The following is a 114034-nucleotide window of genomic DNA, read 5'->3' as shown; positions in this document are numbered from 1 at the left end:
GTACGGGGCCAACGAGGAGCTGCTGGCGGAGGCGCTCCACCGTTCCTAACCAGTGTGCATGAGTGGGTGTTGGATCCACTCATGTGTTCTGGGCGCATCCCGAACGGTTTTGGGTGCGCTGGGTTGCCGCTTTCGCGTCCCGTGCGGTGGCACGTCTCTGGGGGCGTGATCCGTAGCGGGTGGGCGGGTTCCCTCACGCTCTCGTGCACCTGTTCCGGCCTGGGCGGTCCGATGCCCCACACGATCTCTCCGGTCGTGTGGGGGCGGTGCCGTCCGACGCCGGATCGGGTGTCCGAGGGCGCGTCTCCCGACCGCGATACCGGCGGCATCGTGACGGGACATCTTCCGTCGGGGTGTGGTCAGCGGCTTCTGCCAGTGCTGCCCGCCCCACATTGAGGTGTAGGCCGGATCGACCGCGATGATCACCAGCCCCTGTTCGGCGGCCATGGAGACCAGCCGGGCCTTGAGTTTCCCGGTCGGGATGCCCGAGATCAGTTGCCGGAAGCGTTTCCTGCGGCCGTGCTTCTCCCGGGTCTTCTCGGCGCTGAAGTCGAGGTCCTCGATGCCGATGGCGGTGGCACCGCACTGTTGGGCCCAGTGCAGGAGGCGGGTCAGGGCGTGGCGGATCTGCGCGTCACGGTGGTGGGCGGTGCCGGACAGGTCGTAGGCGAAGCGGTGCGGTTCACCGACCGGGTTGCCGTACTGGTCCAGGCGGTAGGCGGCGAAGTGATCGGCGTTGGTGTCGACACCGATCACGCCCCCGGCCCGGCCGGCCTCCCACGGGATGGCCTGCACGAGAGGGCGTTGCCAGGACGCGGTCAGATACCAACGGCCCCGGGCGGTGTCGAGGTGAATACGGTAGGCGACAGCCCGATTGCCTTCGATACGGTCAGCCCACTCCACACCCCGGTGCGCGAACACCACCACCGAGGCCAGGGCGTAACGCCCGTGCTTGGTGTTCGCCAGGTGAGCCAGGGGGGCGGGCAGCTTGATACTGACTTGGCCGGCGGGGGTGACGCGGATCGTTTCGTTCCCGAGCAGCTTCCCCGACTCACCATCCGCAGCCAGGAACCACCGCTCCGCCTCCCACCGCCCACGCCACCGCTCTTCGGTAAGCCCGGCCGCGGCAAGGTGATGCCGGGTATTGAGGAGCCGCTTGCCGCCACGCACGACCCGCACCTGACCCGCACGCCAGTCCTTCACGGCGGCCGTGTGCCGAGCTTCCAGGTCCACCAGCCGACGGGACTTACGGAACCACTCCCCCTTGGACCGGTAACCACCCGCCGCACGTTTCGTGCCTTTCGCTCCGATCGGGAGCGACAGCCGGTGCCGCAGTGTCCGGATGCCGGCTTCCAGCGACCGGATGTGCGCGGCCTGGCCGCGACGGGCGAGCGCCCACTGATCATGGGTGGCCTTCGTGATCGCCCCGGCGATCCGCGACGACGACACCTTCGTCAGCCCCCGCTTACGCGCAGCCCACGTATCAGCACTGTGTTCCAGACCCTGCGCGCAGCGCACCTTCAGATCACGCGAAGCGAGCACACCCTGGTACTCACCGACCGCCCGCAACACCCGCTCATCCTCCGGGGTGAGGTGCTTGAGACGGTCCCGCACCGCCAACCCCGAAGGACCCGGCACCACAAACGGCCCCGCCAACCCGCGCACACCACCCACCCCCGCCGCAAAGCCGAACAATCCGCCACCCAGCACAACGAACAACCCTCGCCAAGGTCACCCATTCGGCCCCAGAACGTCCGTTCCCACCCTCACCCGGGCCACCACCGAACCCACCCCCTGACGCCACAACTCACTCCTGCAAACCAAACCGGCAACAGCTCACAACCCCCACCCGGACAACCTCCTGATCACGACGAAGGTCGGCGTCGTCCGGTCCGCCGAGACGGGCGACTGGGCCCTGAACGGCCGCCCGGAGTCCCTGCGCGCGGAGGTGGACCACGCCCTGCGCCGGCTCCGCGTCGACCGGATCGAACTGCTCCAGCTCCACCGCATCGACCCGCAGACCCCGCTCGCCGACCAGCTCGGGGCCCTGCGGGACCTGCGCGAGGCGGGCAAGGTGGGCCGGACGGCCTCTCTGAGGTGACGGCCGCCGAGCTGGCCGAGGCCAGGAAGATCGTCGACATCGCGAGCGTGCAGAACCGCTACAACCTGACCGACCGCGAACACGAGCCGGTCCTCATGGCGTGCGAGGCGGCGGACATCGCCTTCCTGCCCTGGCGGACGGTGGCCTGGGGCAAGGCGGGCGACCGCGCGGAGGTGGCGGCCGTGGCCGCCGAGCTGCATGCCACCCCCACCCAGCTCTGCCTGGCCTGGCTGCTGGACCACTCCCCGGTGATGCTCCCGATCCCGGGCACGTCCAGCGTCGCCCACCTGGAGGAGAACACGGCGGCGGCGGACATTGTGCTCACACCGGAGCTGCGGGCGCGGCTGGACGGGGTCGCGGGATACGAGTGACCTCGGCGAGCGCCGCCGCCGGGAACGTCGGGCGGGGTGACAGCGGCCGGTCGTCTCAGCTTCCGGGACCGTCGGGGGCGGTCACCAGATCCCGCACGACACCGTCCGGATCGGCGGCGGCCTCCTCGGCGAACTCCGGGAAGTCCACGTTCGCCAGCTGGAGATTCCCGTGGACCAGGTGGACGGCGTCCGGCACGACCCGCACCTCGCGGGGCTGCGGCGTATCGATGAGTTCCCGGTAGTACACCGGGTCGAGGTCCTCGTCGTCATCGGCACAGAGGTCGAGGGCGAGCAGCGGCCGCAGGGGCGAGCGCATGGTGACGCCGTCGGCGAGGAACACCACGCTCAGCTCCTCGTCCCGCGCCGCCGCGACAAGAGCCTCGTCACTCGTGACCCCGTCCCACCGCCGGTCGTCGACCAGGTGCGCCGGTGACTCCCATTCCCTGGCCCCGGCGGCACGGCCCAGCGCGGCGATGACCTCCCGCCACGCGGAGTCATCGGTGTAGTCGGTCCGGATGACGAGAGGCGTCCACTCATCGACCCTGCCGATCTCCGGCAACTCTTTCACCGTCTGCTCCCCGATCCCGTGCGGTCGTCCGATCGCGCCCATGCTCGACCACACCTTCCCGCAAGCCACCGGCGGCGGCACCCTTCCCGTATCTGTACGGAAGAACACCCCGGGCCTCCTGGAGCTGGGCTCGATCGACGCCAGAACCGCGCGACGCCTGATCCGCGCACCCCAGTTCTGAACGGCCGCTCCGTGCAGGGTTGTTGACAGGGACAGCCCCTGACGGGATTCTGCGAGAGCGCTCTTCTATCGATGTAAATCGTCATGGCAGTCGTCACCGCCGCCACCGTTGCCGTCATCGAATCCCCCCACCCCAGGAGCGACCTCATGCGCAAGCCCAGGAGACTCTTCCGCCGCTCGTCCGGCCTCGGCGCGCTCGCGCTGGCCGGCGCCCTCGCCGCGACGCTCTTCCTGTCGCCCCCCGACACCGCCCAGGGCGCGCCCGCCCCCCGTGAGGTGACTCCGCAGGGGCAGACCAGCCTTCGCGCGGCCGACCCCAGTGTGTTGCGGGTGGGCAGTACGTACGTCGGCGTCCAGTCGACCGGCGGCGGCATCGTCGTACGGCAGGCGTCGTCCACGGACGGACTGGCCACCGCACCCGCCCGGCAGGTCTGGGCGGACACCCGGGGCCGGGGTGAGGTCTGGGCGCCCGAGATCGTGATGGACGGCGGCCGGTACTACATCTACTTCACGGCCGGAGTCGGAGCCGCCCACCGCATGTTCGTCATCAGCTCCGCCGCCCCGGACAGCGGGTACGGGACCGAGACCCAACTCGCCCTCCCGGACGACAAATGGGCCATCGATGGCACCTTGTTCACCTTCGAGGGGCAGCGCTGGTTCGTCTGGTCCGGGTGGGCGGGCGACACCAACGTCGAGCAGAACCTCTACATCGCCCGGATGAGCAGCCCGAGCCGGCCGACCGGTGCGCGGTACGTCATCTCGCAGCCGCGGGAGAGCTGGGAGCGGGTGGTCGGCAACCCGTTCATCAACGAGAGCCCCGAGGCCATCAAGGACCCGAACGGGCAGCTGCACATCGTGTACTCCGCGAACGGCAGTTGGAGCGACCAGTACTGCCTGGCCGACCTGCGGCTGCGCAAGGGCGGCGACCCCACCTACGTATGGGACTGGTACAAGTCGAACGGCTGCCTCTTCGGCTCCAACCGAGCCACGATGATGGCTGGTTGGGACCCGACCCTGTACGTGAACGGGCCCGGCCACCACACCTTCGTCCTGCTCCACGGGGACATCAACACCAGCCCGCCCGCCGGTCCGAGGTTCCCGTCGATGTACCACGCGGTCGCGAAGGGCACCCCGTACTCCTGGGCCAACCGCCACTGGTACACCGGCACCTTCGCCTGGTGGGGCGACACCACCTACTCCCGCGCCAACGTCCCCGGCCCCACGTCCGACAAGGGGTGGAGCCTGAAGTTCTTCGAGTGATACGCCAGGGGCCCGGAGGTACGGGCGGCGCGGGGCCTCACGCCTCCGCGTCGCCCCACTCCTCGACGGCCACCTCATCGCCCACGGACAGCTTTCCCGGCCGCACCACGGAGAACTTCGCGCCGAACACCACCCCGCCGCCCGACGCCCGCCGGTAGCCCGCGAGCGTTCGCAGCGGCTCCGGGCCGCCCCGGGCCCCGGCCCGCTGGTCGACCAGGGTGACCGCGCAGCGCACGGCGAGCTTGGTGTAACCCAGTTCCGACTCGCCGATGGTCATGCGGCGGATCCGGTCCTCGGAGTGGGGGGCGTCGGCCCAGTCCCCGTACTCGCCCTCCTCGGGGTGGCTGTCGATGACGATGTTCGGGCGGAAGCGGTCCATGGCCAGGGGCGGGGCGCCGCGCTCGGCCATCATCGTGTGCAGGTGGGCGAGGGAGGCGCGGGAGAGCAGATGCACGGCGCTGCTGTCGGCGTAGCCGGAGGTGCCGGGGGTCAGGCCATCGGTCTTCCGCTCGTGCTCCGGCGGTACGCGGACCAGTCGGCTCGGGGTGCCCAGGAAGTCCGAGAGCCAGGCCGCCGCCTCATCGCCCTGGTCGATGCCCTGGTACGTCACGCCGAACAGGTCCACGTCGCGGCGAGGCGTGGTGGTGACGTCGAGGTGCAGCTCGTCGTCACCACCGCGAACGCCGCCCCCGCCGTCGCCGCTCTGCTGCTCCGCCGATGCGAGCGTGAGCCTGCTGCCGTCGGCGCTGACGGTGGGCCGGACGAGGGCGAGGCGGGGGTCGCGGCGTTGGGTGCGGTAGACGCCGTCGACGCTGACGACCATGAAGCTGCGGTCGTGCGCGAGACCGGCCGGCGTGAGGTGCGTACTGTCCACGGACGTTCCCGCGCACCCCTTGACGGGATAGGTGAACAGATCGACGACGGTCGCCATGTGGCCCGCTCCTTCGTGAGGTCCCCTGCCCCCCGGGACTTCCACCGTCGGGCCCGTACGGCCAGGGTGCCAGACCGGGCCGATCTTGCTCGACGGCTTTTACGCCAAACCGCGGCGCGCCGCACCGCCGGGCCTGCCCCCGGCTCAGCAGTCCGGGATCACCGCCCCGTTGTTGTCGCGGGCCTCGTCGTTGCCCCAGCGGGAGAGGTAGTACGCGGAGACGTACGCGTTGCGGCCGTTCTTGCCCGCGTACACCGTGTCCAGGTCGGTGCGCAGCCACCAGTGGTTGAACTGGGTGGCCGTGCCGACCCGCTCTCCCCACACCTTGCAGTACACTTGACGATCCTCGCCCCCATAAATGAGGGCGATTCCCTTCAGCTCGCGTGAGCGGGCTTCGGGGCTTCACGCATCTGCCTCCGGCCGGTGGCCGGGACTCGCACCCGAGGGGTGCTGCACGTGCTGTTGGTATCCGTGCCACCCGTCCGGCGGGCACGGGCCTCGATCTCCACCGAGGCGTTGTGATCGGCGTTGTCCTCGTGTTCGCAGTGAACACAGACGAACAACCGGCCGCATCCCTTACGGGATTCAGGATCGACCCGGCCGCAGGCGGCGCAGGTCTGGGAGGTGTGGAACGGCGGTACGACCCGCAGTGCTGACCCGTACTTGCGGGTCTTGTATTCGAGCTGGCGCCGCCGTTCACCGGGGGTGTTGTCCAGGATCGACCGGTTGAGTCCGGCCTTCTGGCGGACGTTCTTCCCCGGCTTCACGATGGTGCCCTTGGCCGAGGCCGTCAGGTTCTTCACGCGCAGGTCCTCGATACCGACCATGCCGTGGTTTTTGGCGAGGTCGGTGGTGAGCTTGTGCGTGAAGTCCTGACGGCGGTTGGCCTGCCGGGTCTTGAGCTTGCCGATCTGCCCGATCGTGCGACGCAGACGGCGGCTGTACTTCCCTCCGTTGTGCTTCTTGGCGTACGTAACCTGGCGGGCCTTCTTCTGCTCCAAGTACGTGAGCCGCTGCTTCTCGTTCCGGCTCAGGCTCGGAGGCATGAGCCGGGGCGCGGCCTCAGTGGACACAAACGCAGACGCAGCGACGCCGAAGTCCACCCCGCAGGTGGGCTTCCCGTTCGGAGCGTCCGGTGCGCGGCCGGTGTGGACGCCGAAGGAGACGTGCCAGCCGTCGCCGTCCCGAGAGAGGGTGGCGTTGCGGATCGTCCCGCCCAGGGCCCGGGAGTGGCGGAAGCGCAGCCACCCCAGCTTCGGGACGCGTACCTCGGCCCACTTACGGTTGATCCTGCGGACCTCGACGGCCTGCCCCGGGAACGGGATGGACAGCCGGTGCCCCCGCTTCTTCCTGGCCGGGAACTTCGCCGGGTGCTCCGGATTCCAGAAGTTGTCATAAGCCCGGTCGAGATTGCGGAGGATCTACTGCCCGGCCTGCGCGGGCAGATCTCCCACCCACGCCAGGTCGGCGCGGGCGGCGGTCAGGTGCTTGCACTGCTCGACGGAGCGCAGCGTGTACCCCCGCTGCCGGTACAGGTACACCCGCTGCTCCAGGGCTACGTTCCACAGAGCACGCCCGGTGTGCCCCCACCCGGTCAGGACCGACTCCTGCTCCTCGGTGGGGTACGCACGGTACTTGCGCCCCACATCCGCCTTCATACCGGCCAACGTAATCACGGCGCACGACAGCTGCCCCTGTGATGCGAGCAGTTCACCCTCAAGAGAGCGGCAGAGAACACTCGTCCGGATTGAGGACGAAGGTGCGGACATCCCCGCATCAGGTAGTCGCCGACCGGCACTCGACTCCCGCAGGCTCGCACCAGAACCGCCCGCTCCGGCCTGCGAGTCGGAGGAGAGCCATCTGGGCCAGCAGGCTGGTACGGGTCAGCGCATGGGCGAGGAATCCTCCGGGTCGACAACCGGGCAGTGGGGTGCGAGGCGCGGAGCGTGAGGTGCGGAGCGTGAGGTGCGGAGCGCCTGTCCATCTACGCCAGTTAAGCGGAGACCAGGGTGCCGCAATTTCCGGCGGAGGGGCAGACCTCGCGGGACGCTTCCGGAGTCTCGCCGAGGGCGCCCGGGGGCCGCTCCTCGGCGGCCCCCGGCGCGGCCCCGACCCCTCCTGGTACCGTCGATCGCATGTCTGCAGCTTCGTGCGCGGCCGCTTGCGCCGCAGTGACCAAGGCCCGCCGCTAGCGGCGGGGCGTCTGCTCACACACCTTCCAGGGCGTCCAGCCGCTTCGTGATCAGATCCGGGCGGCCTCTTCGTGCTGCTCGGAGCCACTTCTGAGCTACGGAGCACCTGATGTTCTCAGGCATCCTCTCTTCACGCGGGTCTTCCCGCAGGTCATCACGCGGGCACAACCCGTCCCCCGTACGCGCACGGCTGGTGCTGTGCGCGATGTCCATGCTGCAGTTCTTCATCGCGGTCGACGTGACCGTGGTCAACATCGCCCTGCCCTCGATCGGCGCCGACTTCGGCGTCGACGGGCACTCCCTGACCTGGGTCGTCGTCGGGTACACGGTCACCGGCGGCGGGATGCTGATGCTCGGCGGCCGGCTGGGCGACCTGCTCGGGCGGCGGCGCGTGCTGCTGCTGGGCACCGGCCTGTTCGGCGCCGCGTCGCTGCTGGCGGGCCTGGCCCCCACGTTCGGCCTGCTGGTCGTCATGCGCCTGCTCCAGGGCGCCGGGGAGGCCGTCGCACTGCCCGCCGCGATGGCCACCGTCATCCTGATGTTCCCCGAGGGGCCGCGCCGGTCGCGGGCCCTGAGCGTGTGGGCGGCGGTGGCCAGCTGCGGACTCGTGCTCGGGTTCGTGCTGTCCGGCTTCGTTACCGCTCACCTGGGGTGGCGGTGGATCTTCCTGATCTCGGTCCCGTTCATCCTGGTCGTCCTGCTGGCAGCCGTCTTCCTGGTCGACGGCGACCGGCCCGCGGCCGAGGACCGGCGGGCGCTGGACCTTCCCGGCGCACTGCTGCTGACCGCCTGCCCGCTGCTGTTCACGTTCGGCGTGGTCGAGGCCAGTGAGCCCGGAACGTCCCCGTGGGTGGTTCCGGCGGCGCTGGCCGGAGCGGTGGCAGCCGGCATCGGGTTCGTACGGGTCGAGGCACGCTCGCGCAACCCGCTGGTACCGCTGCGCTTCTTCGCCCACGGCACCCGGGTCGCGGCCAATCTGGCGACGATGCTGCTGAGTGGGGCCCTGTCGACGTCGTTCCTGCTGTTCACGTTCTATCTGCAGGACCGGCTGGGCGTGGGCCCGCTGGGCGCGGGTCTGACGATGCTGCCCCTGGCGGTCTCGCTGATCGTGTTCTCCATGCTGGTGCCCCGTCTGCTGGGCCGCTGGGGCGCTCGCGCGTGCGTGCTCGCCGGCATGGGGTTCACCGCGGCGGCGATGGCCGCGATCGCGATCGTCTCCGCCTCGTCCGCGGGCGGGGCCGCGCTGGTCCCGGCCATGCTGCTGATCGCGGCCGGCATGGGATTCGGCATCGTCGGACTCCAGTACGTCGCGGTCACCGGCGTCACCGAGGACGACGCCGGGATCGCCTCGGGCGTCCAGCGCGCCGCCGACCAACTGGGCGGTGCGGCCGGGGTGGCGGTCTGCGTCGGGGTCGGCTTCGCGCCCACCCTGCACTCCTTCGACCCGTTCGTGGTGGCGACGCTGCTCGCGGGTGCGGGGCTCGTGACGGGTGCGGTCGTGGCCTGGCGCATGCCCGCCGCCGTACACGCCTCCGCGCCCGCGAACAGTCCGGCGGCCGGGGCCGACCTGCGGGAGCAGGCCGGGTGAGCTGAACCCAGCCGGGTCGCGCCGTCCGGGCTTTCGGGGCGGCGCGGCTCGGCGGGGTGGGGGCGGGCTGGGCCGGCCTGGGCTGCAGGACGCGAAGGCCCGTCGTGCGCCCCGCCGGACTCCCTCGGCGGGAGTTGCGCGTTCGAGATCGCAGGAGCACGCAAGCCCCCGAGCCACACGTAGTACCACGTAGTACCATGTAGTACATGGAGACTAACGCCCGCGATTTCAACCAGAGGTCCTCACAGATCCTCGCTGCGGCAGCACGCGGCGAGACCATCACCGTGACCAAGAACGGCACCCCCGTCGCGCGCGTCGTGCCGATCACCGACGACGACATTCCTCCCTACCCAACCGACCCGATGGGCGCCATACAGCTCCCCGACCTGGGCCTGCCCGATCTCACCGATGAGGAGATCGAGGACGCGCTGAAGGGCATGGGCTCGTGAGCCTGGTCGCCATCGCCGACACCAACGCCCTCTACCGCCTCCTCGACCCGAGGGTCACCGGTCATGAGGCGCATGCGAAGGCACTGGGAGCGATCAGTCACCTGATCATCTCCCCTCTCGTCCTGGCCGAGCTTGATTACCTCATCACCACGAAGGCGGGCGCCGACAAGGCCCTGACGGCAGCGCGGTTCATCGAACGTAATACAGCCACTCGGCGATTCGAGATCCCTTCCGTCGGCGCGCACCTGAGCGCGGCGATCGCCGTCGCGGAGGGATACGTGGACGCCGACGGCGGCAAAGGCATCGGACTGGCGGACGCGATGAACGTCGCGCTGGCCGCCGCCTACCGTACCGAGTTCATCTTCACCTCCGACCGCCACTTCCGTATGGTCCGGCCTCTGACCGGGCACAAGGCATTCCGGCTGCTGCCCGACGACCTCTGACGAAGGCCCCCGCCCCCTCACTTCCGGTACAACGCCTCGATCTCCCCCGCGAAGTCCCGCGCGATCGCGTCCCGCTTCAGCTTCAGCGACGGCGTCAGATGGCCCTTCTCCTCCGTGAAGTCCACCGGCAGGACCGTGAACTTACGGATCGACTCCGCGCGGGAGACCAGGCGGTTGGCCTCGTCGACCGCCTTCTGGAGCGACGTGCGCAGGTCCTCGTCGTGGATCAGGTCCCGCATCGGGATGTCCTGCTTCTTGGTCATCCGGCGCCAGTGCTGGAGGCCGTCCGGCTCCAGGGTGAGCAGGGCGGTGATGAACGAGCGGTTGTCGCCGACGACCATGCACTGGCTGACCAGGGGGTGGGCGCGCAGCCAGTCCTCCAGCGGGGCCGGGGTGACGTTCTTGCCGCCCGACGTGATGATGATGTCCTTCTTGCGGCCCGTGATCGTCAGGTAGCCGTCCTCGTCCAGCGCGCCCAGGTCGCCCGTGGGGAACCAGTCGTCCGGCAGGAGCGCCGGGGTCACCGCCGCCCGTTCGCCGTCCCAGTAGCCCCGGAAGACCTGGCCGCCCCGCAGCAGCACCTCGCCGTCCTCCGCGATGCGTACCGACGTCCCGGGCAGGGGCCAACCGACCGTGCCCAGGCGGGGTTTGAGGGGTGGGGTCACCGTGTGGGCGGCCGTGGTCTCGGTGAGTCCGTAGCCCTCGAAGATGCCGATGCCCGCGCCCTCGTAGAACGCGGCGAGCCGGCGGCCGAGCGGGGAGCCGCCGCAGATCACGTACCGGACCCTGCCGCCGAGCGCCGCCCGGATACGGCGGTAGACCAGCGGGTCGTACAGGGCGCGGGCGGCGCGCAGGCCGAGGCCCGGGCCGGGTCCTGTGCCGTGTTCGGCGGCCTCGACCGCCTTGCCGTAGCGCTGGGCTATGCGGGCCGCCCGGTCGAACGAGGAGGCCCGGCCCATCTTCTCGGCCGTCGCCCGGCCCGTGTTGTAGACCTTCTCCAGGACGTACGGGATGGCGAGGAGGAAGGTGGGGCGGAAGCCCGCCAGGTCGGCGAGGAGGTCCTCCGTCCGGATGGACGGGGCGTGGCCCAGGCGCACCCTCGCCCGCATGCAGCCGATCGCCACCATGCGGCCGAAGACGTGCGAGAGGGGCAGGAAGAGGAGGGTGGAGGCCGGGTCCTTCGAGACCGACTTGAAGACCGGGTGGAGGAGTTCGATCGCGTTGTCGACCTCGGCGAAGAAGTTACCGTGGGTCAGGACGCAGCCCTTCGGGCGGCCCGTGGTGCCCGAGGTGTAGATCAGGGTGGCGGGGGTGTCCGGTTCCAGGGCGGCCCGGCGGGCCGTGACCACCGCGTCCGGGATGTCCTTGCCGAGGGACTTGAGCCGGCCGATCGCCCCCGTGTCGAACTGCCACAGATGCGCCAGGTCGCCGAGTTGCTTGCGCTCCTGGCTGATCAGGCGCCCCTGTTCCTTCGTCTCCACCGCGCACGCCACCGCACCCGAGTTCTGGAGGATCCAGCGGGCCTGGAACGCGGAGGAGGTCGGGTAGATGGGGACCGTCACCAGGCCGGCCGCCCACGACGCGAAGTCCAGCAGCGTCCACTCGTACGTCGTCCGGGCCATGATCGCGACCCGGTCCCCCGCCCGCAGCCCCTCCGCCACCAGGCCCTTGGCCACCGCCAGCACCTCGGCGGCGAACTCGGCGGCGCTCACGTCCCGCCACGCGCCCTCGGCGTCCTTCCGGCTGAGCACCGGGTCCGACGGGGCCTGGCGGGCGTTGTCGAACGGGATCTCGGCCAGCGAGCCGCGCTCCACGGCCGGGGCGAACTTCGGTACGGAGACCTCCTGGACCCTGCCGTCGGGGCCGCGCTTCTTCGTCGGCTCGACCAGAACGGGTGTGGCTGCGGGGGCGGTGGCGGCGGCAGCGGAAGATGGCGTTGACACGTGCGGCTCCTCGGTTCGGGGGTCGGGCGGGTCGGTTCGCCGGGTCGTCCGTCCGGCAGGGGGTGGGGCAAGAGGCGGGCGGGTCAGGGGCGTTCGAGGATGGCCGTCACCCCCTGGCCGCCCGCCGCGCAGATCGAGATCAGGCCCCGGACCGGCGCGTCCCGTTCCGCGAGGAGCTTGGCCAGGGTGGCGACGATCCGGGCGCCCGTCGCGGCAAAGGGGTGGCCGGTGGCCAGGGAGGAACCGGCCACGTTCAGCCGGGTCCGGTCCACCGGGGCCAGGCCCTGCTTCTCCCAGGCGGCGAGGGTGGCCAGCACCTGGGAGGCGAAGGCCTCGTGGATCTCGTACAGGTCGAAGTCCTCGATGCCGAGACCGGCCCGCTCCAGCAGGCGCGGCACCGCGTACGCCGGGGCCATGAGGAGGCCGTCGTCGCCGTCGACGTAGTCCACGGCCGCCGTCTCGTAGAGGGAGAGGTAGGCGAGGGGCTCCAGACCCCGCTCCCGCGCCCACTCCTCGCTCGCCAGCAGGACCGTCGCCGCGCCGTCCGTCAGCGGCGTCGAATTGCCCGCTGTCATGGTGGGGTTGGGCTCGGATGTCCCGAACACCGGCTTCAGTCGCGCCAGTTTCTCGACCGTCGATTCCGGGCGGAGGTTCTGGTCACGCTCCAGGCCTCGGTACGGGACTACCAGGTCGTCCAGGAAGCCCCGTTCGTACGCGGCCGCCAGGCGCTGGTGGCTGGTGGCGGCCAGCAGGTCCTGGTCCTGGCGGCTCACCGCCCAGCGGCGCGCGGTGACGGCGGCGTGCTCGCCCATCGACAGGCCGGTGCGGGGTTCGGCGTTGCGCGGGATGTCCGGGACGAGGTGGCGGGGGCGGACGGCGGCGAGCGCCCCGAGGCGGGCGGTCGTCGTCTTCGCGCGGCGGGCGGCGAGCAGGATGCGGCGCAGTTCGTCGTTGACGCCGAGCGGGGCGTCGCTGGTGGTGTCGGAGCCGCCCGCGATCGCCGAGTCGGCGGACCCGAGCGCGATGGTGTTCGCGGCGGCGATCACCGCCTGGAGGCCCGTGCCACACGCCTGTTGGATGTCGTACGCCGGGGTGCGCGGGTCGAGCGCGGAGCCGAGGACCGTCTCCCTCGCCAGGTTGAAGTCGCGGCTGTGCTTGAGGACCGCGCCCGCGACGAACGCCCCGACCCGGTCCCCGGCCAGGCCGTGGCGCTCCACGAGGCCGTCGAGCGCGGCCGTCAGCAGGTCCTGGTTGGAGGCGGTCGCGTACGGGCCGTCGGAACGGGCGAAGGGGGTGCGGCTGCCGCCGATGACCGCGACGCGGCGCGGCTGGGGCAGGGCGAGGGGAATCGACGGGCGCGGGCTCGTCACCGTGACCATCTCGTCTCGGTCGGTCCGGGATGGTGCATCTCGACCAGCTCCTGACTCTTAAGTAACCTTACTCAGGAGTAAATCTACGACCGAGCAGGGAGTCAGGACAATGGCCGATCGCTATCTGCACCTCACCGGCACAGCACCCGGCCGCTTCCTCACCCGGCGGCTCGGCCTGCCGCAGCCCGCACCGCTGCGCCGCTGGACCCTGGAGACGCCGCGCCTGGACGGGCCGCTGCTGCACCTGACCGCCGGAACCTCGGCGATGGGGGGCGGCCTGGCGAAGGTGCTGGCCACGACCGGCCTCACCGTCGAGACACGGGCGGCGCGGCCCGCCGGGATCGTCCTGGACGCCACGGGGGTCACCTCCGCCCGGGGACTCGCCGAGGTGCACGCCGCCCTCCATCCCGTCGTACGGTCGCCGGCTCCCGGTGGCCGGATCGTCGTCCTCGGCACGCCGCCGACCGTAGAGGACCACCACCAGGCCGCTGCCCAGCAGGCGTTGGAGGGTTTCGTCCGGTCGCTGGGCAAGGAGGTCGGGCGGGGCGCCACGGTCCAGCTCGTGCGGCTCCCGGCCGACGCGGCTCCGGAAGCCGCCGAGTCCACCCTCCGCTTCCTCCTCTCCCCCCGCTCCGCGTACGTCAGCGGCCAGGTGATCGAGCTGACCGCCGCCGCCCCCGGCCCCCGGTCCGACCGGTCGGCCCCGCTCGCCGGCCGTACCGCCCTGGTCACCGGCGCGGCACGGGGCATCGGCGCGTCCGTCGCCTCGGTGCTCGCCCGCGACGGGGCACACGTGATCGTGCTCGACGTCCCCGGGGCCCAGGACGACCTGGTGCGCACCGCCGACCGGCTCGGGGCCACCGCGCTGCCGCTGGACATCACCGCCCCCGACGCCGCGGCCCGCATCGCCGCCGCCGCACCGGACGGGCTCGACGTCCTCGTCCACAACGCGGGCATCACCCGCGACCGCCGCCTGGCCAACATGCCGGCCGAACGCTGGGCCCAGGTCATCGAGGTCAACCTCGACAGCGTGCTCCGCACCACCGACGAACTCCTGGCCTCGGGCTCCCTGAACCGGGGCGGCCGGATCGTCGCCACCGCCTCCATCGCGGGCATCGCGGGCAACGGCGGCCAGACCAACTACGCGGCCAGCAAGGCGGGCATCATCGGCCTCGTCCGCTCACTCGGCCCGCGCGCCGCCGCCGAGCACGGCGTCACCGTCAACGCGGTCGCCCCCGGCTTCATCGAGACGAGGATGACCGCCGCCGTGCCCTTCCTCATCCGGGAGGCGGGCCGCCGCATGAACTCCCTCTCCCAGGGCGGGCTTCCGGCCGACGTCGCCGAGGCCGTCGCCTGGTTCGCCCAGCCCGACTCCGGCGCCGTCAACGGCCAGGTGGTGCGCGTCTGCGGCCAGAGCCTGCTGGGGGCGTGAGCCCGATGACCTCCCTCACCGCCTCACTCGCGCGCGGGGCCCTCACCTCCCCGTTCAAGCGCGCCGGACGGCCGGACGCCACGCTGCCCCCCGGCCGCCTCACCCGCCCGGCCGCGCCCGTCACGCCCGGCCCCCTCGCCGCGTACCGGGGGACCTGCGGGTTCCCGGAGTCCGGGCCGCTGCCGCTCACGTACCCGCATGTCCTGGCCTTCCCGCTGACCATGCGGCTGATGACCGGGCGCGCCTTCCCGCTGCCGGTGCTCGGGCTCGTCCACACCTGGATCGAGATCACCCCGCACCGGCCCGTGGCGCCCACCGAAGCGCTCGAACTAGCGGTGTACGCAGAGGAGTTGCTGCCGCACCGGCGGGGCACCGAGGTCACGGTGGCGACCGAGGCGCGAGTGGGCGGGGAGCTGGTCTGGGAGTCGCGCAGCGGCTATCTGTCCCGCCACCGGCAGACGCCGCCGGGCAACGCTCCGGAGGGCAACGCTCCGGCGGGCAACGCTCCGGCGGGCCGAACGATACCGGGCGGGGCGCAGCGCCGGGCGACAGCCGTGCAAGGCCCCGTCACCGCCGCCCCACCGGCCGCCGACGCCCTGCCCGCCCGCGCCGAATGGCGACTGCCCGGCGATCTGGGGCGGCGGTACGGAGCCGTCTCCGGAGACCGCAACCCGATCCATCTGCACCCGCTGACCGCCCGGCTGTTCGGCTTCCCCCGGGCCATCGCGCACGGCATGTGGACGGTCGCCCGCTGCCTGGCCGAGGCCGGGGACGCTTCCGAACTCCGCTTCGTTCGAGCCGAGTTCAGAGCCCCCGTCCTACTGCCCGCCACCGTGACGTACGCGGCCGACGCCACCGGGAACGCCTTCGAACTGCGCGGCCCCGACGGGCGCGCGCACCTCGTGGGGTCGGTGAGCCGGGAGGCTTCCTAAGCGGCCGGGGGCTGCCACGGCCGGGCGTGCATCAGGTTCCCCAGGCCCGCCCAGGCGAAGTTCATGAGGGTCGCCGCGGCCTCCTTCGCCGAGACGTCCGGGGTGTCGTTGGCCCAGCCCGCCAGCGACTCCGCGGCGCCCACCAGCGCCTGCGCGAGCCCCGCCACGTCCCGGTCCGCGAGTGCGGGGTCGCTGTGCGCCTCGCGGGCGGCGGCCCCGATCAGGCCCGTCACGAACGCGACGATCTCGTCCCGCATGCCCCCGAGCTCGCTGACGAACGGCTCCCCGTGCGAACGCGCCTGGCGGTGCAGGACCGACCAGCCGTCCGGATTCTCGGCGGTGTGGAGGAAGAACGCCCGCAGCCCCGCCCACAGTTGGCCGTCGGCGGGCAGCCCCGGCTCCACCCCGGCGCGCACCGCCTCCAGCAGGGCGTTCGCCTCGCGACGGATGCAGGCGGAGAACAGCTCTTCCTTGGAATTCAGGTACAGGTAGACCAACGGCTTGGACACGCCCGCCAGCTCCGCGATCTCGTCCATCGAGGCGGCCCGGTAGCCGCGCTGCCCGAAGGTCCGCACCGCGGCGTCCATCATCTGCTGCTCGCGCACGGCGCGCGGCATCCGTTTGCTCTTCACTGCACCCACGTCCGGATCCTCCCCGCCCCCACTGCCCTGCTCCCGCCCCAGGGTACGGCGGCGCGCGGCCCCGCGGCGTGGCGAGCGGTCACCGGCGGCGGGGACGGCCCGGTGCGACCGGCGGAGGAGAGGGGTCATCCCGTGGTCCGACAGGGGGTCCACCCGGCGTCCGATGTGCCCGTCCGGTCACCTCCCTAGCGTTGCGGTCATGACGATCTCCCTTCGCAACGCACCGGCCGGGGTCGCCGCGACCGCCGCGGCGCTCGCCCTGACCGCCCTGGCCGCCCTGGCCCCGGCCGCCCCCGCCTCGGCGTCCGGCCCGACGCCGGCCACCGCCTTACCCCCCGCCTCCGCCGGCCCCGGCGACCGGGCCGAGCCGTCCCCGCCGACGCTTCCCCCGCCCACCGGCCGGTACGCCACCGGCCGCGACACCCTGTTCCTGACCGACCACGCCCGCCCGGACCCGTGGGTGCCGGCCGCCGGGCCGCGCCGATTGCTGGTGTCGCTGAACTACCCGGCCCGCCCCGGCACCGGCGGCGACCCGGCCCCGTACATGACGGACGAAGAGGCGCGGCTGATGCTCGTGCAGCGCGGCCTCGAGGACGTCGTACCGGCCGAGCGGGTCAGCGCCACCGGCACCCATGCACGTACGGCGGCCCGCCCGGCCCCGGGACGCTTCCCGCTGGTCCTGCTCTCCCCCGGCTTCGGCACGCCCCGGGCCACGCTGACCGGGCTCGCGGAGGAGCTGGCGAGCCGGGGCTACGTCGTGGCGACCGCGGACCATCCGTACGAATCGACCGGTACGCAACTGCCCGACGGGCGGGTCCTCACGTGTGCGGCCTGCGGCACGGTGGACGCGCAACCCGACCAGGCCGCGCGGCAAAAGGTCCTGGCCGCCGTATCCACCGGGCGGGCCGCCGACTTCTCGTTCCTGCTGGACCGGCTGACCGGCCCGGACCCGGCGTGGCGGCACGCCCGGACGATCGACCCGCACCGGGTGGGCATGGCGGGCCACTCCATCGGGGGCAACGCGGCCTCCTCCACGATGGCCGCCGACCGCCGGGTGGACGCGGGGGTCAACCTGGACGGCACGTTCTTCGACCCGGCCCCCGTCCGGGGACTGGGCGGGCGGCCGTTCCTGATGCTGGGCACCGACCCCGGGCACGGCCCCGGCGCCGACGAGTCCTGGGACGACGCCTGGGCCCGGTTGGACGGCTTCAAGCGGTGGCTGACGGTGCGGGACTCCGGGCACTTCACCTTCACGGACATCCCCGGGATCGGTGAGCAGCTCGGCATCGAGGACCCGGACGCGCCGCTCTCCGCCGCCCGCTCGACCACGATCACCCGGAGCTATGTGACGGCCTTCCTCGACCGGAGCCTGCGCGGCCGGCCGTCCCGGCTGCTGCACGGCCCGACCCCGGACAACCCCGAGGTGCTCTTCCAGCGCCCCTGACCGTACGCGGAACATGACAGCGCCCTCGGACCACGTTCCTTACGTGGTCCGAGGGCGCTGTCAGGACTGCCGGGGCCGAGAGGCGCTAGGCGGTGACGGGCACCGCGCTCTTGGGCTCCGCGTCGCGGACCTCGTCCTGGTCGCTGTCACCGAAGGCGTCGAGCGGGGAGGGCGAGGCCGAGTTGTAGGCGTCGTGGTCGAGGATCTTCTCCCGGGCCGAGACGATCACCGGGACCAGCGCCTGGCCGGCCACGTTGGTGGCGGTGCGCATCATGTCCAGGATCGGGTCGATGGCCATCAGCAGGCCGACGCCCTCCAGCGGGAGGCCCAGCGTGGACAGGGTGAGGGTCAGCATGACCGTCGCGCCGGTGAGACCGGCGGTGGCGGCCGAGCCGATCACCGAGACGAAGGCGATCAGGAGGTAGTCGCCGATGCCCAGCTGCACGTCGAAGATCTGCGCGATGAAGATCGCGGCGAGCGCCGGGTAGATCGCGGCGCAGCCGTCCATCTTCGTGGTCGCGCCGAACGGGACGGCGAAGGAGGCGTACTCCTTCGGAACGCCGAGGCGCTCGGTGACCCGCTGGGTGACCGGCATGGTGCCGACCGAGGAGCGGGAGACGAAGGCGAGCTGGATCGCGGGCCAGGCGCCCTTGTAGAACTGGAGCGGGCTGACCTTGGCGACCGTGGCCAGGAGCAGCGGGTAGACGCCGAACATCACCAGGGCGCAGCCGATGTAGACGTCGGCGGTGAACGTCGCGTACTTGCCGATGAGGTCCCAGCCGTAGTCGGCGATGGCGTAGCCGATGAGGCCGACGGTGCCGATCGGGGCGAGGCGGATGACCCACCACAGGGCCTTCTGGAGCAGCTCCAGGATCGACTGGCTGAGGGTGAGGATCGGCTTGGCCTTGTCACCCAGCTTGAGGGCGGCGATACCGGCGACGGCGGCCATGAACACGATCTGGAGCACGTTCAGCTCGGTGAACGGCGTGATCACGTTGTCCGGGACGATGCCGGTCAGGAAGTCGATCCAGCTGCCCTTGGTCTCGGAGAGCGCGCCGTCCTTCGGCGTGAGGCCGGTGCCGGAGCCCGGGTTGGTGATCAGGCCGATCGCGAGGCCGATGGCGACCGCGATCAGCGAGGTGATCATGAACCAGAGCAGGGTGCGGGTCGCGAGCCGGGCGGCGTTGTTGACCTGGCGCAGGTTGGTGATCGACACGAGGATCGCGAAGAAGACCAGCGGGGCGACGGCCAGCTTCAGCAGCTGGACGAAGAGCGAGCCGATTTCGTCGAGGGTGGTGACGAGCCAGCCGAGGTCCTGGCTGCGGGCCAGCCAGCCGAGCAGCACGCCGAGGACGAGACCGGCGACGATCTGGGCCCAGAACGGCACCCTGGGTATACGGAAGCCGGGGCCGGAGCCGGTGGGCTGCTCGGCCTCGGGGGCGGCGGACGCGGGGTTCGCGGACACGGACACACTCCAACGGGGGACGCATCGGGACACACGGAGGCAACCGTGCGGTCGTGCGGTGGAACGGGGACGGGGTCGCGGCGCCCGCGTCGGGGGCGGCGCCGCTGCATGATGCCGTATCAGACCTCGCGGCAACAGACCGCGGACATACAGCGGCAGAGGTCGACATGCAGGCGCGCCACGAGCGGGATGCTCGCGGCATGACGGAGGCGCACAGCTGTCTTCACGTCGAATACGTTAACACTTGAACTTTGGGAACCTCAAAGCCTTTCTTTGGCTTCCGGGTGGAGGTCCGCCGGGCGGGAATGGCTGGAAAGCGGCGCAGAACGGCGGAGAACGCCGCGGACCCCGGTGCTGGAGCCTGTTGGCTCCCGCCCGGGGTCCGGCGGAGAAGGGGTGCGCGCGGCGCGCGTGTGTGAGGAAGCTTACGTGGCGGCTACAGGTGCTACTGGACCGCGTCCTCGCGGGTGCGGTTGGCGTCGAGGCGCGCCTTGGTGCGGTCGACGGTGGAGACGATCTGCTCGGACATCTCGTCGCGCTGCTTGCGCAGCAGCACGTAGCTGAGCGGGGCGGAGAGGAGGAGACCGAGGAGGATCACCCAGACCGCGTTGGAGCCCCCGAGCCCTGCGGGCACCAGCCCGAAGTGGACGGCGACACCGGCGGCGAGGAAGCAGCCGACGAAGATCAGCAGGCGCAACGCCGTATAACGGATCAACGCGCTCGGCTTGGCAGCGGACACGGCTGGCCCTCTCTCTTCCCATGGACTCTCGACACGCTTCTGCCCGTCCAGTGAAGCATGGCCCGAATTCTCTCGGTTCAGGGGGTTGCCGGGCCGCCGCGAGCCCTCGGTCAAGCGGCCTTCGGGCCCAGCGGCAGCAGCATGACGATGTCGTCCCGGTCGTCGCCGGGGGCGACCCGGATCGCGTCCGGCACCCGTCCGACCTCCTTGTATCCGCAGGCGGCGTAGAAGCGGTCGGCGCCGGTGCCGCCCCGGCAGGTGAGGCGGATCGCCTCGATGCCCTCGATGGAGCGGGCGGCGTCGGCGGTGGCGGCCATGAGGTCGCGGCCGTACCCCTTGCCCTGGAGGCGGGGGTGGACCATGACCGTGTAGAGCCACAGCCAGTGCCGCAGCAGCCGGTGGTCATTGAGGGCGAGGAAGGCGGTGGCGGCGACGGTGCCGTCCTCGTCGCGGCCGACGAGGAGCCGGGTGCGGCCCTGCTCGATGGCGACCAGGTGCTTGAGCAGATCGGGCCGCACCTCCTCGGCCGTGACGGGTGCGACGAAACCCACCGCCCCGCCCGCGTTGGTGACATCGGCCCAGAGGGCGGTGATGCCGCCGCGCAGGGCAGGGGTGAATGAGGGATCCAACTCGAAAGTAAGCGCCATAGGGGCAGGGTAACCATTACGGATCGCGCGGCTCAACCTTGTCCGAAACGCGAGAAAGCCCCGGCCGGGGACGGCGGCCGGGGCTCTCGTTCGGTGCGGGGTCGAACCGGGCGGGTGTCAGACGCGCATCGGCTGCGGCGACTCGCGCCGGTCCGCCTCGGGACCGGGGTACTCGCGCAGGATCTCGTACCGGGTGTTCCGCTCGACCGGCCGGAAGCCGGCGTCGCGGATCAGGTCCAGCAGGTCCTCGCGGCCGAGCTTGTTCGGGGTTCCGAAGTCGTCGGCGTCGTGCGTGATCTTGTACTCGACGACCGAGCCGTCCATGTCGTCCGCACCGTGCTGCAGCGCGAGCTGGGCGGTCTGCACACCGTGCATCACCCAGAACACCTTGACGTGCGGCACGTTGTCGAAGAGCAGCCGGGAGACCGCGAAGGTCTTCAGCGCCTCGGCGCCGGTCGCCATCGTGGTACGGGCCTGGAGCTTGTTGCGGACCTTGCCGTCCTTCATGTCCACGAAGTCGTGCTGGTAGCGCAGCGGGATGAAGACCTGGAAGCCGCCGGTCTCGTCCTGCATCTCCCGCAGCCGCAGCACGTGGTCGACGCGGTGACGGGGCTCCTCGATGTGCCCGTACAGCATCGTCGCGGGGGTCTTGAGCCCCTTCTCGTGCGCGAGGCGGTGGATGCGCGACCAGTCCTCCCAGTGGGTGCGGTGGTCGACGATGTGCTGACGGACCTCCCAGTCGAAGATCTCCGCGCCGCCGCCGGTCAGCGATTCGAGACCGGCCTCGATCAGCTCGTCGAGGATCTCGGAGGCCGAGAGGCCGGAGATCGTCTCGAAGTGGTGGATCTCCGTCGCCGTGAACGCCTTCAGCGCGACGTCCGGGAGGGCTTCCTTCAGCGCGCTGAGCGAGCGCGGGTAGTAGCGCCACGGCAGCGTCGGGTGGAGTCCGTTGACGATGTGCAGCTCGGTGAGGCTCTCGCCCTCCATCGCCTTGGCGAGGCGGACGGCCTCCTCGATGCGCATCGTGTACGCGTCCTTCTCGCCCGGCTTGCGCTGGAACGAGCAGTACGCGCACGAGGCGGTGCACACGTTGGTCATGTTGAGGTGCCGGTTGACGTTGAAGTGCACCACGTCGCCGTTCTTGCGCGTGCGCACCTCGTGCGCCAGCCCGCCGAGCCACGCCAGGTCGTCGGAGGCGTAGAGGGCGATCCCGTCCTCGCGGGTCAGCCGCTCGCCGGCCCGGACCTTCTCCTCCAGCTCGCGCTTGAGTCCCGCGTCCACTAGGGCGCCTCCCATATCTCCGTGTATCAGACTCCGACCAACCGTACTCCCCCACCCTTCGGGCGGGAGGTGCCCCCTCTACGGCGCTCCGCGCCTACGCCTCTTCGGGGAGTTCTCCGACCCGGTTCTCCCACTTGGTGGAGAGCACGATCGTCGTACGCGTCCGGGAGACGCCCTTCGTACCGCTGAGGCGGCGGATCGTCTTCTCCAGCCCGTCCACGTCGCCGACCCGGACCTTCAGCATGTACGAGTCGTCGCCCGCGATGAACCAGCAGTCCTCGATCTCCGCGAGGTCCTTCAGCCGGCGCGCCACGTCCTCGTGGTCGGCCGCGTCCGAGAGCGAGATCCCGATCAGCGCGGTCACGCCGAGTCCCAGTGACGCGGAGTCGACGGTGGCGCGGTAGCCGGTGATGACACCAGCGGTTTCCAGCCGGTTGATGCGGTCGGTGACGCTGGGCCCGGAGAGCCCCACGAGCCGTCCCAGCTCGGCGTACGAGGCCCTGCCGTTCTCCCTGAGGGCCTGGATGAGCTGCCTGTCCACCGCGTCCATATGACTGAAACCTTCCATTGTTCAGCAGTACCGCGAGTTTACGTGTAGAATCTAAGGCACGTAGGGCTGATGTCCTACAAATCTTCTAGAACATCCAAGAAACGCTTTCGAATCTTCAGGAGTGAACTTCACCGTGTACACGATCGAGATGGCCTACGCCCGGATGCGCGAGCTGCAGGACCTGGCCAACCGCTCGCGTGCCCATCAGCCCGCCGCCGCGCACCGCGTCGACAAGACCCGCACCCCGCGCGCGCACAAGAAGCGCTGACCAGGACCCGACTGACCAGGGTCTATCGGTACTGACCTGGGCCTATCGGTCCTGAGGGTCTCGGGAACCGCCACCGAGCTCTCCTTCCCAACGGCGGTAGAGCCGGTGCGGCACGCCTCCCGCGTCCAGCACCCGCCCTGCGACGAAATCCACCAGATCCTGGATATGCGTCGCACCCGCGTAGAACGCCGGAGAGGCGGGCAGCACGATCGCGCCCGCCTCGTCCAGGGCCACCATCTGCTTCAGCGTCTGACCGCTCAGCGGAGTCTCGCGCACCGCCACGACGAGCGGGCGGCGCTCCTTGAGCGTCACGCTCGCGGCCCGCTGGAGCAGATCCTTCGACAGACCGAGCGCCACTCCGGCCACACAGGCCGTCGAGGCCGGCACGATGAGCATCCCCTTCGCCGGGTACGACCCGGAGGACGGCCCGGCCGCCAGATCACCGGCGGGCCAATGACGTACGCTCTCCAGCTCCGCGCCCCCGACCGCGAACGCGTCCGGCTTCCCGTCGGCCCCCCGCTCCAGCCAGGTCCGCAGATCCTCCCGCCAGTGACCGTCCCGGAACGCGATACCGGTCTCGTCCAGCAGCGTGAGCCGCGAGGCCCGGCTCACCACCAGGTCCACGCTCTCGCCGGCCGCCAGCAGCCCGCGCAGAACGGCGGCCGCGAACGGGGTACCCGAAGCACCCGACACCCCGACAATCCAAGGCCGCCGCTGCTGATGAGTCACTGAAGTCCTGGATTCCACAACCGCGAGCCTATCCGGCACGCCCTCGCGCCCGGCACCCGGAACCGGGCGGGCGCCGCAGACGTTCACCGGGTGACGGGCAACCCGGAGCAGGGGCAGACCATGGGCGACTACTGGACCACCGACCGCACCACGGGCAACGGCGCCACCGGCGGTGCGCGGGCCCTGACCGCCGGGCTCCTGATGGCGGGCTGGGTGGCCCTGCTCTGGATCCTCGAAGGAATCGACACCGCCACGGGCAACGCCCTGGACACCTACGGCATCACCCCCCGCGAGGCGGCGGAGCTGCGGGACGTCGTGCCCGCCGCGTTCCTCCACAGCGGCTGGGAGCACCTGGCATCCAACAGCGTCCCGCTGCTGGTCCTCGGCTTCATCGCCGCCCTCGCCGGGCTGCGCCGGTTCGCCGCCGTCATCGTGACGATCATCCTGGTCAGCGGCGTCGGCGTCTGGCTGACCGCCCCGGCGAACACGATCACGCTCGGCGCGTCCGGCGTGGTCTTCGGGCTGCTCGGCTATCTGCTGGTCCGCGGCTTCGTGGACCGCCGCCCCTGGGACGTCCTCATAGGCGTCGGCGTCGCCGTGGTCTACGGCTCGCTGCTGTGGGGCGTCCTGCCGACCGACTCGGGCGTCAGCTGGCAGGGTCACCTGTTCGGGCTGGCCGGCGGGGTGGCGGCGGCCTTCCTCTTCCGCCGCCCGCGCCGCGCACCGGACAACCTGGTCACGGTCTGAGGGGCCTGGCGACGGGCCCTACGGGGTGAGGCCGCGCACCAGCAGGTCGAGCAGCGCGCAGGCGAACAGCGCGATGCCGATGAAGCCGTTCACCGAGAAGAACGCCCGGTTCAGCCGGGACAGGTCGTGCGGCCGCACCACCCGGTGCTCGTAGACGAACGCCACCGCGACGATCGCCATGCCGATCCAGTAGAAGACCTCGGCGTCCGTGGCCAGACCGAACCAGACCAGCAGCCCGGTCGTGACCGCGTGGCACACCCGCGCGCCCCACAGCGCCGCCGGGATCCCGAACCGCGCCGGGAAGGACAGCACCCCGTGGGCCCGGTCCGCCTGAACATCCTGGCAGGCGAAGATCAGGTCGAAACCGCCGATCCATATCCCCACGGCCAGCCCGAGGATCACCGCGTCCCACGACCAGCTGCCGGTCACCGCGAGCCAGGCGCCGACCGGTCCGATGGCCTGGGCGAGGCCCAGGATGGCGTGCGGGAAGTTCGTGAACCGCTTGCCGTACGGATAGACCACCATCGGCACGACGGCCAGCGGCGCGAGCGCCAGGCACAGCGGATTGAGCAGGGCCGCCGCGCCCAGGAAGACGACCAGCGCGACCAGCGCACCGGTCCACGCGGACTTCACCGACACCGCGCCGGTCACCAGCTCACGGCCGGCGGTGCGCGGGTTCCGGGCGTCGATCTCCCGGTCGATGATCCGGTTGGCGGCCATCGCGAACGTCCGCAGCCCCACCATCGCCAGCGTGACGAGCAGCAGCGTGCCCCAGTGGATGGAGCCGTCCAGCAGGAACATCGCGGTCAGCGCGGCGATGTACGCGAACGGCAGCGCGAAGACCGAGTGCTCGATCATCACGAGCCGCAGGAACGCCTTCACCTTGCTGTCCGAAGGCGCGGGCCCGGGAACGGACGCCGCTTCCGCCGTACTGCTCACAGCCCGTATTCCTTCCAGCGACGGTCGACCTTCGCCGCCGTCTCCGGGTCGGAGACGACCATCTCCGGCCAGCCGCCGTCCCGGGTGTAGCCCTCGGTGGGCAGCTTCCTGGTGGCGTCGATGCCCGCCTTGCCGCCCCAGAACTGCTGGTACGAGGCGTGGTCCAGGTGGTCGACCGGCCCCTCGGTGACCGTGAGGTCGCGGGCGTAGTCGGTGTTGCCGAGCGCCCGCCAGGCGACCTCGTGCAGATCGTGGACGTCGCAGTCGGAGTCGACCACCACGATCAGCTTGGTCAGCGACATCATGTGCGCGCCCCAGATCGCGCTCATCACCTTCTGGGCGTGCTTCGGGTACTTCTTGTCGATCGAGACGATCGCGCAGTTGTGGAAGCCGCCCGCCTCGGGGAGGTGGTAGTCCACGATGTCCGGCACGATGATCTTCAGCAGCGGCAGGAAGAAACGTTCCGTGGCCCGGCCCAGCGGTCCGTCCTCGGTCGGCGGGCGGCCCACCACGATGGACTGGAGCAGCGGCCGCTTGCGCATGGTGACGCAGTCGATGGTCAGTGCGGGGAACGGTTCCTGCGGGGTGTAGAAGCCGGTGTGGTCCCCGAACGGGCCCTCGGGGAGCATCTCGCCCGGCTCCAGCCAGCCCTCGATGACGACCTCCGCCTGCGCGGGGACCTGGAGCGGCACGGTCTTGCAGTCGACCATCTCGATCCGCTTGCCCTGGACGAACCCGGCGAAGAGGTACTCGTCGATGTCCCCGGGCAGCGGTGCGGTGGAGGCGTACGTCACGGCGGGCGGGCAGCCGAAGGCGATGGCGACGGGCAGCCGCTCTCCGCGCCTCGCTGCGACCTGGTAGTGGTTGGCGCTGTCCTTGTGGATCTGCCAGTGCATCCCGATGGTGCGCTTGTCGTGCCGCTGGAGCCGGTAGAGGCCCAGGTTCCGGACGCCGTTCTCGGGGTGCTTGGTGTGGGTGAGGCCGAGGTTGAAGAAGGAGCCGCCGTCCTCGGGCCAGGTGAAGAGCGCGGGCAGCTGGTCCAGGTCGACGTCGTCGCCGGTCAGCACCACTTCCTGCACCGGCGCGTCGCCGGACTTCACCTTCTTCGGCGGCACGTGCACCATCGAGCCGAGCTTCCCGAAGGCCTCCCGCACCCCGACGAAGCCCTGCGGCAGCTCCGGCCTGAGGAGTCCGCCGATCTTGTCGCTGATGTCGCTGTACGACTTCAGTCCGAGGGCCTTCAGGAGGCGCCGGTCAGTACCGAAGACGTTCATGGCCAGGGGCATCGAGGAGCCCTTGACGTTCTCGAACAGCAGGGCGGGCCCGCCCGCCTTGTTGACCCGGTCGACGATCTCGCCGACCTCCAGGTGGGGGTCGACCTCGGCCTTGACGCGCTTGAGATCACCATCGCGCTCAAGAGCCCGGAGCAGGGAGCGAAGATCGTCGTAAGCCATGCGGTCCAGTTTGTCATCCCCGCCCCCGGGGCCCCGCCGGGGCTCCCCCCGCGCCGCGCGCCGAAACTCCGCCGACCGTCCGCGCACGCGCCGGCATGAAGGAACCGGGTCCGCCTCCGGGCCCCGGTTCCTTCATGCCGAGCCGGTACCCTGGCCGCGACACCGGGCTTCATCCCGCCCGCCGCCGCTTCCTGGGGGACGCACCATGAGAGCCCTGATGTTCATCGTCCCGCTGGCTCTGACGATCTACGCGTTCATCGACTGCCTGAACACCACGGAGGAGGACACCAAGCATCTGCCGAAGATCGCCTGGGTCTTCATCATCCTGCTGTTCTGGGTCGTCGGCCCGGTCGTGTGGCTCGTCGCCGGCAAGAAGCGCCACACCAGGACCGGGGGCACGGGACCCGCTTCCTGGCAGCGGCGCGGGCGGCAGCAGTGGGTGGCCCCGGACGACAACCCGGACTTCCTCAAGTCGCTCAAGGACGACAAGGACGCCGAGGAGGAGCGGGGCCGCCGCGACGGCGGTACGGGCCCCGACGACAAGACCCCGCCCACGTCCTGACCGGGTATTCCGGCCCGCCGGGGTGATCTTTCCGACCGGCGCGGTGGGCACGTCGTGGGGGCGTCGTCGGCCATCCTCGGAGGGGTAGCAGCAGCGCGGGCCCGCCCCGCGCCGCCCACCCCTGAGGAGCCCCCCACATGTCCGAAACTCCCGCCGAACTCGTCGCCCGCCTCCGGGCCTCCTTCCGCACCGGTCGCACCAAGGACCTCGCCTGGCGCACGGACCAACTGGAGCGGCTGCGCACCCTCCTCACCGAGCACGGTGACGATCTCGCGGACGCGCTGCACGCCGATCTCGGCAAGGGCCGCAAGGAGGCGTACCGCACCGAGATCGACTTCACGGTGCGGGAGATCGACCACACGCTGGAGCACCTGGCCGACTGGCTGCGCCCCGAGCCCGCCCCCGTACCGCCGCACCTCGCCCCCACCGGCGCCGAGGCACGTACCGTGCTGGAGCCGCTCGGCGTCGTCCTGGTCATCGCGCCGTGGAACTACCCGGTGCAGCTACTGCTCGCCCCGGTCGTCGGCGCGCTCGCGGCCGGGAACTGCGTGGTGGCCAAACCCAGCGAGCTGGCGCCCGCGACCTCCGCCGCCGTGGCCCGGCTGCTGCCGCGCTACCTGGACCGCGAGGCGGTCGCGGTCGTCGAGGGCGCGGTCGAGGAGACGACGGCCCTGCTGGAGCAGCGGTTCGACCACATCTTCTACACCGGCAACGGGACGGTCGGCCGGATCGTGATGGCCGCCGCGGCGAAGCATCTGACGCCCGTCACCCTGGAGCTGGGCGGCAAGTCCCCGGCCTTCGTCGACCGGGGCACGGACCTGGCGGCGGTGGCCGACCGGCTGGTCTCGGGGAAGTTCCTCAACGCCGGGCAGACCTGTGTGGCCCCCGACTACGTCCTGACCGACCCGGAGACCGCGCCGGCCCTCGCGGACGCGCTGGCGGGCGCGGTGGAGAAGCGGTTCGGCGCGGACCCGGCGGACCACCCCGAGTACGGGAGGATCGTGAACGAGCGCCACTTCGACCGGCTGACCGGGCTGCTGGACTCCGGCCGGACGGTGGCGGGAGGCGTCCACGACCGGGCGACGAAGTACATCGCGCCGACCGTGCTGGCCGACGTCGCCCCGGACGCGCCGGTGATGGGCGAGGAGATCTTCGGGCCGATCCTGCCGCTGGTCACGGTGGACGGCCTGGACGAGGCGATCGGCTTCATCAACGACCGGGACAAGCCGCTGGCGCTGTACGCGTTCACCGAATCCGACACCGTACGGGAGCGGCTGCTGGCCGAGACGTCCTCGGGAGCGGTCGGCATCGGCCTGCCGCTGGCCCATCTCACCGTCTCGGACCTGCCGTTCGGCGGGGTCGGCGAGAGCGGCATGGGCAGCTACCACGGGCCGTACTCCCTGGAGACGTTCAGCCACCGCAAGGCGGTCCTGGACACCCCGCTGGGCTGACCCGGCACAGGCGGCGGCCCCGGACGGGGAATCCGTCCGGGGCCGCCGTGGTGGTGTCCTGGCTCAGACCCCCGCGTAGGAGTGCAGGCCGGAGACGAAGATGTTCACGCCGTAGTAGTTGAACAGCCAGCAGGCGAACGCGACGAGCGCCAGGTAGGCGGCCTTGCGGCCCTTCCAGCCGGCGGTGGCGCGGGCGTGCAGATAGGCGGCGTAGGCGACCCAGGTGATGAAGGACCAGACCTCCTTGGGGTCCCAGCCCCAGTACCGGCCCCAGGCGTCGCCCGCCCAGATCGCGCCGGCGATGATCGTGAACGTCCACAGCGGGAAGACGGCCGCGTTGATCCGGTACGAGAACTTGTCCAGCGAGGACGCCGAGGGCAGCCGCTCCATGACCGAGGTGGCGAACTTGCCGGGCGTGCCGCCGGAGGCGAGCTTGCTCTCGTAGTTGTCGCGGAAGAGGTAGAGGACCGTGCCGACCGCGCCGAGGTAGAAGACGGCGCCGCAGATGATGGCGGTCGAGACGTGGATCCACAGCCAGTACGAGTGCAGCGCGGGCACCAGCTGGTCGCTGTCGGTGTAGAGCGTCGTGACCGCGATGCCGAGGTCCAGCAGGACGGTGGTGACCAGCGGGAGGCCGATCCAGCGGACGTTCTTCTTCAGTGCGAGCAGCACCAGGTAGGAGCCGACCGCCACCGTGGAGAAGGTGATGGAGAACTCGTACATGTTGGCCCAGGGGGCCCGCTGCACCGACAGGGCGCGGGTGGCGACGCCGCTCGCCTCGACGAGGAACGCCACCACGGTCAGCGAGACCGCGATCCGGCCCCACAGGTCGCCCTTGAACGTGCCGCCGGCCGCACCCGGGCCGTCGGGCACGTCACGCGTACCGGTGGCGGAACGGGTGATGACCTCGGGGCGGTCCAGCACGGCCGTGCCACCGGCGCGCGCCTTCCCCCCGGTGGCGGCGGAGGCGGAGGCGCCCGCTCCGGAGGCGGACAGCGCGGCGGCGGTGCGGCCGACCTTGCTGCGGCTGCCGAGCACCCACTCCGCGATGTGCGCGAAGAAGGCCAGGGTGTAGACGGCCATCGACGAATAGATCAGCACATTGCTGGTGTTCGCCAGGCTCTCGTTGGTTGCGGCGGCGAGATTCACTTCTCAGCCCCTTCGGCAGGTGCTTCGGCAGGATGTACGGGCCGGCTCCCGGCCTCGTTCGTGGCATCGGTCGTGGGGTCGGTCGTGGCGTCGGTCGCGCCGGGCCCGTCCGGCGAGGTGGGTGCATCCGGTTTCTCCGGCGTGTCCGGGGCCTCTGCCGCGGCGGGCGCCGTGGTGACCAGGGCGGCCGACAGATCGCCCAGTTCCCCGGGGAGCTTCGCGGACTCGCTGCGGCCCAGGCCCGCCATCTCCACGACCGTGACGCCGTCGGCGCCCCGGACCGCCCGCACCCACACGCGGCGGCGCTGAATGAACAGCGAGCCGGCGAGACCGGCGATGGCGGCGACGGAGCCGCCGAGCGCCCAGCCGTTGCCCGGCTGCTGCGAGATCTGGAAGCTGGCCCACTCCTCGGTGCCCTCGAAGGTGATGGATCCGGCGCCGTCGGGCAGGTCCAGCTTCTCGCCCGGCATCATCAGCTTCTTGAGGAGCTCGCCGTCCTCGTCCTTGAACTCCTTCATCTTGGACGTGTCGAGCTGGTAGACGTTCTGCGCCAGCCCGGAGTCGACGCCCAGGGAGCCCTGGTAGGCGCTGAGCGCCAGCACGGGGAAGTCCAGGCCGGGGAACTGCGAGAGCATCTGCTCCTTGCCCTTGCCCGCGAAGGTCGGCACGAAGAAGGCCTTGAAGCCCAGCTGGGTCTTCTCGCCGTTCTTGTCCTTGTAGCCGTCCATCACCTTGATGGCGCCGGACGAGGTGATGTTGTTGTCGATCGGCAGCAGCGGGACCGCGGACCGTGAGACGACCTTCCCCTCACCGTCCCGGACGGTGACGACGGGGGCGTAGCCGTGGGCGATCAGATAGACCTTGGTGCCGTCCACGACGAGCGGCTCGTTGACCTTGATGACGTCCTTGCGCTCCGCGCCGTCGGCCCCCTCGCTGTAGGTCACCCGGGCCTCGAAGGTCCGCGGGGTGCCGCGCTGCAGGCCGCTCCTCTCGTACGTACCGACGAAGTCGTCGAGCACGAAGCTGAACGGGGCCAGCGAGTCGGAGTCGTAGAGCGAGCCCGACGTGAAGTCGTCGTACTGGGTGAGCGTGTTGGAGAAGCCGTCGCCCTCGACGATCAGCTTGCCGCCCTCCGACTTGAAGAGCTGCCCGGAGGCGAAGGCCACCAGCATCACGATCAGGGCGATGTGGAAGACCAGGTTCCCGGCCTCGCGGAGGTAGCCCTTCTCGGCGGCGACCGCGTCGCCCACCACGTGCGCCCGGAAGCGCCGCTTGCGCAGGACGGCGAGGGCCGCCTCACGGACCTCCTCGGGCTCGGCCTCCGTGCGCCACGTGGTGTACGCGGGCAGCCGGGTCAGCCGCTTCGGCGCGCCCGGCGGGCGGCTGCGCAGCTGGCCCACGAACTGGCCGGTGCGCGGCACGATGCAGCCGATGAGCGAGACGAACAGCAGGATGTAGATCGCGGAGAACCACACCGAGCTGTAGACGTCGAAGAGCTGGAGCTTCTCGTAGATCGGGGTGAGGGTGGTGTGCTGTTCCTTGAAGGCCTGCACCTTCATGTCGTCGACGCTGGTCTGCGGGATCAGCGACCCCGGGACGGCCCCGAGGGAGAGCAGGAAGAGCAGGATCAGCGCCACCCGCATCGAGGTGAGCTGACGCCAGAACCAGCGCACCCAGCCGATCACGCTCATCGCGGGTACGCCCGCCCCGGTGTCGGGGCGCTCCTCGCGGGGCGCGGTGGAGAGCTGTTCGCCCGCCGCGCCGTGGGCGGAGCCCTGGTCGCGCTCGGCCTCGCGCTGCCGCGTCTCCGTGCTGTTCGACTTGCTCATGAACTCAGATCCCTACAACGAAGCCGCTGGACCAGCTCTGCATGTGCTGCATGAGCGTGGCCCACACACCGGTCAGCAGCAGGATTCCGGTCACGATCATCATGCCGCCGCCGATCCGCATCACCCATGCGTAGTGGCGCTTGACCCAGCCGAACGCGCCGAGCGCCTTACGGAAGGCGACTGCTGCGAGGACGAACGGGACACCGAGACCGAGACAGTACGCGACGGTCAGTATCGCGCCGCGTCCGGCGGTGGCACTGTCGGTCGACAGAGCGAGTACGGAGGCGAGGGTCGGGCCGATGCACGGCGTCCAGCCGATCCCGAAGAGCGCGCCGAGCAGCGGCGCACCGGCCAGTCCGGCCGCCGGCCGCTTGTGGATGCGGAACTCGCGCATCGTCACCCCCGGCACGAGCCCCATGAAGAAGACGCCCATGGCGATCATCAACACGCCCAGGACCTTGTTGAGCACCTCGGAGTGCGCCTGAAGCTCTTGGCCGAAGTAGCCGAAGAGCGCGCCGGTGGAGGCGAACACCACGGTGAAGCCGAGGACGAACAGCGAGGCGCCCGCCACCACCCGGCCTCGGCGCGCCTCGGCGAGGTCCGTGCCGCTGACCCCGGTGACGTAACTCAGATAGCCGGGTACGAGCGGCAGGACGCAGGGCGAGAAGAAGGAGATGAGACCGGCCAGCAGGGCGAGCGGCAGGGCGACCAGCAGCGCCCCGGTCAGGACGGTGTCGTTGTACGCGGCCAGCGTGACGGTCTCGTGGTGGGCGGCGAGCGGGATCACCGGATCACTTCTCCGCGATGATCGGGTCGATCATCTTGCGCAGCTCGTCCGCGTCGAGCGCCTGGAGCGTGCGGGCCGCGATCTTCCCGTCCCGGTCGATGACCACGGTGGACGGGATGGCCTGCGGGTTCAGGGTGCCTTTGGGGAAGCGGAGGATGAGCTTGCCGATCGGGTCGTAGAAGCTCGGGTACTCGACCCCGTAATCCTTCTCGAAGTTGATCGCCGCGTCCCGCTGGGCGTCGCGGGTGTTTATCCCGACGAACTGGACGCCCTGGTCCGCCGTCTCCTTCGAGACCTGGGCGAAGTACTTCGCCTCCAGGCGGCAGGGGCCGCACCAGGAGCCCCAGACATTGAGGACGACGACCTTGCCCTGGTAGTCGGCGAGGTCGAGCGGCTTGCCGTCCAGACCCTCACCGTCGAGCTTCGGCGCCGCCACCCGGTCACCCTTCGCGACGGTGGAGACGCCCCCGCTGCCGGTGATGAAGTTGGTGTTGCCTCCGCCTCCGGCCTTGTTGCCGCCGCTGCACGCGGACAGCGTCAGGGCACCGGCCACAGCGGTGGCGGCGAGCAGGGTGAAGCGGCGTCGGGACGCGCGGCCAAAGCTCATGTGAAAAGTTTCGCATGGCGGATTCCGGGCTCCCCCGCGCCCCCCTCAGTGCCCGTAAAGCCCCTTGTCAGGCCTGTTTAAAGAAGGAGTTCCAGCCGCCGGCGGGCGCCTGTCCGACGTCCAGTGTCCGGAGCTTGGCGAGCACGGCGGGGTCTTGTGCGTCGAGCCAGTCGACGTACTGCCGGAACGAGACGAGGCGCACGTCGTCCTTGTCCGCCACCTTCTTGATCACTTCTTCCACGGCGTCCATATAGATGCCGCCGTTCCACTCCTCGAAGTGGTTGCCGATGGAGAACGGTGCGCGATTGGACTCGTACGCGCGCTGGAAACCGGCGAGATACGCGCCGGTCGCCTGGGTGCGCCAGCCCGGATAACGCGAGGGCATGCCCTTCGTCGAATTCTGCGACTGATTGGCGAGGATGTTGTAGTCCATCGAGAGCACCTCGAAGGAGTGCCCGGGGAACGGCATCGCCTGCAGCGGCAGATCCCAGACGCCGCCGCGCTTCACGGGCCAGATCTGACGGCCGCCCGGCGAGCTGGCGTCGTAGCGCCAGCCCAGTTTGCTCGCGGTCGGCAGAAGATTGTCCTGGCCGAGCAGACAGGGCGTGCGGCCGCCGATCAGTTCCTTGCGATAGTCGAACGGAAGCGGATCCTCGTTCTCCCAGCCGGTGTTCGTCCGCCATTCCGTGACGAAGGACACAGCCTGATTGATCTCGCTGTGCCATTGGGCGGGCGTCCAGCGCTCGACGGATCCGGAACCACCGCAGAAATGCCCGTTGAAGTGGGTGCCGATCTCATGGCCGTCCAGCCACGCCTGGCGCACGTACTTCAGTGTGTCCTTGACGTGATCGTCGGTGAGATAGCCGATGTCGGAGGCGCCGCGGGGGTTGTTCGGCGGACGGTAGAGGGATTTCTTCGACTCGGGCAGCAGATAGATGCCGGAGAGGAAGAACGTCATGGCCGCGTCGTGCTCCTTGGCCAGTTCGAGAAAACGCGAGAAGAGCCCGTTGCCGACCTCGCCCGCGCCGTCCCAGGAAAAGATCACGAACTGCGGCGGCTTCTGGCCCGGTTCGAGCGGGGCGGGTGCCTGCGGTTGGTTGGGCTGTTTGCCGGTGTCGGCGGTCGAGCCGTCACCGATCAGCCGGACCTTGTTCTTCGGCGCGCCGTTTCCGCTGCCGCTGCCGTTGCCGGTGTCGGTGTCGCCTTGGCCGCCCCGGCCGGGCCCTCCTTCGCCGGAGGAGTCCGCGGCGCCACAGCCGGCGAGGCCGATCGCGGCTGCGGCGCCGAGCCCCGCCCCGAGCAGGCCCCTTCGATTGATCTCGCGCATACCGTCCCCATCTGCGGTCGTTTTATCTCAAGCTCATACAAACTGCTGAAGAGTTAGATGGGGCGCGTAACACGTCGGTTCCGTGCATTTGGGGACTTTCTTTACGCTTTACCTGGCACCCGGCCGACCGAGCGTCCGCCCGACCGACCGATCCGGGCGCGACGTCCATACGACGCTCGCACACGCTTACGGGCAACCCTGATGGGGGGACGTGGGAGTGGCCCTCCGCAGTTCTGCCGTCGGCCGACGGATCACCGACCGGTTCCGGGGTCACCGGCCGACGCCGACGCATCGGCTTCCCTGGATTGTCGAACTCATGCGCGGGCGCGGAGCACCACACCCATAGGCCGCCCGTCGGCCGCCCTATGGGTGTGGTGCGGAAAAATGGGTGGTGCGGAAAATGGGGACGGGACCGCCCGCCGCGGTGCGCGGCAGCCGGTCCCGTACGTTCCGTGCAACTCGTCCCGTGGCGTCGGACTACGCGCCGAACGCCTTGGACTGACCCTTCGCGGCCTTCCCCTTCACCGGCTTGGCTCCGGCCAGCAGGTGCACGGGCACCAGGTCGCGGGCCGGCTCCGAGTAGCCGACCGAGACGATCCGGTCGCCCCGGTAGGTGAAGCTCGTCAGCGAGGCCAGCGTGCACTGCCGCTTGCGCGGGTCGTGCCACAGACGGCGGCGCTCGACGAAGGAGCGCAGGATCCAGATCGGCAGCTGATGGCTGACACAGACCGCCTCGTGGCCGCGCGCCGCGTCCCGGGCTGCGTCGAGCGCGCCCATCATCCGGACGACCTGCTCGATGTACGGCTCGCCCCAGGACGGCTTGAACGGATTGGTGAGGTGCTTCCAGTTGTCCGGCTTGCGCAGCGCGCCGTCGCCGACGCCGAAGGTCTTGCCCTCGAAGATGTTGGCCGCCTCGATCAGCCGGGCGTCGGTGGCGAGATCCAGGCCGTGCGCCTTGGCCACGGGCGCGGCCGTCTCCTGGGCGCGCTCCAGCGGAGAGGCCACGACATGGGTGATGTCGCGCTTCGCCAGGTGGTCGGCGACCCGGTCGGCCATCTTCCGGCCCAGGTCGGAGAGGTGGTAGCCGGGGCGGCGCCCGTAGAGCACGCCGTCCGGGTTGTGCACCTCGCCGTGGCGGACCACGTGCACCACGGTCAGCTGCTCGTCGCGGCCGACGCTCTCGTGGTCCGCGCCCTCCCCGCTCATGCGGTGGCCTCCGCCGCGGCACGGGCGGCGGCGGGCAGGGCGGCGGCGATGCGCTCGACCGCCCGCTCGTCGTGGGCCGTGGAGACGAACCAGGACTCGAACGCCGAGGGCGGCAGGTAGACGCCCCGCTCCAGCATCGCGTGGAAGAACGCGGTGAAGCGGAAGACGTCCTGCTTCTTGGCGTCGTCGTAGTCCCGGACGGGCTCGTCCGTGAAGAAGACGGAGAACATGTTGCTCGCGGCGGACACCGTGTGCGCCACGCCCTCCTTGGTGAGCGCGTCGCCCACCAGGGAGCGCAGCTCGGCGGAGACCGCGTCGATCTTCGCGTACGCCGCGTCGTCCAGCAGCCGCAGTTGGGCGAGCCCGGCGGCGGTGGCGACCGGGTTCCCGGAGAGGGTGCCCGCCTGGTAGACCGGGCCGGCCGGGGCCAGGTGCGCCATCACGTCGCCGCGACCGCCGAAGGCCGCCGCGGGGAAGCCGCCGCCCATCACCTTGCCGAAGGTCATCAGGTCGGGCCGGACACCGTCGACGCCGTACCAGCCGGCCTTCGACGTACGGAAGCCCGTCATGACCTCGTCGGAGATGTACAGCGCGCCGTTGGCCGCGCACAGCTCCTTGAGGCCGGCGTTGAAGCCGTCCGCCGGCGGGACGACGCCCATGTTGCCGGGCGAGGCCTCGGTGATCACGCAGGCGATCTCGCCGGGGTGCGCGGCGAAGGCGGCGCGCACCGCGTCCAGGTCGTTGTACGGCAGGACGATGGTGTCCCCGGCCGTGGCGCCCGTGACGCCCGGGGTGTCGGGCAGCCCGAAGGTGGCCACGCCCGACCCGGCGGCGGCCAGCAGCGCGTCCACGTGCCCGTGGTAGCAGCCGGCGAACTTCACGACCTTGGCCCGGCCCGTGAAACCGCGGGCCAGCCGGATCGCCGACATGGTCGCCTCGGTGCCGGAGGAGACCAGGCGCACCTGCTCGACGGGGTCGATCCGCGCCACGATCTCCTCGGCGAGCGCGACCTCGCCCTCACCCGGCGTACCGAAGGAGGTGCCCCGGGAGACCGCCTCCTGGACGGCGGCGATGACCTCGGGGTGAGAGTGGCCGAGAATCATCGGACCCCACGAGCACACGAGGTCGACGTACTCGCGGCCGTCGGCGTCGGTGAGGTACGGACCGGTGCCGGACACCATGAACCGGGGCGTACCGCCCACGGCCTGGAAGGCACGCACGGGAGAGTTCACGCCGCCGGGCGTCACGACGGACGCCCGGTCGAACAGCGACTGCGAAACTGGGGCTTCGTATGAATACGCCACTTTGGTCCTGATCTGCGATTCGGGTATCGGGAGGCCGGGCCGGGAAATCACTGACAATCTCGGCCACCGGTGAGCAGGGAGCGCGCTCCCCTCGTATCACGAAAGAGCGTCAGCCCCCTCGCGTCTGCGAAACTGGGGCGTCATAGGGAAAGCTCACACATGCCATGGTGTCAGAGGCACGCACGGTCTTGCGGGCAGGTGTTTCACCGCACGCCCGCGGGGGAGGTCACTGACACGATGATCGGGTTGCGCGGCGGGGGCTGTGTCTCCTAAGAAGTAGTCGGGTGGATGAGATATGCATCGCGGTGGCGGAGTGGGCGAGGGGACCGACGACCTGGGGCCCGAGCCTGCCCGGCGAGGGCGGCACCGGCGCAGGGCCGAGCGCGCCCAGAGCAGGGGCGCGGACAGCACGCCGCCCCCCGGGACCAGGAGCGGGGGCGTGATGGGGGTGACGTACAAGTACTTCGGCGCCCCGGACGGGGCGACCGCGGCACGCGTGCCCATCTCGATGCGGCCGGAGGAGCTCGGCGGTGACGAGCTGGGCATGGGCGGCATGTTCACCAAGATCAAGCCGGAGACCGTGGCCGCCATGGTCCTGACCGGGATCCAGGGCATACCCCTGCACAAGGTCCCCCCGCTCGAACTGGTCGTCCTCCACCCCGACTACGCCGTGGTCAAGCTGCCGATGACGGTCGTCGACCCGCTGCGCGGCGTCGGCGAGGAGTCGGTCGGCGCGGCGGCCTTCATCTGGTCCACGGTCCCCGACCGCGGCGGCCCGCGCGACGCCTTCAACGTCTACCAGCTGCTCCACGAGTGGCAGGACTTCTCCCACCGGCTGCACGACGCGGGACATCAGGCGTACTGCCTGGTCTGGCCCTGACCCCGGGGACGAGCGGAGGTTCGAGCGGCCTCGCACCCCGGAGACGCTTGCGCGCGGCGCAGTGAAACAGCGTAGTGAAACGGCGCAGTGGCGAGGGGCAGTGAAGCGGCGCAGACATTCGGCGGCCAGTTCGAGCCAAATATCGTGAGGATTTGGCCGACAGCCGGTCTTCAGCAGACCCACCGGGCACGCCGATGTACGGGACACCCGACCATCTGGAGGTCCGCCGTGGGCGACGTTCTGCCGGCCCTGTCCATCCCCGTGCTCGTCTTCGGCGGCGGCATCTACGCGGCCTGCGACTGCTGGTGGCGCCGTAGGCATCCGGCGCCACCGTCCCCGTACACCCATCAGGCGGCCCGGCTGGCGGAACGGGAGATGCTGCTCCTGGCCGAGGAGATCGTCGACGACGCGCACGCCGCGCTCGGCCCCCTCTACGACGCCCCGGCCGCCCCGCGCCCCGGCGGGCAGCCCGCCGGAACGCCGGCCGACGTCACGCCCGAGGGGGACGCCACCCCGGATCGCGCCCCGTCACCGCCAGCAGCCGCTCGAAGGCGGTAGCCCCCTCCCCCACCGGGAACGGCTCACCGAACACCTTCATCGCCCGGGCCTGCGGAGCCATCGCCGCCAGCTCCGGCCCCAGTACGTCGAGCACGCGCTCCTCCGGCACGAAGTCCGCGCCCGTCGCCCGCGCCAGGTCCCAGGCGTGCACCATCAGATCGCCGAGCACCATGAGTCCCACCGTCCGGGCCGGCAGCCCCATCTGCCCGGTCGTGCCCTCCTCGACGCCCGGCACGCTCCACGCCTCCACCAGCCGGGCGGTCTCGGAACCGAACCTGCCCCGCCAGTCGCCCGCCACGAAATCCGGCTCCTGGCCAAAATCCACCTCCTCGCGGGCCGCGAGGGCCTGGAAGTTCACGACCACCTGGAACAGGTGGTTCACCAGCGCCCGTACGTCGTAGTCGGCACAGGGCGTACCGCCGCCCAGCTGCCCGTCGTCGATCCCCCGCACGACGGGCAGGGCCCGGCCCGCGGCGGCTTCCAGCAGTTCACCGATCGTCTGTGTCATGCCTCCACCCTCCGCCCGCGCACCGCCCGGCGTCTTGAAGAAACACGACAGGTGTTCCGAGGGCGCGGGACTAAAATCGGTCCATGGCCGCCGGACCTCGCCGCGACACCCGGGGCATCGTCGACGCCCCGGACCTGTTCGCGCACGTGCGCTTCCGCCGCCGCGAGCCCGCCGCCGGGCTGCGCCCGTATCTGGAGCACTACTGGCTGATCGACTGGGACCTCACCGAGCCGTACGCCGCCCATGTGGTCCCCCACCCGTCGGTGAACCTGGTCTTCCAGCGGTACGAGGCCGGGGACGGCCCCCGGGAGCGGTCCGGGTACGCCGAGGTCGCGGGCGTCGCCCCCGGACTCTTCGCCCGGAAGCTGGCCGGGCGCGGCCGGGTCTGCGGGGTGCAGTTCCGGCCCGGCGGGTTCCGCCCGTTCGCACCCGGGCGCCCGGTGTCCGCGTGGACCGGGCTGCGGTCCGACGCCGCCGGGGCGCTGCGGCTGCCGCCGCCCGTCCGGGGTGTCCTGGACCCGGACGACGAGGACGCGCGGGTCGCGGCCCTGGACGCCTTCCTGCTGGCCCTGGAGCCCCGCCCCGATCCGCGGGCGGCGCTGGCGATGGCCGTCGTCGACCGGGTGCGTACGGACCGCACGGTGCTCAGGGCCGGCCGGCTCGCCCGGGACGCCGGGCTCTCCGCCCGCTCCCTGCAACGGCTCTTCTCGGCGTACGTCGGCGTCGGCCCCAAGTGGGTCATCCTCCGCTACCGCGTCCACGAGGCACTGGAACGCGCCGGATCCGACCCGGCCGTCGACTGGGCGCGGCTCGCGGCGGAGCTGGGCTACAGCGACCAGGCCCACCTGGTGCGGGACTTCACCGCGACGGTGGGCGTGCCCCCGACGGCGTTCGCCCCGCGTTGACGGCGGCCGGGCACGGCTCCGCACGCGCATCCACCCGCACCCCCTCCCGCACACCCACACGCCCATCCGGTCCCGCACGCCCGCCCGGTCCCTCACGCCCCGCCAAATCCCTGGCAGCCCGTCCCGTCCCGGTGGCATCCTGACCGGGTGAACGGACCCGAGATCACCCTCGAAGTAGCCCCTGAGCTGCGGCTCTTCGTTCCGCACGGCCGTCGCGGCGGGCCCACGCCCCTCGTCACGGACGGCTCCTCGACCCTCGGCCATGTCATCGAGTCCCTCGGCGTCCCGCTCACCGAGGCCGGAACGCTGCTGGTGAACGGCGCCCCGGTGGCCCGCTCGCATGTGCCCGGCCCCGGCGAACACGTCGACGTGCGCGCCGTGGAGCGCCCCCAGCAGGTCCCCGGCGCCCCCCTGCGCTTCCTCCTCGACGTCCATCTCGGAACGCTGGCCCGCCGCTTGCGGCTCCTGGGCGTCGACGCGGCGTACGAGAACGAGGACATCGGCGACCCCGCCCTGGCCACCCTCTCCGCCCGGGAGCGGCGCGTCCTGCTCTCCCGGGACCGCGGGCTGCTGCGCCGCCGCGAGATCTGGTCGGGGGCGTACGTCTACAGCGACCGCCCCGCGGAGCAGCTCCGCGACGTCCTCGGCCGGTTCGCCCCGGCCCTGTCCCCGTGGACCCGCTGTACCGCGTGCAACGGCACGCTGGCCGGGGCCGCGAAGGACTCCGTGAGCGGACTCCTCGAACACGGCACCCAGGAGGCGTACGACGTGTTCGCCCAGTGCACGGAGTGCTCCCGGGTGTACTGGCGCGGGGCCCATCACGGCCACCTGGAGACGATCGTGTCCGAGGCGATGGCCGAGTTCGGGGGCGCGCCGGCCTAGCCAGGGCCTGGCGTTCGGGTCACGGCGGGGTTGGGCCGCATCCGGCGTGGCCCCCGGTCGTAACCTCCCGCGGGCGGGGCGCCCCGCACCGACTGCCTATCCTTCTCCCCGTACCCGATCAGCAGTCCGAGGAGATCGCCATGGCCGCCACCCCCATCGCCGTCATCACCGGCGCGAGCAGCGGCATCGGCGCCGCGACCGCCCGTACGCTGGCCGCCGCAGGCTTCCGGGTCGTGCTGACCGCCCGCCGCAAGGACCGCATCGAGGCGCTGGCCGCCGAGATCACCGAGGCCGGTCACCAGGCGACGGCCTACCCCCTGGACGTCACCGACCGCGCGGCGGTCGACGAGTTCGCCACCGCGTTCCGCTCCCTCGCCGTCCTCGTCAACAACGCGGGCGGGGCGCTCGGCGCCGACCCCGTGGCGACCGGCGACCCCGCCGACTGGCGGCAGATGTACGAGACCAACGTGATCGGCACCCTCAACGTCACCCAGGCCCTGTTGCCCGCCCTCACCGCGAGCGGCGACGGCACGATCGTGATCCTCTCCTCCACCGCGGCGCTCTCCGCGTACGAGGGCGGCGGCGGTTACGTGGCGGCCAAGCACGGCGAACACGTCCTGGCCGAGACCCTGCGGCTGGAGATCGTCGGCACCCCGGTCCGCGTCATCGAGGTGGCCCCCGGCATGGTCAGGACCGAGGAGTTCGCCACCACCCGCTTCCGCGGCGACACGGAGAAGGCCGCCAAGGTCTACGCGGGCGTCGACGCCCCGCTGACCGCCGAGGACGTGGCCGACACGATCGGCTGGGCCGTCACCCGCCCCAGCCACGTCAACATCGACCTCCTGGTGGTACGCCCCCGCGCCCAGGCCTCCAACACGAAGGTCCACCGCACCGGTTGAGCCCGGCTCACCCCTTCAGGGCGGAACGACGCCCCGCTCCGCGACGAGCACCAAACGGGTCGTGCGGGGTGATCGTGCAGCGCGCTCCGGGCGTCAGCGCGGTCGCCTCCCGGCTGGGCAGGTCCGCCTTGCACACGGCCCCGGAGTCCGTGGTGAGGTGCAGCGTAGCCGCCTCCGCCGGACCTGCACTCACGCCCCTGCCCTCGATCACTCGTGCGGGTGATCGGACCGGAACGCCCACCCAGCCCTCGCAGTCGCTGCCTAAGCTCGGTGGTGCCAGAACACAGCGCGGCCCCCGGTCAGGATTGCCGTCCCGTCCGAGGGCCTCACCATCAGGAAGTTGGGCTTCCCATGGCTGAGCACGACACTAACGCGCCCCCACTGTTCGAGATCGGAGATCTCCTGTCCGCCCCAGCGGCCGGTCCGGTCTTCATGGATCTTGAACACCCCGATTACGCCTACATGTTCGGCTTCCTCCAGGCCGACGGCCACCTCGCACAAGGCACCGGCAACAAGGGCCGTCTGACGGTGGAGATCGGGGTCCGGGACATCGCCGTACTCCGCGAGTTCCAGCGGCTGACCCCGTACAACAGCAGCATCACCGAGCGCGTGCGGGCAACGAACTTCTCGCTGGAACACCACTCGGCGACCTGGACCCTCTGCAATCAGGAAGCCAGGGCCCGGATCAACGGGCTGGGTCTTCCCTACGGCCGGAAGTCGAGGAAGATCACCCCGCCCCGGGTGGAGTTCTCCCGTCGCGACTACCTACGGGGCGTCATCGACGCCGACGGCTCGGTCGGCCACACCGGGCAGGGGCTCCCCTTCATCTCGCTGACCACCGCGAGCGCCGCTGTCGGCGCCTATCTCTGCAGGTACGCCAAGGCCGTGACCGGGGCCGCCAGGCAGATCAGGCGCAACGCCCGCGACGGAATCTTCAACGTCGTCTACACGAAGGAGGCGGCGGTTCAGCTGGCCGAGCACCTCTACTATCCGGGCTGCGTGTCCCTCGCGCGCAAACAGACGGCGGCTGCATCCCTGGCTTCCTGGGAGCGCCCGGTGGACATGAGCGTCCGCTCTCCGGGACGACGCTGGAAAGCCTGGGAGGACCGCGTGCTGCTGGCTTACGACGACACCGGTGCGGCGGCCGCCGAACTGGGCCGCAGCCAAGCCTCCTGCTCCGTACGCCTGTGGCGGCTGAAGACCGGGAAGGTGCGGCAGCACCCCGAGGACGCTCCGCCCGGCGCGTGAGCAAGCACCCCGGAGGGCGGGTGAGGGGCGCCTCCATCGGTGGCGATGCCCCTCACCTCAGCCCTTGACGCAGATGACCTGCTTGAGCTTCGCGACGACCTCGACCAAGTCACGCTGCTGCTCCATGACCTGCTCGATCGGCTTGTACGCGGCCGGGATCTCGTCCAGGACGCCGGAGTCCTTGCGGCACTCCACACCGCGCGTCTGCTCCTCCAGGTCACGTACCGTGAAGCGACGCTTGGCCGCGTTCCGGCTCATCCGGCGACCGGCTCCGTGAGAGGCCGAGTTGAACGCCTTCTCGTTGCCGAGGCCCTTCACAATGTACGAACTGGTGCCCATCGAGCCGGGGATGATCCCGAATTCGCCGGAGCCGGCGCGGATCGCTCCCTTGCGGGTGACCAGTAGGTCCGCTCCGTCGTACCGCTCCTCCGCCACGTAGTTGTGGTGGCAGGAGATCTCCTGCTCGAAGACGGGCTTCGCCTTCTTGAACTCCTTGCGGACCACGTCCTTGAAGAGCGCCATCATGATCGCGCGGTTGTACTTGGCGTACTCCTGCGCCCAGTACAGATCGTTCCGGTAGGCGGCCATCTGCGGGGTCTCCGAGATGAAGACGGCCAGGTCCCGGTCGACGAGGCTCTGATTGTGCGGAAGCTTCTGTGCGATGCCGATGTGGTGCTCGGCGAGTTCCTTGCCGATGTTGCGGGAGCCCGAATGCAGCATCAGCCACACCGCACCCTCACTGTCGAGGCAGAACTCGATCATGTGATTTCCCGAGCCGAGCGTTCCCATCTGCTTCGTGGCGCGCTCCTGGCGGAATTTGACCGCATCCGCGATCCCCCCGAACCGCCCCCAGAAATCGTCCCATCCCGCCGTCGAGAACCCGTGCAGCCTCCCCGGGTCCACCGCGTCGCCGTGCATCCCCCGGCCGACCGGGATGGCCTGCTCGATCTTGGAGCGCAGCCGCGACAGGTCGCCGGGAAGATCGTTCGCGGTGAGGGACGTCTTGACGGCGGACATCCCGCAGCCGATGTCCACCCCGACCGCGGCCGGGCACACCGCGCCCTGCATCGCGATCACCGAACCGACCGTCGCCCCCTTGCCGAAGTGGACGTCCGGCATGACGGCGAGGCCCTTGATCCACGGCAGCGTGGAGACGTTGCGCAGCTGCTGCATCGCCCCGTCCTCGACCGACGCGGGGTCCGCCCACATCCGGATGGGGACCTTCGCCCCCGGCACCTCTACGTACGACATAACTCCTCGATTCCCCCGAAAAGACTGAAAACGCAAAACCGGTACCAAGATCGGCAAACCTGTCGGCCGACCGGCATTCACAGCGGCGCGTGCGATACACATTGTGTCCATCGGCCGCCTTCGAGCGGCAACCCGTTTTCCGTACCGAAGGGAGCCTGGGACGGTGCGAGACATGGCGTACGTACCCGGCGTCGCGCTTCTGGCAGCGCTCGTCGTCGGCTGCAGCGCCGGCTCCGACAGCAACGCGAACGGCGCCGACAGCAAGGCGGGCAGCCCGACGGTCACCCCCGCCCCCCCGGGCAAGTACGAGACCCTGCCCGCCCCCTGCCGTGTCGTGCCGCGCGGCATGCTGAAGGACCTGCTGCCCGGCGCCGCGCAGCTGCCCGGGGACCAGCAGGAGAAGGTGTTCCGGGGGTCGGCGTCCGTCACCTACGACACCGACCGCAAGGTCGGCTGCGGTTGGAAGTCCGACGCGCCGAACGCCACCCGGAGCCTCTCCATCGACTTCGAGCGGGTCGTCTCCTACGACCCCGCGGTCAGCGACGACGACCGCGCCGACACCGTGTACGCGAAGAAGGAGGAGGCCGCCGGCCTGTCGTCACCGGCGCCCTCCGGGCCGGACGCGGAGAAGGACAGCGGCGCCCCGGGCGAGCAGGGGAAGGACACCGGTAAGGACCCCGGCAAGGACGCCGACACGGACGAGCCGGAGGACGCGGCGGCGGACGCCACGGCCTCGGCGGACGGATCGGCCTCGGCGGACGGATCGGCGAGCCCCTCGCCCTCCGGGGACGACGGCGGGGGCGACAACGGCGGCAGCGGCGCCGGCACGGAGGACGCCCTCCCCTCGCGCGTCCTCGACAACCTCGGAGATGCCGCATTTCTGCACGATCTGCCCACCCGGGCAGGTTCCACCGCACAGCACCGCACGGTGAGCGTGGTATTCCGCACATCGAACGTGGTCGTGACCGTCCGGTACGCCGAGCAGCCGGCCCTCGTCACACAGGTGTCCGACAGCAGGGAACTTCAGGAGAAGGCCCAGGCACTGGCCCGGAAACTGGCCGATACGCTCAGCGAATAGCCCCCGCCCCACGGGCCCCCGACCCGCCGGATTCCGGACTCCGGGGGCCCTCGGCGGCGGCACGGGACGGCCGCCTGCCGTCGTACCGTGGCTCTCCGGAAGACGTACCGCCCCGCTACCGAGCCCACCCGTACACCGCACGAACCGAGACCTCCAGCACCGAGAGCTCCGTGCCATCCGAGTGAAGGAACCATGCACCGATCAGCCCCGCGCCTGTCCCGCATCCTCGCCTGCGCCGCCGTTCCGGTGATGCTCGTAGCCGCCGGCTGCTCGTCGGACTCCGGCTCCGACAGCAAGAAGAACGCGGGCTCCTCGTCGTCCGGCACCCCCAGCGCCAAGCCCACGGAGCCCACCGTCGAAGCGGCGAGGTTCGACGATCTGCCCGACCCGTGCACCTCGGTCGCCAAGAAGACGATCAAGGACCTGGTGCCCGAGGCCAAGAAGGAGAACGGCACGGCCGGACGGTCCAACGACCTGGCGGCCCGCAGCAGTTGCTCCTGGAACGGCCTGGACGACAAGGGTGTCGACGGCTCGCAGTACCGCTGGCTGGACGTCGGCTTCACCCGCTTCGACTCGGATCAGTCGCTGGGCAGCGGCGCCGAGCGCGCCACCGCCGAGTACACGAAGCAGGTCACCAAGGCGAAGGCCTCGGAGGGTGCCGAGAAGGTCGCCGCCGAACCCGCCACGGGCATCGGCGAGGAGGCCACGACCGTCACCTACGGCCTCAGCAAGACGGACGAGGACTTCGCGTACGCCACCGTCGTGGCGCGCACGGGCAATGTCGTCGTCACCCTGACGTACAACGGCGCGGGCTACGCGGGTGCGAAGACGCCCTCGTCCGCGAGCATCGTCAAGGGCGCCCAGAAAGCGGCGAAGGAAGCGGTCGCCGCCGTCGCCGACACCTCCGACGCCAAGGCCTCCGCCCCGGCGAAGGGCGGCACCGAGGACGGATCCAAGGGCGACGCGAAGGGCGACACCGAAGCAACATCCAAGGCCAAGCCCAAGACCACGGCCAAGAAGGCCTGAACGCCGACGGCGGTCAGTACCGGCCGACCCGCGCCGCGGGGCGGGCCTGGAGTCGGCGCAGGTACTGGCCGGCCGTGGGCAGCGTCTCCAGCAGGATCCGCTGCTGACGCTTGATCCGGAGGAAGTGCGCGTCGGCCACCCCGCGGGCGTCCCGTCGCTGGGCGCAGCCCACAGTCCCCACAGACCGCACAGGGCGTCCGCCGCTTCGTCCGGACCCCACCGGGCGCCGACACGACCGAACGACCGTCCCGCGTCCGGCAGTTCCGCTTCCCGCGACGGCAGGGTGTGCCGCATTCCGACCGGGTGCACCGTCCTGGCCGCGGTCACCGTCTCCTACCGCCTCCGGCGCAGGCGGGAGCGATGAACACGGCGGTCAAGGCCGTTCGCATGGAGGGCGTCTTCGACACCGCCGCGTTCCGGCAACTGATCGAGAGCTGACGACCACGGCCGACCCACGGCACCGGCGGCCGGTCCCGAAATGCGTCCGCGCTCCTCCCCGCGCAACAAAACTCGCACACATGTGCCAGGCTGTCCCCTCGCCGGGCGTCTGAGCCTGGCCGAAAAGCAAGGCCGGGCACACGAGTCGGGTTCGGTTACAGAGGTCGGGGAGGGGATCGCGCGTGGCCGCGATGCAGCTGACACGCACGCACCGGATACTCATCGGGGTCGTCGTCGCCGGTGCGGTGCTCATCGCCGCGATCGGTTTCGCGGGTTCCTACGCCGCCGTGCGCGAACTCGCGGAGGACAAGGGGTTCGGCGCGTTCTCGCTGGTCTTCCCCATCGGCATCGACGCCGGCATCTGCGTCCTGCTGGCCCTGGACCTCCTCCTGACCTGGATGCGGATCCCGTTCCCGCTGCTGCGCCAGACGGCGTGGCTGCTGACCGCCGCGACGATCGCGTTCAACGGCGCGGCCTCCTGGCCGGATCCGCTCGGCACCGCGATGCACGCGGTGATCCCGGTGCTGTTCGTCGTCTCCGTCGAGGCCGCACGGCACGCGGTGGGCCGGATCGCGGACATCACGGCCGACCGGCACATGGAGGGCGTCCGCCTGACCCGCTGGCTGCTCTCACCGATCCCGACGTTCAAGCTGTGGCGGCGGATGAAGCTCTGGGAGCTGCGCAGTTACGAGCAGGTCATCAAGCTCGAACAGGACCGGCTGATCTACCAGGCCCGGCTCCAGGCCCGCTTCGGCCGCAACTGGCGGCGCAAGGCCCCGGTCGAGTCGATGATGCCGCTGCGCCTCGCGAAGTACGGCGTGCCGCTCGCCGAGACCGCCCCGGCCGGGCTCGCCGCCGCCGGCATCGAACCGGCGCTGCTGCCACCGGTCGGGGGGTCCCGCCCCAAGGGGGAGCTGCCGGAGCTGCCGTACGAGCCCCAGCGGGAGCCGGGGCAGGAGCAGGCGCAGCAGCACCCGCAGCACCAGCAGCCACAGCCGACGTCGCTCCAGAAGCAGACGCCCCAGCAACACCACCAACATCACCAGAAGCAGCAGCACCAGCAGCAGCCCGAGCAGGCGCTGGAGACCCCGCAGGTCCCGCCCACCCACGACAGCCCCTGGTTCGCCGCCCAGAAGCTTCCGGAGGCCCCGCACGCGAGCGCGTACGACCCGCGGCACGCGGAGGGCCTGGACCCCACCCCCGCCGCAGTCCCCCTGGGCCCCGGACGTACCCGGCCCCTCGGCAACGTCGGCACGATCGGCGCGGTCCCGCACCCCCGCCGCGAGGAGCCGCCCACGGGACCGGAGCCCGTACAGCAGGCCGCCGACGAGGAGCCGCCCGCCGTGCCCGCCCCCGGACCCGAGGACGCGCCGCAGTTGGAGGAGTGGTCCCAGGAGGACAACGACTTCGCCGACCGGGCGTACGAGGAGTTCAGCGCGTACACCGATCAGGAAGGCCAGTACCCGAACGTCGAGACCCTCGACATCCACCTGGCGGACCGGCACGACGTGCACCACCCCCGGTCGACCGAGCTGCTCCAGGACCTGATGCCGCAGTTCAGGGACGTCTACATGCGGCGCGTGACCGCCGACCAGAGCGCCTGACGTACGGGCAAACACAGCACGGCGAAGGGCCGCCGCCCGGGAGGCATTCCCGGGCGGCGGCCCTCGTCGTCCGTACCGCGGCGGCGCTACGCGCCCAGCAGCCTGCGCACCCGGTCCGCCCCCACCGCGAGCAGCAGCGTGGGCAGGCGGGGCCCCGTGTCGCGGCTGACGAGCAGCCGGTAGAGCAGCGCGAAGAAGGACCGCTGGGCGGCCTTCAGCTCGGGCGTCGGCTTGGCGTCCGGCTCCAGGCCCGCCAGCGTCTTCGGCACGCCGTAGACGAGCGTGGTGAGCCCGTCCAGCGACCAGTGCGCGTCCAGCCCCTCCAGGAGGAGGCGCAGGGACTCGCGGCCCTGGTCGTCGAGCGAACCGAGCAGTTCCTTGTCGGGCTCGTCCCGGACGATGGTGCGGGCCTCGGCCGGGACCTGGGTGGTGATCCAGTTCTCGGCCCGGTCGAGGCGCGGGCGCGCCTCGTCCAGCGAGGTCAGCGGGTTGGCCGGGTCCAGCTCGCCGAGGATGCGCAGCGTCTGGTCCTCGGCGCCGGCGGTGATGTCGGCGACCGAGGCGAGCGTCCGGTACGGCAGCGGGTGCGGGGTGCTCGGTAGCTCCCCGGCCGCCGTGCGGACGGCACGGGAGTACGCGGCGGCGTCGGCGGGCAGCACCGTGCCGTCGGCGACCTTGCGGCCCAGCGAGTCCCACTCGTCGTACAGCCGCTGGATCTCCTGGTCGAAGGCGATCTTGAACGACTGGTTGGGCCTGCGGCGGGCGTAGAGCCAGCGCAGCAGCGGCGCCTCCATGATCTCCAGCGCGTCGGCCGGGATGGGCACCCCGCCCTTGCTGGAGGACATCTTGGCCATGCCGGAGATGCCGACGAAGGCGTACATGGGCCCGATGGGCTGTACGCCGTCGAAGACCTCGCGGACGATCTGGCCGCCCACCACGAAGGAGGAGCCGGGCGAGGAGTGGTCGACACCGCTGGGCTCGAAGATCACGCCCTCGTACGCCCAGCGCATCGGCCAGTCGACCTTCCAGACGAGCTTGCCGCGGTTGAACTCGTTGAGGCGGACCGTCTCGGCGAAGCCGCACGCCGAGCAGGTGTAGTTCAGCTCGGTGGTGTCGTCGTCGTAGGAGGTGACGACGGTGAGGTCCTTCTCGCAGTTGCCGCAGTAGGGCTTGTACGGGAAGTAGCCGGCGGTGTTGCCGCTGCCGTCGTCCTCGTCGGCGGCGCCGGAGCCCTCGGCGGCCTCCAGCTCGGCCTCGTCGACCTTCTTCTGCTGCTGCGGCTTCTTGCCGTTCTTGCCCTGGGCGGCCGCCGGGTCCTTCTTCGTCCGGTAGCGGTCCAGTACGGCGTCGATGTCGGCACGGTGCTTCATCGCGTGCAGGATCTGCTCGCGGTAGGTCCCGGCGGTGTACTGCTCCGTCTGGCTGATGCCGTCGTACTCGACGCCCAGCTCGTCCAGGGCCGCCGTCATGGCGGCCTTGAAGTGCTCGGCCCAGTTCGGGTGGGCGGATCCGGCCGGGGCGGGCACCGAGGTCAGCGGCTTGCCGATGTGCTCGGCCCAGGACGTGTCCACGCCGGGGACCCCGTTCGGGACCTTCCGGAAGCGGTCGTAGTCGTCCCAGGAGATCAGGTGGCGCACGGTGTGCCCGCGGCGGCGGATCTCGTCGGCGACCAGGTGCGGGGTCATGACCTCGCGGAGGTTGCCGAGGTGGATCGGGCCCGACGGGGACAGACCGGAGGCGACGACGACCGGTTTGCCAGGCGCACGACGCTCCGATTCGGCGATGACATCGTCCGCGAAGCGGGAGACCCAGTCGGTCTCGGTGCTGGTCTGACTCTCGGCCACGGTCGGCACGTCCTTCTCTCGTCTGTCGTTTCCCGATGGGGTCCGGACCATTCTCCCAGCTACCCCCCGCAGCGCGAAAACGGCTTTACGCCCCGTGGGATACTGGGGAGATCCCTTGGACGCCCAAGAGAACCCCTCGTACCCCCTACGGAAACGGCAGCCAGACATGGCCTCGGTCCCTTCCCTCGCTTCCACGCTCCAGCAGCAGCTGGCGGACGCCCTGACGGCAGCTCTGCCGGATGCCGGCGCCGCGGACCCGCTGCTGCGACGTAGCGACCGGGCCGACTTCCAGGCCAACGGCATCCTGGCGCTCGCCAAGAAGCTCAAGGGCAATCCGCGGGAGCTGGCCGCCCAGGTCACGGCCGCCCTCCCGGCGGGCGGGCTGATCAAGGACATCGAGGTGTCCGGGCCCGGCTTCCTCAACGTCACCCTCACCGACCGGGCGATCGTCGAGACGCTGGCCGCCCGGGCGGCGGACGGCGACGGCCGGCTCGGCGTGCCGCTGAAGGACGACGCCGGCACGACGGTCGTCGACTACGCCCAGCCGAACGTGGCCAAGGAGATGCACGTCGGCCACCTGCGGTCGGCGGTCATCGGCGACGCCGTGGTCAAGATCCTGGAGTTCACCGGCGAGAGGGTCGTCCGGCGGCACCACATCGGCGACTGGGGCACCCAGTTCGGCATGCTCATCCAGTATCTGATCGAGCACCCGGGCGCGCTCAAGCACGAGGGCGGCGCGAGCGACGGCGAGGCGGCGATGTCGACGCTGAACCGGGTCTACAAGGAGTCGCGGGTCCTGTTCGACTCCGACGAGGAGTTCAAGGCCCGGTCCCGGGACCGGGTGGTGGCCCTCCAGGCCGGGGATGCCGAGACGCTGGAGCTGTGGCACCGCTTCGTCGACGAGTCGAAGATCTACTTCCACTCGGTGTTCGACAAGCTCGACATGGTGATCGACGACCCGGACATCGTCGGTGAGTCCGGCTACAACGACATGCTGGAGGAGACCTGCCGGATCCTGGAGGAGACGGGCGTCGCCGTCCGCTCCGAGGGTGCGCTGTGCGTGTTCTTCGACGACGTGAAGGGCCCGGACGGCAACAAGGTCCCGCTCATCGTGAAGAAGACGAACGGCGGCTACGGCTACGCGGCCACCGACCTCTCCGCGATCCGGAACCGGGTGCGGGACCTCAAGGCGGACACCCTGGTGTACGTGGTGGACGCGCGGCAGTCGCTGCACTTCAAGATGGTCTTCGAGACGGCCCGCCGGGCGGGCTGGCTGAACGAGGACGTCAAGGCCGTGCAGCTCGCGTTCGGCACGGTCCTCGGCAAGGACGGCAAGCCGTTCAAGACCCGTGAGGGCGAGACCGTGCGGCTGGAGGACCTCCTCGACGAGGCGGTCACGCGGGCCACGGCGGTCGTCCGGGACAAGGCCGACAAGGTGGGCCTGTCCGAGGACGAGATCGTCGAGAACGGCCGGTACGTCGGCATCGGGGCCGTGAAGTACGCGGACCTGTCGACCTCCGCCGTACGGGACTACAAGTTCGACCTGGACCAGATGGTGGCGCTGCACGGCGACACGTCGGTGTACCTCCAGTACGCGTACGCCCGGATCCAGTCGATCCTGCGCAAGGCGGGGGACGCGGTCCCGGCCGCCCACCCGGAGCTGGAGCTGGCCCCGGCGGAGCGGGCGCTCGGTCTGCACCTGGACCAGTTCGGCGAGGTCCTCGCCGAGGTCGGCGCGGGCTACGAGCCGCACAAGCTGGCCGCGTATCTCTACCAGCTGGCGTCCCACCTGACCACGTTCTACGACCAGTGCCAGGTGCTCAGCCCGGACAACGCCCCGGAGGTCGTCGAGAACCGGCTCTTCCTGGTCGAGCTGACCGCCCGGACCCTGCACCAGGGGATGGCGCTGCTGGGCATCCGGACGCCCGAGCGGCTCTGATCCCGCACCCGCTGTACGTACGTCGGCCCCGGTCACCGTCACAGGTGCCGGGGCCGACGTGCGTGGGTCCGTCCGGGTCAGGGAGCGGTGAGTTCCACGACGACGTCGTAGACCGCCGGGTTCGGTGTGACCGGCCGCGCGGTCTGCTCGCGCGCGGCCCGGGTGCGGGAGGCGAAGTCGGGGTCGGCGGTGGCGGCCTCCCACGCCTCCTGGGTCTCCCAGTGGGAGACGTTGACGAGCTGGAAGCGGGAGTCCGAGGAGCGGGCCCGGTGCATCCGCGAGTCGATGAAGCCCGGCTTCTCGCGCATGAGGCGGGCCCGCTCCTCCCACTTCTCGACGAACGCGTCGAGTTCGTCGGCGGAGATCTCGAAGACGTTGATGAAGGTGACGGGCGATCCCGGGGTGTCGGCGGGTAAGCCGTTCTCTGCGGTCATGCCGCAACTCTAGGAGTCGGCCGGCCGCCTACTGCGGCCGGCCCAGCGCCCATCCCGACACGTCGGCGAGGCGTCCGCGCCACAGCGGCAGGGAGACCGGGCTCATGGCCCCGACCACGAGCGTGACGTCCCGCAGATGGATCCAGCGGGGCAGCCGGGCCGTCTCCGCCTCCTCGTCGGCGCGCAGTTCCCGTACGCCCTGGTCGACCGTCTCGGGGAACTCGGCGAGCAGGTTGGCCCCCTCCCCCTCGACCTGGCGCAGGCTCCTGGCCCACTCGGCCTTCCACTGCTCGTGCCCGATGACGTCCCCGTGCAGCAGGCCGCCCGGGTGGGTCAGGGTGAGGGGCAGGCTGGAGCGGGGGTCCTCGTCGAGGAGCTGGATGAGGAGCTGGAGCTGAAGGTCGGGCAGGGGTTCGGTGATCACGGCGGCGGACGGAGCCGGTGAGGTGTCGGCGGTGGCGCTCATGGGCCCTTCCCTTCACATGGCGGACGACGATCGTCCTCCCCACCTGCCCGGCGAGCGCGAGAACACGCCCGAGGAGCGGACCGGCCTCAGAGGAAGCGGCGGATGGGCAGTACGGCTGCTTCCCGGGCCCGCTGGAGGAGGTCGCGGCGCTTCCACCGCCCGCGCTCGATCAGCACGCTCTTCTCCCGGTCCTCGTCGAAGTGGCCGTCGAGGGTGGCGGTGAAGTCCCGGTCGAGGACGGCGAGCATGACTTCCTCGTCGTGGTCGAGCGAGCGCCGGTTGAAGTTGGTGGAGCCGATGAGGCTCGCGATCCGGTCCACGGTGAGGGTCTTGGCGTGCAGCATCGTCGGCTGGTACTGGTGGATCTTCACGCCACAGGCGGTCAGCTCCTCGTAGAAGCGCTGGCCGGCGAGCTGGCAGACCCGCTTGTCGGTGTGCGGTCCTGGCAGCAGGATCTCGACCTCCACCCCGCGCCGGGCGGCGTCGCAGAGGAGCCCGGTGAAGTAGGCGTCGGGGGCGAAGTAGGCCGTGGTGAGGCGAATACGTTCCTCGGCGGACTCCAGGACGACCCGGATCAGGGTCTGCATGTCCTGCCAGCCGAAGGAGGCGGAGCCGCGTACGACCTGGACGACGGCGTCCCCCTGGCGCTCGCTCACGACGAACCGGTCCCGCTCGTCGAAGAGCTCCTCGTGGCACTCGGCCCAGTTCTGGGCGAACGCGGCGGCCAGGCCGTCGACGGCGGGGCCGGTGACCTTGACGTGGGTGTCGCGCCACTCGTGCTCGTTGCGGGCGTCGCCGCACCATTCCTCGGCTATCCCGACGCCCCCGGTGAACGCGGTGCGCTCGTCGACGACGAGGACCTTGCGGTGGCAGCGGTGGTTCTGCTTCAGCGGCGAGAGGTGCAGCGGCTTGCGGAACCAGGTCACCGTGACCCCGGCCGCGTCCATCAGCGCCAGCTGGTCCTTCTCGATGAGCCGGCAGCCGAACCCGTCGAGCATGAGCCGCACCCGGACCCCGGCACGGGCCCGCTCGGCCAGCGCCTCGGCGAACCGGAGAGCGATGTCACCGCGCCAGTAGACGAACGTCATCAGGTCCACGGTGTGCTCCGCGCCCCGGATGGCGTCCAGCATCGCGCCGAAGATCTCGTCGCCGTTACGGAGCGGGAGGAGGGCGTTCCCCTCGGTGGCGGCGATGCCGATCAGCCGCTCCAGCCTGCGTCGGAGCCGCAGGGACCGCTCCTCGCAGGTGCGGGCGTCCAGGGCCATGGGGTCGGGGGCTTCGGCGGTCGTGGACATGGGTCACCTGGTGGGGAGGCTGGCTGGGGCGGCCGGCCGGTCGGAACCGGACGGACCGCGAGGACCTGGCGACTGTACTCCTGTGCGAATCCGGGCGGAATCGGACTTCAGCGGCCGAGGGGCGTACCGGCCATGGGGGCCAGCGGTACAGCCGTTGGCGTTTAGCACTTGATCGCGCCTGTCGGCTGCGGATCCGGGCGTTCGGGTGGGGCTGGTGGGACTGGAGCCGCTCTCCAGCATGGGGCCGTACCTTGACGCGGGTGCTGATCTGTTCCTTGAAGACCTTGTGGCACTCGGCGCGGTGGAGGGCTTCGAGCTGGCTCGCCCGTTCCTGGCGGGCAGTCGATGTCCTGACGTACCCGATCCGTACCGGTCGTCCGGTGCGGGGCGCGGGCACGATCGCGAGTGGCGGTTCCTGCTTCCACGAGGCCCTGCCGACGGCCGGCCTCAGTGCCCCCGACGCCGACGTCGGTAGTAGGCCACCGTGACTACCGCGAGCAACGGCCCCCAGGCCAGCAGTGGCAGATAGCAGGCGGTCATCAGCCAGTAGTGGGCGCCGTCGGGTGATCCGACGGCACCCATGTTGTCCGCATCGTTCCAGCCGAACGCACCGGTGAACGTGATGAGGGTGACGAGCGCCGCGCCGAGCGAGGCAGGGATCACCGCGGCCAAGACGGGAATTCCGCGGCCGCCCAGGAAGGGTACCCAGCGCGGAAGTTCCTCACCCCATCTGTGGACCAGGCCCAGGGTGAGCAGCCCGAGCGCTTCGGCGAACAGGCTGAGTCCGATCAGATAGACGGACCCTTCGCCGGGAAATTTCTCCGGGCGAAGGACCTCATCGGTGAATCCGGAGTCCCAACCCAGGGCGATGGCGATACGCCACAGCCCGGTCGGCACCAGGGTCAGTGCGGCGGCGTGCGCCGCCAGGCGAACGGAACGGGAGACCTGCGGCGCGGCCGGTACGGGCGTCTCGACGGCCAGGGTGTCAGCCACGGCGGATCGCCGCCTCGGGCTGCGCGGGAGACTTGGTGATCTCGGCGTGGACCACCTTGAAGCCGCCCTTGATCACGGTAGTGAACGGTGCGGGGGCCATGCACGTGCCGGCCTGCGGCCTTACGGGCCGGCCGTTCTCGTCGACGTGCTCGGGGTCGACGTTCACCACCCCCCAGGAGAAGCCGAGCCGGTCCGGCTCGCCCTTCCCGCCCTGCTGGACGCTGATGCCCAGCCGGGCGCCGATCTCCTCGACGTTCGACTTCGTCACGACCGCGGTCAGGGTCGCCGTCCGGCCGCTGGTGACCAGGCAGTCCACCTTGGCCTCCGCCCACCCCGTGTCTCCGCCCTGCCGGGTATGGGAGATCCTCAGTGAGCCCCGGGCATCTGTGGACAGTCCCTCGGGAGCCGTGGGGTGCACCGGCCGGGTGAACGGCGTCTGTTCGGCATGGATGGTGAAGCGGATGTCGTCGTCGATCGACTCGATGTAGGAGATTCGCGCTTCCCCATGGACGCTCGCGGTCTTCGCCGGCTTCTTCCCGGCGGACGCAGCCGGGGCCGCGGGGGCGGGCCCGGCAGCCACCAGCCCGGCGAGGACGACGACGGCTGCTGTAGTGCCGATGGCGGCGTTGCGCATAATGAACTCCCCAGTCCTGCACGGTATTTGTATTGCCGTGGTCGGTTGAACGGCTCAAGCTTCATCCCTGGTGCGCCTCGATCCCATCCGCCGATCGGCATAAAGATCGCGCCGTCGCCCGGCCCTCCTATGCCGTTCGGCAGAGAGCCCCGCCCCATCGCGCATCCGTACGCTGATCACCATGTGGGAATCAACCGGCCCGGTCGTCCAGGTGCTTGGCGCTCTGCCGTCGCTCGCGGCCGCGGGCACGCTGGTGTGGGCCGTTGCCCGCCCCCGTGCCGCGGTTCGTCAGCGGCTCGGCCGCCTCGCCCGCCCGACCACGGTCTGGGCGGCCCTCTCCCTGACCACCAGCTTCGCTCTGCCGAAGGCTGGTTTCGACTCCGGCTGGAAGCTGGCGGAGACCGCCGTCCTGCTGCTCCTGCTGGCCGTGGTCACCCGCTGGTCACCCCTGCGCGAACTCAAGTCGGCCCTCCCGCTGACCGCCCTGGCGGTGGCCCTCTGGCCGCTGCCGCTGATCGACGGCGAGTCCTTCCTGGAATCCATCGGAATCGCCACCTTCTGGCTGCTTCCCGTAGCCGCCGCATTGGTGGCCGGCGCCTACCCCCGCCGCCAGGAACTGCGTCGCCGCAGCGCGGTGGCCGAGGCCCGCAGCGCCCAGCGTCTTCAGCTCTCCCGCGACCTGCACGACTTCGTCGCCCATGACATCAGCGGGATCGTCGTCCAGGCCCAGGCGGCCCGCTTCGTCGCCTCCACCGACCCCTCCCACACGGTGCTCGCCCTGGAACGCATCGAAAAGGCGGGCCTGAGCGCCCTGGCCGCGATGGACCGGACCGTACAGATGCTGCACGGTCCCGAGGCGCCCACCACCGAGCCGCTCCCCGATGTGTCCCGACTGCCCTCGCTCATATCGGACTTCACATCAGCGGGAGCCACCGAGGCGCATCTGGACCTGCCTCCCCTGGCCACGGAGGCGCTCTCCCGCGAGGCGGGCTCCGCCGCGTACCGCATCGTCCTTGAGGCGCTGACCAACATCCGCCGGCACGCCCCCGACGCCCCCCGCGCCACCGTCACGTTCACCCCCACCGCCACCACCGTGGAGATCCGGGTTACCAATGACCGCGGCGCCCGCCCCACCCCGGCCCGCCGCCGCGCCTGGCGAGGCGGCCTCGGCCTCCCCGCACTCACCGAGCATGCCCAGGCCCTCGGCGGAACCCTCTCGGCGGGGCCGCACGGCGACGGCGGCTGGCAGCTCACCGCCGTCCTGCCTGCCACGCTCCCGAAAGAGACCTCATGACGACGCCCCTCGGCCCGACCCGCATCCTGATCGCCGACGACCAGGAGGACGTACGCAGCGGTTTCCGCCTGATCCTTGGCTCGCAGCCCGACATGACCGTGGTCGGCGAGGCCGCGGACGGTCTCACCGCCGTCCACCTCGCCCGCACCCTGAGCCCAGACCTGATCCTCGCCGACATCCGCATGCCGGTCCTGAACGGCCTCGAACTCACCCGCCGCCTCGCCGGCCCGGACGTACCCAACCCGATGCGTGTCCTCGTCGTCACCACCTTCGACCACGACGACTACGTACGCACGGCACTGCACGACGGCGCCTGCGGCTTCCTGCTCAAGCGCTCGGGCCCCGGGCTGCTGATCGAGGGTGTCAGAGCGGCGATGGCCGGGGACATCCTCATCAGCCCCCAGATCACGGTCCGCCTGCTCCAGGCCCTCGCCCCTGCCCCCGCCCCCGCAGCGCCCACGGCTCTGTCGCCTCTCACCGCCCGGGAGCAGGAGATTGCCCAGCTGGTCGCCGAGGGCCTCACCAACGCCGAGATCGGCGAGAAACTCTTCATCTCAGCGGGCACAGCCAAGACCCATATCGCGAACGTCCAGGCGAAGCTGAAGGCCCGTAACCGGGTGGGCATCGCCGCCTGGGCCTGGGAAAATGGTCTGGCCGGCCCAGTCCCACGGGAGTAGGGATCACCCCGCGGGTGATCGAGGATCTTCCGCAGAACCCCGGCACCAGGCCCCTCACCTGTACTGAAGGGCCAGGATCAAGTCCTTGGCGCCAACGGCTGTACCGCTGGTCCCCAACGCCGCGTACGCGGGGTGGGTACGTGCCCCTCTCCCGGTGGACGGAGCCCGGGCCGGGCCGCGCGCGTCAGGCCGCGGGCTCCCACCCGGTCTCCGCGTTGCCGTACACGTACTCCGGCCGCCCCTTCATCCCGCTGGTGCGGAACAGCTTCCCGTGGTCGTCGATTCGTACCACCCCGTCCTTCCCGCCGCTGCTCCACTCCAGCTCCAGGTACCAGCTGACGTCGTAGCCGACGGCCTTCATATCGAGGTTGAAGACCTCCACGTCCTCGGACGTCACCTTGTACGGGAAGTCCACGGCCGGAACCACCGTGTCCCCCTGCCTCCCCGGCACCGGCCGGAGGGTGGGGTGCCCCGCGTCGAGGTGGGAGACGAAGGTCTGGGGCGCGATCCCGCTGCCGCAGCCGTTGCCCATCAGGTACGCCGACCAGGGCAGCGGAGCCTTGCGGGAGGCGACGCGCACGTGCATGCCCTTGAGGACCACCGCCTCCCGCGAGGTCCCCTGCACGGTGAGCTGGAGCAGCATGCTCCCGGCGTCGACCCCGCCGTACGACTCCGCCCAGCCGCGCCGGTCCTGCGGCGCGGGCGGCGGGTCCAGCTCATCGGGCCCGCGGTTCACCAGGTAGTGCTGGCCGCAGGGTTCGTCCCAGTTGTACGAGGAGATGCTGACGGCCGGCGGCGCGCCGAGGCCCGTACCGCTGCCGCCGCCGGCTCCCCCGCCCTGCGGCTGCCCCGGCCCGGAGCCCGCCGAGGGCTTCACGGACGGCGACCCCGAGGGGGAGGCGGAGGCGCTCGCCGAAGGACCGGCCGAACTCGGGCTCGCGGAGGGCCGGGGCGTGGCCGAGGCGGAGCCTTCCGGCGCGGGCCCGACGTCTCCGCCCGCGTCCTCCACCCGGTCCGCGGCGCGCCCGCCGTCCTCCCGCCCCGACCCGACGAGGTCGGCGGCGACGACGGTGGTGGGGACGAGGAGAGCGGCGACCCCGGCGGCGGCGATGAGCACCCGCGTACGCCGGGAGAGCCGGGACCATCGGGAGCCCGCCCCCGGCCGAGCGCCACCGGACACAACAGGTGGCTCGGACGGCTCGGACGGCTCGGACGGCTCGGACGGCTCGACGGCCGCAGCGACTTCGACGCCTTCGGGACCAGCAACAGGCACAGGGGCAGGGGCTGGAGCAGGGGCAGAGGCAGGCGCAGGGGCTGGCGCAGACTCAGCCGTCCCCGTTGCCGTTCCCGGTGCCGCCCCCGCCGGAGGCCGCCGCCGGGCCGCGTCCGCCACGATCCACCGCCGGTGCACCTCCACCAACTCGTCGCCGGACGCGCCGCACACCCGCGCGAACCGCTCCACCGGGGCGAACTCGTTCGGGACGGCGTCCCCGTTGCAGTACCGGTGGAGCGTCGACGTGCTGACGTGCAGCTTCCCCGCCAGCACACCGTAGCTGCGCCCCGAACGGTCCTTCAGATCCTTCAGCAGAGCCGCGAACTCCACGGCCTCCGGCGTCGCCACGACGGCGTTCCCCTTCCTCGTGCGTCCCGGAACGGCGTTCCAGGGACGCGGAATCCCCGCAGGTCACCGTACGCGTAGTCATTCCAGCATCCCCAATGGTTCGGCAGGCGTTGCGGCCGGAATCCGCCGTGCCACAAGCTCGGACCAGACCACAGCAGGAACCAGCAGGAACCAGCGGGGCCCAGCAAGAACCAGCAGGACAGCAGCACTGCGGACCGGCCGTTCAACCGGACCAACAAGCCAACCGATCACGGGGAGTACCACCGCCATGCGCACCAACCGCATCCGCACCACCGCCCTCGCCGCCACCGCCCTCGTGGCCGCTCTCTCGCTCACCGCCTGCGGCGGCGGCGAGGACAAGGCCATGGGGACCAAGGCAGCCGGCTCGACCGGGACGGCGGCCCCCGCGGCGACGAGCACCGGTGCCACCGAGGGCACCGCTGGTACCGCCGGTACCGACAGCCCGGCGCAGCCTGACGCACCGAAGGCCGGAACGCCCGAGACGCAGACCGTCCCCGCCGGAGGGAAGCACGCCGGCGGCAACGGCAACGGCGCCGGCAGCGCCAAGAAGCCGGAGACCGCGCCGAACGCGAAGGCCGCAGCATCGATCCCGGCCTGCACGACCACCAACTCCAAGGTGACGGTCTCCTCGGTGAGCCGCCCGATCAACCACCTGCTGCTCACGGTGGTCAACACCGGCTCCACCAACTGCGCCGCCTACCACGCGCCGTTCCTCCGCTTCGACGGCGCGCAGGCCGTGTACCCGACCTACGACGACAGCAAGCCGCAGTCGGTCGTCGTGCTCTCTCCCGGCAAGAAGGCGTACGCGGGCGTCGCGCTCCTCGGAGAGCCCGGCCAGAACGAGCCGGCCAAGAGCGCCAACCTCGGCGTCATCATGGTCGACAAGAACAACCAGTCGAAGGGCGAGTCCACGCTGAAGCTCCCGGCGGAGACCTACACGGACGGCCTGGGCTTCGTCACCTACTGGCAGTCGGACGTCCAGAGCGCCCTGATGTACTGAGCGGACGAGGCAGTCCAGGCCAGCGCCTGACGTGCGGTAACTGTGCGCGACCCGTACACATTTCTTGTACGGGTCGCGCATGCGTGAAGTGGGTTCCGGGGTGGGAGTGGGAACCGTATGCACCCCAGAAAGCGACAGCGTAAGAACGCGTCGACCATGAAGCTCGTGGGCAAGCTGCTGGCCCGCTTCCGCAAGGAGGCGGGCCTCACACAGTCCGAACTCGCCCAAGCGGCAGGCGTACAGGAGGACACGATCGCCTCCGTCGAACAGGGGAGGCGCTCCCTGGTCCCGGATCTGGCGGAGACGATCGACGATCTGCTGGACACCAAGGGCGCGCTGGCGACGGCGGTCGACAACATGCCGGAAGTCGACCTGATCCCGCTCTGGGCCGAGGACTACATCGACATGGAGCAGGACGCGCTGGCGCTGTCCTGGTACGACAACCAGGTCATCCCGGGCCTGCTCCAGACGAAGGCGTACGCAGAGGCCGTGTTCCGCAACAGGATCCCGGTCTACAGCCCGGAGGAGATCGACACGCAGACGGCGACGCGCCTGCAACGCCAGCAGATCCTGGACCGGAAGAAGCCGCCGACCACCAGCATCGTGATCTGGGAACCGGTCCTGATGATGAAACTGACCTCGGACGAGGACCACCGGGAGCAGCTCCGCCACCTCTACGCGATGGCCCAGCTCCCGGGCGTCTGCCTCCAGGTGCTCCCGCTCGACAGCCGGGTCCACGCGGGCATCGATGGCCCCTTCACCCTCCTGGAAACACCGGACCACCAACACGTCGCGTACACGGAGACCCAGCGCGGCAGCCAGCTCATCTCCGACCGGAATGAGGTCAGCATCCTCGCCCAGAAATATGCGATGCTGCGAGCCCAGGCGCTCACCCCTCTTGAGACCCTGCGCCTGCTGGCCCGCTTACTGGGAGAGACATGAGCACCGCACTGAACTGGTTCAAGTCGAGCTACAGCGGCAGCGAAGGCGGCCAGTGCCTCGAAGTCGCGTACGACTGGCGGAAGTCGAGCTACAGCTCCGACGAAGGCGGGCAGTGCGTCGAGATCGCCGCGCACTCCGCCGCCGTCCACGTCCGTGACTCCAAGGACATCGAGGGCCCGACCTTCACCGTCGCGCCCACCGCCTGGTCGGCGTTCGCCGCCTACGCGGCCACCTCCTGACCCCGCACCGCCGTAAGCCTCATGCCCGGACCGTCTCGTAACGGAGCATCGCGACCCCGTTCCCGAAGGTCCGGGTCTCCACCAGCCGGAGCATCTGCCGCTCCTCCGTGTCCCGGAAGAAGCGGCGGCCCCGGCCGAGGATGACCGGGTGGACGTAGATCCGGTACTCGTCGATCAGATCGGCCCGCCGGAACGACTCCAGCAGATCCGGCCCGCCGACCGCCAGGTCCCCAGAGGCGGCGTCCCGCAGACCGCGCACCTGCTCGGGGTCGACCTCGTGCAGCAGGGTCGCGTTCGGCCCCACGCTCTCCAGCGTGCGCGAGAAGACGAACTTCGGCATGGACCGCCAGATCCCCGCGAACTCGGCCATCGGGCCCTCGTTGGCCGGGTCCTGATCGGCGGTCGGCCAGAACTCCTCCATCAGCTCGTAGGTGACGCGCCCCTCGACGAAGCCGCCCATGGTCCGGAAGTAGTCGTTGAAGTGCTGGTGCACCTCCTCGTCGACGGTGTGCCAGTCGATGTCGTGGTCGGGTCCTTCGAAGAATCCGTCGAGGGAGAGGGAGATGGACGTGACGATCCTGTTCACCGGGGGCTCCTGTCGGATCGGCCCGGCCGACGGGAACGACGACCGGGCGGCGCGCACAACGGGCCTCGACGATAAGCCCGGGCACTGACAGAGCCGGGCCCAGCCGCGCCCGTCCCGCCGTACGGCCCCCGGTCCGCTCCCCCGTACGGTCCCCGGCCGTCTCCTCCGTACGGTCCCCGGCCGTCTCCCCCGTACGGTCCTTGGCCGCGCCGATCCCGCTACCGGCCCCGCCGGTCCAGCTCCTCCCGCCAGTCCCGCTCGACCGGCTCGTCCGGCCGTACGGTCTCCGCCAGCGAGGCGAGGATCGGCTCGGCGGTGGCCCAGAGCAGCGCACCGCCGACCCCCGGGACGACCGTGCGCCGCGCCCCGGGGATCCGGGAGACGAGCCGCCGGCCGAGGTCGGGCGAGTGGGAGGCGTCCTCCTCGCCGTACCAGACCTCGACCGGGACGGTGATCGAGCCGAGATCGATGGGCCAACGCCCCATGGCGAGCACGGTGTCCCGGGCGTACCCGGCCGCCGCGCCCTGGCAGAACGCCTCGTCGAGGGCGCGGCCGTAGGCGACGGCGAAGCCGGGGTCCTCGTACACGGCGAGGTCGCAGGCCGGGCTTGCGGCCAGAACCATCCGCCGCATCCCGTCCGCGTCGAACCCGGCGAACACCTTCTCCGCCCCGGCCGGGTCCTCCGCCACCCGCGCGACCAGCCCCCGCAGATCGTCGGGCAGGGCGGCGGCGAACCCGGGGTCCGCGACCTCGTCGGCGGCCGAGACGAGCGTGAGCGCGGAGACGGCGCCCGCCGCAGCGCAGGCGAGGGCGAAGGGCGCGCCCTGGGAGTTCCCGAGCATGGCGGGGCGCGGTCCCAGTCCGCGCAGGGCGGTCAACTCCCTTACGTCGTCCACGAAGTCGGCGAAGGTCCGGTCGGGCGCGGGCGTGGAGACCCCGAGCCCGGGACGGTCCACCGACACCAGCCGGACGCCCTCGTTCTCGACGGCCCCGGCCCCGATCCCGAGCCACCGGCTGGTCGCGGCCCCGGGGGAGAGCAGGACGGGCAGCCCGTCCCGCGGCCCCCACTCGGCCCAGCCGAGCACCCTCCCGTCGGAGAGGCGGGTGGTTCCGAGCCGGGCGGGATCATCGACGTACAAACTCATGCCCGACATCATTATCCAGCCACCCCCGCCCTGCACCGGCTTTCGGACCCCGGGCCCGTCGGGACGGTCACGGAGCCCGCAGGATGCTGCCGCTGATGTCCACGACCCGCAGGCCACCGGCGGCATGTCGTCGTACGTCGGCGTCGCCGCCCCGCACGTTGTCAGTGGTGCCGCCTAGGCTCCCCACCATGGCGACGCTCCCCAATCCACTGCCCTCCCTGGCCACTTCCGGCCTGGACCTCCCGCCCGGTTCCCTGGTGGACGCCACCCTGGACGGCCCCTGGCACGAGCCGCTGCTCTGGTACGCGGACGGCCCGCCGGCCCCGCGCGACTGGCCGGACCTGCGCGCGGCCGGGCGGCGGGTCGGGCTGCTGCCGGTGCTGGTCACGGGCGGCCGGCGCGACCAGTGGCCCGAGGAGTGGGACCTCTGCCCGGACGGCACGTCGTATCCCGGCGACCACGACGCCGACGAGGTCCTCGCGGGCTACTGGACGGAGTACGCGGACGACGAGGTGGGCGACGGCGCGGCGGCCGGGGAGAGCGGGGAGGGAGCCGAGGGGCCCGGCTCCTGGCCCGGCCTCGCGCCCGCCCCCGCCCGGGAGCCGGCCGAGGACGCGGACACGGCGGCCGCGGGGCTCGCGGGCGTCATCGCCGCCGACGCGGACGAGTGGCTCGGCGGGGCGCGGATGGCCCTCGTCCCGGCCCGCCGCAGCGCCGACATACCGGCGGCGATCGGCTGGTCGGGCCCGATGAACCACGAGAACGACGTGGCCCGGCTCTGCGCGGTGCTCCGCTCCTGGGAGGACCGCTACGACGCCCGGGTCGTGGTGCTCGGCTTCGACACGATGATCGTCTCCGTGGGCCGCCCGCCCGCCACGGTCGAGGAGGCCCGCGCCCTGGCCGCCGAGCACTACGCGTTCTGCCCGGACAACATCGACCAGTCCCCGCCGTACGACCTCGACGTGTACGCCGAGAAGGCCGTGCTCAACCAGGAAGCGTGGTCGTTCTGGTGGGACTAGACACGACGGGACCGGAAACGGGTACGGGCACGGGGACGGGCAAGAGCCGTCCGACTGCTCAGCGGTCGGACCTCAGCAGCATCAAGAAGTGGTGGCGCACGCTCGGCGGCGACGGCTTCGCCGTCCTCCCGCCACCGACCCGGAGCCGTTACACCCAGTCCGACGGCCACGAGGACGCCGCCGAGCTGTTCGCGGCCCGGTCCCTCTCCACCGACACCTCCTTCGCCTACTGGCACTGGCAGTCCCACTCCGCCTTCGACCGCTCCGGCGGCCTGAAGGGCGAGCTGTACGTGCACTGGGGCGGCGACCACGCCACGGTCGCCGCCGGCCTCGGCGACGGCCCGGACGGCTACCGGGTCATCGACGGCGGCCCGCAGGGCGCGTTCCGGCTCGACAAGGTCACGGAGAGGGACGACGACGGACTCCCCGACCCCGAGGACACCGCCGGAGTACGCCAGTTCCTGGACCGGCTCCGCAGCCCCCGCGTGAACCGGCCCGGCAGGCCCCGCCACCACGACGCCCCGCTGACCGCCGCCGAGGAACGCTGGCTGCACGACCGGCTGCGCGATCCGGTGGAGCTGTCCGGGGCGGCGGGGTTCGTCACGGCCCTGGAGTCGCGACAGGCGCTGACCTCCGAGGAGGCGTCACGGCTGCTGCCGGCCTGGCGGGAGGAGTACGCCGGGCGGCTCATCGAGTGGCCCGCCTGGGCGGACCTGCTGGACGCGCTGCTGCGCCACGACCACGAGGAGGTGTGGGACACGGTGGCGTGCCTCGGCCCCCGGGCATCCGACGCCCTCGGCGCGGCCCCCTCCCCCCGCGCCCTGGACGTCCTGCGCGGGTGGTCGCTCACCGGTCACCCCGACGCGATCCACGCCTGGCTCGACGTGCACCGGGCGCTCCACGGAACCGACCCGGTACGGTCCGCCGGCGTGCTCGCCGCGGAGCTGACCGCACACCACGCCCCCGAGACGTCCCTGAGCACCCTGTTCGCCGCGCTCAGCGCCACCGCCACGAACGACTGGCGTGCCGCCCGGCCGACGGCGGACCGCGGTGCCGCCCAGGCGTTCTCGGCCCTCACCGCCGTGCGCCTCGCCACCGACGAGGCCCTGCCGCGCCCTCTGCGCGTGGCCGCCGCGCGAACGGCGTACGAACAGGTCGCCCACGTACGGGAGCAGGCGGCCCAGCACCCCGGCGTCAGCGAGGCCGACGTGCTCGCCGCCGCCGACCGCTACGAGGCCGCCCGCGACGACCTGCTCGCCGGCACCGGCCCCGACCTCACCGGTTACGAGGGCGGGCTCGGCGACCTCTACCACCGCTACCGCACCCCGTCCCCCGCCGACGTCCAGTGGCTGCGCGACCGGGTGGCCGACCCGTCCACCGGTGTCCAGGGCATCGCGTTCTGCCTCGAACTGCTCTACGCCCACGGCGAGGCCACCCAGGCCGAACTGGAAGCACTTCTGCCCCGCTGGAAGAAGGAGCTGACCAAGCAGTACCGCACCACATACACCGAGTGGCGCCACCCCCTGACCACCCTGACCTGCCTCGCCCTCGACCTGCACCACCCGGCAGCCGCCGACCTCCTCTCCTGGTGGGCGAAGCCCAAGCCGCTCTGGAAGACGCCGGTCCGGCTGCTGACCCACCTCGGCGCACCGGACGAGACGAAGGCCGCCGAGCTGTGGGACTTCGTGGCCTCCGGCGCTCACGACACCGGGCACCTGATGACCTGGGTGCTGCTCCGCGCCCGGCTCGACGGCACCCACCCCCTGCTCGTCGCCGAGCGGCTGCTCGGAGAAGGCGGCGTCCGCGCGTACGTCCTGCACCGGGTCCTGATCGGAGTGGCCGACCCCGCCCAGCCGCTCTGGCACTACGCCGTCGACCCACGCAGCCACAGCTGGCTGCGGCGCGCCCAGGAGGTCGCCGACGACCCCCGGCTCACCGACGCAGCCCGCGCGATCGGGCTGAGGACCGCCCGCGAGCACTACGTCTTCCGCTACCCGGACCAGGTCCGCCCGGCCCTCACGGACGGGCAGGTGGCGGCGGCCCACGCCTGGGCGGAGGACCGCGCCGACCGGACCACCGGGGACTGAGCCCTCGTACTCATGCGGCCGGGCAGACCCCCGGGGTTGACTCGGCCGCATGAGCGAGAACAGCCACGACGGCGACAGCACCCCGGCGCCCGCCCCCGACGAGACGCCCGACAACTACGCCTGGATCGCCCCGGTGATCTCCTCGGTCGTGACCGTGCCCTCGGGGCTGCTCGCCCTGCTCTACGGCGCGCTCTCGCCCATGGAGTGCGGCTCCTGCGGCGGCACGGTGGCCGACCGCTTCCACGACAGTTGGACCACCGCGTGGACCGTCCTGTGGATCGGCCTGGTCCTCGCCCTGATCGTGCTGGTCGCCACCTGGGCCGTCCCCCACCAGCTCCGCTACGCCGCCCGGCGCGTGGGCCTCGCCCTCGCCGCACCCACCACCGCGACGGTCGCCTTCGTAGCATTCATGGCACTGGTCGACTGGCCCTGACAGCAAGGCCCCCGGCCGATCCCACTCCGCACCACCGCACGGGCCGACCAGGACCCGCCCGTACGGGACAGCGCCCGCTTCTCCATCGAGGAGGCCCACCGGCTCCAGGAGACCGGAGCGGGTGGGCCGTGAACCGCGAGAGGCCGAGCGGACCGGCTCAGCGCCGCGCGTCCCGCCCCAGCCACTGCGCGGCCTCGGTCGCCCAGTAGGTGAGGATCATCTGCGCCCCGGCCCGCCGGATCCCGGTCAGGCTCTCCAGGATCGCCCTCTCCCGGTCGATCCAGCCCCGCTCGGCGGCGGCCTCGATCATCGCGTACTCGCCGCTGATCTGGTACGCCGCGACCGGCACGTCCACGGACTCCGCGACCTTGGCGAGGATGTCCAGATACGGTCCGGCGGGCTTCACCATGACCATGTCCGCGCCCTCCTCCAGGTCCAGCGCCAGCTCCCGCAGCGACTCGCGGGCGTTGGCCGGGTCCTGCTGGTAGGTCTTGCGGTCACCGGTCAGCGAGGAGCCGACGGCCTCGCGGAAGGGGCCGTAGAACGCCGAGCTGTACTTCACGGTGTAGGCGAGGATCGACACGTCCTCGTACCCGGTCTGGTCCAGTGCGTCGCGGACCACGCCGACCTGGCCGTCCATCATCCCGCTGGGGCCCACCACATGGGCCCCGGCGTCCGCCTGGACCTGGGCCATCTCCGCGTACCGCTCCAGGGTCGCGTCGTTGTCCACCCGGCCGTCACCGTCGAGGACCCCGCAGTGGCCGTGGTCGGTGTACTCGTCCAGGCACAGGTCCGACATCACGACCAGGTCGTCGCCGACCTCCTCGCGGACCGCGCGCAGGCCGGCCTGGAGGATGCCGTCCGGGTCCGTGCCCGCCGTGCCCCGGGCGTCCTTCTTCGCGTCCTCCGGCACACCGAAGAGCATGATCCCCGAGACCCCGGCCGAGACCGCCTCGACGGCCGCCTTCCGCAGGGTGTCCAGGGTGTGCTGGTGCACGCCGGGCATGGCCGAGATGGCGACCGGGGCGTCGATGCCCTCCCGCACGAACGCGGGCAGGATCAGGTTCGCGGGATCGAGCCGTGTCTCGGCGACCATCCGCCGCATCGCCGGGGTCGTCCGCAGCCGCCGGGGGCGGGAGCCGGGGAAGTTTCCGTACGCAGTCATCCTTCGACGATAGACCCGTACGCAGTCAAGTCTTACCGACACCCGCGCCGGGAAAGGCCAGCGAACAGGCCCCGGAAACGGCGGCGGGCCCGGCCGCCGAAGCGACCGGGCCCGCTCACCCTTGTACCACTATCACTACGTCGTCGTCCGACGCCTGCGCGCACCCGGGCGCCGCTCGCTCGGCCGGGTCACCGGGTCGCCGGCCTCCTTCGCCGCGTCCCGGCGCTGCGCGCCGAAGGCGGCGAGCGCCTCGGCGAGCTTGTGCACCGACGGCTCCGGGGACAGCACGTCGACCCGCAGTCCGTGCTCCTCGGCGGTCTTCGCGGTGGCGGGACCGATACACGCGATCACGGTCACGTTGTGCGGCTTGCCCGCGATGCCGACCAGGTTGCGCACCGTCGAGGACGAGGTGAACAGGACCGCGTCGAAGCCGCCGCCCTTGATCGCCTCACGAGTGTCGGCCGGCGGCGGCGAGGCGCGGACCGTGCGGTACGCGGTGACGTCGTCGACCTCCCAGCCCAGCTCGATCAGCCCGGCCACCAAGGTCTCGGTGGCGATGTCGGCACGCGGCAGGAACACCCGGTCGATCGGGTCGAAGACCGGGTCGTAGGGCGGCCAGTCCTCCAGCAGCCCGGCGGCGGACTGCTCGCCGGACGGCACCAGGTCCGGCTTCACGCCGAAGTCGATCAGCGCCGCGGCGGTCTGCTCGCCGACGGCGGCGACCTTGATGCCGGCGAAGGCACGGGCGTCGAGCCCGTACTCCTCGAACTTCTCCCGGACCGCCTTGACGGCGTTCACGCTGGTGAAGGCGATCCACTCGTAGCGCCCGGTGACCAGGCCCTTGACCGCACGCTCCATCTGCTGGGGCGTACGCGGCGGCTCGACGGCGATCGTCGGCACCTCGTGCGGCACCGCACCGTAGGAACGCAGCTGGTCGGAGAGCGACGCGGCCTGCTCCTTCGTGCGCGGGACGAGCACCTTCCAGCCGAACATCGGCTTGGACTCGAACCACGCGAGCTGGTCGCGCTGGGCGGCGGAGCTGCGCTCTCCGACCACGGCTATGACCGGCCGGTGGCCCTCGGGCGAGGGCAGCACCTTGGCCTGCTTGAGGACCTGGGCGATCGTCCCGAGGGTCGCCGTCCAGGTGCGCTGGCGGGTGGTGGTGCCCGCGATCGTCACGGTGAGCGGGGTGTCGGGCTTGCGGCCCGCGGAGACCAGCTCACCGGCGGCGGCGGCCACCGAGTCCAGCGTGGTGGAGACGACGGCGGTCGCGTCGCTCACGCCGACCTCGCTCCAGCACCGGTCGGAGGCGGTACGGGCGTCGACGAAGCGGACGTCCGCACCCTGCGCGTCACGCAGCGGCACCCCGGCGTACGCGGAGACGCCGACGGCGTTCGCCACGCCCGGGACGACCTCGAAGGGCACCCCGGCGGCGGCGCAGGCGAGCATTTCCGCCCCCGCGTTCCCGTCCAGGCCCGGGTCGCCCGCGACAGCACGGACCACCCGCCTGCCGCCCTTGGCGGCCTCCATGACAAGATTGGCCGCATCCCTGAGAACGGGTACACCGACGGTTGTTGACGAAGTGTCAACGACGGTCAGCTCAGGGGTGCTCACGCCTGCCCGCGCATGGCTGCGAACGACGTCGAGCACATCGGGCTCGGCGACAAGGACGTCCGCGCTCGCGAGCGCCTCGACGGCGCGCAGGGTCAGCAGTCCCGGGTCGCCGGGACCGGCGCCGAGGAAGGTGACCTGCCCTTGGGCGGACAGGGCCGGAAAGTCGGATGCGGCGGGGCCGGTGGGGCTCAAAGTGCTCGCTCCCCCATAAGACCGGCCGCACCCTTGGCGAGCATCTCGGCCGCGAGTTCGCGACCGAGGGCCGCCGCGTCGTCGTGCGACGTGGGGACGGGACCGGTGGTGGACAGCTGTACGAGCGAGGAACCGTCGGTGGTACCGACGACTCCGCGCAGGCGCAGTTCGTTGACAACCTGTCCGTCGACCAGGAGGTCGGCCAGCGCACCCACAGGTGCGGAGCAGCCGGCCTCCAGGGCGGCGAGCAGGGCACGCTCGGCGGTCACGGCGACCCGGGTGTACGGGTCGTCGAGCTCGGCGAGCGCGGCGGCGAGGTCGGCGCTGGACGCGGCGCACTCGATCGCCAGTGCTCCCTGGCCGGGAGCGGGCAGGACGGTGTCGACCGGCAGGAACTCGGTCACCTCACCGCTCCGGCCGAGACGGCTGAGCCCGGCGGCGGCGAGAACCACCGCGTCGAGCTCCCCGTCGCGCACGAACCCGATCCGCGTGTCGACGTTGCCCCGGATGGGGACGGTCTCGATCCGCAGTCCGTGGGAACGGGCGTACGCGTTGAGCTGCGCCATGCGGCGCGGCGAACCGGTGCCGATGCGGGCGCCGTCGGGCAGCTGCGCGAAGGTCAGCCCGTCCCGGGCGACCATCGCGTCGCGCGGGTCCTCGCGCTGCGGCACGGCCGCCAGCACGAGGTCGTCGGGCTGGCTGGTCGGCAGGTCCTTGAGCGAGTGGACGGCGAAGTCCACCTCGCCCCGCAGCAGCGCCTCGCGCAGGGCCGCGACGAACACGCCGGTGCCGCCGATCTGCGCCAGGTGCTCGCGGGAGGTGTCCCCGTACGTGGTGATCTCGACGAGCTCGACGGCGCGCCCGGTCACCTCGCGAACCGTCTCGGCGACGAGTCCGGACTGGGCCATGGCGAGCTTGCTGCGCCGGGTGCCCAGCCGGAGCGGCGCGGGGTTCCGCGCGCCCGGGGATGAGTTGTCGGTCATGACCGCCCTCTATTCGGGTCGTTCAGGTCTGCCCGGGAGACGGCGGCCACCGTCTGCGGGTCGAGGTCGAAGAGTTCTCGCAGCGCGTCCGCGTACCCGGCGCCGCCGGGCTCGCTGGCGAGCTGCTTGACCCGCACGGTGGGCGCGTGCAGGAGTTTGTCGACGACGCGGCGCACGGTCTGGGTGATCTCGGCGCGCTGCTTCTCGTCCAGGTCGGGAAGGCGGCCGTCCAGCCGGGCGATCTCGCCGGCGACCACGCCGGCGGCCATGGTGCGCAGGGCGACCACGGTCGGGGCGACGTGCGCGGCGCGCTGGGCGGCGCCGAAGGCGGCCACCTCGTCGGAGACGATGGTGCGGACCCGGTCCACATCGGCGGCCATCGGGGCGTCGGCGGAGGCCTCGGCGAGCGACTCGATGTCGACGAGGCGCACACCGTCGATGCGGTGGGCGGCGCCGTCGATGTCCCGCGGCATGGCGAGGTCGAGCAGGGCGAGCCGGACCGGGCCGGTCGACTGTGCGGGCACGGTGACCCGGCGCAGCGCGGTCGCCGGACCGGCCACCGCGGCGGAGGCGGCGGAGCCATTCTCCACCCAGGCGGCGTGCTGGTCGACGTCGGCCGGGGCCGGGGTGGTGGTGACCGCCGGCCGGTCGGGCGCGGCGTCCAGGGTCACGCCCAGCGCGTCGGCGAGGGCGTCGGCGGTGAGCACGAGGCCGGTGGAACCGGTGCAGGAGACGACGATGTCGGCACGTGTCAGTTCGTCACCGACCGCGGACATCTCGACGGCCCGGGCGCGCACCGCCGTGTCGTCGCCCTGCTGGAGGATCTCCACCAGGCGGTCCGCGCGGGCGCGGGTCCGGTTGGCGACGACGATGTCGGCGACGCCGGTGCGGGCGAGGGTCGCGGCGGCCAGCGAGGACATGGATCCGGCGCCGATGACCAGGGCGCGCTTGCCGGCGGTCCAGCCCTCGGGGTCGGCCCCGGCGGCGAGCTGCTGGAGCCCGAAGGTGACGAGCGACTGCCCGGCCCGGTCGATACCGGTCTCGCTGTGGGCGCGCTTGCCGACCCGCAGGGCCTGCTGGAAGAGGTCGTTCAGCAGCCGTCCGGCGGTGTGCAGCTCCTGGCCGCGCGCGAGCGCGTCCTTGATCTGGCCGAGGATCTGCCCCTCGCCGACGACCATCGAGTCGAGACCGCAGGCCACCGAGAAGAGGTGGTGGACGGCCCGGTCCTCGTAGTGCACATAGAGATACGGAGTGAGCTCTTCGAGACCGACGCCGCTGTGCTGGGCGAGCAGGGTGGACAGCTCGGCGACGCCCGCGTGGAACTTGTCCACGTCGGCGTACAGCTCGATGCGGTTACAGGTGGCCAGCACGGCCGCCTCGGTCGCGGGTTCCGCGGCGAGGGTGTCCTGGAGCAGCTTGGCCTGGGTCTCGGCAGCGAGGGAGGCCCGTTCCAGTACGGAGACGGGGGCGCTGCGGTGGCTCAGTCCGACGACGAGGAGGCTCATGCCGGCATCACGGCGGGCATGTCCCCGTCAGGTCCCTTCCGGCTCGCGGGCGTGGCGCGCATCGGGGGCGCGTCCTCGTCCTCGGCGGCGGAGTCCTCGCCGGCCTTGCGCTGCTCGTGGAACGCGAGGATCTGGAGCTCGATGGAGAGGTCGACCTTGCGTACGTCGACGCCCTCGGGCACCGACAGCACGGTCGGCGCGAAGTTCAGGATGGAGGTCACACCGGCGGCGACGAGCCGGTCGCAGACCTGCTGGGCCGCGCCGGGCGGGGTGGTGATCACGCCGATGGACACACCGTTGTCGCTGATGATCCGGTCGAGGTCGTCCGTGTGCTGGACGGCGATCCCGGCCACCGGCGTACCGGCCATGGCGGGGTCCGCGTCGATCAGCGCCGCGACCCGGAAGCCGCGGGAGGCGAAGCCGCCGTAGTTGGCGAGGGCCGCGCCGAGGTTGCCGATGCCGACGATGGCGACCGGCCAGTCCTGGGTGAGCCCGAGCTCGCGCGAGATCTGGTAGACGAGGTACTCGACGTCGTACCCGACACCGCGGGTGCCGTAGGACCCCAGGTAGCTGAAGTCCTTGCGCAGCTTCGCCGAGTTCACCCCGGCCGCCGTGGCCAGCTCCTCGGAGGAGACCGTGGGGACCGATCGCTCGGAGAGCGCGGTCAGGGCGCGCAGATACAACGGAAGTCGGGCGACGGTGGCCTCGGGAATTCCTCGGCTACGGGTCGCCGGTCGGTGAGTTCGGCCAGTTGCCACGGTGCTCCTGCGGGATGAGCGGGGCTGCAGGCGGCCGTATGTCCCCGGACCGCCCCGTCGAATGCAGGCTATGTCTTTGTGAACGCGTGCACAAAGATTGTGTCCGTTTTGTCCGGTCAAAGTGACCGGGGTCACGCACATTCGCCGTGCGATCCAGGAACCGGGGGCCGCACCGGCCCGTTGCAGCCTCGAAGGGGGCAAAGCGGAACACACTCCTCACAACTAAGCCCCCGAGGCCACTCAAAACGCCCGCAATGTTAACCGGGTTTCGCGTCCGCACCCAGCGCCTTGCGCAGTCTCGCCGGGTCGACGCGCCAGAACGTGTGCTGTTCGTCATCGATCAGCACCACCGGAATCTGCTCCCAGTACTCCTTGTACAGCTCCTCGTCCTCGGTGATGTCCTTCTCCACCCACGACGCACCGGTCTCCTCGCAGACCGCGCTCACCACCGCCCGCGCGTCCTCGCACAGATGACACCCGGGCTTCCCCACCAGCGTGACCACCCGCTCGGCGGGCTTCTTCTTCCTCTTACGTCGCAGCAGAGCACTCATGCCTTCATTCTGCGCCCGCCGCGCCCACTTCCCGAGCCCGCGATGCTCCGTGAGCAGACGACGGCATGCCGACCTGCACGTCCGAGCGGTCGTCGGCGGTGAACGGCCGTCGTCGCCCCGGGGGCCACGAGCTTGTCGGTGGCGGGAACTACTGTTGGACATCAGCGGTCGGGAAGGCGCGGACGTGCAGTGGGGAATCCAGCGCGCGGACCTGGAGGCCCGCCGCTTCGACCGCACCTTCAGCACCGTCCACTTCAATCCCTGACCCGGACCGGCGGGGATCACCCCCGAGCCCGCGACGCCCGCTTCCCGCGCCCGCGCACCACCACCCCGGACCGCCCGGAATCACCCGATTCACCATTCCGACCCGAAGCGTTCACGCCCACGCATCGCGGCAGGTCGGGCAGGTGCGGACGGACTGGCTATGCTCACCGCATGGCCGCTCTTGGATGGCTCACACCCCGTAGGCGTTCCGCTACCGCACGGAGCGTCCTGGCAGGCGAGGCCGCCGCTGAGGCCGCGCGCAAGACCTCGGCCGCCGACGACGAATCCGCCCTCCTGACCAAGGCCCCGGAAGAAGCGGACGCGACCCCGCCCGGAGAGCCCGCGTTCCCCGTCGCCGGGGACGACCGCGCCGCCGCCTTCTTCGACCTCGACAACACCGTCATGCAGGGTGCCGCGATCTTCCACTTCGGCCGCGGCCTCTACAAGCGCAAGTTCTTCGAGCGCCGCGAGCTCACCCGGTTCGCCTGGCAGCAGGCGTGGTTCCGGCTGGCCGGCGTCGAGGACCCCGAACACATGCAGGACGCCCGCGACAGCGCCCTGTCCATCGTCAAGGGCCACCGCGTCTCCGAGCTGATGTCCATCGGCGAGGAGATCTACGACGAGTACATGGCCGACCGCATCTGGCCCGGCACCCGAGCCCTGGCCCAGGCCCACCTGGACGCCGGACAGAAGGTCTGGCTCGTCACCGCCGCCCCCGTGGAGACCGCCACCATCATCGCCCGCCGCCTCGGCCTGACCGGCGCGCTCGGCACCGTCGCCGAATCGGTCGACGGCGTCTACACCGGCCGCCTGGTCGGCGAACCCCTGCACGGCCCCGCCAAGGCCGAGGCCGTCCGCGCCCTCGCCACCGCGGAGGGCCTGGACCTGGAGCGCTGCGCCGCCTACAGCGACTCGCACAACGACATCCCGATGCTCTCGCTGGTCGGCCACCCCTACGCGATCAACCCGGACACCAAACTCCGCAAGTACGCCCGCGCCCGCGACTGGCGGCTGCGCGACTACCGCACCGGCCGCAAGGCCGCCAAGGTCGGCATCCCCGCCGCCGCCGGGGTCGGCGCGCTCGCGGGCGGCACCGTCGCCGCCGTCGCCCTGCACCGCCGCCGCCGCTGACCCGCGCCCGCACCCCCGCCGCACCCTCCACGCCCCGTGCCCGCCCACCACGAACGGTCACGGGGCGCAGCCACGCCCGGAACCGGGCGCCCGATCCCGATCGGGTCCGCCGACGCGGGCGACGCCCCCTCCGGCCAGCCGGATCGTCGGCGCCCGGCCACAACCCGTCGCCCCCGTAGACAGATCACGAAGTAATCCGATCAATAAACGGTCACCATGTGCTACTTGATACGTCACTTAGCGATAACAGAAGCGACGGAACCGGAGATTTAGACAACTGGGTGTAGCGCTGCCTGCACGAAGCGTTATTCTCCTCAGACGCATCACGGAACCCGCCACTCGCTACCACGAGTGACGTTTTTCGAACTGCTCGTGATGGAAGCTCTGCCTCTGGGAGTCCCGTGTACCCACACGTCGGGGTTGACGCCTCGGGCCTGGCTACGCTGCGTGCATCGGTCATTGACTGCTTGCGCGGCTTCGTCCCCACCGCGTACGCCGTCCCCGCATTTGCCACCCCTGCACCTGCCGGCCCTTGCTACGCCCTGGCCGAACGCAGCGCGGCGGTCGGAAGACGCGGCACCCGCGCCGCCTCGACCACGTCGACCGTCCGCCGTCCCACCGCCGACAGCGACAGCGCGCGCATGATGGATCTCGTCGAGCGCGCACAGGCCGGTGAGGCGGATGCCTTCGGCCGCCTGTACGACCAGTACAGCGACACCGTGTACCGGTACATCTACTACCGCGTGGGCGGCAAGGCGACCGCGGAGGACCTCACCAGCGAGACCTTCCTCCGCGCGCTGCGCCGCATCTCCACGTTCACCTGGCAGGGCCGCGACTTCGGCGCCTGGCTGGTCACGATCGCTCGCAACCTGGTCGCCGACCACTTCAAGTCCAGTCGTTTCCGACTGGAAGTGACCACCGGCGAAATGCTCGACGCCAACGAGGTGGCGCGCAGCCCCGAGGACTCCGTTCTGGAGTCCCTCTCCAACGCCGCTCTGCTCCAGGCCGTGCGGCGACTCAACCCCCAACAGCAGGAGTGCGTGACCCTGCGGTTCCTCCAAGGCCTCTCGGTCGCGGAGACCGCCCGGGTGATGGGCAAGAACGAGGGAGCGATCAAGACCCTCCAGTACCGAGCCGTACGGACGCTCGCCCGACTCCTGCCGGACGACGCCCGCTGATCCGGCCTCTGCGTGACCGTCCCGTCACGCACTGGTCCGATCATCCTTCGTGCGTAACCCAAGTGCCGAGCGCCTCGTTGTGCCGGTTGCAGGCCCCCTGTCGTCGCCCCCTGTCCGTAGCCACTCACCCCATCGAGTGGAAACGCTCAAGGTGTGCAACCTTCCGGACCGCCAGGGGAGTCGACCGTCATGACGAGAGGAGGTGCCGCCAGTGATCGCAAACGTTTCGACACACCGGCGGGCGAACGCCTTCGCCCAGGCCCTGGAAGAACAGACCCTCCAGGGTGCGGCGGCCGTACAGCCCGCGGAACCGGCCGACCAGGCCGACCGCGAACCGCTGTTGGCCCTGGCGAACGGCCTCGGTGAGCTACCGAAGCCGCAGTTGGACCCCGAGGTCAAAATGGTGCAGCGAGCCCAGCTCGTCGCGGCCATGGAGACCATGTTCGCCGAGGGCGGCGCGTCCACGGGCCCTACGGTGCCCGTGCAACGGGGCAAGGGGGCCCATCGGGCCTCACCACTGCGGAAACTGCGACCCCGCTCACGCTGGGCGAAGGGGCTCACTGCCGGCGGGCTCACCGTCGGCGTGGCCGCGGGAGCGTTCGGCGGCGTGGCAGCCGCCAGCTCCGACGCCCTCCCCGGTGATTCGCTCTACGGACTGAAACGCGGGATGGAGGACATCAGCCTCGGCATGGCCAAGGGCGACGCCGACCGCGGCGAGGTCTACCTCGACCAGGCCTCCACCCGGCTCAGCGAGGCCCGCAGACTCATGGAGCGCGGCCGGTCCGGCGCACTCGACCACGAATCCCTCGGCGCCGTCAGACGCGCGCTCAACGGCATGTCCCACGACGCCTCCGAGGGCCACCGACTGCTCCACTCCGCATACCAGCGCGACGGAGCGATCGGCCCCATCCAGACCCTGGACACCTTCTCCCGCTCGCACCGCGACGCCTGGAGCAGCCTCCGCGACCGACTGCCCGTCCAGCTCACCGACGTCCGCGACGAGGTCAGCTCCGTCTTCGACGCCATAGAGGACGACGTCGCACCGCTCCAGACCCTCCTCCCCCGCCCCCCGGGCACCAACAAGGGCACCGGACGCTCCGACGCCACCACCCCGGACACCGGCTCGCCCCGCACCGACGCCCCCGCACCCCCCGCCGCCCCCGAGAAGCCCGGGGACCGCACCGACGGCGGAACCACCCCCGAGCCCTCCGGCCCGCCGGACTCCACCGACACCACCCCGGAGGACGGACTGCTGGGCGGCGGTACGGACGGCCTGCTGGACGAACTCCCGACGGACGGCCTCGCCCCGCCCTCCCCCGAGGGCCGGCCCAGCGCACCCGCCGCCCCGGACGTCACCCTGCCCCCGCTCCTCCCAGGGCTGCTCCCCGGCCTCGGCATCGACGGCGAGAACCTCAAGCCGTAGAGGACCGGCGATGACGGAAGGGGGCCGGTACGCGGATCGCGTACCGGCCCCCTTCCGTCATAGCCGGTCAGGTCAGAAGAACACCGACCGCCGCTGCACCAACAGCTTGTACAGCGTGTGCTGGATCTGCTCACGCACCTGGTCCGTCAGATTGAACATCAGCATCGGGTCCTCCGCCGCCTCCGGCGGATACCCGTCCGTCGGAATCGGCTCGCCGAACTGGATCGTCCACTTCGTCGGCAGCGGCAGCGCGCCCAACGGCCCCAGCCACGGGAACGTCGGCGTGATCGGGAAGTAGGGGATGCCCAGCAGCCGGGCCAGCGTCTTCGCGTTCCCGATCATCGGGTAGATCTCCTCCGCGCCCACGATCGAGCACGGCACGATCGGCGCCCCCGCCCGCAGCGCCGTCGACACGAACCCGCCCCGCCCGAAGCGCTGAAGCTTGTAACGCTCCCCGAACGGCTTGCCGATGCCCTTGAACCCCTCCGGCATCACCCCGACGATCTCGCCCATCTCCAGCAGCCGCTGCGCGTCCTCCGCACAGGCCAGCGTGTGCCCCGCCTTGCGCGCCAGCTCGTTGACGACCGGCAGATGGAAGACCAGATCGGCCGCGAGCAGCCGCAGATGCCGGTCCGCCGGATGGTTGTCGTGCACCGCGACCTGAAGCATCAGCCCGTCCAGCGGCAGCGTCCCGGAGTGGTTGGCCACGATGAGCGCCCCGCCGTCCGACGGGATGTTCTCGATGCCCTTCACCTCGACCCGGAAGTACGTGTCGGCCAGCGGCCGCAGCAGCGACATCAGGACCTGGTCGGTGAGCTCCTCGTCGTAACCGAACTCGTCGACGTCGTAGTCACCGGTGACCCGCCGCCGCAGGAACGCGAGCCCGCCCGCGATCCGCCGCTCCCAGCCGCCCGAGGAACCGTCCGCGTCCAGGCCGCCCCCCTTCCCCGCCTCCGCCTCCGCCTCCGCCTCCGGGGACAGCCCGGAAGCCTCGGGGACCTGCGCCCCCGGCAGCGCGCTCACCGGAGCCGCGGGGCCGTCGCCCCGACCGCCGCCGGGTCCGCCCGCCCCGGTCCGGCGCCGCGCCGGACGCGAAGCGCCACCGGACCGCGAACGGTCGTCGTCGAACGGAATGACCTTGGCGTCCGCCATCGTCGGTGCGCTCCTCTACCTGGCGCCGTGATTCGTCTGTACCGCACCGGTCCCGCGCTCCCGCGGCCCGGTGCCTCCCGGGAGCGGCAACGCCGCCAGCCGGTCCACCGCCCTGCCCACCGTCTCCGGCGGCAGCAGCCCCGGACCCCGGCTCCGCGCGAACTCCGCGAACGTCTCCGCCGTGGTGAACTTCGGCCGGAAACCGAGGGTCTCGCGCATCTGCACCGTCGAGACCACCCTGCCATGGGTCAGCAGCCGGATCTGTTCCGGCGAGAAGTCGGTCATGCCGATCGTACGGAGCGCCGAGCCGACCCACGTGACGGCGGGCAGCAGCACCGGCACCGTCGGCTTCCCCAGCCGCCGCGAGCACTGCGACAGCAGCAGCACCCCGTCGCCGGCGATGTTGAACGTGCCGCTGTTCAGCGTCCCGCGCCGGGGCTCGCTCGCCGCGATGCCCAGGACGTCGACCACATCGTCCTCGTGCACGAACTGGAGCCGGGGGTCGTAGCCGAAGACGGTCGGCAGAACGGGCAGCGACAGATAGTCCGCGAGCGGCGAGTCCGGCCGGGGCCCCAGGATGTTGGCGAACCGCAGGACGCACACCGCCACGTCCGGCCGCCGGCGGGCGAAGCCCCGTACGTACCCCTCGACCTCCACCGCGTCCTTCGCGAAGCCGCCGCTGGGCAGCGACTTGGGCGGGGTGGTCTCGGTGAACACGGCGGGATCGCGGGGCGCCGACCCGTACACGCTCGTACTGGACTTCACCACGAGCCGCCGCACCGTCGGGGACTTCTGACAGGCGCCGAGCAGCTGCATGGTGCCGATGACGTTGGTCTCCTTGATCGCCGTCCGGCCGCCGGCGCCGAGCGCCTTGCCGGAGACGTCCAGGTGCACGACCGTGTCGACGGCGTGCTCGGCCAGGATCCGCGCCAGGGCGGACTGCCGGATGTCCGCGCGCACGAACTCCGCGGCACCCAGCTCATGGGCGGGCGCGACCGCGTCGACGGCGATCACCCGGTCCACCCCGGGCTCGCACTGGACGCGCCGGACGAAGCGGCCCCCCAGCTGCCGGGCCGCTCCTGTGACGAGCACGACCTTGCCCAAGACCCGGCTCCCCTGCTTCCCGCGGTAACTTCCCTGGCCGTCACCGTAGCGGGTGGACGCCGCCCTGTGACGCCCCCGTGCTCCGAAACGCACCGCAGCCCCTCCACCGGAACGGCGGAGGGGCTGCGGATCTCACGAACTGCGTTCGCTTACTTCTTGTTGCGACGCTGAACGCGCGTGCGCTTGAGCAGCTTGCGGTGCTTCTTCTTGGCCATCCGCTTGCGCCGCTTCTTGATAACAGAGCCCACGACTACCCTCGCTCACTTCATTTTCACTGGTGCGGGGCGTCTGGGCCCACACGACCTACGTCGGCCTAGCCTACCCGCCACCGTCCGAGGGGCGTAATCCGCAGGCAACCTCAGGCTGATTCCACCCCCACGAAGGACTCGCGGAGATACGCGTGAACCGCTTGCTCCGGCACCCGGAAGGACCTGCCCACCCGGATCGCCGGCAGATGACCACTGTGCACCAAGCGGTACACGGTCATCTTCGACACTCGCATGACCGAGGCGACTTCCGCCACGGTCAGAAACTTGACCTCGTTGAGAGGCCTCTCGCTGCCAGCAGCCATGACCCACCTGTACCTTCCGCACCGGACGCGCACCGGCTTCCCCTCCGGTGACTCTTCGTCGCTGTGCGCTCACTCCACAGATTAGGGGCGCGTGGTGCGAGTGGGGAAGAGGAGAGACAGCCGCCGGCCTACAGTGACAGACGGGCCCGATTGAGCACATAGCGCGTCAACGGCCGGTAAAACGGCGCCCGTACGCCGTCGTCGAGCGGAACGACGACGGACACCCGCCCCTCGGCCTCTCCCACGAACAGCGCCGGATCATCCGTGTCCGCCGGCCCGATCGCCTCGATCCCCAGCTGACCTGCACCGCAGACCCAGCCGTGATCCCCGATCACCAACTCCGGCAGCACCCCGAGCCGCTCCGCCGCGTCCTGGAGCGCGAGCCGCACCGGAAGCGGCGAATGCGTGTGCGCGCCGTTCTCACCCCCCGTGGGCCGCCCCCCCGGTTCGCGCACCAGGGCGACACCCCGTACGTAGTCGAGGCTGTACGTGCGTACGCCGAACCGGGTCGTTATGTCGACACATCTCCCCTGCGCGGGAGTGAGGACAGGGCAGCCCGCCGCCGACAGAGCGTCTGCCAGCCCGGCGTAGAAGCCGAGCAGCCGGTGCGGATGACCGGTCCCCAGCAGCACCGGAGCCCGACGCTCCGCCACCAGCGCCAACCGCTCGGCGAACGCGTCCAGCGCGGCCACCGTCCGCTCCGGATCGATCGCGTCGGGCCCGGAGACGTGCAGGGGATCCGCCGAGACCCCGCACCGGTCCGCCATCAGCCGCAACAGCTCGCCCTCGCCCCAGGCCCGCTCGGGCGCGAGCCCCAGCATCACCCGCGGATCCCGCGCGGCGAACAGCCGGTAGCTGCGCAGACTGGTCTCGCGCGGGGTGGCCACGGGCCCGGCCAGCCGGGCCGCCAGCAGATGGGCGCGCAGCGCCCCGGTGCTCAACACCCCTGGGATGCTGCCGTACCGCGCAGCCCGGTGGGCGGGAATCCCGTTACGCCCCACCGTTGGCGTAACGCACGGCACAATGCCCCCGCGCCGCCCGGACCTCAGGTCAGCAGCCCCCGCAGCGGGAACGCCGCCTTCCGGGACGCCAGCACCGCCTGGTCCAGCCGGTCCGCCGGGTCGTACCCGTCCTCCCACGCCTTCCACGACGGCGTACGCCCGTCCGTCATCCGGCCCGGCCCCAACTGCCGCGTACGGGCGTAGACGAGATCCCGCCAGGACGGCGGCACCACCGACTCCGGATCGACAGGGGCGTGCGCCGCGATCCCGACGAGATGCGTCCACGACCGGGGCACCACGTCCACCACCGCGTACCCGCCGCCGCCGAGCGCCACCCAGCGCCCGCCGTCCGCGTACCGGTGGGCCAGCTCGTGGCAGGACTCCATGACCGACCGCTGCGCGTCCAGGGAGACCGCGAGGTGGGCGAGCGGGTCCTCGAAGTGGGTGTCCGCCCCGTGCTGGGTGACGAGCACCTGGGGCCGGAAATCGGCCAGCAGCTCGGGCACCACCGCGTGGAACGCCCGCAGCCACCCCGCGTCCCCGGTCCCGGCCGGCAGCGCCACGTTGACCGCGGAGCCCTCCCCCGCCCCGGACCCGGTCTCCTCCGGCCAGCCGGTCTGCGGAAAGAGGGTCCTCGGGTGCTCGTGCAGCGAGATCGTCAGGACGCGCGGGTCCTCCCAGAACGCTGCCTGCACCCCGTCCCCGTGGTGAACGTCCACATCGACGTACGCGACCCTCTCGGCGCCCAGCTCCAGCAGCCGGGCGATGGCGAGGGCGGGGTCGTTGTAGACGCAGAAGCCGGCGGCCGACCCGGGCATGGCGTGGTGCAGCCCCCCGGTGAAGTTCACCGCGTGCTCACACTCACCCCGCCACACGGCCTCGGCCGCACCCACCGAGAGCCCCGCGATCAGCGCGGACGCCTCGTGCATCCCGGCGAACGCCGGATCATCCACGGTCCCGAGCCCGTAGTCCTGGTCGGCCTCCCGCGGATTCACGGAGGCGGCCCGCACCGCCGCCACGTAGTCCTGCCGGTGCACGAGCCGCAGGGTGGAGTCCCCCACGTGCTTCGCGGACCGCACATCCACCGCCCCGTCGAGCCCGAACGCCCGCACCAGCCCCATCGTCAGGGCCAGCCGGACCGGGTCCATGGGGTGCGTCTCCCCGAAGTCGTATCCCGTAACTGCGTCATCCCACATCAGCTGTGTGCGGCCGCTCATGCCCGCCACCGTATCGGGCGGGCTCCGGCCCGAACGCGCGGGCATACACGAGCGTCGCCAGCACCAGAACCATCGGTACGAGCATGGCGCCGCGATAACTCCACGCATCCCCCAGAGCGCCCACGAGCGGCGAACCGACCAGAAACCCGACATAGTTGAAGATGTTCAACCGGGCCACGGCCGCGTCGCTGTGCCCCGGGAACATCCGCCCGGCCGCCGCGAAGGTCTGCGGCACGATCACACAGAGCCCGAACCCGAGCATCGTGAACCCGAGCATCCCCACCCAGGCCCCGGGCGCCACCGCCACGACCGCGAACCCGCCCGCCGCCAGCAGACTCCCGCCCCGCACCACGGCGACCGCCCCGAACCGCCGCACCCCGAGGTCCCCCACGGCCCGCCCCAGCAGGGTCGTCACCATGTAGACGTTGTACGGGACGGTCGCGAGCTGCTCCGAGCCGCCCAGCACGTCCTGGAGGTACTTGGCACTCCAGTTGGAGACCGTCGAGTCCCCGATGTACGCGAAGCTCATGACGAGGCACAGCGGCAGCAACAGCCGGAACGACACGGCCCCGCCGGCACCGCCGGAGCCAGGCTCCTGCTCCTTGTCCTCCGGCCCCTTCCCCCCTGTGTACCACCGGCTCCCGACCAGCGCGGCGGGCAGCAGCACCACCACGACGGGCAGGTAGGACCCGAGCAACGACAGGTCCCACCGCGCCCCGGCCCACGCCAGGGACGCCCCCGCGATTCCGCCGAGGCTGTAGGCGGCGTGGAAGCCGAGCATGATGCTGCGCCCGTACGCCCGTTGAAGGCTGACGCCCAGCATGTTCATCGAGGCGTCCAACGCCCCGACGGCCAGCCCGAAGAGGCCGAGCGCGACGGCGACGTGCCACACCTCCCGCCCCGCGCCCACCCCGAGCAGGGCGAGCAGGACCAGGGGCTGGGACCACCGCAGGACGACGCCCGGCCGCACCCGCGCGACCACCTTCTCGGTGGCGACGCTGCCGGCCCCCGCCAGGATCGGGACAGCGGCGAGGAAGACGGGCAGCAGCCCGTCGGATATCCCGTACTGGTCCTGAATGGCGGGGATGCGCGTCACCAGAAGAGCGAAGGCCACTCCTTGAACGCCGAAGCTCAACCCCAGGGAGGCCCTGCCGTGCCGCAAGCCCGCTTCCGTCATGGCCGCGAGCGTAGGGCCGGGCTCCAGGCAGGGGTAGAGGGATCAGGCGAGCAGTTCGGGGAGCTGAGCCATGTCGGAGAAGTGCCCGGTCACTCCGGTGAGCCGGTCCGCGGGCATCATCGACGTGAACCCGTACACGTCCATCCCCGCGGCGCGGGCCGCCTCGACCCCGAGCGGGCTGTCCTCGATGACGACGCACCGCTCCGGCGCGACGCCCATCCGCTCGGCGGCGTACAGGAACAGGTCCGGCGCCGGCTTGCCCCGCCCGACATCCTCCGAGCTGAAGATCCACTCCTCCTCGAACCACTGGTCGATCCCCGTCCTGCGGTGCCCGACCCGGATCCGCTCGTGGCTCCCGGAGGAGGCGACGCAGTAGTCCACCCCGTCCGCGACGAGCTTCCCGAGCAGCTCCTCGGCCCCGTCGACCGCGACGAGCTCCCGCTGGAAAGCGGCGAACGTACGGGTGTCGAGCGTGGAGTCGAAGTCGTCGGGCAGCTTCTGCCCGGTCCTCTCCTCGATGAGGTCGTGGACCCGGTGCACGGCGGACCCCATGTAGTCGCGGAGCGATTCGTCGTACGAGGTGACGTGACCGAGTTCGGTCAGGTAGCCGGAGAGGACGGTGTTGGCGAGCGGCTCACTGTCGACGAGCACACCATCGTTGTCGAAGATGACCAGTTCGTAGCGCATGGTTCGACCCTAGACGTTCAGAACGCAGAAAAGCCCCGTGCCACAAGGCACGGGGCTTTCCCGGAAAAATTGTTCGGCGGCGTCCTACTCTCCCACAGGGTCCCCCCTGCAGTACCATCGGCGCTGAAAGGCTTAGCTTCCGGGTTCGGAATGTAACCGGGCGTTTCCCTAACGCAATGACCACCGAAACACTATGAAATTAACCAACACCGGATGAAAACACGGCCGTTCGTTATTTCAGAACTAACACAGTGGACGCGAGCAACTGAGGACAAGCCCTCGGCCTATTAGTACCAGTCAGCTCCACCCGTTGCCGGGCTTCCACATCTGGCCTATCAACCCAGTCGTCTACTGGGAGCCTTAACCCTTCAAGAGGGTGGGAATACTCATCTCGAAGCAGGCTTCCCGCTTAGATGCTTTCAGCGGTTATCCTTTCCGAACGTAGCCAACCAGCCATGCCCTTGGCAGGACAACTGGCACACCAGAGGTTCGTCCGTCCCGGTCCTCTCGTACTAGGGACAGCCCTTCTCAATATTCCTGCGCGCGCAGCGGATAGGGACCGAACTGTCTCACGACGTTCTAAACCCAGCTCGCGTACCGCTTTAATGGGCGAACAGCCCAACCCTTGGGACCGACTCCAGCCCCAGGATGCGACGAGCCGACATCGAGGTGCCAAACCATCCCGTCGATATGGACTCTTGGGGAAGATCAGCCTGTTATCCCCGGGGTACCTTTTATCCGTTGAGCGACAGCGCTTCCACAAGCCACTGCCGGATCACTAGTCCCGACTTTCGTCCCTGCTCGACCCGTCGGTCTCACAGTCAAGCTCCCTTGTGCACTTACACTCAACACCTGATTGCCAACCAGGCTGAGGGAACCTTTGGGCGCCTCCGTTACTCTTTAGGAGGCAACCGCCCCAGTTAAACTACCCATCAGACACTGTCCCTGATCCGGATCACGGACCCAGGTTAGACATCCAGCACGACCAGAGTGGTATTTCAACGACGACTCCACAACCACTGGCGTGGCCGCTTCAAAGTCTCCCACCTATCCTACACAAGCCGAACCGAACACCAATATCAAACTATAGTAAAGGTCCCGGGGTCTTTCCGTCCTGCTGCGCGAAACGAGCATCTTTACTCGTAGTGCAATTTCACCGGGCCTATGGTTGAGACAGTCGAGAAGTCGTTACGCCATTCGTGCAGGTCGGAACTTACCCGACAAGGAATTTCGCTACCTTAGGATGGTTATAGTTACCACCGCCGTTTACTGGCGCTTAAGTTCTCAGCTTCGCCACCCCGAAAGGCAGCTAACCGGTCCCCTTAACGTTCCAGCACCGGGCAGGCGTCAGTCCGTATACATCGCCTTACGGCTTCGCACGGACCTGTGTTTTTAGTAAACAGTCGCTTCTCGCTGGTCTCTGCGGCCACCCCCAGCTCAAGCAGCAAGTGCTATCACCAGTGATGGCCCCCCTTCTCCCGAAGTTACGGGGGCATTTTGCCGAGTTCCTTAACCATAGTTCACCCGAACGCCTCGGTATTCTCTACCTGACCACCTGAGTCGGTTTAGGGTACGGGCCGCCATGAAACTCGCTAGAGGCTTTTCTCGACAGCATAGGATCATCCACTTCACCACAATCGGCTCGGCATCAGGTCTCACCCTTGATGTGTGACGGATTTACCTACCACACGGGCTACACCCTTACCCCGGGACAACCACCGCCCGGGCTGGACTACCTTCCTGCGTCACCCCATCGCTTACCTACTACAAGTCTGGTTCATCGGCTCCACCACTACCCTCAACTCCGAAGAGATCGGGCCGGCTTCACGGACTTAGCATCGCCTGATTCAGTACTGGGCGTTTCAAAGCGGGTACCGGAATATCAACCGGTTGTCCATCGACTACGCCTGTCGGCCTCGCCTTAGGTCCCGACTTACCCTGGGCAGATCAGCTTGACCCAGGAACCCTTAGTCAATCGGCGCACACGTTTCTCACGTGTGTATCGCTACTCATGCCTGCATTCTCACTCGTGAACCGTCCACAACTCGCTTCCGCGGCTGCTTCACCCGGCACACGACGCTCCCCTACCCATCCATACGGGCGTTGGCCCTATGTGTATGAATGACACGACTTCGGCGGTACGCTTGAGCCCCGCTACATTGTCGGCGCGGAATCACTTGACCAGTGAGCTATTACGCACTCTTTCAAGGGTGGCTGCTTCTAAGCCAACCTCCTGGTTGTCTCTGCGACTCCACATCCTTTCCCACTTAGCGTACGCTTAGGGGCCTTAGTCGATGCTCTGGGCTGTTTCCCTCTCGACCATGGAGCTTATCCCCCACAGTCTCACTGCCGTGCTCTCACTTACCGGCATTCGGAGTTTGGCTAAGGTCAGTAACCCGGTAGGGCCCATCGCCTATCCAGTGCTCTACCTCCGGCAAGAAACACACGACGCTGCACCTAAATGCATTTCGGGGAGAACCAGCTATCACGGAGTTTGATTGGCCTTTCACCCCTAACCACAGGTCATCCCCCAGGTTTTCAACCCTGGTGGGTTCGGTCCTCCACGAAGTCTTACCTCCGCTTCAACCTGCCCATGGCTAGATCACTCCGCTTCGGGTCTAGAGCGTGCAACTCAATCGCCCTATTCGGACTCGCTTTCGCTACGGCTTCCCCACACGGGTTAACCTCGCTACACACCGCTAACTCGCAGGCTCATTCTTCAAAAGGCACGCAGTCACGACTGCATGTGCAAGCACATACAGCGACGCTCCCACGGCTTGTAGGCACACGGTTTCAGGTACTATTTCACTCCGCTCCCGCGGTACTTTTCACCATTCCCTCACGGTACTATCCGCTATCGGTCACCAGGGAATATTTAGGCTTAGCGGGTGGTCCCGCCAGATTCACACGGGATTTCTCGGGCCCCGTGCTACTTGGGTGTCTCTTAAACGAGCCGTTGATGTTTCAGCTACGGGGGTCTTACCCTCTACGCCGGACCTTTCGCATGTCCTTCGCCTACATCAACGGTTTCTGACTCGTCTCACAGCCGGCAGACCATGAAAAAGAGATCCCACAACCCCGCATGCGCAACCCCTGCCGGGTATCACACGCATACGGTTTGGCCTCATCCAGTTTCGCTCGCCACTACTCCCGGAATCACGGTTGTTTTCTCTTCCTGAGGGTACTGAGATGTTTCACTTCCCCTCGTTCCCTCCACACTGCCTATGTGTTCAGCAGCGGGTGACAGCCCATGACGACTGCCGGGTTTCCCCATTCGGAAACCCCCGGATCAAAGCTTGGTTGACAGCTCCCCGGGGACTATCGTGGCCTCCCACGTCCTTCATCGGTTCCTGGTGCCAAGGCATCCACCGTGCGCCCTTAAAAACTTGGCCACAGATGCTCGCGTCCACTGTGCAGTTCTCAAACAACGACCAGCCACCCATCACCCCACCCATACAGGCGAGTTCACTGGGGCCGGCAACCGAAGGACAGACTCAAACGAGCCCGTACCCTCAGATACCCAACAACGTGCCCGACACAATCAACCCGTTCCCGTTTTCCACGCCGAAGCAGTACTCACGAAACCGTGCTCATCGTGCCGAATAGTCAACGTTCCACCCATGAGCAACCAGCACCGAACATTCGCCGGTGTACTGGCCTCTGACCAAACCGAAGCCTGGTAAGAAGTGCTCCTTAGAAAGGAGGTGATCCAGCCGCACCTTCCGGTACGGCTACCTTGTTACGACTTCGTCCCAATCGCCAGTCCCACCTTCGACAGCTCCCTCCCACAAGGGGTTGGGCCACCGGCTTCGGGTGTTACCGACTTTCGTGACGTGACGGGCGGTGTGTACAAGGCCCGGGAACGTATTCACCGCAGCAATGCTGATCTGCGATTACTAGCAACTCCGACTTCATGGGGTCGAGTTGCAGACCCCAATCCGAACTGAGACCGGCTTTTTGAGATTCGCTCCGCCTCGCGGCATCGCAGCTCATTGTACCGGCCATTGTAGCACGTGTGCAGCCCAAGACATAAGGGGCATGATGACTTGACGTCGTCCCCACCTTCCTCCGAGTTGACCCCGGCAGTCTCCTGTGAGTCCCCATCACCCCGAAGGGCATGCTGGCAACACAGAACAAGGGTTGCGCTCGTTGCGGGACTTAACCCAACATCTCACGACACGAGCTGACGACAGCCATGCACCACCTGTATACCGACCACAAGGGGGGCACCATCTCTGATGCTTTCCGGTATATGTCAAGCCTTGGTAAGGTTCTTCGCGTTGCGTCGAATTAAGCCACATGCTCCGCTGCTTGTGCGGGCCCCCGTCAATTCCTTTGAGTTTTAGCCTTGCGGCCGTACTCCCCAGGCGGGGAACTTAATGCGTTAGCTGCGGCACCGACGACGTGGAATGTCGCCAACACCTAGTTCCCAACGTTTACGGCGTGGACTACCAGGGTATCTAATCCTGTTCGCTCCCCACGCTTTCGCTCCTCAGCGTCAGTAATGGCCCAGAGATCCGCCTTCGCCACCGGTGTTCCTCCTGATATCTGCGCATTTCACCGCTACACCAGGAATTCCGATCTCCCCTACCACACTCTAGCTAGCCCGTATCGAATGCAGACCCGGGGTTAAGCCCCGGGCTTTCACATCCGACGTGACAAGCCGCCTACGAGCTCTTTACGCCCAATAATTCCGGACAACGCTTGCGCCCTACGTATTACCGCGGCTGCTGGCACGTAGTTAGCCGGCGCTTCTTCTGCAGGTACCGTCACTTTCGCTTCTTCCCTGCTGAAAGAGGTTTACAACCCGAAGGCCGTCATCCCTCACGCGGCGTCGCTGCATCAGGCTTTCGCCCATTGTGCAATATTCCCCACTGCTGCCTCCCGTAGGAGTCTGGGCCGTGTCTCAGTCCCAGTGTGGCCGGTCGCCCTCTCAGGCCGGCTACCCGTCGTCGCCTTGGTAGGCCATTACCCCACCAACAAGCTGATAGGCCGCGGGCTCATCCTTCACCGCCGGAGCTTTTAACCCCGTCCCATGCGGGACAGAGTGTTATCCGGTATTAGACCCCGTTTCCAGGGCTTGTCCCAGAGTGAAGGGCAGATTGCCCACGTGTTACTCACCCGTTCGCCACTAATCCACCCCGAAGGGCTTCATCGTTCGACTTGCATGTGTTAAGCACGCCGCCAGCGTTCGTCCTGAGCCAGGATCAAACTCTCCGTGAATGTTTACCCGTAATCGGGTGCACACATCACGAGAGCGGAACAACCGGTCGGAATAAGACCCGTTGTTCTCAGCGTCCTCGCTGTGTAATTGCCTACCGGTCACCGAAGTGAACCCGTAGGACTTTCAAAGGAACCACCAACCTGCCGAAGCAGGCCGGGGTATCAACATATCTGGCGTTGACTTTTGGCACGCTGTTGAGTTCTCAAGGAACGGACGCTTCCTTCGGTCCCGTTTCACCGGGGCCCTCCGGGCGCTTCCCTTCGTTTACTTCTTTGTCTTGCTGTCTTGCGTTTCCGACTCTATCAGACTCTTTCGTGTCCGATTCCCGGTCGAAGCGGGTCTCGCATCTCGCTTTCCAGGTCCTTCGCTTTCGCGTTCTCCCTTTCCGGCGAGTCCGACTCTATCAGATCCTTTCGGGCCTGATTCCCGGTCAGCGGGGTTTGTCTTCCCGGCCGTTGGGCCGTTCCGACGAGTGAGACTTTAGCGGAATCCTGCGCCCCGACGCTAATCGGGGTGCGTTCCTTCGAACGCGGATTCCTCATTTCGCGCAGCACACGAAAAAGCATGCGACACGAGGTCGCGCGTTCTGTCGTGGTTACTGCGGAATGGCTGTCCGGGGACCGACCGGGGTCGGCGCTCACGTCGGACAACTCGGAGCACACTACGGATGTGTCCGGAGTGTGTCAACCCCCGGCCGGTGGTGCCGGTGGCCGGGGGCGGACGGTAGGGCTGAGCTGGTCGTCAGCCGTTGCCGGAGGCCAGTTCGCGGCTGCGGTCGCGGGCCGCCTCCAGGGCGGCGATGAGGGCCGCGCGCACTCCGTGGTTCTCCAGCTCGCGGATGGCGCTGATCGTCGTGCCGGCCGGGCTGGTGACGGCTTCACGGAGCTTGACCGGGTGTTCGCCGCTGTCCCGGAGCATGACGGCGGCGCCGATCGCGGCCTGGACGATGAGGTCGTGGGCCTGGGCGCGGGGCAGGCCCAGCAGGATGCCCGCGTCGGTCATGGCCTCGACCAGGAAGTAGAAGTAGGCGGGGCCGGAGCCGGAGAGGGCGGTCGCCGCGTCCTGCTGGGACTCCGGGACGCGCAGGGTCTTGCCGACGCCGCCGAAGATCTCCTCGGCGGTGGCGAGGTGCGCGCCGGTGGCGTGGCTGCCGGCCGAGATGACGGACATGCCCTCGTCGACGAGGACCGGGGTGTTGGGCATGACCCGGACGACCGGGGTGTCCGGGGTGAGCCGGTCCTCGATGAAAGCGGTGGTGATGCCGGCCGCGGCGCTGATGACCAGGCGGTCGGCGATGACGTGCGGGGCCAGTTCGTCCAGGAGCTTGCCCATGTCCTGGGGCTTCACGGCGAGGATGAGGATGTCGGCGTTCTTCGCCGCCTCCGCGTTGGTGACGGACTCGACCCCGTACCGCGTGTGGAGTTCCTGGGCCCGGTCGCCGCGGCGGGTGGTCACCAGGAGGTCGGCCGGTCGCCAGCCCGCCCGGATCATCCCGCTGAGCAGGGCCTCGCCGATCTTGCCGGTGCCGAGGACTGCGACTGTCTGGGTCATGCGTTCACCCTCCGGGCGGTGCTGGGCTGTGCTCTGGGCTGTGCTCTGTCGTCTGGTGCGGGCCGTCGTCCCGTCGTCATCCTCGCATCGGCGTTCTCACGGCGTACGGCGGCGGAGGGTGATCGCGCCGAGGCAGAGGACCAGGAGGGCGCTTCCCGCGACCACGGCGATGTCGCGGACGAAGTCGCCGGTGATGTCCGGGTGGTGGAGGACCTGGTTCATGCCGTCGACCGCGTACGACATGGGCAGGACGTTCGAGATCGCCTCCAGGACGGGGTGCATCGCCTCGCGCGGAGTGAACAGGCCGCACAGCAGGAGCTGGGGGAAGATCACCGCCGGCATGAACTGGACCGCCTGGAACTCGGACGCGGCGAACGCGGAGACGAACAGGCCGAGCGCGGTGCCGAGCAGGGCGTCGAGCAGAGCGACCAGGAGCAGCAGCCAGGGCGAGCCGGTGACGTCCAGGCCCAGCAGCCAGATGGAGACGGCCGTCGCGAGCGCCGACTGGAGAACCGCGACCGCGCCGAACGCCAGGGCGTAGCCCGCGATGAGGTCTCCCTTGCCGAGCGGGAGGGCGAGGAGGCGCTCCAGGGTGCCCGAGGTGCGTTCGCGCAGGGTGGCGATCGAGGTCACCAGGAACATCGTGATCAGCGGGAAGATGCCGAGGAGGGAGGCCCCGATCGCGTCGAAGGTTCCGGTCGCGCCGTCGAAGACGTAGCGGAGCAGGGTGATCAGCAGGACCGGGACGATCACGAGGAGCGCGATCGTGCGCGGGTCGTGGGTCAGCTGGCGCAGGACGCGGCCCGCGGTGGCTGCCGTGCGGGACGGGGTGAGCGGACGGGCGGGGGGGGCCTCGGTCGCGGGCGGGGCGGTGGCCGTCATCGGGAGGCCTCCTGGGTGTGGGGCGGGTCGGGTGGCGTGGCCACGTCGGCCGGGTGCTCGGCGACCAGATGGAGGAACGCTTCCTCGACGGTCTGGGTGCCGGTGCGGCGGCGCAGGGCGTCGGGGGTGTCCTCGGCGAGGACCAGGCCGTCCCGCATCAGGAGGAGGCGGTGGCAGCGCTCGGCCTCGTCCATGACGTGGGAGGAGATGAGGAGTGCGGTGGAGCGGTCGGCGGCCAGGCGGTGGAAGAGGTCCCAGAGGTCGCGGCGGAGTACGGGGTCGAGCCCGACGGTCGGTTCGTCCAGGACCAGCAGCTCCGGGGTGCCGAGGAGGGCGACGGCCAGCGAGACGCGGCTGCGCTGGCCGCCGGAGAGCGCCCCGGCGAGGGCGTCGGCGTGGCGGGTGAGGTCGACGTCCTCGATGGTGCGGGTGACGGCGGCACGGCGGGCGTCCCGGTGGGCGCGGCCGGGGTGCAGGACGGCGGCGAAGTAGTCGAGGTTCTGCCGGACGGTGAGGTCGGTGTAGACGGAGGGCGCCTGGGTGACGTATCCGATGCGGCTGCGCAGCGCGGGGTCGCCGGCGGGGCGGCCGAGGACGTCGAGGGTGCCGGTGGCCCTGGCCTGGGTGCCGACCACGGTGCGCATGAGGGTGGTCTTGCCGCAGCCCGAGGGGCCGAGGAGGCCGGTGATGCTGCCGGGGCGGACGGTGAAGTCGAGGGCGCGCAGGACGGTGCGGTCGCCCCGGACGACGGTGAGGCCGCGGGCTTCGATCGCCGGAGGTGGTGGTGGGTGCGACGGGGGGTCGGGCGGCGCCGCCCCGGGTTCATTATTCATCATGTGATGAATTCTTCGCCCGACAGTGCCGCCCGTCAAGGGGTCCCGTCGGGTCCTGTCGGCAGGGGTCCCGTCAGCAGGGGGACGCGGGACGAAACGGCTCAGCCCGCCGACGCGGGGTCGGCGGGCTGCTGAGTCGCTCGGGCGGGCGGGGGCGGCCTCAGCCGCGTTTCGGGCGCTTGCGGCCGGAGGTCCCGCGGGTCGACGGGTTGCCGGTCCGGGTCGAGCGGCGCTTCTCGAACTGGACGCGGGCCTTCTCGTACTCGGTGCGGCGCAGCTTCTCGCCCGGGGCCTCGGTGAGCGAGCGGACGAAGTAGGCGAGGAGCGAGCCGATGAAGCCGATCGACTTCAGGCCGCGCAGGGAGTCCTCGCGGTCCGGGTCCTTCGGGCGGGCGCCGAAGCCCTCCCAGGTCTTGCGGAACGCGATGGCGCTGCAGATGGAGAACATCGCGATCACCAGTATCCCGACCAGGCTCCCGACCTCAGCGATCTCCAGCCCCTGGTAGGCGAAGCGCAGGAGGAAGCAGGCGGCCACGGCGGCGGCCAGCGAGCCGACGGCGACGCCGGCCCGCCGGAGGCCGTAGCCGCCGTCGTGGTCGACCCAGGTCGTGCCGAAGAAACGGATGGGCTCGGGCCGCGGGCCCGGGGCCGTGACGGGCGGGGTGCCGGGGGCTGCGCTGTTCTCGCTCACGAGGTCGATTATCCCCGCAGCCCCCGGGTGCCGGGCGGAGCCGTCAATCGCAGCGCGGTGCGACGTAGCCGTCGCGCCCCGTGTAGACGTAGGCGTCCGCGACGAACTGGCCGTTGGCGATGTTGTCCCAGAGGTTCGACGTGCCGTACGGGCCGGTGACGGTCTCCCCCGGCTTCTGGCAGTAGATCGGGATCTTCTGTCCGTACGGCATGGTCCTGACGATGCGGTAGCTGGTGCCGGGGCCGGTGCGGACGTTGACCCGGTAGCCCGGGGCGACCGGGTAGCGGGTGCCGGACGCGGTGGTCTCCACCCTCAGCTCGGCCTGCGCCACGGCCGTCGCCCCTTCCGCCCCGTCCACCTCGTCGCGCGTGGGCTCTGCGGTGTGCTCTTCAACGCCCATGTGGGCCTCCCCCGTTGAGATGTCGCGTACGCGAGCCGCGTACGACGCGCAGGCTAGCAAGCCCCGTGCCTCTCCCAGGCACCATCGACTAGGCTCCGTGCGTCGCATGCGCACGAACACACGGGGGTGGGCGATGCCGCCGCTGCGAGAGCCCGGAGCGCATCCGGAAGCGGAGTTTCCGAGTTACGCCGGCGCCTACCGTCTTGAGGCCCGTCTCGGCTCGGGCGGCATGGGGGTCGTGCATCTGGCGCGCTCGGCCTCGGGGATGCAGCTCGCGGTGAAGGTGGTGCACGCGCCCTACGCGGCCGATCCCGAGTTCAGGGCACGGTTCCGGCAGGAGGTGGCGGCCGCGCGGCGGGTGAGCGGGGCGTTCACGGCTCCCGTCGTCGACGCCGATCCGGAGGCCGGGCGGCCCTGGATGGCCACCCTGTACGTTCCCGGGCCCACGCTCGCCGAGCAGGTGAAGCGGAGCGGCCCGATGGCCCCCGCCGAGCTGCGCAGGCTGACCGCCGGGCTCGCCGAGGCGCTGCGGGACATCCATCGGGCGGGCGTGATCCACCGCGATCTGAAGCCGAGCAACGTGCTGCTGACCGACGGGGGCCCCAAGGTCATCGACTTCGGGATCTCCCGGCCGTACGACAGTGATCTGCGCACCGAGACGGGCAAGCTGATCGGTTCGCCGCCCTATATGGCTCCCGAGCAGTTCCAGCGGCCGCGCGAGGTCGGGCCGCCGGCCGACGTGTTCGCGCTGGGGGCCGTGATCGTCCACGCGGCGACGGGCCGGGGTCCGTTCGACTCGGACAGCCCGTACATCGTGGCGTACCAGGTGGTGCACGACCAGCCGGACCTCGGCGGAGTGCCGGAGGACCTCGCGCCGCTGGTCGCCCGGTGCCTGGCGAAGGACCCGGCCGACCGGCCCACGCCGGGCGAGGTGATGGAGGCGCTGCTGCCTCCGTCGTACGAGGCCGACGCGTTCCTGCCGTCGCAGCGGCGACGGGCGGTGGTCGCGGCGGCGGTGCCGGCGGCGCGGGAGCGGGACGGTTCGGAGGCGGACACGCATGTGGGCCCCGCGCCCGTGGTGCGGCGCCGTCGGCTGCCGCGCGTCCGGCTGGTCGTGGCGGCGGCGCTGCTCCTGCTGGTGGCGGGGGCGGGCGCCGGGGCGTACGCCGTGTGGGGCGCGGGTACGGACGCGAGCCGCCCGGAGCCGGAACGCGCGGAGGCCGGAGGCGGGCAGGGCGAGGCCGCCGTCACCCCGTGGCGTACCGCGTTGCGGACCTCCGGCACCGCCACGCCCGCCTGTTCCACCGCCGGGGCCGGGGGTGCGCTGTACTGCTCGGCGGCCGGGGGCGGCATCGCCAGGATCGATCCGGCGGACGGGCGCGTGCTGTGGTCGGCCCGGTCCTCCTCCTCGCGGACGGCCGCCCACGCTCCGGTCGTCTCGGGCGGGGTCGTGCTGTCCGCCGGCCCGGACGGGAAGCTGCGCGCGTTCGACCCGGTGAAGGGCACCGCCGTCCGGGACACCGCCCTGTCCGCGAGTCCCGGTGGCGCGTTCCCAGCGGGCGACACGCTGCTGACCGTCGCGGACGACGGCACGGTGACGGCGTTGGACGCGGCGAGCGGGGTGTCCCGCTGGGAGGGGCCGCCGGCGCAGCACACCCGGCCCGACTTCGCCCTGTACGACGGGGCGTCCGGGCTCGCCTACGCCTTCGAGCAGGCGTCCTCGGGCGCGTCGACCCTGGTCACGGCGGTGGACGCCGCGACCGGCCGGGCGTCCTGGCAGCGGCGGCTGGACGGGGCCCTCACCCCGGTCGGGACCGCCGGGGCCGGGGAGCTGGTGCTGACGGCGATGGACGAGAACTCGGACACCACCGAACTGGTCCGGTACGCGCCCGGCACCGGCGGATCGGTCCGGGTCCCGCTGCCCTTCACGTTGGACGGGCCGCAGGTGGTCATGGCCGGGGACGTCGCGTACCTGCTGGCGCGGGGCGGGTCGCTGCTGGCCGTCGACACCGCGGCGGACGGGGCGAAGGCCGAGCTGTGGCGGCTGGAGACGGGGGTCGGGCGGGCTTCCGCTCCGGTGCTCGGGGAGGGCGGCCACCTGTACTTCTCCGCCGCGGACGGGCGGCTGCTGGCCGTCGACACGGACCGGGGTGCGCTGGTGGGTCAGACCCGGGCGCGGCTGAGCGGCGGGAAGCTCGCCTACGCCTCCGACCTGCCCGCACCGGTCACTGCGGGGCGGACGGTCGTGGGGACGGCGCCGGACGGGTCGGTCTTCGCGGTGGACGGGGCGGAGCCGGGCTCCTGGTGAGGGCCCGGCTCCCGGGCGCCTGGTGATGGCCCGGGACCGCCCTCAAGTACCCGGGGCTCTGCCCCGGACCCCGCTCCTCAATCGCCGGAGGGGCTTGAATGGGCGCCCGGAGGAGCTTGAGGAGCGGGGGTCCGGGGGGCTGAGGTCGGGAAGCCGAGACGTCAGCCCAGCTTCGAGACGTCCCTGACCGCACCGCGGTCCGCGCTCGTGGTCATCGCCGCGTAGGCGCGCAGCGCGGCCGAGACCTTGCGGTCGCGGTTCTTCGGCGCGTACACGCCGTTCAGCGCCTCGCGGCGGGTGGCCAGTTCGGCGTCGTCGACGAGCAGTTCGATGGAGCGGTTCGGGATGTCGATCCGGATCCGGTCGCCGTCCTCGACGAGCGCGATCGTGCCGCCGGAGGCCGCCTCGGGCGAGGCGTGGCCGATGGAGAGGCCCGACGTGCCGCCGGAGAAGCGGCCGTCGGTGACCAGCGCGCAGACCTTGCCCAGACCCCGGCCCTTGAGGAAGGAGGTGGGGTAGAGCATCTCCTGCATGCCGGGGCCGCCGCGCGGGCCCTCGTAACGGATGACGACGACGTCGCCCGGCTCGATCTCCTTGCGGAGGATCTTGTCGACGGCCTCGTCCTGCGACTCGCAGACGACGGCCGGGCCCTCGAAGGTCCAGATCGACTCGTCGACGCCGGCCGTCTTCACGACACAGCCGTCCACGGCGAGGTTGCCCTTGAGGACGGCGAGGCCGCCGTCCTTGGAGTAGGCGTGCTCGACGTCGCGGATGCAGCCGCCCGCCGCGTCCAGGTCGAGGGTGTCCCACCGCTCGGACTGCGAGAAGGCGGTGGCGGAGCGGACACAGCCGGGGGCGGCGTGCCACAGCTCGATGGCCTCGGGGGACGGGGAGCCGCCGCGGACGTCCCAGTTCTTCAGCCACTCGGCGAGGGTGTCGGAGTGCACCGCGTGCACGTCCTCGTTGAGCAGGCCGCCGCGGTGGAGCTCGCCGATGAGGGCGGGGATACCGCCGGCCCGGTGGACGTCCTCCATGTAGTACGTGCCGCCGGGGGCGACGTTCGGGGCGACCTTGGAGAGGCAGGGGACCCGGCGCGAGACCTCGTTGATGTCGTCGAGGCCGTACGCCAGCTCCGCTTCCTCGGCGGCGGCCAGCAGGTGCAGGATCGTGTTGGTCGAGCCGCCCATGGCGATGTCCAGCGCCATCGCGTTGTCGAACGCGGCGCGGGTGCCGATCGCGCGCGGCAGGACCGTCTCGTCGTCCTGCTCGTAGTAGCGCTTGGTGATCTCGACGACCGTGCGGCCGGCGTCCTCGTACAGCGCCCGGCGGGCGGTGTGCGTGGCGAGGACGGAGCCGTTGCCGGGGAGGGAGAGGCCGAGGACCTCGGTCAGGCAGTTCATCGAGTTGGCGGTGAACATGCCGGAACAGCTGCCGCAGGTGGGGCAGGCGTTCTCCTCGATGCGGAGCATGTCCTCGTCGGAGACGGACTCGTCGACCGCGTCGCTGATCGCGTTGACCAGGTCGAGCTTGCGGACCGTGCCGTCGACCAGGGTGGCCTTGCCGGCCTCCATCGGGCCGCCGGAGACGAAGACGGTCGGGATGTTGAGGCGCATGGCGGCCATCAGCATGCCCGGGGTGATCTTGTCGCAGTTGGAGATGCAGATCAGCGCGTCCGCGCAGTGCGCCTCGACCATGTACTCCACGGAGTCGGCGATCAGGTCGCGGGAGGGCAGGCTGTAGAGCATGCCGCCGTGGCCCATCGCGATGCCGTCGTCCACGGCGATGGTGTTGAACTCGCGCGGGACCGCGCCCGCCGCCAGGATCGCCTCGGAGACGATCCGGCCGACCGGGGCGAGGTGGGTGTGGCCGGGGACGAACTCGGTGAACGAGTTGGCGACCGCGATGATCGGCTTGCCGATGTCCGCGCTCGCTACGCCCGACGCGCGCATAAGGGCGCGCGCGCCCGCCATGTTGCGTCCGTGGGTGACCGTGCGGGACCTCAGCTGCGGCATCGTCGCTCGCTCCTTCGGCAGGGGGACTGCCTCCGACAGTTAAAGAAAGACTGCCTTCGAGCGTACGCCCCGGATCCAAGATCTGGACAGCCTGTCCGGAATGCGGGACGCGGGGGCCGGTGGGTGGTCAGCCACGGCCGGGGTTCCGGCCGGGATCCCGGCCGGGGTTCAGCGCTCGCCCAAGTATCGCTGGAGCGTGGGGGCGACCATCGCCACGATGTCCTCCGGGTCGGCGGAGGCGAGCGGCTCGGCGCGGATCATGTACCGGAGCATCGCGATGCCGATCAGGTGCGAGGCGGCCAGCTCGGCGCGGAACGTGGCGTCCGGAACGTCCAGCTCCGCCGCGATCCGCTCCAGCAGCCGCCGCAGGACGAATTCGCGCAGCACCTTCGCCGCCGCCTCGTGGGTCAGCGCGGAGCGCAGGATCGCCAGCAGGGGCGAGCGGGTGGCCGGGTCCTCCCAGACGGAGAGGAAGAAGCGCGCCAGCCGCTCCCCCAGGCCCTCCGGCGGGCCGCCGAGAACGGTGTGGACGACCAGGGCCGGTTCGAAGGTGACCTCGACGGCGGCGGCGAAGACCTCGTCCTTCGTGCCGAAGTAGTGGTGGACGAGGGCCGCGTCGACCACGGCGGCCTTGGCGATGCCCCGGATCGACGTTTTGTCGTAGCCGCGCTCGGCGAATTCCGTACGGGCCGCCTCCAGGATGCGCGTACGGGCGTCGGGGCCCTCGGACGCGGCCTTGCGGGAGGGGCGGCCCCGGCGGCGCGGGGCGGGAGTGGCGGGAGCGTCCTCGGTCACGGGCGGTCGGCCGGGCTCCTCGGTCACGGGCGGTGGATTTTCGGGGACGGGTCGCCGGCGGCGGTCGCGGTGGCCAGGTGGAGGCGGGTGAAGGCCAGCGCCTCCGCGAGGTCGGCCTCGCGTTCGGCGGAGGACATCGCGCGGCGGGTGTTGACCTCGATGACGACATGGCCGTCGAAGCCCGTACGGGCGAGGCGCTCCAGCAGTTCCGCGCACGGCTGGTCGCCCCGGCCGGGCACCAGGTGCTCGTCCTTGGCCGAGCCCTTGCCGTCGGCGAGGTGGACATGGGCGAGCCGGTCGCCCATCCGGTCCACCATGGCGAGCGCCTCGGTGCGGGCGGTCGCGGTATGCGAGAGGTCGACCGTGAAGTGCCGGTAGTCGTCGTTGGTGACGTCCCAGTCGGGGGCGTACGCGAGCATCTCGCGGTCCCGGTAGCGCCAGGGGTACATGTTCTCGACGGCGAACCGGACGTCCGTCTCCTCCGCCATCCGCCAGATCCCGGTCACGAAGTCGCGGGCGTAGTTGCGCTGCCACCGGAACGGCGGGTGCACCACGACGGCGGAGGCCCCGAGCTTCTCGGCGGCGGCCCGGGCCCGCTGGAGCTTGACCCAGGGGTCGGTGGACCAGACGCGCTGGGTGATCAGGAGGCAGGGGGCGTGCACCGCGAGGATCGGGACCCGGTGGTAGTCGGAGAGACGGCGCAGGGCCTCGATGTCCTGGCTGACGGGGTCGGTCCAGACCATGACCTCGACGCCGTCGTACCCCAGGCGCGCGGCGATCTCGAAGGCCGTCGCGGTGGACTCGGGGTAGACCGAGGCCGTTGACAGCGCGACCTTCGCATCGGGGATGCGCACCAATGGTTCTGCCACCTGGACAGCGTACGGGCACGGGTGCGCCGCGCCGAGGGCTCCTGGCGGAAAGTGATCAGGGCCATGGGCCCCGTCACCGTACGTCACCCGAGCGGTGCGGCCCGGAGTCCCGCCGCCGAACGTCAGCCCAGCAGTGCGGCGCGTTCCGCGGGGAGGTGGTCCAGGCGGCGCAGGATGACGCCCTCGCGCAGGGCCCAGGGGCAGATTTCCAGCTCCTCGACACCGAACAGGTCCATCGCCCCCTCGGCCACCAGGGCCCCGGCGAGCAGCTGGGCGGCCCGGCCCTCGGAGACTCCGGGGAGCCGGCCGCGCTCCTCGACCGTCATCGCCGCCAGCTTGGGCACCCAGTCCTCCAGCGCCTTGCGGCTCAGCGAGCGCTGGACGTACAGGCCCTCGGTGGAGCGGGCGGCGCCGGCTATCCGGGCGAGCTGCTTGAAGGTCTTGGAGGTGGCGACGACGTGGTCGGGGCGGCCGGCCCGGCTGAACTCGCCCACCGTCCGCGCGATGCTGGCCCGGACGTGTCGGCGCAACGCCCTGACCTGATCGGGGTCGGCAGGGTCGTCCGGCAGCCAGGCGCCGGTGAGGCGGCCCGCGCCGAGCGGCAGGGAGACGGCGGTGTCCGGCTCCTCGTCGATGCCGAAGGCGATCTCCAGGGAGCCGCCGCCGATGTCGAGGACGAGGAGCTTCCCCGCCGACCAGCCGAACCAGCGGCGGGCGGCCAGGAAGGTCAGCCGGGCCTCCTCCTCGCCGCTGAGGACCGCGAGGTCGACGCCGGTCTCGACCCGTACGCGCTCCAGGACCAAGTCCGCGTTGGTCGCCTCGCGCACGGCGGAGGTGGCGAAGGCGAGCACGTCCTCGCACCCCTTGTCCTCGGCGGCCTGGACCGCGCCGGCGATCGTCGCCACGAGCCGGTCCACGCCGAGGGGGCCGATCGCGCCGGCCTCGTCGAGGAGTTCGGCGAGGCGGAGCTCCGCCTTGTGCGAGTGCGCGGGCAGCGGGCGGGCTCCGGGGTGGGCGTCGACCACCAGCAGATGAACCGTGTTCGATCCCACGTCGAGGACTCCGAGTCTCATACGGGAACGCTACTGCGCCATCGGACGAGTCCGACCGGCGCATGGGGGGTGGGAGAAGAAGCGGGGCTGGGTGCGTGCAGCTGCAAGGCGGAGGATTGAGGCAGATGGGGTCTCCCCTGGTCGAGCGGAGCCGAGAGCTTGGGGAAGGAGCCATGGTGATTGACGACAACGCCGCAGATGCGCGTGCCCCAGCCCCGTGACGCCGCCCCCCATGCGCCGGTCGGACTTACGCTGTGCGCGTGCCAAAGACGAAAAAGGCTAAGCAGGACAAAGCCACGAAGAAGCAGAAGTCGAACAAGCAGGCAGCACAGCCGGGGGCGAGCGGACCGGTCCCGTCCGCGGTCCCGTCCGATGAGAAGGGCATCGACTTCGCGCGGGCCTGGGTGGAGTTCCCCGACCCGGCCGACGACGAGCAGGTCTTCCGCTGCGATCTGACCTGGCTGACCTCCCGGTGGAGCTGCATCTTCGGCAGCGGCTGCCAGGGCATCCAGGCGGGTCGGGCGGACGACGGCTGCTGCACGCTGGGCGCGCACTTCTCCGACGAGGACGACGAGAAGCGGGTCGCGGGGCACGTGGCCCGGCTCACTCCCGAGCTGTGGCAGTTCCACGACGTCGGTGCGGAGTCGGGGTGGGTCGGCGTCGACGAGGACGGGGAGCGCCAGACGCGCCGCTGGGAGGGCTCCTGCATCTTCCAGAACCGGCCGGGCTTTCCCGCCGGGGCGGGCTGCTCGCTGCACATCCTGGCGCTGCGGGAGGGCAAGGAGCCGCTGGAGACCAAGCCGGACGTGTGCTGGCAGCTGCCGGTGCGACGGACGTACGACTGGATCGACCGGCCCGACGACACGCGGGTGCTCCAGGTGACGATCGGTGAGTACGACCGCCGGGGCTGGGGCCCGGGCGGTCACGACCTGCACTGGTGGTGCACCTCGGCCACCTCGGCGCACGGGGCCGGTGACCCGGTGTACGTGTCCTACCGCCCGGAGCTGATCGAGCTGATGGGCAAGGAGGGGTACGACCGGCTGGTCGAACTCTGCGAGGAGCGGCTGTCGTCGCTGCTGCCGATGGCCCCGCACCCGGCGGACCCGCTCCCGGCGCCGAAGAAGCGCTGAGGCCGGACCTGGCGGGCCCTCGGCCCGTCGGGTCCGGGACTCAGCCCGTCGGGTCCGGGGCGGAGGGGCCCGGGTCGGTCGGGGCCGGGTCCGTGGGGCTCGGGTCGGTGGGGTCGGTGGGGCCCGGTGTCGGTTCGGGCGGATCGGTCGGCTCCGGCGGGTCCGTGGGGCCCGGCGGATCGGTGGGGTCGGTCGGGCCCGGTCCGGGGTCGGTGGGGCCGGGGTCGGTCGGACCTGGATCGGACGGGCCCGGGTCGGTCGGGCCGGGGTCCGTGGTGCCCGGGTCCGTGGGGCGGGGGGAGCCCGTTCCCGGGCGCGTGGGGCGCGGGCCGCCCGTCGTCGGGGCCATGCCCCCGTGACCGTCGATGAGCACGGCGGAACCCGAGGGCGTCAGCGAGATCCGGGCCCGCCACGGTCCACGCGGCTGCGCGTCCCGGATCACCGAGACCGCGATCGTGGTGCTCTGCCCGGGCGCGAGCGCACCGGACGTACGGCTGAGGCGCAGCCACGGGGCGTCCGTCACCGCCGACCAGCTGACCGGCCCCCGGTCGGAGGCGGTCAGCGTGAGCGTCGTGACGGCCCCGGAGGTCCGGGCCGTCACCGCGAGCCGGGCGTCGCCGTGCCGCGCGCCGCCGGTGCTGACGACCTCGGCGGTGACATCCGGTACGCGGGCGCCGAAGCGGTTGCCGGGGCGGCCGTCGCCGGTGTGGTCGGTGTCGTTGTAGGGGTCGCCGATCGTGCCGCCGGCGCCGTCGGCCTCCGTGGCGGTGACCGAGGTCCCGTCGTGGCCCTCGCCGGTCTGGGGCGCCCCCCGGTACGCGGCCCACAGGGCGATCACGGGGGCGGCGACCACCGTCGCGACGACCGTGGTCGTCACGACCCGGGCGCGCAGCCGGTCGCGGCGGGCGGCCTGGTCCTTGGGGTCGAGCGGATACCCGGCCCGGTCGAAGCGTGGGCCTGCGGCGCGGGAGCGCTGGGTCTGGGCCATCGCGACGTACACGGAGGGGCGGGGGGCCTCGACGACGGGCAGGGCGGCGACCGGGGCCAGGGCCGCTCCGGGCCAGGGTCCCGCGGCATCGGCCCGCTCGGCGGCACGGCGGCACCGGGGGCAGTCGTCGACGTGCCGGACGAGCTCGCGGCGCAGGGCGGCCGAGAGCAGCACCTGGTGGTCGCCGGTGATCCGGGCGACGGTGGGGCAGCCGCCGGTCTCGACGACCGCGAGGGCCGCGCGGGTGCGCTCCACCTCGCAGGCCGCGCCGGCCAGCAGCTCCCGGGCGGTGGCCGGCTCCAGACCGAGCACGGTGGCGACGGCGCGCGGGGCGAGCCCGTGGCGCACGGCCAGTTCGAGGGCTTCGCGCTGCTCCGGGGTGGTGCCCGCGGCCTCGGGCCAGGCGAGTGTGGCGAGCTCCCGGCGGCGGGCCTCGGCGGCCGGCGACTCGGCAGGGGCGGGCACGGTGGCGTCCTCGGGGGTGGCGGGCAAGGTGTGCTCCGGCGTGCGCCGGGCGGTGCGCGCCCCCTGGTGCCAGGGCGGCGCGGAGGTCGTGGAGCCCTGCCGTGGATCGGAGCCCTGCTGTGGATCGGAAACCTGCCGGGGATCGGAAACCTTGCGCGTGGCGGAGGCCTTGCGCGTGGCGGAGGCCTTGGCCGTGCGGGGCGGCTTGACCGTCCCGGAGGGGCGGCGGTGGGCCTGGCGGCCGCGTCCGCGCTCGGTGAGGGTGCGCAGGCAGGCCCAGCGGGCCAGCGCGTACAGCCAGGATTTACGTTCCTCCTCGGCTGTGGGGGCCCGGGCGTCCTGCCGGTCCGCAACCGACAGGGCGGCGCCGAGCGCTTCGGCGGCCGCGTCGTGATCGCAGAGCACGGAGAGGCAGTAGGTGAAGAGTCCGTCGAGATACGGCTCGTAACGTGCGGGCGGTCGCTGTGCCGGGGCCTGGGTCACTCGGCGGTGCGCCCGGTGTGCGCCGGTGGTGTGCGTCGGGGTCTCCAGCCTGCTGCTCATCACCCGGCGACCGTAGGCAAAGGAGCGTATGCCCCAAGTGCCCCTTGAGCACATTTAATCCTTACGGGTGAATGTATCCCTCGAAAGAGGACAGGGATCGCGGAACTCCGCCCGTAGTGCTCCGGTGCGCTGCCGTGCGCCCTGCGCGCGGAGGCGCCCCGCACGCCTCCGCTCTGGAGGCGTTGTCGTACCTCACCTATACGGTGGCGCCATGGCTGCCCGTACGAAATCCGCGAAGGACCGGCCGTCCTACCGCTGTACCGAATGCGGCTGGACCACCGCCAAGTGGCTCGGCCGTTGTCCCGAGTGCCAGGCGTGGGGGACGGTCGAGGAGTTCGGCGGCGCCCCCGCCGTGCGCACCACCGCGGCGGGCCGGGTCTCCACGGCGGCCGTGCCGATCGGCCAGGTCGACAGCCGGCAGGCCACCGCCCGGTCGACCGGCGTCGGTGAGCTGGACCGGGTGCTCGGCGGCGGGCTCGTGCCGGGCGCGGTCGTGCTGCTGGCGGGCGAGCCCGGCGTCGGCAAGTCGACGCTGCTGCTGGACGTGGCGGCCAAGGCGGCGAGCGAGGACCACCGCACGCTCTATGTGACCGCCGAGGAGTCCGCGAGCCAGGTCCGGATGCGGGCCGACCGGATCCGGGCGATCAACGACCACCTCTACCTCGCGGCGGAGACCGATCTGTCCGCGGTGCTCGGCCACCTGGACGCGGTGAAGCCCTCGTTGCTCGTCCTGGACTCGGTGCAGACGGTCGCCTCGCCCGAGATCGACGGCGCGCCCGGCGGGATGGCCCAGGTCCGGGAGGTCGCCGGAGCGCTCATCCGGGCCTCCAAGGATCGCGGCATGGCCACGCTGCTCGTCGGCCACGTCACCAAGGACGGCGCGATCGCCGGGCCCCGGCTGCTGGAGCACCTGGTGGACGTGGTGCTGTCCTTCGAGGGCGACCGGCACGCCCGGCTGCGGCTGGTGCGCGGCGTCAAGAATCGTTACGGGGCGACCGACGAGGTCGGCTGCTTCGAGCTGCACGACGAGGGCATCACCGGTCTCGCCGACCCCTCGGGCCTCTTCCTGACCCGCCGCGACGTGGCGGTGCCGGGCACCTGTCTGACGGTGACCCTGGAGGGCAAGCGGCCCCTGGTCGCCGAGGTGCAGGCGCTCACCGTCGACTCGCAGATCCCCTCACCCCGGCGCACCACCTCGGGTCTGGAGACCTCCCGGGTCTCGATGATGCTCGCCGTGCTGGAGCAGCGCGGCCGGATCACCGCGCTCGGCAAGCGGGACATCTACAGCGCGACGGTGGGCGGCGTGAAGCTCACCGAGCCCGCCGCCGACCTGGCGATCGCGCTCGCGCTGGCCAGCGCGGCCAGCGACACCCCGCTCCCGAAGAACCTGGTCGCGATCGGTGAGGTGGGGCTCGCGGGCGAGGTCAGGAGGGTCACCGGGGTGCAGCGGAGACTGGCCGAGGCCCACCGTCTGGGCTTCACCCACGCGCTCGTTCCGACGGACCCGGGGAAGGTCCCGGCCGGTATGAAGGTCACGGAAGTCGCCGACATGGGCGACGCTCTGCGGGTCCTCCCACGCCGGTCTCGTCAAGAGGCGCCGCAGCCTCGTCAGGAAGACAACGCGCGCCGGTAGACTTTGCCCTGGTCTCGCCCGCCCGTGGACACGGCATGGGGGACGCAAGGGCACCGCAACCTGTGACCGGAGGAGTGCAGTGGCAGCCAACGACCGGGCGACGACGCCCGGAAAGTCCGGCCAAGGCACCGGTAACGAGGCGCTGATGCGCGCCTCGTTGAGCGCGGTCGCGCCCGGAATGGCCCTGCGGGACGGCCTGGAGCGCATTCTCCGCGGCAATACCGGTGGGCTGATCGTGCTGGGCATGGACAAGACCGTCGAGTCGATGTGCACCGGCGGATTCGTCCTGGACGTGGAGTTCACGGCGACGCGCCTGCGCGAGCTGTGCAAGCTCGACGGGGCGCTGATCCTCGACAAGGACATGACCAAGATCCTGCGGGCCGGCGTGCAGCTGGTCCCGGACGCCTCGATCCACACGGACGAGACGGGCACCCGTCACCGCACGGCGGACCGGGTCTCCAAGGCGTGCGGCTTCCCCGTCGTCTCGGTCTCCCAGTCGATGCGCCTGATCGCGCTGTACGTGGACGGGGAGCGGCGGGTCCTGGAGGAGTCCTCCGCCATCCTGTCCCGCGCCAATCAGGCGCTCGCCACGCTGGAGCGGTACAAACTGCGCCTCGACGAGGTGGCCGGCACGCTGTCCGCGCTGGAGATCGAGGACCTGGTCACCGTCCGGGACGTGACGGCGGTGGCGCAGCGGCTGGAGATGGTGCGGCGGATCGCGACGGAGATCGCGGAGTACGTGGTCGAGCTCGGCACCGATGGGCGGCTGCTCTCCCTCCAGCTGGACGAGCTGATCGCCGGGGTGGAGCCGGAGCGGGAGCTGGTCGTCCGGGATTACGTCCCCGAGCCGACGGCGAAACGCTCGCGCACGGTGGCCGAGGCGCTGACCGAGCTGGACGCGCTGAGCCACACGGAGCTGCTGGAGCTGGCGGTGGTGGCGCGGGCACTGGGCTACAGCGGCTCGCCCGAGACGCTGGACTCGGCGGTTTCCCCGCGGGGCTTCCGGCTGCTGGCGAAGGTACCGCGGCTGCCGGGGGCGATCATCGAGCGGCTGGTGGAGCACTTCGGCGGTCTCCAGAAGCTGCTGGCGGCGAGCGTGGACGACCTCCAGACCGTGGACGGCGTCGGCGAGGCGCGGGCGCGCAGCGTGCGGGAGGGGCTTTCGCGGCTGGCGGAGTCGTCGATCCTGGAGCGGTACGTCTGAGATCGGCCGCGCCCATGAGGGCCGTCCGGTCATCCCCAGCCTGTCCGGCGTTCGAGGACGGAACCCCGAGCACAAACCAGCCCGTCCGGCGTTCGAAGACGGAACCCCGAGCACAAACCAGCCCGTCCGGCGTTTGAGGACGGAACCCTAGGGCTGGACGGCCGGTGCTCATACGGGCTCGCACGGCCCCGTGGGCGCATCGCTCGTCCGTCTGGACGGTTCCGTCCTCAAACGCCGCCCGCCCGACCCGCTAGGCGCGCCGCTCGTCCGCCTCGACGGTTCCGTCCTCAAACGCCGGACAGGCTGGGTGTGCCGGGCCGAAGGTGGCCCGGTCACGGCCAGGTCCAGGGCCGTCTGGGCGCGGTCGTGTCAGTCCTTCGCGAGGACGAACGAGGCCCTCTGGACCGCCTCGCCCGGGGTCTTCGCCTCCAGGAGGTACGTTCCCGGGCCGGCCTTGCCGGCCGGCGGGGTCGCACAGCCGGGGGCGGACCGCGTGCGGTTCCAGTCGACCGTGTGGATCACCGTCGCGCCCGCCGGAACCCTCAGGAACAACGGACCGGCCGCGGCGGGGCAGTCCTTCGAGGACCAGATCGGATCGTCGTCCTCGCCGCCCGCCTCGGTCACCGTGAGGACCGCGCTCTTCGGCCCGAGGTCGGCCTTGCACGCGGCGGACGAGGTGTTCTTCGCGATCAGTTCGAACTTCGGCTTGTCGTCGGGGCCGTAACTGACCTTCGTCCGCAGGCTCAACCGCACCGCGTCGGGCTTGCACTCGGGGATCGGGGAGCCGGCCGGGACCTGCTGGCCCGCCGTGCCGCCGCCGTCCGCTCCCGAACCGGCCGTGTCCGCACCGCCCGTTGACGCCCCGTCGGGCGAAGCCCCGTCGCCCGCGCCGCCGGAGGATGCGCCCGCGCCACCGTCGGAGCCGCCGGGTCCGCCGGAGCCCCCGGAGCCGCCGTCCTCACCCGACTCGTCGCGGCCGCCCGGCTGTTGGCTGATCGCGGGGCCCGAGCCCGACGGCCCGGGAGTGATCGACTCGATCGGATCGGAGCCGCCGGACTTGCCGTCGTTCCGGCTTCCCCCACCGCCTCCGGACGTCACGCCCCAGGCGATCAACAGGGCGAGCAGCGCAACCAGAAGTCCCGCTACCGCCCTTCGTCGCCAGTAGATGCTGGAGGGAAGCGGACCGACCGGATTGCGCATAGATCCCACGTCCCGAACTCTACGAGAGATCCGGGCCGGCTCAGGCCCCACCCGCCGCTCCGGCAGCAAGTTTTGCCGATCATCATCACGGGGATCCGGTCACAGGGGACAGAACGGGTGGCGTTGTCACCCCCTGGGCCGCCTCGTGGGCCGACACTCCCCTGCCCGTGACCGCCGCTCCCTCTTCCGTGCCAGGATCGTCCGTGCGATGACTGCCATGACTTCGACACAGACGCCCCCCGCCGCCTCCCTCCACGCCCCCGTCATCGGGTGGTTCGAGCAGCATGCCCGCGATCTGCCCTGGCGCCGCCCCGAAGCGGGCGCCTGGTCGGTGATGGTCAGCGAGTTCATGCTGCAGCAGACCCCGGTGAGCCGGGTCCTCCCGGTGTACGAACAGTGGCTCGCCCGCTGGCCCCGCCCCGCCGACCTGGCCGCCGAGGCGCCCGGGGAGGCGGTCCGCGCCTGGGGCCGGCTCGGCTACCCGCGCCGGGCGCTGCGCCTGCACGGGGCCGCGCAGGCGATAACGGAACGGCACGGCGGCGATGTGCCGAGCGAGCACGCCCAGCTGCTGGCGCTGCCCGGGATCGGCGAGTACACGGCGGCGGCCGTGGCCTCGTTCGCGTACGGACAGCGGCACGCGGTGCTCGACACGAACGTCCGCCGGGTGTTCGCCCGCGCCGCCTCCGGGGTCCAGTACCCGCCGAATGCGACCACGGCCGCCGAGCGCAAGCTCGCGCGGGCGCTGCTGCCCGAGGAGGACGAGCGGGCGGCGCGCTGGGCGGCGGCCACGATGGAGCTGGGCGCCCTCGTGTGCACCGCGCGCAACGAGGACTGCGACCGGTGCCCGATCGCCTCGCGGTGCGCCTGGCGGCTGGCCGGGAAGCCCGCGCACCAGGGTCCGCCGCGCAAGGGCCAGACGTACGCCGGCACCGACCGCCAAGTGCGCGGGCGGCTGCTGGCGGTGTTGCGGGACTCGGTGAGCCCTGTGGCCCAGGCCGCGCTGGACGCGGTGTGGGAGGAGCCGGTGCAGCGGGCCCGTGCGCTGGACGGGCTGGTGGCCGACGGACTGGTCGAGCCGCTGGCCGACGGCCGGTACCGGCTGCCGCTGACCTGATCTCCGGCCTACGGCCCGGGCCCCGGGGCCGTAGGCCGCGGTCCGCGGTCCGCGGTCCGTAGTCCGGGGCCCGTAGTCCGGGGCCCGTAGTCCGGGGCCCGTAGTCCGGGGCCCGTAGTCCTCGGTCCCTGGACCCTCGCCCCTCGCCCCGGTCTGCGGGGAACGTCTTCTCCTGCACTGTTACACAACCGATGGGCAGCCGTGCACCGGCCTACGGCTGCCCCGCACATCGCCGTGACAACGCCTCCGTAGCGTCTCCCACAGCAGGACGGCCGGACCGCGGAACACCCGCGGCCCGGCAGTGACACGGGGATGTTCGGGGACGGAGGCGGTTGTCATGGCGCAGGGCGAGGTGCTCGCGTTCGAGGACTACGTACGCACGCGGCAGGAGGCGCTGCTGCGCAGCGCGCGCCGTCTGGTTCCGGACCCGGTGGACGCCCAGGACCTGCTGCAGACCGCCCTGGTGCGCACCTACGGCCGCTGGGACGGCATCGCCGACAAGTCGCTGGCCGACGCCTATCTGCGCCGCGTCATGATCAACACCCGTACGGAGTGGTGGCGGGCGCGCAAGCTCGAAGAGGTCCCGACCGAGCAGCTGCCCGACGCGAGTGTCGAAGACGGCACCGAGCAGCGCGCCGACCGCGCCCTACTGATGGACATTCTGGGCATTCTGGCTCCAAAGCAGCGCAGCGTCGTCGTGCTGCGACACTGGGAGCAGATGAGCACGGAGGAGACGGCCGCGGCGCTCGGCATGTCGGCCGGCACGGTCAAGAGCACGCTGCACCGGGCCCTGGCACGACTGCGCCAGGAGCTGGAGAGCCGCGATCTGGTCAGCCGCGAGGCGGTCGCCCGGGAGACCGGGGGCCACCGGAGCGCGCCGCCCGTCACCTCCGCCCGTGTCCCCGCCCAGCGGTCGCCCGTCACGACGGCGCCGGGGGCGAGGCCACACACACCGGCGCAGCGCAACGGGCGTCACGACGAGCGGGGGATGGAGCGGTGCGCGGCCTGAGTGGCAGCAGCGGCGGCGGGGGCGGCTTCGGGGACGATTCCTCGGGCAGCGTTTCCGGGAGGGGCACTGCGTCGAGTGGTTCCTCCTCACGTAACTCCTCCCTCAGTGGTTCCTCCTCGACCAGAGCCTCCCTGAGCGGTTCGTCCGTGAGTGGTTCCGGGGGCCCGGACGACGGCGACGATCCGGGGAGATCGGGCCGGAGCCGGGGCATCCGGAGCGGTATGGCGGCGAGTGGCACGGCCTTGGCCGGACTCGTCGCCTTCGGGCTGTTCGGCGTCGGCTGCTCCACGGGCGGCACCGGCACCCGGGACGAGGGCCCCGCCGGCAGTCAGCCGGTCGCCCAGATCACCCCCCAGGCCAGCCCTTCCGGTACGACCCCGCCCGTCAGGCGGGTCGACGCCGTGCGGCTGCTCGAGGGCGACCCCAAGGTGGGCGAGCAGGTCAGGGACGGGCTCAAGCCCTGCGCGGGCAAGGCCTATCCGATCGACACCTCCTACGGGTCGATGACCGGCGGCCGGGCCGCCGACGTGGTCGTCAACGTGATGAGCTGCGCCGACTCGGTGGGCGTCGGAACGTATGTGTACCGGGCGGACGGCGACGGCTCGTACAGGAACGTCTTCGCGGCCGAGGTGCCCGCCGTCTACGGAACGATCGACCGGGGCGACCTGGTGGTGACGACCCAGGTCTACGGGTCGAAGGATCCGCTGGCGTACCCGTCCGGCTCGGAGGTGGTCACCTACCGTTGGGCGAGCGACCGCTTCACCGAGCACGACCGGGTGCACAACGACTTCAGCCGCGCCGTCGAGGGCACGGACGGCGACCTGCCGGTGCAATCGGAACCGGTGGACCCGGTGGAACCGGTTCCGTCGGACGCTCCGGTGGAGCAGGGCAGGAATTGAGACCGGGCAGGACCGAAGTCGTGCCGGCGCAACCGGGCGGGAACCGAAGTCGTGCCGGTGCAACCGGGCGGGAACCGAAAGCGAGAAGCAGCCCCATGGCCGAGACCCACGTCCTCTTCGTCGAGGACGACGACGTCATCCGCGAGGCCACCCAGCTGGCCCTGGAGCGGGTCGGCTTCACGGTCACCGCGATGCCCGACGGGCTCTCCGGTCTGGAGGCGTTCCGCGCCGACCGGCCGGACATCGCCCTGCTCGACGTGATGGTGCCGGGTCTCGACGGGGTGAGCCTGTGCCGCCGCATCCGGGACGAGTCGACCGTCCCGGTGATCATGCTCTCCGCGCGGGCCGACTCGATCGACGTGGTGCTGGGCCTGGAGGCCGGGGCGGACGACTACGTCACCAAACCCTTCGACGGCGCGGTCCTGGTCGCCCGCATCCGGGCGGTGCTGCGCCGCTTCGGCCACGCGGCCGGGCCGGACGGGCTGGGCCAGGGCGGTGCGGAGGCGGACGCCGAGGCGTTCGGCGGGGTGCTGGTCTTCGGTGATCTGGAGGTCGACACGGACGGCATGGAGGTGCGGCGCGCCGGTGAGCAGGTGGCGCTGACGCCCACCGAGATGCGGTTGCTGCTGGAGTTCTCGTCCGCGCCGGGCACCGTCCTGTCCCGCGACAAGCTCCTGGAGCGGGTCTGGGACTACGGCTGGGGCGGCGACACCCGGGTCGTGGACGTCCACGTCCAGCGGCTGCGCACCAAGATCGGCCAGGACCGGATCGATACGGTCCGCGGCTTCGGCTACAAGCTGCGCGGATGAAGCGGCCCGCGAGGACAGAGCAGCCAGTGGTGACAGAGCGGCCGGAGAGGCCGGAGCGGACCCAGAGGGCGGAGCGAACGGAGAGGCCGGAGCCGACCGAGAGGACCGAGCGGAGCGAGCGGACGGTGGGGCGCGCATGAAGCGGCTGGCCCTGCGGACCGGAGTCCGCTGGAAGATCAGCATCGCCATCGCGGCAGTGGGCGCGCTCGTCGCGGTGGCACTGAGCCTCGTGGTGCACAACGCGGCCCGCGTCTCGATGATCGAGAACGCCCGCGAGGTGCAGTTGGAGCGGCTGCTGGGCGCCCAGCGGTTCTACGAGGCGACGAGCATGCAGAAGGGCGGGCCGAAGTTCGGGGCGAAGCTCAACGACCCGAGGATCCCGCCGAGCCTGCGCGACGAGGTCCGCAAGAACCGCCGGGCCACCCATGTGACGCAGGGGTCCGACGGGGTCCCCGAGGTCTGGGCGGCGGTGCCGCTGGCGGGCGGGGACGTGCTCTCGCTGCACTCCCGGTTCGCGGACCGCTCCGCCACGATCATGGACGACCTGGACCGGGCCCTGATCATCGGCTCGGTCTCGGTGGTCTTCGGCGGCTGCGCGCTCGGGGTCCTCATCGGCGGCCAGCTCTCGCGCCGGCTGCGCAAGGCGGCGGCCGCGGCGGGCCGGGTCGCCCAGGGGCAGACGGACGTACGGGTCAGGGAGGCCGTCGGCGGGGTCGTCCGCGACGAGACCGACGAGCTGGCGCGGGCGGTCGACGCGCTGACCGACGCGCTGAACGAGCGGATCGAGGCGGAGCGCCGGGTCACCGCGGACATCGCCCACGAGCTGCGTACCCCGGTGACCGGGCTGCTCACGGCGGCCGAGCTGCTGCCGCCGGGCCGCCCCACCGAGCTGGTACGGGACCGGGCGCAGGCGATGCGGACGCTGGTCGAGGACGTGCTGGAGGTGGCCCGCCTGGACAGCGCCTCGGAGCGGGCGGAGCTCCAGGAGCTTCCGCTCGGCGAGTTCGTCAGCCGCCGGATAGGGCTGCTGAACCCCGAGGTGACCGTGCGGGTGGTGCACGAGTCGTGGGTGTCGACCGATCCGCGCCGGCTGGAGCGCATCCTCGGCAATCTGCTGGGGAACGCCGCCAAGCACGGCTCGACCCCGGTGGAGGTCACGGTCGAGGGCCGGGTGGTGCGGGTCCGCGACCACGGTCCGGGGTTCCCGGAGGAGCTGCTGCGGGACGGGCCGAGCCGGTTCCGTACCGGAAGCATGGACCGGGCCGGGCACGGGCACGGTCTCGGCCTGACGATCGCGGCGGGTCAGGCGAGAGTGCTGGGGGCCCGGCTGACCTTCCGCAACGCGGCGCCCTCGGGCGCGGCGGAGGGCACGGGCGGGGCGATCGCGGTGCTGTGGCTGCCGGAGCACGCGCCGACGGTCACCGGGAGCTTCCCGGTGCTGCGGATGGCGGACCAGCGGCAGGCGTCGGACTGAGCCGGGCGGCACGGTGGACTGAGCCGGACGCCCGGTGGACGGCGTGGTGGACGGCGTGGAGGAACGCCGACGGCGACCCCGAGGAGTGAGCCGTGAGGCTGTCCTCGACGTCGCCGTCGGACGGGTGACCCGGGCGCACGCCCCGGGTACCGGGGTGTAACGGGTCCACTGACTCTTTTCGGTTGTGCTGCGCGTCCGCCGGGTGCTCAGGGCGCCGGCGGTGTCGCGCGGTTACGCCGGCCGGATCAGATGGAGACGTGCACCGAGCGGAGGAACGCGGCCGGGTTCAGCGCCGAGCCGTAGTTCGGGCTGGTGCGGATCTCGAAGTGCAGGTGCGGGCCGCTGGAGTTTCCGGTGTTGCCGGACAGGGCGATCTTCTCGCCCGTCTTCACGGTCTCGCCGACCTTCACGTTGACCTTCGACAGGTGCGCGTACTGCGAGTAC

At 70.9% G+C, this 114034-nt stretch carries 104 protein-coding genes, 3 rRNA genes and 3 pseudogenes (2 of these 110 running past the window's edge); 44 read left to right on the top strand and 66 right to left on the bottom strand.

Going from position 1 to position 114034, the window contains the following annotated elements:
- A pseudogene (locus N7925_RS20800) lies at positions 1-40 on the top strand (aldo/keto reductase); its annotated part reaches 182 nt to the left of the window's first position; the annotation flags it as partial.
- Between the two features lie 5 nt (positions 41-45).
- Here the strand turns inward: N7925_RS20800 and N7925_RS20795 are convergent.
- Positions 46-1674 (bottom strand): transposase, encoded by a 1629-nt coding sequence (locus tag N7925_RS20795; RefSeq protein ID WP_265603950.1) that lies wholly within the window; start codon positions 1672-1674, stop codon positions 46-48.
- Between the two features lie 154 nt (positions 1675-1828).
- Between N7925_RS20795 and N7925_RS20790 the strand changes: the two are divergent.
- A pseudogene (locus tag N7925_RS20790) lies at positions 1829-2472 on the top strand (aldo/keto reductase); the annotation flags it as partial.
- Positions 2473-2527: 55 nt separating this feature from the next.
- On the opposite strand, the gene N7925_RS20785 reads toward N7925_RS20790, so the two are convergent.
- Positions 2528-3082 (bottom strand): DUF6924 domain-containing protein, encoded by a 555-nt coding sequence (locus N7925_RS20785; RefSeq protein ID WP_265601019.1) that lies wholly within the window; start codon positions 3080-3082, stop codon positions 2528-2530.
- On the opposite strand from N7925_RS20785, the gene N7925_RS20780 reads away from it, so the two are divergent.
- Together N7925_RS20780 and N7925_RS20775 are read left to right on the top strand one after the other, a co-directional pair.
- Positions 3081-3221, top strand: a complete 141-nt coding sequence (locus tag N7925_RS20780; RefSeq protein ID WP_265601018.1) for a hypothetical protein — start codon at positions 3081-3083, stop codon at positions 3219-3221. The genes N7925_RS20785 and N7925_RS20780 overlap by 2 nt on opposite strands.
- A gap of 146 nt (positions 3222-3367) precedes the next feature.
- The gene (locus N7925_RS20775) at positions 3368-4480 is read left to right on the top strand and encodes a glycoside hydrolase family 43 protein (RefSeq protein ID WP_265603949.1); all 1113 of its coding nucleotides are present in this window, start codon (positions 3368-3370) and stop codon (positions 4478-4480) included.
- Positions 4481-4517: 37 nt separating this feature from the next.
- Here the strand turns inward: N7925_RS20775 and N7925_RS20770 are convergent, their stop codons facing one another.
- The 4 genes and pseudogenes from N7925_RS20770 to N7925_RS20755 all read right to left on the bottom strand — a co-directional run bounded on the left by N7925_RS20770 (position 4518) and on the right by N7925_RS20755 (position 7069).
- Complete coding sequence (locus tag N7925_RS20770) at positions 4518-5411, bottom strand: MOSC domain-containing protein (RefSeq protein ID WP_265601017.1); 894 nt, start codon at positions 5409-5411, stop codon at positions 4518-4520.
- Between the two features lie 144 nt (positions 5412-5555).
- A pseudogene (locus N7925_RS20765) lies at positions 5556-5747 on the bottom strand (M23 family peptidase); the annotation flags it as partial.
- A 38-nt stretch (positions 5748-5785) separates the two neighbouring features.
- The gene (locus tag N7925_RS20760) at positions 5786-6832 is read right to left on the bottom strand and encodes an RNA-guided endonuclease InsQ/TnpB family protein (protein ID WP_274346511.1); all 1047 of its coding nucleotides are present in this window, start codon (positions 6830-6832) and stop codon (positions 5786-5788) included.
- Complete coding sequence (locus N7925_RS20755; protein ID WP_274344754.1) at positions 6833-7069, bottom strand: helix-turn-helix domain-containing protein; 237 nt, start codon at positions 7067-7069, stop codon at positions 6833-6835.
- Between the two features lie 739 nt (positions 7070-7808).
- Here N7925_RS20755 and N7925_RS20750 point away from each other — a divergent pair.
- The 3 genes from N7925_RS20750 (at position 7809) to N7925_RS20740 (ending at position 10083) form a co-directional block, all read left to right on the top strand.
- A complete protein-coding gene (locus N7925_RS20750; RefSeq protein ID WP_274344753.1) occupies positions 7809-9191 on the top strand; it encodes an MFS transporter in 1383 nt (460 codons plus the stop codon).
- 206 nt (positions 9192-9397) lie between these two features.
- Positions 9398-9640 (top strand): type II toxin-antitoxin system Phd/YefM family antitoxin, encoded by a 243-nt coding sequence (locus N7925_RS20745; protein WP_265601014.1) that lies wholly within the window; start codon positions 9398-9400, stop codon positions 9638-9640.
- Positions 9637-10083: a PIN domain-containing protein gene (locus N7925_RS20740; protein ID WP_265601013.1), complete on the top strand. Its 447-nt coding sequence runs from the start codon at positions 9637-9639 to the stop codon at positions 10081-10083. The genes N7925_RS20745 and N7925_RS20740 overlap by 4 nt, the downstream gene beginning before the upstream one ends.
- A gap of 17 nt (positions 10084-10100) precedes the next feature.
- On the opposite strand, the gene N7925_RS20735 is transcribed toward N7925_RS20740, so the two are convergent.
- Positions 10101-12026, bottom strand: a complete 1926-nt coding sequence (locus tag N7925_RS20735; RefSeq protein WP_274344752.1) for an AMP-dependent synthetase/ligase — start codon at positions 12024-12026, stop codon at positions 10101-10103.
- An 83-nt stretch (positions 12027-12109) separates the two neighbouring features.
- Entirely contained in the window at positions 12110-13405 is a 1296-nt protein-coding gene (locus N7925_RS20730; protein ID WP_274344751.1) for an acetyl-CoA C-acetyltransferase, read from the bottom strand.
- Between the two features lie 100 nt (positions 13406-13505).
- Here N7925_RS20730 and N7925_RS20725 point away from each other — a divergent pair, with 100 nt between their 5' ends.
- Positions 13506-14828, top strand: a complete 1323-nt coding sequence (locus tag N7925_RS20725) for a 3-oxoacyl-ACP reductase (protein ID WP_274344750.1) — start codon at positions 13506-13508, stop codon at positions 14826-14828.
- A 5-nt stretch (positions 14829-14833) separates the two neighbouring features.
- Positions 14834-15760 carry a MaoC family dehydratase gene (locus N7925_RS20720; protein WP_274346510.1) on the top strand — a complete coding sequence of 309 codons (927 nt, stop codon included), beginning with the start codon at positions 14834-14836 and terminating at the stop codon, positions 15758-15760.
- Here the strand turns inward: N7925_RS20720 and N7925_RS20715 are convergent.
- The gene (locus N7925_RS20715) at positions 15757-16401 is read right to left on the bottom strand and encodes a TetR/AcrR family transcriptional regulator (RefSeq protein ID WP_265601009.1); all 645 of its coding nucleotides are present in this window, start codon (positions 16399-16401) and stop codon (positions 15757-15759) included. The two genes, N7925_RS20720 and N7925_RS20715, sit on opposite strands and share 4 nt — an antisense overlap.
- A 199-nt stretch (positions 16402-16600) precedes the next feature.
- On the opposite strand from N7925_RS20715, the gene N7925_RS20710 reads away from it, so the two are divergent.
- Positions 16601-17845: an alpha/beta hydrolase family protein gene (locus N7925_RS20710; protein WP_274344749.1), complete on the top strand. Its 1245-nt coding sequence runs from the start codon at positions 16601-16603 to the stop codon at positions 17843-17845.
- Between the two features lie 85 nt (positions 17846-17930).
- Here N7925_RS20710 and N7925_RS20705 read toward each other — a convergent pair whose 3' ends face one another.
- From N7925_RS20705 to N7925_RS20685, 5 genes are all read right to left on the bottom strand, one after another.
- Positions 17931-19310: a dicarboxylate/amino acid:cation symporter gene (locus tag N7925_RS20705; protein WP_265601007.1), complete on the bottom strand. Its 1380-nt coding sequence runs from the start codon at positions 19308-19310 to the stop codon at positions 17931-17933.
- Between the two features lie 445 nt (positions 19311-19755).
- The gene (locus tag N7925_RS20700) at positions 19756-20049 is read right to left on the bottom strand and encodes a DUF4229 domain-containing protein (protein ID WP_265601006.1); all 294 of its coding nucleotides are present in this window, start codon (positions 20047-20049) and stop codon (positions 19756-19758) included.
- 110 nt (positions 20050-20159) lie between these two features.
- Positions 20160-20696, bottom strand: a complete 537-nt coding sequence (locus N7925_RS20695) for a GNAT family N-acetyltransferase (protein ID WP_274344748.1) — start codon at positions 20694-20696, stop codon at positions 20160-20162.
- A 117-nt stretch (positions 20697-20813) separates the two neighbouring features.
- Positions 20814-21977 carry an aminofutalosine synthase MqnE gene (gene mqnE, locus N7925_RS20690; RefSeq protein WP_265603948.1) on the bottom strand — a complete coding sequence of 388 codons (1164 nt, stop codon included), beginning with the start codon at positions 21975-21977 and terminating at the stop codon, positions 20814-20816.
- A 94-nt stretch (positions 21978-22071) separates the two neighbouring features.
- Positions 22072-22527: an Lrp/AsnC family transcriptional regulator gene (locus N7925_RS20685; protein WP_018961621.1), complete on the bottom strand. Its 456-nt coding sequence runs from the start codon at positions 22525-22527 to the stop codon at positions 22072-22074.
- A 121-nt stretch (positions 22528-22648) separates the two neighbouring features.
- Here N7925_RS20685 and N7925_RS20680 point away from each other — a divergent pair, with 121 nt between their 5' ends.
- Positions 22649-22795, top strand: a complete 147-nt coding sequence (locus N7925_RS20680; RefSeq protein ID WP_007460445.1) for a hypothetical protein — start codon at positions 22649-22651, stop codon at positions 22793-22795.
- A gap of 42 nt (positions 22796-22837) precedes the next feature.
- Here N7925_RS20680 and N7925_RS20675 read toward each other — a convergent pair whose 3' ends face one another.
- Entirely contained in the window at positions 22838-23524 is a 687-nt protein-coding gene (locus N7925_RS20675) for a UbiX family flavin prenyltransferase (protein WP_265601004.1), read from the bottom strand.
- Between the two features lie 120 nt (positions 23525-23644).
- Between N7925_RS20675 and N7925_RS20670 the strand changes: the two genes are divergently transcribed.
- Entirely contained in the window at positions 23645-24271 is a 627-nt protein-coding gene (locus tag N7925_RS20670; RefSeq protein ID WP_265603947.1) for a rhomboid family intramembrane serine protease, read from the top strand.
- 18 nt (positions 24272-24289) lie between these two features.
- Here the strand turns inward: N7925_RS20670 and mqnP are convergent, their stop codons facing one another.
- Positions 24290-25210 (bottom strand): menaquinone biosynthesis prenyltransferase MqnP, encoded by a 921-nt coding sequence (mqnP, locus tag N7925_RS20665; protein ID WP_265601003.1) that lies wholly within the window; start codon positions 25208-25210, stop codon positions 24290-24292.
- Positions 25207-26664, bottom strand: a complete 1458-nt coding sequence (locus N7925_RS20660; RefSeq protein WP_265601002.1) for a menaquinone biosynthesis decarboxylase — start codon at positions 26662-26664, stop codon at positions 25207-25209. Before N7925_RS20660 ends, mqnP begins: the two co-directional genes overlap by 4 nt.
- A 217-nt stretch (positions 26665-26881) precedes the next feature.
- On the opposite strand from N7925_RS20660, the gene N7925_RS20655 reads away from it, so the two are divergent.
- Entirely contained in the window at positions 26882-27226 is a 345-nt protein-coding gene (locus N7925_RS20655; RefSeq protein ID WP_274346509.1) for a PLD nuclease N-terminal domain-containing protein, read from the top strand.
- 137 nt (positions 27227-27363) lie between these two features.
- A complete protein-coding gene (locus N7925_RS20650; RefSeq protein WP_274344746.1) occupies positions 27364-28677 on the top strand; it encodes an aldehyde dehydrogenase family protein in 1314 nt (437 codons plus the stop codon).
- A gap of 63 nt (positions 28678-28740) precedes the next feature.
- Here N7925_RS20650 and ccsB read toward each other — a convergent pair whose 3' ends face one another.
- The 7 genes from ccsB to hemL all read right to left on the bottom strand — a co-directional run bounded on the left by ccsB (position 28741) and on the right by hemL (position 36850).
- Positions 28741-29826: a c-type cytochrome biogenesis protein CcsB gene (gene ccsB, locus N7925_RS20645; RefSeq protein ID WP_274344745.1), complete on the bottom strand. Its 1086-nt coding sequence runs from the start codon at positions 29824-29826 to the stop codon at positions 28741-28743.
- Positions 29823-31655 (bottom strand): cytochrome c biogenesis protein ResB, encoded by a 1833-nt coding sequence (gene resB / locus N7925_RS20640; RefSeq protein WP_274344744.1) that lies wholly within the window; start codon positions 31653-31655, stop codon positions 29823-29825. Before resB ends, ccsB begins: the two co-directional genes overlap by 4 nt.
- A gap of 4 nt (positions 31656-31659) precedes the next feature.
- Positions 31660-32442, bottom strand: a complete 783-nt coding sequence (locus N7925_RS20635) for a cytochrome c biogenesis CcdA family protein (protein WP_265600998.1) — start codon at positions 32440-32442, stop codon at positions 31660-31662.
- Positions 32443-32446: 4 nt separating this feature from the next.
- Complete coding sequence (locus N7925_RS20630; protein WP_274344743.1) at positions 32447-33049, bottom strand: TlpA family protein disulfide reductase; 603 nt, start codon at positions 33047-33049, stop codon at positions 32447-32449.
- A 67-nt stretch (positions 33050-33116) separates the two neighbouring features.
- Positions 33117-34376: a hypothetical protein gene (locus tag N7925_RS20625; protein ID WP_274344742.1), complete on the bottom strand. Its 1260-nt coding sequence runs from the start codon at positions 34374-34376 to the stop codon at positions 33117-33119.
- A gap of 477 nt (positions 34377-34853) precedes the next feature.
- Complete coding sequence (locus tag N7925_RS20620; protein WP_274344741.1) at positions 34854-35582, bottom strand: histidine phosphatase family protein; 729 nt, start codon at positions 35580-35582, stop codon at positions 34854-34856.
- A complete protein-coding gene (hemL, locus tag N7925_RS20615; RefSeq protein WP_265603945.1) occupies positions 35579-36850 on the bottom strand; it encodes a glutamate-1-semialdehyde 2,1-aminomutase in 1272 nt (423 codons plus the stop codon). The genes N7925_RS20620 and hemL overlap by 4 nt, the downstream gene beginning before the upstream one ends.
- A gap of 478 nt (positions 36851-37328) precedes the next feature.
- Here hemL and N7925_RS20610 point away from each other — a divergent pair, with 478 nt between their 5' ends.
- Entirely contained in the window at positions 37329-37766 is a 438-nt protein-coding gene (locus N7925_RS20610) for a hypothetical protein (RefSeq protein ID WP_003968390.1), read from the top strand.
- Between the two features lie 228 nt (positions 37767-37994).
- Entirely contained in the window at positions 37995-38324 is a 330-nt protein-coding gene (locus N7925_RS20605) for a hypothetical protein (RefSeq protein WP_274344740.1), read from the top strand.
- Here the strand turns inward: N7925_RS20605 and N7925_RS20600 are convergent.
- Positions 38257-38832: a TIGR03086 family metal-binding protein gene (locus N7925_RS20600; protein ID WP_274344739.1), complete on the bottom strand. Its 576-nt coding sequence runs from the start codon at positions 38830-38832 to the stop codon at positions 38257-38259. The genes N7925_RS20605 and N7925_RS20600 overlap by 68 nt on opposite strands.
- 83 nt (positions 38833-38915) lie before the next feature.
- On the opposite strand from N7925_RS20600, the gene N7925_RS20595 reads away from it, so the two are divergent.
- The 4 genes from N7925_RS20595 to N7925_RS20580 all read left to right on the top strand — a co-directional run bounded on the left by N7925_RS20595 (position 38916) and on the right by N7925_RS20580 (position 42766).
- A complete protein-coding gene (locus N7925_RS20595) occupies positions 38916-39737 on the top strand; it encodes an AraC family transcriptional regulator (RefSeq protein ID WP_265600993.1) in 822 nt (273 codons plus the stop codon).
- Positions 39738-39884: 147 nt separating this feature from the next.
- Positions 39885-40619 (top strand): Mut7-C RNAse domain-containing protein, encoded by a 735-nt coding sequence (locus N7925_RS20590; RefSeq protein WP_265600992.1) that lies wholly within the window; start codon positions 39885-39887, stop codon positions 40617-40619.
- A 140-nt stretch (positions 40620-40759) separates the two neighbouring features.
- On the top strand, positions 40760-41518 hold the full coding sequence (locus N7925_RS20585) for an SDR family NAD(P)-dependent oxidoreductase (RefSeq protein ID WP_018961603.1): 759 nt from the start codon (positions 40760-40762) through the stop codon (positions 41516-41518).
- Between the two features lie 351 nt (positions 41519-41869).
- Entirely contained in the window at positions 41870-42766 is an 897-nt protein-coding gene (locus N7925_RS20580; RefSeq protein WP_274344738.1) for an LAGLIDADG family homing endonuclease, read from the top strand.
- 57 nt (positions 42767-42823) lie between these two features.
- On the opposite strand, the gene N7925_RS20575 is transcribed toward N7925_RS20580, so the two are convergent.
- Positions 42824-44017, bottom strand: coding sequence for an RtcB family protein (locus tag N7925_RS20575; protein WP_274344737.1), 1194 nt, complete (start codon positions 44015-44017; stop codon positions 42824-42826).
- Positions 44018-44189: 172 nt separating this feature from the next.
- On the opposite strand from N7925_RS20575, the gene N7925_RS20570 reads away from it, so the two are divergent.
- A complete protein-coding gene (locus tag N7925_RS20570; protein ID WP_274344736.1) occupies positions 44190-45095 on the top strand; it encodes a DUF3558 domain-containing protein in 906 nt (301 codons plus the stop codon).
- A gap of 192 nt (positions 45096-45287) precedes the next feature.
- A complete protein-coding gene (locus tag N7925_RS20565) occupies positions 45288-46121 on the top strand; it encodes a DUF3558 domain-containing protein (RefSeq protein ID WP_274344735.1) in 834 nt (277 codons plus the stop codon).
- A gap of 13 nt (positions 46122-46134) precedes the next feature.
- Here the strand turns inward: N7925_RS20565 and N7925_RS20560 are convergent, their stop codons facing one another.
- On the bottom strand, positions 46135-46260 hold the full coding sequence (locus N7925_RS20560) for a hypothetical protein (RefSeq protein WP_274344734.1): 126 nt from the start codon (positions 46258-46260) through the stop codon (positions 46135-46137).
- 481 nt (positions 46261-46741) lie between these two features.
- Between N7925_RS20560 and N7925_RS20555 the strand changes: the two genes are divergently transcribed.
- The gene (locus N7925_RS20555) at positions 46742-48163 is read left to right on the top strand and encodes a DUF2637 domain-containing protein (RefSeq protein WP_274344733.1); all 1422 of its coding nucleotides are present in this window, start codon (positions 46742-46744) and stop codon (positions 48161-48163) included.
- An 86-nt stretch (positions 48164-48249) separates the two neighbouring features.
- On the opposite strand, the gene lysS is transcribed toward N7925_RS20555, so the two are convergent.
- Complete coding sequence (gene lysS / locus N7925_RS20550; protein WP_274344732.1) at positions 48250-50016, bottom strand: lysine--tRNA ligase; 1767 nt, start codon at positions 50014-50016, stop codon at positions 48250-48252.
- 157 nt (positions 50017-50173) lie between these two features.
- Here lysS and argS point away from each other — a divergent pair, with 157 nt between their 5' ends.
- Positions 50174-51946, top strand: a complete 1773-nt coding sequence (gene argS, locus N7925_RS20545; RefSeq protein ID WP_274344731.1) for an arginine--tRNA ligase — start codon at positions 50174-50176, stop codon at positions 51944-51946.
- 77 nt (positions 51947-52023) lie between these two features.
- Here argS and N7925_RS20540 read toward each other — a convergent pair whose 3' ends face one another.
- The 5 genes from N7925_RS20540 to N7925_RS20520 all read right to left on the bottom strand — a co-directional run bounded on the left by N7925_RS20540 (position 52024) and on the right by N7925_RS20520 (position 55768).
- Positions 52024-52380, bottom strand: a complete 357-nt coding sequence (locus tag N7925_RS20540; RefSeq protein ID WP_274344730.1) for an antibiotic biosynthesis monooxygenase family protein — start codon at positions 52378-52380, stop codon at positions 52024-52026.
- A 28-nt stretch (positions 52381-52408) separates the two neighbouring features.
- Positions 52409-52846: a hypothetical protein gene (locus N7925_RS20535; RefSeq protein WP_274344729.1), complete on the bottom strand. Its 438-nt coding sequence runs from the start codon at positions 52844-52846 to the stop codon at positions 52409-52411.
- Positions 52847-52932: 86 nt separating this feature from the next.
- The gene (locus N7925_RS20530; RefSeq protein WP_265600981.1) at positions 52933-54141 is read right to left on the bottom strand and encodes a phospholipase D-like domain-containing protein; all 1209 of its coding nucleotides are present in this window, start codon (positions 54139-54141) and stop codon (positions 52933-52935) included.
- Positions 54142-54588: 447 nt separating this feature from the next.
- The gene (locus N7925_RS20525) at positions 54589-55134 is read right to left on the bottom strand and encodes a hypothetical protein (protein WP_265600980.1); all 546 of its coding nucleotides are present in this window, start codon (positions 55132-55134) and stop codon (positions 54589-54591) included.
- A complete protein-coding gene (locus N7925_RS20520; protein WP_274344728.1) occupies positions 55127-55768 on the bottom strand; it encodes a hypothetical protein in 642 nt (213 codons plus the stop codon). Before N7925_RS20520 ends, N7925_RS20525 begins: the two co-directional genes overlap by 8 nt.
- Positions 55769-55949: 181 nt before the next feature.
- On the opposite strand from N7925_RS20520, the gene N7925_RS20515 reads away from it, so the two are divergent.
- A complete protein-coding gene (locus N7925_RS20515; protein ID WP_265600978.1) occupies positions 55950-57062 on the top strand; it encodes a sensor histidine kinase in 1113 nt (370 codons plus the stop codon).
- Complete coding sequence (locus N7925_RS20510; protein WP_265600977.1) at positions 57059-57739, top strand: response regulator; 681 nt, start codon at positions 57059-57061, stop codon at positions 57737-57739. Before N7925_RS20515 ends, N7925_RS20510 begins: the two co-directional genes overlap by 4 nt.
- Before the next feature lie 184 nt (positions 57740-57923).
- On the opposite strand, the gene N7925_RS20505 is transcribed toward N7925_RS20510, so the two are convergent.
- Complete coding sequence (locus tag N7925_RS20505) at positions 57924-59360, bottom strand: helix-turn-helix domain-containing protein (protein WP_274344727.1); 1437 nt, start codon at positions 59358-59360, stop codon at positions 57924-57926.
- Between the two features lie 268 nt (positions 59361-59628).
- Here N7925_RS20505 and N7925_RS20500 point away from each other — a divergent pair, with 268 nt between their 5' ends.
- The 3 genes from N7925_RS20500 to N7925_RS20490 all read left to right on the top strand — a co-directional run bounded on the left by N7925_RS20500 (position 59629) and on the right by N7925_RS20490 (position 61562).
- Positions 59629-60381, top strand: a complete 753-nt coding sequence (locus N7925_RS20500) for a DUF4232 domain-containing protein (protein WP_274344726.1) — start codon at positions 59629-59631, stop codon at positions 60379-60381.
- A 156-nt stretch (positions 60382-60537) separates the two neighbouring features.
- Positions 60538-61323 (top strand): helix-turn-helix domain-containing protein, encoded by a 786-nt coding sequence (locus N7925_RS20495; RefSeq protein ID WP_274344725.1) that lies wholly within the window; start codon positions 60538-60540, stop codon positions 61321-61323.
- Positions 61320-61562 carry a DUF397 domain-containing protein gene (locus N7925_RS20490; RefSeq protein WP_274344724.1) on the top strand — a complete coding sequence of 81 codons (243 nt, stop codon included), beginning with the start codon at positions 61320-61322 and terminating at the stop codon, positions 61560-61562. The genes N7925_RS20495 and N7925_RS20490 overlap by 4 nt, the downstream gene beginning before the upstream one ends.
- Positions 61563-61581: 19 nt before the next feature.
- Here the strand turns inward: N7925_RS20490 and N7925_RS20485 are convergent, their stop codons facing one another.
- From N7925_RS20485 to N7925_RS20475, 3 genes are all read right to left on the bottom strand, one after another.
- Positions 61582-62148 (bottom strand): dihydrofolate reductase family protein, encoded by a 567-nt coding sequence (locus tag N7925_RS20485; RefSeq protein WP_274344723.1) that lies wholly within the window; start codon positions 62146-62148, stop codon positions 61582-61584.
- Between the two features lie 218 nt (positions 62149-62366).
- The gene (locus N7925_RS20480; protein WP_274344722.1) at positions 62367-63293 is read right to left on the bottom strand and encodes an alpha/beta fold hydrolase; all 927 of its coding nucleotides are present in this window, start codon (positions 63291-63293) and stop codon (positions 62367-62369) included.
- A 67-nt stretch (positions 63294-63360) separates the two neighbouring features.
- Entirely contained in the window at positions 63361-63483 is a 123-nt protein-coding gene (locus tag N7925_RS20475; RefSeq protein WP_265600971.1) for a hypothetical protein, read from the bottom strand.
- Here N7925_RS20475 and N7925_RS20470 point away from each other — a divergent pair.
- Genes N7925_RS20470 through N7925_RS20460 form a run of 3 tightly spaced genes read left to right on the top strand, consistent with a single transcriptional unit; the run spans position 63482 to position 66832 of the window.
- A complete protein-coding gene (locus N7925_RS20470) occupies positions 63482-64312 on the top strand; it encodes a DUF4253 domain-containing protein (RefSeq protein ID WP_274344721.1) in 831 nt (276 codons plus the stop codon). The genes N7925_RS20475 and N7925_RS20470 overlap by 2 nt on opposite strands.
- Complete coding sequence (locus N7925_RS20465; protein WP_443032220.1) at positions 64291-66399, top strand: hypothetical protein; 2109 nt, start codon at positions 64291-64293, stop codon at positions 66397-66399. Before N7925_RS20470 ends, N7925_RS20465 begins: the two co-directional genes overlap by 22 nt.
- A 49-nt stretch (positions 66400-66448) precedes the next feature.
- On the top strand, positions 66449-66832 hold the full coding sequence (locus N7925_RS20460; protein ID WP_274344719.1) for a hypothetical protein: 384 nt from the start codon (positions 66449-66451) through the stop codon (positions 66830-66832).
- Positions 66833-66989: 157 nt separating this feature from the next.
- Here N7925_RS20460 and hemB read toward each other — a convergent pair whose 3' ends face one another.
- From hemB to N7925_RS20430, 6 genes are all read right to left on the bottom strand, one after another.
- Positions 66990-67997 (bottom strand): porphobilinogen synthase, encoded by a 1008-nt coding sequence (gene hemB / locus N7925_RS20455; RefSeq protein WP_265600968.1) that lies wholly within the window; start codon positions 67995-67997, stop codon positions 66990-66992.
- A 135-nt stretch (positions 67998-68132) separates the two neighbouring features.
- On the bottom strand, positions 68133-69803 hold the full coding sequence (locus N7925_RS20450) for a bifunctional uroporphyrinogen-III C-methyltransferase/uroporphyrinogen-III synthase (protein WP_274344718.1): 1671 nt from the start codon (positions 69801-69803) through the stop codon (positions 68133-68135).
- Complete coding sequence (gene hemC / locus N7925_RS20445; RefSeq protein WP_265600966.1) at positions 69800-70786, bottom strand: hydroxymethylbilane synthase; 987 nt, start codon at positions 70784-70786, stop codon at positions 69800-69802. Before hemC ends, N7925_RS20450 begins: the two co-directional genes overlap by 4 nt.
- Positions 70783-72291 (bottom strand): glutamyl-tRNA reductase, encoded by a 1509-nt coding sequence (locus N7925_RS20440; protein WP_274344717.1) that lies wholly within the window; start codon positions 72289-72291, stop codon positions 70783-70785. The genes hemC and N7925_RS20440 overlap by 4 nt, the downstream gene beginning before the upstream one ends.
- A complete protein-coding gene (locus tag N7925_RS20435) occupies positions 72288-73049 on the bottom strand; it encodes a redox-sensing transcriptional repressor Rex (RefSeq protein ID WP_265600964.1) in 762 nt (253 codons plus the stop codon). Before N7925_RS20435 ends, N7925_RS20440 begins: the two co-directional genes overlap by 4 nt.
- Before the next feature lie 257 nt (positions 73050-73306).
- Positions 73307-73600: a glutaredoxin family protein gene (locus tag N7925_RS20430; RefSeq protein WP_274344716.1), complete on the bottom strand. Its 294-nt coding sequence runs from the start codon at positions 73598-73600 to the stop codon at positions 73307-73309.
- A gap of 435 nt (positions 73601-74035) precedes the next feature.
- On the opposite strand from N7925_RS20430, the gene N7925_RS20425 reads away from it, so the two are divergent.
- The 3 genes from N7925_RS20425 to N7925_RS20415 all read left to right on the top strand — a co-directional run bounded on the left by N7925_RS20425 (position 74036) and on the right by N7925_RS20415 (position 77596).
- Positions 74036-74995 carry an HAD family hydrolase gene (locus tag N7925_RS20425; RefSeq protein ID WP_265600962.1) on the top strand — a complete coding sequence of 320 codons (960 nt, stop codon included), beginning with the start codon at positions 74036-74038 and terminating at the stop codon, positions 74993-74995.
- Between the two features lie 401 nt (positions 74996-75396).
- The gene (locus N7925_RS20420; RefSeq protein ID WP_274344715.1) at positions 75397-76173 is read left to right on the top strand and encodes an ECF subfamily RNA polymerase sigma factor, BldN family; all 777 of its coding nucleotides are present in this window, start codon (positions 75397-75399) and stop codon (positions 76171-76173) included.
- 211 nt (positions 76174-76384) lie between these two features.
- Positions 76385-77596: a DUF5667 domain-containing protein gene (locus tag N7925_RS20415; protein ID WP_274344714.1), complete on the top strand. Its 1212-nt coding sequence runs from the start codon at positions 76385-76387 to the stop codon at positions 77594-77596.
- Positions 77597-77668: 72 nt separating this feature from the next.
- On the opposite strand, the gene N7925_RS20410 is transcribed toward N7925_RS20415, so the two are convergent.
- The 16 genes from N7925_RS20410 to N7925_RS20335 all read right to left on the bottom strand — a co-directional run bounded on the left by N7925_RS20410 (position 77669) and on the right by N7925_RS20335 (position 94086).
- Positions 77669-78748 (bottom strand): lysophospholipid acyltransferase family protein, encoded by a 1080-nt coding sequence (locus tag N7925_RS20410; protein ID WP_274344713.1) that lies wholly within the window; start codon positions 78746-78748, stop codon positions 77669-77671.
- A gap of 15 nt (positions 78749-78763) precedes the next feature.
- The gene (locus N7925_RS20405; protein WP_274344712.1) at positions 78764-79852 is read right to left on the bottom strand and encodes an NAD-dependent epimerase/dehydratase family protein; all 1089 of its coding nucleotides are present in this window, start codon (positions 79850-79852) and stop codon (positions 78764-78766) included.
- A gap of 149 nt (positions 79853-80001) precedes the next feature.
- Complete coding sequence (locus tag N7925_RS20400; protein ID WP_003948845.1) at positions 80002-80100, bottom strand: 30S ribosomal protein bS22; 99 nt, start codon at positions 80098-80100, stop codon at positions 80002-80004.
- Positions 80101-80210: 110 nt separating this feature from the next.
- A complete protein-coding gene (locus N7925_RS20395) occupies positions 80211-80423 on the bottom strand; it encodes a helix-turn-helix domain-containing protein (RefSeq protein ID WP_003968329.1) in 213 nt (70 codons plus the stop codon).
- Positions 80424-80551: 128 nt separating this feature from the next.
- Positions 80552-81367, bottom strand: a complete 816-nt coding sequence (locus N7925_RS20390; protein ID WP_274344710.1) for a phosphatase — start codon at positions 81365-81367, stop codon at positions 80552-80554.
- Positions 81368-81468: 101 nt separating this feature from the next.
- Positions 81469-82641: an acetoin utilization protein AcuC gene (locus tag N7925_RS20385; RefSeq protein ID WP_274344709.1), complete on the bottom strand. Its 1173-nt coding sequence runs from the start codon at positions 82639-82641 to the stop codon at positions 81469-81471.
- Positions 82610-83818 carry an MFS transporter gene (locus N7925_RS20380; RefSeq protein WP_274344708.1) on the bottom strand — a complete coding sequence of 403 codons (1209 nt, stop codon included), beginning with the start codon at positions 83816-83818 and terminating at the stop codon, positions 82610-82612. The genes N7925_RS20385 and N7925_RS20380 overlap by 32 nt, the downstream gene beginning before the upstream one ends.
- 42 nt (positions 83819-83860) lie before the next feature.
- Positions 83861-84505, bottom strand: coding sequence for an HAD family hydrolase (locus tag N7925_RS20375; protein ID WP_265600956.1), 645 nt, complete (start codon positions 84503-84505; stop codon positions 83861-83863).
- Between the two features lie 71 nt (positions 84506-84576).
- Positions 84577-84693 (bottom strand): 5S ribosomal RNA (gene rrf, locus N7925_RS20370).
- Positions 84694-84772: 79 nt separating this feature from the next.
- Positions 84773-87897: ribosomal RNA gene (locus N7925_RS20365) — 23S ribosomal RNA — on the bottom strand.
- 305 nt (positions 87898-88202) lie between these two features.
- A 16S ribosomal RNA gene (locus N7925_RS20360) occupies positions 88203-89728 on the bottom strand.
- The 16S, 23S and 5S rRNA genes sit together here, the layout of an rRNA operon.
- Before the next feature lie 742 nt (positions 89729-90470).
- Positions 90471-91280, bottom strand: coding sequence for a pyrroline-5-carboxylate reductase (proC, locus tag N7925_RS20355; RefSeq protein ID WP_265600955.1), 810 nt, complete (start codon positions 91278-91280; stop codon positions 90471-90473).
- 96 nt (positions 91281-91376) lie between these two features.
- Positions 91377-92162 carry an ABC transporter permease gene (locus N7925_RS20350; protein ID WP_274344707.1) on the bottom strand — a complete coding sequence of 262 codons (786 nt, stop codon included), beginning with the start codon at positions 92160-92162 and terminating at the stop codon, positions 91377-91379.
- Entirely contained in the window at positions 92159-92998 is an 840-nt protein-coding gene (locus N7925_RS20345) for an ABC transporter ATP-binding protein (protein WP_274344706.1), read from the bottom strand. Before N7925_RS20345 ends, N7925_RS20350 begins: the two co-directional genes overlap by 4 nt.
- Before the next feature lie 157 nt (positions 92999-93155).
- A complete protein-coding gene (locus N7925_RS20340; protein ID WP_274344705.1) occupies positions 93156-93686 on the bottom strand; it encodes a hypothetical protein in 531 nt (176 codons plus the stop codon).
- Between the two features lie 43 nt (positions 93687-93729).
- Positions 93730-94086, bottom strand: a complete 357-nt coding sequence (locus tag N7925_RS20335; RefSeq protein ID WP_265600951.1) for an SH3 domain-containing protein — start codon at positions 94084-94086, stop codon at positions 93730-93732.
- Between the two features lie 133 nt (positions 94087-94219).
- Between N7925_RS20335 and N7925_RS20330 the strand changes: the two genes are divergently transcribed.
- Positions 94220-96394: a protein kinase domain-containing protein gene (locus N7925_RS20330; protein WP_274346508.1), complete on the top strand. Its 2175-nt coding sequence runs from the start codon at positions 94220-94222 to the stop codon at positions 96392-96394.
- Between the two features lie 161 nt (positions 96395-96555).
- Here N7925_RS20330 and ilvD read toward each other — a convergent pair whose 3' ends face one another.
- The 4 genes from ilvD to N7925_RS20310 all read right to left on the bottom strand — a co-directional run bounded on the left by ilvD (position 96556) and on the right by N7925_RS20310 (position 101143).
- Complete coding sequence (gene ilvD / locus N7925_RS20325; RefSeq protein ID WP_265600950.1) at positions 96556-98406, bottom strand: dihydroxy-acid dehydratase; 1851 nt, start codon at positions 98404-98406, stop codon at positions 96556-96558.
- Positions 98407-98574: 168 nt separating this feature from the next.
- A complete protein-coding gene (locus N7925_RS20320; RefSeq protein WP_274346507.1) occupies positions 98575-99201 on the bottom strand; it encodes a TetR/AcrR family transcriptional regulator in 627 nt (208 codons plus the stop codon).
- Between the two features lie 23 nt (positions 99202-99224).
- Entirely contained in the window at positions 99225-100058 is an 834-nt protein-coding gene (locus N7925_RS20315; protein WP_265603942.1) for a sugar phosphate isomerase/epimerase family protein, read from the bottom strand.
- 134 nt (positions 100059-100192) lie between these two features.
- On the bottom strand, positions 100193-101143 hold the full coding sequence (locus N7925_RS20310) for a Ppx/GppA phosphatase family protein (RefSeq protein WP_265600949.1): 951 nt from the start codon (positions 101141-101143) through the stop codon (positions 100193-100195).
- A 239-nt stretch (positions 101144-101382) separates the two neighbouring features.
- Between N7925_RS20310 and N7925_RS20305 the strand changes: the two genes are divergently transcribed.
- Positions 101383-102252, top strand: a complete 870-nt coding sequence (locus N7925_RS20305; RefSeq protein WP_274344704.1) for a hypothetical protein — start codon at positions 101383-101385, stop codon at positions 102250-102252.
- Positions 102253-102292: 40 nt separating this feature from the next.
- On the opposite strand, the gene N7925_RS20300 is transcribed toward N7925_RS20305, so the two are convergent.
- A complete protein-coding gene (locus N7925_RS20300) occupies positions 102293-104248 on the bottom strand; it encodes a BACON domain-containing protein (protein WP_274344703.1) in 1956 nt (651 codons plus the stop codon).
- Positions 104249-104459: 211 nt separating this feature from the next.
- Between N7925_RS20300 and radA the strand changes: the two genes are divergently transcribed.
- Positions 104460-105881 carry a DNA repair protein RadA gene (gene radA / locus N7925_RS20295; protein ID WP_265600946.1) on the top strand — a complete coding sequence of 474 codons (1422 nt, stop codon included), beginning with the start codon at positions 104460-104462 and terminating at the stop codon, positions 105879-105881.
- 79 nt (positions 105882-105960) lie between these two features.
- On the top strand, positions 105961-107085 hold the full coding sequence (gene disA, locus N7925_RS20290) for a DNA integrity scanning diadenylate cyclase DisA (RefSeq protein WP_274344702.1): 1125 nt from the start codon (positions 105961-105963) through the stop codon (positions 107083-107085).
- Between the two features lie 369 nt (positions 107086-107454).
- Here the strand turns inward: disA and N7925_RS20285 are convergent, their stop codons facing one another.
- Positions 107455-108201, bottom strand: coding sequence for a hypothetical protein (locus N7925_RS20285; protein WP_274346506.1), 747 nt, complete (start codon positions 108199-108201; stop codon positions 107455-107457).
- A gap of 292 nt (positions 108202-108493) precedes the next feature.
- Between N7925_RS20285 and N7925_RS20280 the strand changes: the two genes are divergently transcribed.
- The 5 genes from N7925_RS20280 (at position 108494) to cseC (ending at position 113590) form a co-directional block, all read left to right on the top strand.
- A complete protein-coding gene (locus tag N7925_RS20280) occupies positions 108494-109399 on the top strand; it encodes an A/G-specific adenine glycosylase (protein ID WP_026290844.1) in 906 nt (301 codons plus the stop codon).
- Positions 109400-109736: 337 nt separating this feature from the next.
- On the top strand, positions 109737-110408 hold the full coding sequence (locus N7925_RS20275; RefSeq protein WP_265600944.1) for a SigE family RNA polymerase sigma factor: 672 nt from the start codon (positions 109737-109739) through the stop codon (positions 110406-110408).
- A gap of 221 nt (positions 110409-110629) precedes the next feature.
- Positions 110630-111307: a hypothetical protein gene (locus N7925_RS20270; protein WP_274344701.1), complete on the top strand. Its 678-nt coding sequence runs from the start codon at positions 110630-110632 to the stop codon at positions 111305-111307.
- 95 nt (positions 111308-111402) lie between these two features.
- Positions 111403-112116 carry a two-component system response regulator CseB gene (gene cseB / locus N7925_RS20265; RefSeq protein ID WP_274344700.1) on the top strand — a complete coding sequence of 238 codons (714 nt, stop codon included), beginning with the start codon at positions 111403-111405 and terminating at the stop codon, positions 112114-112116.
- A 136-nt stretch (positions 112117-112252) separates the two neighbouring features.
- Positions 112253-113590: a two-component system sensor histidine kinase CseC gene (gene cseC, locus N7925_RS20260; protein WP_265600941.1), complete on the top strand. Its 1338-nt coding sequence runs from the start codon at positions 112253-112255 to the stop codon at positions 113588-113590.
- 245 nt (positions 113591-113835) lie between these two features.
- Here the strand turns inward: cseC and N7925_RS20255 are convergent, their stop codons facing one another.
- A protein-coding gene (locus tag N7925_RS20255) for a M23 family metallopeptidase (protein WP_265600940.1) crosses the window boundary here: on the bottom strand, positions 113836-114034 show its end. It continues 503 nt past the right edge of the window; the window shows 199 of its 702 coding nt (coding positions 504-702); its start codon lies beyond the right edge, outside the window; the stop codon is at positions 113836-113838.

The sequence above is a fragment of the Streptomyces sp. CA-278952 genome (genome assembly GCF_028747205.1).
Lineage (GTDB): Bacteria > Actinomycetota > Actinomycetes > Streptomycetales > Streptomycetaceae > Streptomyces.
The sequence above is the reverse complement of the archived record's forward strand: the minus strand, read 5'-3'. Positions and strand labels throughout refer to the sequence as shown.

Bases quoted from the DNA above. Each gene is read 5' to 3' on its own strand.
- N7925_RS20330 (WP_274346508.1), top strand. From the start codon at position 94,220: ATGCCGCCGCTGCGAGAGCCCGGAGCGCATCCGGAAGCGGAGTTTCCG.
- N7925_RS20745 (WP_265601014.1), top strand. From the start codon at position 9,398: ATGGAGACTAACGCCCGCGATTTCAACCAGAGGTCCTCACAGATCCTC.
- N7925_RS20270 (WP_274344701.1), top strand. From the start codon at position 110,630: ATGGCGGCGAGTGGCACGGCCTTGGCCGGACTCGTCGCCTTCGGGCTG.
- N7925_RS20280 (WP_026290844.1), top strand. From the start codon at position 108,494: ATGACTGCCATGACTTCGACACAGACGCCCCCCGCCGCCTCCCTCCAC.
- ilvD (WP_265600950.1), bottom strand. From the start codon at position 98,406: ATGCCGCAGCTGAGGTCCCGCACGGTCACCCACGGACGCAACATGGCG.
- N7925_RS20275 (WP_265600944.1), top strand. From the start codon at position 109,737: ATGGCGCAGGGCGAGGTGCTCGCGTTCGAGGACTACGTACGCACGCGG.
- N7925_RS20395 (WP_003968329.1), bottom strand. From the start codon at position 80,423: ATGGCTGCTGGCAGCGAGAGGCCTCTCAACGAGGTCAAGTTTCTGACC.
- N7925_RS20730 (WP_274344751.1), bottom strand. From the start codon at position 13,405: ATGGTCACGGTGACGAGCCCGCGCCCGTCGATTCCCCTCGCCCTGCCC.
- N7925_RS20725 (WP_274344750.1), top strand. From the start codon at position 13,506: ATGGCCGATCGCTATCTGCACCTCACCGGCACAGCACCCGGCCGCTTC.
- N7925_RS20440 (WP_274344717.1), bottom strand. From the start codon at position 72,291: ATGAGCCTCCTCGTCGTCGGACTGAGCCACCGCAGCGCCCCCGTCTCC.
- N7925_RS20380 (WP_274344708.1), bottom strand. From the start codon at position 83,818: ATGACGGAAGCGGGCTTGCGGCACGGCAGGGCCTCCCTGGGGTTGAGC.
- N7925_RS20510 (WP_265600977.1), top strand. From the start codon at position 57,059: ATGACGACGCCCCTCGGCCCGACCCGCATCCTGATCGCCGACGACCAG.
- N7925_RS20625 (WP_274344742.1), bottom strand. From the start codon at position 34,376: ATGCGCGAGATCAATCGAAGGGGCCTGCTCGGGGCGGGGCTCGGCGCC.
- N7925_RS20430 (WP_274344716.1), bottom strand. From the start codon at position 73,600: ATGAGTGCTCTGCTGCGACGTAAGAGGAAGAAGAAGCCCGCCGAGCGG.
- N7925_RS20620 (WP_274344741.1), bottom strand. From the start codon at position 35,582: ATGAGCGGGGAGGGCGCGGACCACGAGAGCGTCGGCCGCGACGAGCAG.
- N7925_RS20610 (WP_003968390.1), top strand. From the start codon at position 37,329: ATGGGGGTGACGTACAAGTACTTCGGCGCCCCGGACGGGGCGACCGCG.
- N7925_RS20785 (WP_265601019.1), bottom strand. From the start codon at position 3,082: ATGGGCGCGATCGGACGACCGCACGGGATCGGGGAGCAGACGGTGAAA.
- N7925_RS20490 (WP_274344724.1), top strand. From the start codon at position 61,320: ATGAGCACCGCACTGAACTGGTTCAAGTCGAGCTACAGCGGCAGCGAA.
- N7925_RS20480 (WP_274344722.1), bottom strand. From the start codon at position 63,293: ATGAGTTTGTACGTCGATGATCCCGCCCGGCTCGGAACCACCCGCCTC.
- N7925_RS20660 (WP_265601002.1), bottom strand. From the start codon at position 26,664: ATGGCTTACGACGATCTTCGCTCCCTGCTCCGGGCTCTTGAGCGCGAT.
- N7925_RS20425 (WP_265600962.1), top strand. From the start codon at position 74,036: ATGGCCGCTCTTGGATGGCTCACACCCCGTAGGCGTTCCGCTACCGCA.
- N7925_RS20570 (WP_274344736.1), top strand. From the start codon at position 44,190: ATGGCGTACGTACCCGGCGTCGCGCTTCTGGCAGCGCTCGTCGTCGGC.
- N7925_RS20695 (WP_274344748.1), bottom strand. From the start codon at position 20,696: ATGGCGCTTACTTTCGAGTTGGATCCCTCATTCACCCCTGCCCTGCGC.
- N7925_RS20750 (WP_274344753.1), top strand. From the start codon at position 7,809: ATGTCCATGCTGCAGTTCTTCATCGCGGTCGACGTGACCGTGGTCAAC.
- N7925_RS20755 (WP_274344754.1), bottom strand. From the start codon at position 7,069: ATGAAGGCGGATGTGGGGCGCAAGTACCGTGCGTACCCCACCGAGGAG.
- cseB (WP_274344700.1), top strand. From the start codon at position 111,403: ATGGCCGAGACCCACGTCCTCTTCGTCGAGGACGACGACGTCATCCGC.
- N7925_RS20335 (WP_265600951.1), bottom strand. From the start codon at position 94,086: ATGGGCGTTGAAGAGCACACCGCAGAGCCCACGCGCGACGAGGTGGAC.
- N7925_RS20565 (WP_274344735.1), top strand. From the start codon at position 45,288: ATGCACCGATCAGCCCCGCGCCTGTCCCGCATCCTCGCCTGCGCCGCC.
- N7925_RS20495 (WP_274344725.1), top strand. From the start codon at position 60,538: ATGAAGCTCGTGGGCAAGCTGCTGGCCCGCTTCCGCAAGGAGGCGGGC.
- argS (WP_274344731.1), top strand. From the start codon at position 50,174: ATGGCCTCGGTCCCTTCCCTCGCTTCCACGCTCCAGCAGCAGCTGGCG.
- N7925_RS20650 (WP_274344746.1), top strand. From the start codon at position 27,364: ATGTCCGAAACTCCCGCCGAACTCGTCGCCCGCCTCCGGGCCTCCTTC.
- radA (WP_265600946.1), top strand. From the start codon at position 104,460: ATGGCTGCCCGTACGAAATCCGCGAAGGACCGGCCGTCCTACCGCTGT.
- hemC (WP_265600966.1), bottom strand. From the start codon at position 70,786: ATGACCGACAACTCATCCCCGGGCGCGCGGAACCCCGCGCCGCTCCGG.
- N7925_RS20585 (WP_018961603.1), top strand. From the start codon at position 40,760: ATGGCCGCCACCCCCATCGCCGTCATCACCGGCGCGAGCAGCGGCATC.
- N7925_RS20780 (WP_265601018.1), top strand. From the start codon at position 3,081: ATGCTCGACCACACCTTCCCGCAAGCCACCGGCGGCGGCACCCTTCCC.
- N7925_RS20770 (WP_265601017.1), bottom strand. From the start codon at position 5,411: ATGGCGACCGTCGTCGATCTGTTCACCTATCCCGTCAAGGGGTGCGCG.
- N7925_RS20630 (WP_274344743.1), bottom strand. From the start codon at position 33,049: ATGAGCTTTGGCCGCGCGTCCCGACGCCGCTTCACCCTGCTCGCCGCC.
- N7925_RS20375 (WP_265600956.1), bottom strand. From the start codon at position 84,505: ATGCGCTACGAACTGGTCATCTTCGACAACGATGGTGTGCTCGTCGAC.
- N7925_RS20475 (WP_265600971.1), bottom strand. From the start codon at position 63,483: ATGGTGGGGAGCCTAGGCGGCACCACTGACAACGTGCGGGGCGGCGAC.
- N7925_RS20470 (WP_274344721.1), top strand. From the start codon at position 63,482: ATGGCGACGCTCCCCAATCCACTGCCCTCCCTGGCCACTTCCGGCCTG.
- N7925_RS20710 (WP_274344749.1), top strand. From the start codon at position 16,601: ATGACGATCTCCCTTCGCAACGCACCGGCCGGGGTCGCCGCGACCGCC.
- N7925_RS20655 (WP_274346509.1), top strand. From the start codon at position 26,882: ATGTTCATCGTCCCGCTGGCTCTGACGATCTACGCGTTCATCGACTGC.
- proC (WP_265600955.1), bottom strand. From the start codon at position 91,280: ATGACCCAGACAGTCGCAGTCCTCGGCACCGGCAAGATCGGCGAGGCC.
- N7925_RS20345 (WP_274344706.1), bottom strand. From the start codon at position 92,998: ATGATGAATAATGAACCCGGGGCGGCGCCGCCCGACCCCCCGTCGCAC.
- N7925_RS20385 (WP_274344709.1), bottom strand. From the start codon at position 82,641: ATGAGCGGCCGCACACAGCTGATGTGGGATGACGCAGTTACGGGATAC.
- N7925_RS20515 (WP_265600978.1), top strand. From the start codon at position 55,950: ATGTGGGAATCAACCGGCCCGGTCGTCCAGGTGCTTGGCGCTCTGCCG.
- N7925_RS20460 (WP_274344719.1), top strand. From the start codon at position 66,449: ATGAGCGAGAACAGCCACGACGGCGACAGCACCCCGGCGCCCGCCCCC.
- N7925_RS20685 (WP_018961621.1), bottom strand. From the start codon at position 22,527: ATGGACGCGGTGGACAGGCAGCTCATCCAGGCCCTCAGGGAGAACGGC.
- N7925_RS20500 (WP_274344726.1), top strand. From the start codon at position 59,629: ATGCGCACCAACCGCATCCGCACCACCGCCCTCGCCGCCACCGCCCTC.
- N7925_RS20520 (WP_274344728.1), bottom strand. From the start codon at position 55,768: ATGCGCAACGCCGCCATCGGCACTACAGCAGCCGTCGTCGTCCTCGCC.
- N7925_RS20595 (WP_265600993.1), top strand. From the start codon at position 38,916: ATGGCCGCCGGACCTCGCCGCGACACCCGGGGCATCGTCGACGCCCCG.
- N7925_RS20775 (WP_265603949.1), top strand. From the start codon at position 3,368: ATGCGCAAGCCCAGGAGACTCTTCCGCCGCTCGTCCGGCCTCGGCGCG.
- N7925_RS20530 (WP_265600981.1), bottom strand. From the start codon at position 54,141: ATGTCCACGACCGCCGAAGCCCCCGACCCCATGGCCCTGGACGCCCGC.
- N7925_RS20300 (WP_274344703.1), bottom strand. From the start codon at position 104,248: ATGAGCAGCAGGCTGGAGACCCCGACGCACACCACCGGCGCACACCGG.
- N7925_RS20580 (WP_274344738.1), top strand. From the start codon at position 41,870: ATGGCTGAGCACGACACTAACGCGCCCCCACTGTTCGAGATCGGAGAT.
- N7925_RS20310 (WP_265600949.1), bottom strand. From the start codon at position 101,143: ATGAGACTCGGAGTCCTCGACGTGGGATCGAACACGGTTCATCTGCTG.
- N7925_RS20670 (WP_265603947.1), top strand. From the start codon at position 23,645: ATGGGCGACTACTGGACCACCGACCGCACCACGGGCAACGGCGCCACC.
- N7925_RS20410 (WP_274344713.1), bottom strand. From the start codon at position 78,748: ATGGCGGACGCCAAGGTCATTCCGTTCGACGACGACCGTTCGCGGTCC.
- N7925_RS20600 (WP_274344739.1), bottom strand. From the start codon at position 38,832: ATGACACAGACGATCGGTGAACTGCTGGAAGCCGCCGCGGGCCGGGCC.
- N7925_RS20535 (WP_274344729.1), bottom strand. From the start codon at position 52,846: ATGAGCGCCACCGCCGACACCTCACCGGCTCCGTCCGCCGCCGTGATC.
- N7925_RS20720 (WP_274346510.1), top strand. From the start codon at position 14,834: ATGACCTCCCTCACCGCCTCACTCGCGCGCGGGGCCCTCACCTCCCCG.
- resB (WP_274344744.1), bottom strand. From the start codon at position 31,655: ATGAGCAAGTCGAACAGCACGGAGACGCGGCAGCGCGAGGCCGAGCGC.
- N7925_RS20540 (WP_274344730.1), bottom strand. From the start codon at position 52,380: ATGACCGCAGAGAACGGCTTACCCGCCGACACCCCGGGATCGCCCGTC.
- N7925_RS20350 (WP_274344707.1), bottom strand. From the start codon at position 92,162: ATGACGGCCACCGCCCCGCCCGCGACCGAGGCCCCCCCCGCCCGTCCG.
- cseC (WP_265600941.1), top strand. From the start codon at position 112,253: ATGAAGCGGCTGGCCCTGCGGACCGGAGTCCGCTGGAAGATCAGCATC.
- hemB (WP_265600968.1), bottom strand. From the start codon at position 67,997: ATGACTGCGTACGGAAACTTCCCCGGCTCCCGCCCCCGGCGGCTGCGG.
- N7925_RS20575 (WP_274344737.1), bottom strand. From the start codon at position 44,017: ATGTCGTACGTAGAGGTGCCGGGGGCGAAGGTCCCCATCCGGATGTGG.